This window comes from Janthinobacterium sp. GW822-FHT07H10, assembly GCF_058798675.1.
On record NZ_JBXAKS010000001.1, the window covers coordinates 781,134 to 893,782 of the forward strand.

Sequence of the window (112,649 nt, forward strand, 5' to 3'; positions counted from 1 at the left end):
GCGCAATTCGTTGAGGGCCAGTTGCACGATCTGCTCCGTCTGGCTATCGATGCGCGACGTCGCTTCGTCGAGCAGCAGGATGCGCGGCTGGCCGGCCAGCGCGCGGGCGATGGCGATCAGCTGCTTCTGTCCCGACGACAGGCGCGAGCCGCCTTCGCCCAGCGGCGTGTCGTAGCCGTGCTCCAGCGCCGCGATGAAGTCGTGTGCATGCGCGGCGCGCGCGGCCGTCTCGATCTGCGCCTGCGTGTAGCCGCGGCCCATGTCGATGTTTTCGCGCGCCGAGGCGGCCAGCAGGAACGGGTCTTGCGGCACCAGGCCCACGTCGGCGCGGAAGTGCTCGTTGTCGATGCTGTCGAGGGCGGCGCCGTTGATGGCGATGCTGCCCTGCGTGACGGGATAAAAGCGCAGCAGCAGGGACAGCAGGGTCGACTTGCCGCTGCCCGTGTGGCCGACGATGCCGAAGAAGGCGCCGTGCGGAATCTGCAGCGACAGGTCGTGCAGCACGGGCTGGTTTTCCACGTAGGCGAACGTCAGGTGCGCGATGTCGACGGCGGGCGTGTCGATGCCGGCCGCCGCATGCCGCAGGGCCGGTGTTGCCTGCTTCGGCGCGTGTTCGAGCGCCTGCGTTTCGTCGAGCAGGGCCGAGACGCGCGCCGTCGCCACCACCGACTGCTGCAGCTGGCTGAACTGCATGGTGATCTGGATCAGCGGCTCGATCACGCGCGCGATGTAGCTGATGAACGCATACAGCACGCCTACTTCCACGGCGCCCATTTCGCGGCGGCCGAAGCTGAAGATGACGACGGCCAGCAGCACGATATTGAGCATGTCGAGCGCGGGGCGCAGCAGCCAGGCGTTGGCGCGCAATTCCTGCATGCGCGCCGTGTAGTGGTCCTGGTTGATGCCCGTGAAGCGCGCGCCGAAGCGCTTTTCCGCGTTATTCGCCTGCAGCACGCTCATGCCGCCGATCGATTCGGCGATCTGCCCGTTGATTTCGCTGCGCAGGGCGCGCGCGCGCGTGACGGCCGGCGCGCTCCAGCGCTGGTACAGGAAGACGATGACCAGCACGGCCGGCAGCAGGGCCAGCACGATCAGCATCAAGCGCCAGTCGAGGAAGGCCATGGCGGCCATGGTGCCGACGAGGACGATGGTGCTGTCGAGGATGACGAACAGCACCTGCACGTACAGCGATTTCACCGCTTCCGTGTCGTTGGTGACGCGGCTCACCAGCTGGCCCGTGATGGCGCGGTCGAAGAAGGCCATGGGCAGGCGCAGCACGTGCTGGTAGACGGTTTCGCGCAGGCGCTGCACGGAACGCATGGCCAGGCCGGACAGGCGCACCAGCTGCAGATAGCGCAGGCCGGAAGCGACCCAGCCCGTCAGCAGGCAGCCGCCCAGCAGCAATGCCATGCGCGTCCAGTCCAGGTGGCGCGGCAGCAGGTGCTGGTCGATCAGGGCCTTGCCCAAAATGGGGCCCGTCACTTCGAGGGCGGCGGCGATGATCAGCCAGAACGTGGCCCAGTTCAAGTGGCCGATGTCGGGTGCGGCGGCGCGGCGCAGCAGGCCGATCGCCTGCATGGCCTGGCGGCGCACGGATTGCGTGGCGGTGCTGGCTTGGTCGGTCTTAGATGGCATCGAGGCTGGCCTCCAGTTGTTGATAGCGCCACTGGCTGGCATACCAGCCATCGCGCTGCATCAGCGCGTCGTGGTTGCCCGTTTCCGTGACGTGGCCATCGCGCAGGACGAGGATCAGGTCCGCGTTGACGACGGCGCTCAGGCGGTGGCTGGCGATGATGGCGCTGCGCTCGGGGCGCTTGCGGCGCAGTTCTTCCAGGTGCTGCAGGATGCGCGTTTCCGTGCCCGTGTCGACGGCGGAGAGGGCATCGTCGAGCAGCAGCAGGCCATTGTCGGCCAGCAGGGCGCGGGAAATCGCCACGCGCTGGCGCTGGCCGCCGGACAGGGTGATGCCCTTTTCGCCCACGTGGGTGGCATAGCCATCGGGGAATTGCAAAATATCGGCATGGATGTCGGCCAGCTGCGCCGCCCGCTCCACTTCCTCGCGCGTGGCGCCGGGGCGGGCCAGCGCGATGTTGTCGGCGATGGTGGCGGAGAACAGGAACGATTCCTGCGGCACCCAGCTGATGGCCGCGCGCAGCGCATGCAGGGTGTAGGCGTCGAGCGCCTGGCCGTTCCATGTGGCCGTGCCCGATTGCGGCGTGACCTGGCGCAGCAGCACGCGCAGCAGCGTCGACTTGCCGCTGCCCGTCGGACCGACCAAACCCAGGGTCTGGCCCGGCAGCAGGCGCAGCGAGATGCCGGACAGCGCCGGCGCCGTCTGGCCCGCATACGCAAAGCCGATGTCCTGCAATTGCAGGGGACCGGGCGTCAGCGTATCAATCGTGCCATGGTCGTCGATGGCCAGCGGCGCGTCCAGCATCGGCTGCAGCCGCTGCCAGGCGGCACGGCCCCGTTCGATCAGGGAGAGCACCCAGCCGGCGGCGAACATGGGCCAGATCAGCTGTCCCAGGTACATGGAAAAGCTCGTCAGCGCGCCGATGGTCAGCTGGTCTTGCCATACCAGATAGCCGCCCAGGCCCAGGGTCAGCGCCGTGGCGGCCGTCAGGGTCAGGCCGACGGCCGGTTCATATGCCGCTTCCCAGCGCTGCGCCGTCAGGCTGGCGTTCGCCGCGTGGCCGGCCAGGGTGGAGAACTGCTTGCTGCTGCGCTCTTCCAGGCCCAGCGCACGCAGGGTGCGCACGCCCGACAGCGATTCCTGCACGTGGTCGTTCAGCGCGGAAAAGCGTTTCAGCGAATCCGTCGACGCCGTGTGGATATGGCTGGAGATGCGCCAGAAGGCCAGTCCCATCAGCGGGAAGGGCAAGAGGGCGATGCAGGCCAGGCGCCAGTCCACGCCCAGCAGCATGATGCCGAGCACCATCAGCAGGGTCAGGGTGCCGTCGAAGCCGGCCAGCATGGCTTCGCCGGCGGCCATTTCGATGGCGTCGATATCGTTGGTCGCCAGCGCCATCAGGTCGCCCGTGCGCTGGTTCTGGTAAAACGACGCGCCCTGCTGCGACATGCGCGTGTAGAAGCGCGTGCGCAGCATCACGCCCAGCTGGTAGGCGGCCTTGAACAGGGTGATGCGCCAGCCCACGCGCAGGAAGTAGATGACGACGCCGACAGCGAGCAGGGTCAGCAGCTCCAGCCACAGTTCGGCAGCCGTCATGCGGTGCGCGGCCAGCGCGTCGATGATGGCGCCCACGCGGCGCGGTATCCAGACAGTTAGTGTTGCCACGCCCGTCAGCATGACGGCGGCGGCGGCATACGCCGGCCAATGCTGACGCACGAAGCCGGCGATGAGCCTCGATAAACTCATGGTTACCTTTTGTTTTGCAGTAATGGGGTGTCGCGGGGCGGAAGGACGGGCACGCGGACGGAAAGTACGCGTAGGATACAACACGGCGGAAAAATGCGCTGCGGACGGGCACGCAAAAAACGGGCCGTAGCCCGTTGTGGTGTTGCCTGCCGTCCTGCGCGATGCTTACTTGCGGCCGCTGCCTTTGCCGCCGCCGAGCATGTCGAGCTGTTTCGACGGCGTGCCCTTGGCGGCAGGCTTGGCTGCCGGCGCGTGGGCGGGCTTCACGGCCGCCTTGGTCACGGTCTTGCTGGCGGCGCTGGCCGGCTTGGCGGCCGGTTTGCTGGGTGGAAGCGGCTTGGCTGCCGGCTTGGCCACTGCGGGCGCAGCGGCGGCTTTTGCGGGCGTAGCTGCTGGGGCCGGGGCTGGCTTGACGGCTTCAGGCTTGGCGACCGGTTGCGCTTCCACGGCTTTCGCGGCAGGCTTGTCGGCGGCCTTGGCTGCCGGTGCCGGTGCCGGTGCTGCAGCGGGGGCGGCCTTGGCGACCGGCTTGGTCACTTCGACGGGCTGGGCCGGTGCAGGCTGGGCGACGACGGGCGCCGCGGCCGCTGCTGGCGCTGGCACAGGTGCAGGCACGGCAGCCGGCTTGGACGCGGGCGCGACGACGGCCAGCGTTGGCTTGGCCGCCACGGGAGCAGGGGCGGCTTCATCGAGGCGGGCCTTGGCCGAAGCCAGCAATTCCGCCTGCGTGCTCGAGGCGATGCCGAACAGCTGGCGGCTGTAGGCCAGCACGCTTTCGATATTCGGCTGCGCCTGGCTGCTGCTGTAGCTGAAGAAATCGCGCGGATCCTGCGTTTCCAGCAGGTGCTGCGCCGTTTCGGCCGTGTGCGACAGGGCGGCCTTGCCCGCGTTCAGGTTCAGCGCGATGATTTTCTCGGCGCTTTCAAAGACTTTGCTGGTGATGGTGCTAAAAATCTGCAACTGGCTTTCCAGTTGCGATTTGGCGGCACTGGAAAATTGTTCAGGAATTGGAAACATATTTACTCCTTTATACGGATTAAAATGCTGGCAAAACGCTCTGCAAAATCCCGAAAACCAGAGTTGGCCGCGTTTTGTAAAGTATGTAGCGTGCTGAATAGCTGATCATAGGCTGATTTTGATGCAACGCAATATGAATATTCTAGCGGTGATTCGAGTTGGTTGAAAGTTATTTTTATCTTACCGGTTGCCATGGGCGTGCAGGATTCATCAGCCTGTCACTGTATGCTGCACATTTGCGCCTGCGCAAGGTGCCCACCGCGATTCTATGGCTATGTTTTTGCCAGTCGCTATATTTTTGCACTGCAGCATCCGCGCGAAAGTAGATGCAATGGCAATGATGCCCTTGTTCCAAGTCGCCTACCAAAGGAGTGTCCGCATGGACCTAGTCATCCGCAATGCCAGCCTGCCCGACGGGCGCCGCGCCATCGATATCGCCATCGAGGACGGGCGCATCGCCGCCGTCGGCCCCGCCTTGCCCGTGCAAGGGGCGCAGGAAATCGACGCCGAAGGCGACCTGGTCACGCCGCCATTCGTCGACGCCCACTTTCACATGGACGCCACGCTCAGCTACGGCTTGCCGCGCGTCAACGCGTCCGGCACCCTGCTCGAAGGCATCGCCGTCTGGGGCGAGCTGAAACCGCAGCTGACGCAGGACGCACTGGTCGAACGCGCCCTCCAGTATTGCGACTGGGCCGTGGCGCGCGGCTTGCTGGCCATCCGCTCGCACGTGGATATCTGCGACCCGCGCCTGCTGGCCGTGGAAGCGCTGCTCGACGTCAGGCGCCAGGTGGCGCCCTACCTGGACTTGCAGCTGGTGGCCTTCCCGCAGGACGGCATCCTGCGCAGCGCGGGCGCCTTCGACAACCTGAAGCGCGCGATCGCCATGGGCGTCGACGTGGTGGGCGGCATCCCGCATTTCGAGCGCACGATGGCCGATGGCGCGGAATCCGTGCGGTTGCTGTGCGAATTTGCCTGCGAACGGGGGCTGATGGTGGACATGCATTGCGACGAGTCGGACGACCCGCTGTCGCGGCATATCGAGACCCTGGCCTTCCACAGCCAGCGCCTCGGCATGCAGGGCAGGGTGACGGGCTCGCACCTGACATCCATGCACTCGATGGACAATTATTATGTGAGCAAACTCCTGCCGCTGATCCGCGAGGCGGGCGTGGCGGCCATTGCCAATCCCCTCATCAACATCACCCTGCAGGCGCGCCACGACACCTATCCGAAGCGGCGCGGCATGACGCGCGTGCCCGAGATGCTGGCCGCCGGCATCCCCGTCGCCTTTGGCCACGACTGCGTGATGGACCCGTGGTACAGCCTCGGTTCGGGCGACATGCTGGAAGTGGCGCACATGGGGCTGCACGTGGCGCAGATGACGGGCCAGCAAGCCATGCACGACTGCTTCCTGGCCGTCACCGAGACGCCGGCCGCCATCCTCGGCCTGGACGGCTACGGCATCGCGCCCGGCTGCCATGCGGACCTGGTGATCCTCGACTGCGGCTCCACGGTGGAAGCGTTGCGCCTGCGCGCGGCGCGGCGCCTGGTGCTACGCCGCGGCAAGGTGCTCAGCGAAGCGCCGCGCGCGGCGTCGCGCCTGCACCTGCCGGGCCGCCCGGACAGCGTGAACTTCCGCCTGGGGCGCTGACCCATGGATGCGCGTGCCACTGGACGGCCCAGCGCAAATCCCCGACAATCGTTGCACACTTTTGCTGCTGGAGCCGCACCTTGAAAGAAATTGACATCCGTCCCGCCCGGGAATCCGACTTCGACGCCATGTGGCCGATCTTCCAGACGCTGGTGGCCGGCGGCGACACTTATTCCTTCCCCGCCGACACCTCGCGCGAAGAGTGCCACGCCTACTGGTTCGGCCCCGGCGTGCAAAGCTTCGTCGCCGTGATGGGCAGCGAGCGCCTGCTGGGCATGTACAAGCTGGTGGCGAACCAGCCGGGCCATGGCGCGCACGTGGCCAATGCCTCGTTCATGGTCGATCCGGCCGCGCAGGGCGTGGGCGTGGGCCGCATGCTGGGCGTGCACTGCATGGAGGAAGCGCGCCGCGCCGGCTACCTGGCGATGCAGTTCAACTTCGTCGTCAGCACCAACCTGGCCGCCGTCACCCTGTGGAAAAAGCTGGGCTTTACCGTGGTCGCCACCCTGCCGCTGGCCTACCGCCACGCGCAGCTCGGCTATGTCGACGCCTACGTGATGTACCAGCTGCTGACCGACCCGATGCAGTGGCCGGCATGAGCGGCGCCATGACAGAGTCGATGACGGTCATCGAGACGCCGCGTCTGCGCCTGCGCACCGCCACCCTGGACGATGCGGCCTTTTACATGGAGCTGGTCAACGACCCGTCGTGGATCGCCAATATCGGCCAGCGTAACATCCACACGCTGGAGGCGGCCCGCGCGGCGCTGAAAACGGGCCCGATGGCGCAACAGCGTGAACTGGGCTATTCCTTTTACATCATTGAACTGCGCAGCGAGGGCTTGGCCATCGGCATGTGCGGATTGATCAAGCGCGCCACCATGCCCGGGCCTGACATCGGCTACGCGCTGCTGCCGGCGCATTGCGGCCAGGGCCTGGCCTGGGAGGCGTCCGCCGGCGTGCTGCGCCACACCCGCGACGTGCTGCGCGTGCCCACCCTGTATGGCCTGACTTCGCCCAGCAACCAGCCCTCGATCAATCTGCTCAACAAGCTTGGTTTGCGCTTCGAGCGCTTTTCGCGCCAGCCGCTGGGCGGCAAGGATTCGAATATTTACCGTCGCGATTTTTTGCGTACAGATGCGTGAAAAATAGTATTTGAAAACTGGCCGCTTTTGCAGTGGTGGCAGGCCGTCTTTGTTTTTATAGTGGACTCACCGGTGGAAGACCGCCGGACTATAAAAATGGAGACTCGTGATGAAAATCGTTACTGCTATTGCATGGGGCGGCGTCATGTCCGCCGCCTGCGTGTCGATGTCGGCGGCATCGGCGCAAAGCTGCTCGGTGCCGGTGCTCAAGGTGCTGGCGCAAAAAAGCCTGGGCCTGACCGTGATGGAAAAGACCCTCGCCGAGTATGAAAAGAAAAACGGCACCAAGGTGCAGATCAGCTATTTCGGCGAAAACGACCGCCGCTCCAAGGCCCGCCTCGACGCCTCCACCAAGGCCGGCTCCTACCAGATCTACTACATCGATGAAGCCAACGTGGCCGAATTCGCCACGGCCGGCTGGGTCGTGCCCCTGCTCAAATACCTGCCGAAGGATGCCGATTACGACGACTTCCTGCCTGGCCGCCGCGCCGTCGCCTCGTACAAGGGCGTGGCGTATTTCGCCCCCCTGATCGGCGGCAGCGACTTCCTGTTCTACCGCCGCGACCTGCTGGAAAAGGCCGGCATCGCCGTGCCGAAGACGCTCGACGAGCTGGTGGCCGCCGTGAAAAAACTGAATAGCCCGCCGAATGTCTACGGCTGGGCGGCGCGGGGCCAGCGCGGCTCGGGCATGAATGTCTGGCGCTGGGCGCCGTTCATGCTGGCCGCCGGCGGCAAGTGGGAAAGCAATGGCGTGCCGACCTTCAATTCGCCGCAGGCCGTGAAGGCCACCACCCTGTACCGCGACCTGTTCAAGTATTCGCCGCCGGGCGGCGCCACCTACGACTGGAGCAATGCGCTCGAAGCGTTCAGGTCGGGCAAGGTGGCCTTCATGATCGAGTCGACGCCGTTCGCCGACTGGATGGAAGACCCGAAAAAATCCTCGGTGGTCGACAAGGTCGGCTATGTGCGCCCGCCCGCGCCGCTGGCGTCGGCCGCCTACGGCCACGGCCTGGCCATTTCCGCCACGGGCGCGAAGGATGAATGCACGCGCCAGGCGGCCGGCAAGTTCATCGCCTGGGCCACGGGCAAGGAACAGGAGCAGGCGCGCCTGAAGGACAACGTCTTCAGCGATTACAACCGCAGCAGCACCATCGCCAGCGACTACTTCCGCAAGCACGTCAAGCCGCAGATCCAGGCCGGCCTGACGGACACCACGCCCGTCTCGCGCGTCACCATCTGGCCCAGCCCCGAGTGGCCGGACATCGGCGACAACCTCGGCGTCGTGCTGGAGGAGGTGTTTACGGGCACGCGCGGCGACGTGCAGAGCGCGCTCGACGAAGCCAACGAGTACGCCACGGACGTGATGCAGCGGGCGCAAAAAAGAAAGTAATCCCCATGCCGTGTAGCCGCCGCCCGCCAAGGTGGCGGCACAGTTTTCTGTGCCTGACAGTCCGTTGCGAGAGTCTCTCCTATGCCGCACTCCATCCGTAAACAACGCCATACCTGGCTGCCGGCCGTGTTCCTCACGCTGCCGCTGCTGGTCCTGCTGGTACTGGGCCTGGTGCCCAGCATCGCCGCCATCAACCTGGCCCTGCAAAACCGCGTGCTGCGCTACAGCGACAGCGACTACGTGGGCTTTGCCAATTTTCTCCGCCTGTTCGGCGACCGCCGCTTCGTCAATGCCGTGCAGGTGTCGGCCATCTGGGAAGTGGTCACCGTGGCCGGCTCGCTGATCGTCGGCGTGCTGCTGGCTGTGTTCCTGTTCGAGAGAATCAAGGGGCGTACCCGCGACGTCATCGCGCTGCTCCTGATCGTGCCGGTGCTGCTGCCGCGCGTGTCGGCTGCCTTCATCTGGAAGTTCATGTATTCGCCGCTGATGGGCATCCTCAACTGGCTGCTCGAATGCGTGGGACTGGGCGGCAGCGCCTTGCTGTCCGACCCCGCCACGGCCCTGTATGCGGTGGCGCTGGTCGACATCTGGCAGTGGGGCCTGTTCTTCGGTGCCGTCATCCTGAAACTGCTGGAAACCCTGCCGGCCGAACCGCTGGAAGCGGCACGCCTCGACTACGCCAGCACCGTGCAGGTGTATGCGTACATCGCGCTGCCGATGCTGAAGGTGCCCATCATGAGCCTCGTCTTCATCAAGATGGTCGAGTCGCTGCGCTCGTTCGACCTGATCTACGTGATGACCAAGGGCGGCCCCGGCATCTCCACCGAAACCCTGGACATGTACGCCTATGCGCAAGGCATCGGCCTGATGGGCAAGGTGTCGTACGCGTCCAGCATGGCCGTGCTGATGATGCTGGCCACGACTGTCATCTTCACCTTACTCTGGAAGCGGGTCGCCAAATGGGAAAACTGACCAGGAACACCCTAAGCAAACCTACCGCGCAGCGCGATTTGCGGCCTTCGATGCTCACTGTGCCTGCGCACAGCTCCGCTTCTCGGCCACAACTCACACCTGCTCGCAACGGTTTTGTCAGGTGTCTTAGGGGGCTGCGCACCCTGGGCGGCGTTGGCGCCGTCACCACCACCGCCATCACCACGGTGATCGTGCTGGTGGCGCTGTTCCCCATCCTGTGGGCCGTGCTCAATTCCTTCAAGGAGCTGATGGACATCGTCACGCCCGTGCCGCGCTTTTTCTTCAGCCCGACCCTGGCCAACTACAAACAGGTGCTGGCCAGCCCGGAAGTGCTGACGGGACTGGGCAACAGCGTGGCCATCGTCGGCGTGGCCGTGCTGCTGGGCGCCGTGCTGGGCGTGCCGGCCGCGTATGCGATCGCCCGCTATCCGATCCCGGCCAAGAAGGATATCCAGTTCTTCCTGCTGTCCCTGCGCTTCCTGCCGCCGGTGGCCGTCGCCATTCCGCTGATCTCGATCTGGATCGACCTGGGCCTGTACGACTCGCGCCTGTCGATGGTGGTGACGTATCTGCTGGTGACCCTGTCGACCATCATCTGGCTGTCGATTCCCGCGTTTGCCCGCATCCCGAAGGAGATCGAGGAAGCGGCCGCGCTCGACGGCTACGGTCCCTACCAGGTGTTCTGGCACGTGGCCCTGCCGGTGGCGTCGAAGACCCTGATGGGCGGCATCGTCTTCAGCTTCGTGCTGGTCTGGAATGAACTGATGATCGCGCTGGCGCTCACCTCGTCGAAGAGCATGACCCTGCCCGTGGTGGCGTCGGCGTTTACCTCGATGGGCCAGGAAGTGCCGTGGGGCGTGGTGAACGCCTCCACCGTGCTGCTGGCGCTGCCGCCGCTGCTGTTCGTCGGCATCCTGGGACGGCTGCTCAACTCCATGCTCAAACATAAATAAGGAAGGCTATCATGCAAGCACTCGTACTGGAACAGGCGGAAAAAATCACCTTGCGTGACATCGACGTGCCGCTCCTCGTCGGCCCGCGCGACGTGAAGATCAAGGTGCACACGGTGGGCATCTGCGGCAGCGACGTCCACTATTTCAAGCATGGCAGGATCGGCCCCTTCGCGGTCGAGGCACCCATGGTGCTCGGCCACGAAGCTTCCGGCGTGGTGGCCGAGGTGGGCGAGGAAGTGACGCACCTGAAAGTGGGCGACCGCGTCTGCATGGAGCCGGGCGTGCCGCAGTTCGACTCGCCCGCCACCATGCGCGGCCTGTACAACCTCGACCCCGCCGTGCGCTTCTGGGCCACGCCGCCCATCCACGGCTGCCTCACGCCGTATGTCGTGCATCCTGCCGCGTTCACCTTCAAGCTGCCCGATAGCGTCAGCTTCGGCGAAGGCGCCATCGTCGAGCCGCTGGCCATCGGCCTGCAGGCGGCGAAAAAGGCGGCCATCAAGCCGGGCGACGTGGCCGTGGTGATCGGCGCCGGCACCATCGGCGCCATGAACGCGCTGGCCGCGCTGGCGGGCGGCTGCTCGCGCGTGATCCTGGCCGACCTGGTGCCGGAAAAGCTGGCCCTGTTTGCCGGCAATCCCGCCGTGACCACGGTCGACGTGCGCCACGCCAGCCTGGCGGACACCGTGCGCGAGGCCACCGATGGCTGGGGCGCCGACATCGTCTTCGAAGCCAGCGGCAGCATGCGCGCCTATGACAACATCATCGACCTGCTGTGCCCGAACGGCTGCCTGGTGCTGGTCGGCATGCCGCCGGATACGGTGCCCTTCGATATCGTCGCCATCCAGGCCAAGGAAGTGCGCATCGAATCCGTGTTCCGCTACGCGAACATCTTCCCCCGCGCCATCGCGCTGCTGGCCTCGGGCAAGATCGACGTGAAGCCCTTCATTTCGCGCACCTTCGGCTTTGCCGATGGCGTGCAGGCGTTCGAGGAGGCGGCCCAGGGCCACCCGCGCGACGTCAAGATCCAGATCGAGCTGGCCTGAACCAGCCCCCAAGAAAGCGGAGACAAGACCATGGCAAATATCGCCTGCAGGCAGCTGCACAAGACTTATGACGAGAAGACGGCCGTGCTGCAGCCGTTCGACCTGGAGATAGACGACGGCGAATTCATCGTCCTGCTGGGGCCATCGGGCTGCGGCAAGTCGACCCTGCTGCGCATGATCGCGGGGCTGGAGGACATCAGCGGCGGCGAGCTGCTGATCGGCGGCGCCGTCGTCAACGACTTGCCGCCGCGCGCGCGCAACGTGGCGATGGTGTTCCAGAACTATGCGCTGTACCCGCACATGACGGTGTACGACAATATCGCCTTCGGCCTGCGCCGCCTGAAGGTGCCGAACGACGAAATCGAGCGCCGCGTGCGCGAAGTGGCGGCCATCCTCAGCCTGGACAGCCTGCTTGACCGCAAGCCGCGCGCCATGTCGGGCGGCCAGCAGCAGCGCACGGCCATCGCGCGCGCCATGATCAAGACGCCGCAGGTATTCCTGTTCGACGAACCGCTGTCGAACCTCGACGCCAAGCTGCGCGCGCAGCTGCGCGCCGACATCAAGCGCCTGCACCGCCGCCTGCGCACCACCACCCTGTACGTCACGCACGACCAGCTCGAGGCGATGACCCTGGCCGACAGGGTGGTGCTGATGAAGGGCGGGCATATCGAGCAGATCGGCACGCCGGCCGAGCTGTACAACCACCCGCGCACGCTGTTTGCGGCCGGCTTCATCGGCACGCCGGCGATGAATTTCATCGATGGCGTCATCGAAAAAGAGAACGGGCAAACGGTGCTCGTGTGCGCCGGCTACCGCTGGCCCTTGATTTCGCCCCGCTTTGCCGCGCTGCCAGCGGGGGGACGCGTGGTTTTCGGCCTGCGCCCGAACCATTTGCGCGCGGCCACGCAGCTGGAGCAGCGGCAGCCGCAGGCGGGCAGCCATGGCCTGGCGTGCGCGGTCGACCTGGTCGAGCTGCTGGGGGCGGAGGCGCTGATCAGCTTTCAGTGCGGCGCCCTGACCCTGTCGGCCCTGCTGCCGGCGAATGCGGCCAACAGCGCGGCGCAGGTGGGGCAGAGCCTGGCGCTGGCCTTCGACGAGGAGCACATGCACCTGTTCGACGCCGACAGCGGGCTGGCAGTGGCCGCCGGCTGACGTCGCGAGGACGTTAGAATAGGGTGACCGAGACCGTGCAAGGGAACTGCCGTGACGCCTGACCTGGAACTGATCCACAAACCGATCCACGAATCGTTTCGCGCGTGGGCGCACGGCTATCCGCACGCGGTGGCGAAATGGCATTTCCATCCCGAGTACGAGCTGCACATCATCACCACGTCGACGGGGAAATTCTTTGTCGGCGACCATATCGGCAGTTACGCGCCGGGCAACCTGGTGCTGACGGGGCCGAATTTGCCGCACAACTGGGTCAGCGAGCTGGCCGAAGGCGTGACCTTGCCCGCGCGCGACCTGGTGCTGCAGTTTTCCAGCGATTTCATCGAGCGCTGCGCGCTGCTGTTTCCGGAAATGGCGCCGCTGAAAACCCTGCTGGGCGAGGCGGGCAGGGGCTTGCAGTTTCCCGATGCGCTTGGCCTGCGCCTGGCGCCGCTGATGGCGGAACTGACGACGGCGCAGGGCCCGCGCCGGGTGGAACTGTTCGCGCGCCTGTTCGGCGACCTGTGCGACTGCCGCGAACGCAGGCCCCTGGCCAGCGTCACCTACCTGGCGCAGGCGGGGCGCTACATGTCCTCCACCATCAACCTGGTGCTGGCCTATATCAAGCAAAACATCACGCTCGATTTCTGCGAACAGGACGTGGCCGACGTGGCGGAGATGAATACGCTGAAATTCACGCGCTTCTTCCGCAAGCACACGGGCACCTCGTTCATCCATTACGTCAACCAGGAGCGCATCGCGCTGGCCTGCGAGCTGCTGATGAACACGGACATGAAGGTCACCGATATCTGCTACCGCACGGGCTTCAACAACCTGTCCAATTTCAACCGCCAGTTCCTCGCCCACAAGCAGATGTCGCCGTCGAAATTCCGCTCCTGCCTGCACATGAACATGCCCGAGTCGTTTTCCTGACGGCCGGCTTTTTACTTTTTTTATGGAACCATCGTGACTTATCTCGGTATCGATATCGGCACTTCCGAAGTCAAGGCCATCCTCACCGATGACGCGCAAACCATCCTCGCCAGCAGCGGCGTGACCCTGCGCGTGTCCAGCCCCCATCCGGGCTGGTCGGAGCAGAATCCCGAGGACTGGTGGCACGCCACGCTGGACGTGATCGCGGCCATCCGCAGCGCCCAGCCGGTGGCGTTTTCCGGCTTGCGCGGCATCGCGCTGTCGGGCCAGATGCATGGCGCCACCCTGCTCGACAAGCAGCAGCACGTGCTGCGCGCGGCCATCCTGTGGAACGACACGCGCGCCTTTGCCGAGTGCGTGGAACTCGAGGCGCTGGTGCCCGAGTCGCGCGCCATCACGGGCAACCAGGCCATGCCCGGCTTCACGGCGCCCAAGCTGCTGTGGCTGCAAAAGTACGAGCCGTCGCTGTTCCGCGCCATCAGCAAAGTACTGCTGCCGAAGGATTACGTGGCCCTGCGCCTGACGGGCGAGTGCGTCTCCGACATGTCCGATGCGTCCGGCACCTTGTGGCTGGACGTGGCTAGGCGCGACTGGTCCGAACGCATGCTGGCGGCGACAGGACTGACGCGCGAGCACATGCCGCGCCTGGTCGAAGGCAGCGCCGCCGCCGCGCAGGTACGCCCGGCCCTGTGCCAGGAATGGGGCATCGCGCACGCGGTCGTGCTGGCCGGCGGCGCGGGCGACAACGCGGCCGCCGCCGTCGGCCTGGGCGTGGTGGAGCCGGGCGCCGGCCTGCTGTCGCTGGGCACGTCCGGCGTGCTGTTCGCGGGCAGCGATGGCTTTGCGCCGAATCCGGGCCAGGGCGTGCATGCGTTCTGCCACTGCCTGCCCGGGCGCTGGCACCAGATGAGCGTGATCCTCAGCGCCGCATCGAGCCTGGCCTGGGTGGCGCAGCTGACGCAGTCGCACGACATCGGCGCCCTGGTGGCGCTGGCCGAGGGCGTCGAGGCGGGCAAGGCGCCGCTGTTCCTGCCCTACCTGAGCGGCGAGCGCACGCCGCACAATGACGCCACGGCGCGCGGCGTGTTCTTCGGCCTGGCCACGGAGCACGGCCGCGCGGAACTGGCCTACAGCGTGATGGAAGGCGTGGCCTTTGCCATGGCCGACGGCAATGCGGCCCTGCGCAGCGCCGGCACGCAGCTGAGCGAGGCTTCGTTCGTCGGCGGCGGCTCGCGCAGCCGCTTCTGGGCCCAGCTGTGCGCAAATGCGTCCGGCCTGAACGTGCTGCGCCACGACCATGGCGCGGCGGGCGGCACCATGGGCGCGGCGCGCCTGGCGCAGATGGCCGTGACGGGCTTGCCGCCCGCGCAGGTGTGCACGCGCCCGCCCGTGCAGGAGACGGTCGCGCCGCAGGCGTCCGGCGTGCTCGATGAGCGCCTGGCCCGCTACCGGCGCCTGTACCCGCTGCTGCGCGAGGAGTTCGCGGCGGCGGCCGCGGCGGCGCGCTAGGCGCAACGGTGATCCATGGAGTGGTCATCCAGTTAACATTGACTTGTAATTTGTTGTTTCTATGTTGAAAGTGTTTCGCTAGCGCAAGCGCCGCTTGGTTTTTCACGGGGGGCGCGGCATGATTTGCGCATGCGGTGAGAATTGGATAGTTTTGGCGACTATTTTTGTTGCCATCCTGTTCTAGCCGCCGGGAGAAATACATGCAACTCGCGAATCTGAAAATCTCCGTCCGCCTGGGTCTGTTAGGCGCCTTTTTCTTTCTTGCCCTGGTCTTCGTCGGCGTGCGCGGCTGGAGTGCCCTCGACGCTGCCAGCGCACGCGGCAGCGAGGCCATGCAGCGTTCCGTCGCCCTGACGGAAGCGGTCGACGCGGCGCGCAGCGCCCAGGTCGAATTCAAGATCCAGGTGCAGGAGTGGAAGAACATCCTGCTGCGCGGCGGCGATGCGGCCGCCTTCCAGCGCTACCGCGAAGCATTCGTCGCCAGCGGTGCGCAGACGCGCAAGGAGCTGGCCAGCCTGCAAGCCATGATGGCGGCACTCAAGCTCGATACGGCGCCCGTGGCGAAAGCCATGCAGGCGCACGATGCGCTGGGCGTGAGCTACCTGGCGGCCCTGCAAAAGTATGACGGCGCGCGCGCCGACAGCGCGCAGGCCGTCGATGCGCTGGTGAAGGGCATGGACCGCGAACCGACGCGCCAGATCGACGCCATCGTCGCCACTATCGGCAAGCAGTCGCACAGCCTGATGGCGCAGATGAAGGAAGCGGATGCGGCCGCGCACCGCAGCGCCAGCATCGCCATGCTGGCCACCGTGCTGGTGACCCTGATCATCGGCAGCATCACCGTCTGGTGGCTGATCCGCAGCATCACGCGTCCCCTGAGCGCGGCCGTCGGCATCGCCCAGCAAGTGGCGGCCGGCGACTTGCGCGCCGTGGTGGCGGACGGCAGCCGCGATGAAATCGGCGACCTGCTGCGGGCTTTGAAGGCGATGAGCGGCAACCTGGCCGCCATCGTCGGGCGCGTGCGCACCGGCACGGACGCCATCGCCACGGCCTCGGCCGAAATCGCCAGCGGCAATATGGACTTGTCCTCGCGCACGGAGGAGCAAGCCAGTTCGCTGGAAGAGACGGCCGCCTCGATGATCGAGCTGACCTCCACCGTGCGGCAGAATAACGACAATGCGGACCAGGCGCGCCAGCTGGCCGGCGGCGCATCCGACGTGGCGCAGCGCGGCGGCGAGGCCGTGGCGCAGGTGGTGCGCACCATGAGCGATATCAATGCCTCGTCGAAGCGCATCGTCGACATCATCGGCGTCATCGACGGCATCGCCTTCCAGACGAATATCCTGGCGCTGAACGCGGCCGTGGAAGCGGCGCGCGCGGGCGAGCAGGGGCGCGGCTTCGCCGTCGTGGCCAGCGAGGTGCGCAACCTGGCGCAGCGCTCAAGCGATGCGGCGCGCGAGATCAAGGCCCTGATCGGCGAATCCGTGCGCACGGTGGAAGAAGGCAGCGTGCTGGCCGGCCAGGCGGGGCGCACGATGGAGGAGGTGGTGGGCAGCGTGCAGCGCGTCAACGCCATCATCGGCGAGATCGCCGTGGCCAGCGTCGAGCAGCGCGATGGCATCGAACAGATCAGCATCGCCATCAGCCAGATGGATGGCGTGACGCAGCAGAACGCGGCCCTGGTGGAACAGGCCGCGGCCGCGGCGGACGCCTTGCAGCAGCAGGCGGCCAGCCTGGCCGACGCCGTCAGCATCTTCAAGCTGCAGCCGTCATCGGGCATGCACGCGCCCGTGGCCGGCCCCCGCGTGGCGCAGTCCCGGGTCCTGTCGCTGAGCTGAGGCGCGCTGCCGCCGCGCCGCTTGACGCCAGTCAAGCGGCGTCCGATCAGGCAAATATTGCGCCGGATTTCTTATACTATTTCCTTTCCGCATGTATCTGCGCCCGGCCAGACGGCGCGCGTTGCAAAGGAAAGCCATGTCTTCCATCTCCTGCCTGCCGGGTGACGCATGACGACGCTGCTGCTGGCGCTGTGCCTGTGCCTGGCCGTGGTGCTCAGCGTGCTGCTCGCTTGCCAGTGGCATGCGGCGCGCGCCTGGCGCATGCGCCAGGCCACGGGCGTCGTGCTGCAGGCGGCGCAGGCACGCACGCTGGCGCTGCTGCATGCGCTGCCGGCGGCCGTCGTCGGCACCGACCACGAGGGCATCGTGGAATACCTGAATCCGCGCGCCAGCGCCATGGGTGGCACGCTGCCCGACGATGGCCTGGGAATGCCGGTGACGCAGCTGCTGCCGCTGTTCCATGACGGCACCCCCATCGATGCGGCGCGTCAGGTGCGCGATTGCGTGGCGCGGCAGGAAGTGCTGGAAGTGGCGCGCGGCGCGGTACTGCTGCGCCATCTGGACGGCAAGCGCATCGACGTGCAATACAGCTGCGCGCCGCTGGCGAAGGGCGGGGCCGTGCTGCTGCTGCACGATGTGTCGGCGCGCCGACGCGCCGAGCAGCAGCTGGAATTCATCGCCCACCACGACGGCTTGACGGGGCTGCCGAACCGCCTGCATTTCCAGATCCGCTTCGAGCACGGCATCGCCTATGCGCGCCGCCACCAGGGCTTGCTGGCCGTGCTGTTCGTCGACATCGACCGCTTCAAATCCATCAATGACAGCCTGGGACACGACGTGGGCGACCAGGTGCTGACGGAATTCGCGCGCCGCGTGCAGCAGTGCGTGCGCAAGGTCGATACGGTGGCGCGCCAGGGCGGCGATGAATTCATCATCCTGCTGACGGAGCTGCGCACGGCGCAGGATGCCGAGCGGGTGGCCGAGAAAATCGTCGGCGCCATTGCCGCCCCCTTCGTCATCGGCGAATACAGCCTGGCGGTGGCGGCCAGCGTGGGCGTGGCTCTGTATCCGGACGACGACGACGACGTCAATGCGCTGATCGAAAAGGCCGACCTGGCCATGTACGCGGCCAAGCGCCACGCGCCCGGCACCTGCCTGCGCTATGCGGCGCGCATGCAGACGCAGTCGTATTCGCGCACCATCCTCGAGACGGCGCTGCGCCATGCGCTCGAGCGCGACGAATTCGTGCTGTATTACCAGCCCAGGATGAACCTGCGCACGCGCAGCATCACGGGCGTGAAGGCGCTGCTGCGCTGGAAGCATCCGGAGCTGGGCCTGATGATGCCGCTCGATTTCCTGCACGTGCTCGAGGAAAGCGCGCTGATCCTGCCGGTGGGCGCCTGGGTGCTGGCCACGGCCGTCGGGCAGGCGCGCAGCTGGATCGCGCAGGGGCAGCCGCTGACGGTGTCAGTGAGCCTGTCGGCGCGGCAGTTCTACCAGCGCGACATCGCGCGCAATTTCGCCGCCGCGCTGGAGGCGGCCGGCGTGCCCGGTCACTGCATCGAACTGGAAATCGCGGCCGCCATCCTGATCGACCGCAGCCAGAACTGCGAACTGATACTGCGCCAGTTCCGCCAGCTGGGCATGGCGATTGCCATCAGCGATTTCGGCACGGGCGACGCTTCGCTGAACTACCTGAAGCGCTTCCCCACGGACGCCGTGAAGATCGAAAAGTGCTTCATCGACGACCTGGGCAAGCCGGGCGGCGACGGCGCCATGGTGCGCGCCATCGTGGCGATGGCGCGCACGCTGGAATTGCGCACCATCGCCGGCGGCGTGGAGAACGGCGAGCAGCTCGAGCTGCTCGCCGAGATGGGCTGCGACGAGGCGTTCGGCTATTTCCTGGGCCGCGCCATGGCGCCCGAAGGCATCGAGGCGCTGCTCAAAAGTGGCGAAGCCATTCAGAACTTGTAGCGCAGCGACAGCATGGCGTTGCGCGGATCGCCGTAGTAGCCGCCCAGGCCCGTCGAGTAGTATTTCTTGTCGAAGACGTTGTTGACGTTCAGGGTCGCCAGCAGCTGCGGCGTGACCTGGTATTGCGCCATCAGTCCCGCCACCGCATACGCTTTCTGCGTGAAACGTTCGCCATGCGGCCCGCGGTCATCCATGTAGATATCGCTTTGCCAGTTCACGCCGCCGCCCAGCACCAGGCCAGGCAGGCCCTGCGCCAGGCGCCAGGTGGTCCACAGCTTGGCCATGTTCTGCGGCTGGTTGGTCTGGATGCGCTCGCCGGCGGCGTTGCGGATGCGGCTATAGGCATAGCTGGCCGTCAGCTGCCAGTCGGGGCGCAGCTGGCCCGATACTTCCGCCTCGAAGCCGCGCGTGGTGGCGCCTTTCACCGTGTGATAGGCGTAGGAGCCGCCGCCCGTGCCGATGATCCAGACATTGCCCGGATCGGCTTCGGCCAGGTTTTCCTGGCGCAGCTGGAACAGGGCCGCGCTGGTGGTGAGTTTGCCGCCGAAGAATTCGCCCTTGGCACCCACTTCGTAGTTCTTGCCCTCGAGCGGCGCCAGGAAGCGGCTGTTGACGTCGCGCTGGCTTTGCGGCGTGAAGATGCTGGTGTAGCTGGCGTAGGCCGACCAGTGCTGGCCCAGGTCGTAGACGAGGCCCGCATACGGCGTGATCTTGCCGTTTTCGCGCATGGCGTCGTACAGGTCCGTGTCGTTGAAATAATCGCTGCGGATGTCGCGCTTCCAGTATGACAGGCGCGCGCCGAGGATCACCGACAGCGCATCCGTCGGGCGCAGGCGCAGGGTCGAATACACGCCGCTTTCCCGTTCCTTGTCGTACGAGCTGCCCAGGCGCGTGCCGCTGTAGTCGGGCACCGGCATGGCGCCATTCCAGTGATGGATATCCGGCACCGTGTAGGTGTAGCCGTCCAGACGCCAGCCCGGATAGATGGGGCCATTCGTCTTGAGTTCAGAGGCGCTCACGCCCAGCACCAGTTCATGCTGGCGGCCGAAAGCCTGGAACGGGCCGCTGACATAGGCGTCGAGCGAGGTTTGCTGCGGCTTGCTGTGCCAGTTGGCCAGCCACAATCCCATGCCGCCGCCCGTCACGCGGTCCGGGTAGCCATTGCCGGAAAAGCCCTGCAGGGCGTCGTACCGGTTGCTGCTGCGGCTGACGGCCATCTTGGCGATCCAGTCGTTGTCGAAATAATGCTCGAGCGTGGCGAACAGCATGCTCTGCTCGCGGTCATACGTGCTCCAGGCGGCCGTGCCGTTCATCGCGCGGGGAAAATGGGTCTGCGTGCCGTCGCTGTAGAAGATGGGGAAGTCGCGTCCCGCGCCTTTCAGCTTTTCCTTCTGGTAGTTGATGCCGGCGCTGAGCACCGTCGATGGCGTCAGGTCCGCTTCGACGATGGCGTACAGCACGTCCTTTTTCTGCCGGTAGCGGTCGATGAACGAGCGCTGCTCTTCGTGCGCGGCGACGATGCGCGCGCGCACCTTGCCGTCGGCCGTCAATGGCGTCGAGACATCGCCCTCGATGCGGTAGCGGTCCCACGAGCCCAGCTGCGCGCCGGCCGTGGCGGCAAAGCTGCGGCCCGGGCGCTTGCGCACCAGGTTGACGGCCGCCGACGGGCTGCCCGTGCCGCTGATCAGGCCCGTGGCGCCGCGGATGATCTCGACGCGGTCGTAGATGGCCATGTCGTAGGTGCGCGCTTCCAGGTTCTTGCTGGTCGGGATGCCGTCGAACATGTACGAGGTCACTTCGAAGCCGCGTGAAAACACCTGGTCGTATTCGCGCGTGCTCGAGGAATGGTCGACCGTGATGCCGGGCGCCTGCACCAGTACGTCCTGCAGGGTATGCAGGCCCTGGTCTTCGATCTGCTGGCGCGTGATGACGCTGACGGCTTGCGGCGTTTCGCGCAGCGACAGGTTCAGGCGCGTGGCGCTGGTCAGGCCCGCGTAGCCGCGCTTGCCTTCCGTGGTGCCGTCGCGCAGGGCGCTGGAACTGACGGCCACTTCATCCAAGGTGGCGGCGATCGGCGCGCCGGTGGACGCGCTGCCCGCCTTGCGCAGCACGTAGCTGCGTTCGCCGCTGGGCAGCGCTTCCAGGCCCGTGCCGGCCAGCAGGCGGGCCAGCGCCTGCGGCACCGTGTAGCTGCCGCTCAGGCCCGGCGTGCGCAAGCCTTGCAGCAGTTCGGCCGCCGCGCCCACGCTCACTTTCGCCTCGATGGCAAAGCTGGCGATGGCGGCCGACAGCGCGCCGGGCGGCACGCTGAAACTGACCTGGGTGGCCGCTGGCGCGGCGGCATCGGCCGCCATGGCCGGCGCCTGGGCCAGCGACAGCAGGAACAGGGCGCCGCCGACGGCGCGCGCGAGGGGAGTCAAACGAGCTTGGTGCATGGTATTGCCTTTCCGGTGGAATGTCGTTGCAAGATGTCGTTGCAATACCCACAGGACAGGCCGGGGCGAAAAAAGGGGCCAGCTTTTCGCGATTATTTTTTGCGGGCCGCGATGGTGACCCAGTACGGCGTGCGGTACAGCACGTCGACGGGCAGGATGCGCGTGAGGCTCTCCAGCACGGCGTCGGTGTCGTCGAGCTGGAAGGCGCCCGACAGGCGCAGGCCCGCCGCCTGCGGCTCCACGCGCAGCAGGCCGGGACGGTAGCGTGATAATTCGGCAGCGAAGGCATCGAGGCGCATGTCCTGTGCCGCCAGCATGCCGCGCGCCCACGCGTCGGCCTGCAGCGGCGCGGGCGCAGGCAGGCTGGCGTGGCCGGCGTCGAAACGGCTTTGCTGGCCCGCCATGACCGTGCGCACGGTGGCCGAGGGCGCGCGCGGGGTGATTTCCACCGCATGTTCGAGCACCGTCACGCGGCTGCCGTCGTCATCGACGCGCACGGTGAAACGCGTGCCCAGCGCGCGGATGCGGCCATGGCGGGTGGCAACGATGAAAGGGCGGCTGCCCGCGTGGTCGGGGCGCGTCTGCACCAGCAGTTCGCCGCGGCGCAGGGTCAGCAGGCGTTCGTCGGCGCCATACGCCACATCGACGGCGCTGTCCGTATTGAGCGCCAGCGTGCCGCCATCGGGCAAGGACAGCTCGCGCCGTTCGCCCACGCCGCTGCGGTAATCGGCCAGCAGTTCGTGGCGCACCAGCAGCCAGGCGGCCGGCGCCGCCATCAGCGCCAGCAGCACCTGCATGGCGACGCGGCGCCGCGGCCGGCGCAGCAGGGGCGCGGCCAGGTCCGGCGGCAGCAGGCCGGCCGTCTGGCTCACCTGCTGTACCCTGTTCCAGGCGCGCGCATGTTCCGGGTCGCGCGCGCGCCATTGGGCTGACGCCGCCAGGTCGTCCGATGTGGCCTGGCCCGACTGCTCGAGCAAATACCATTCGACGGCCTGGCGCGCCACCTTGCGCGACAGCGGGGGACATGGTGGAGCGACGCTGCTCATGCCAGCAAGTCCGGCGCCAGCAGCACGCATTCGGTCAGCGCCTCGGCCATGTAGCGCTTCACGGAGCGCTCGCCGATGCCCAGTTGCGTGGCGATTTCCGCATACGCATGGCCTTCGATCTGCGCCATGATGAAGACGGCGCGCACCTTCGGTTTCAGGCCGTCGAGCATGGCGTCGACCGCTTGCAGCGCCTGCAGGATTGCCGCGCGCTGTTCGGTCGATGGCACATGGTGTTCGGGCAGGGCCGCGAGCGCGTCCAGCCACGCGCGTTCCAGCGACTGGCGGCGCAAGTGGTTGATCAGCAGGTGTTTGGCGACAGTGGCCAGGTAAGCCTTCGGCGCGCGCAGGGCCGGCGTTTGCGGCTGCGATGGCGCGCCGGCCAGCAGGCGCGCAAAGGTATCGTGCATCAGGTCGGCGGCTTCGGCAGCATTGCCCAGGCGCCGCTGCAGCCAGTGCGCCAGCCAGCCGTGGTGCGCGCGGTAGTGGCTTTCCAGCTGCGTCGGCAGCAGGGGAGTGGGCGCGAACGGACTGCCTGGCATGGTGGAGAGAACCTTAATGCAAATAAGAATTATTCTCATTTTAGCGCGGTGGGCGTGCCGGCGCAATGCGCTGTTGCTGTGCCGCCACGCGGGCGGCACAGCAACAGCGTTACAACAAGGCCAGCGCGATGGCGGCCAGCACGGCCGCGCCGCCGATGAGGCGCGCCAGGCGCATGGCCTGGTGCGGGGCGTAGGGCAGCAGCCAGATCAGCAGCAAGCCGCAGCCCGTCAGGCTGCCGACCCAGTAGACGAAGCCATAGCCGCCGCCGGCGATATGCATGGCCCAGGCCAGGCCGGCCGCCAGCGCCAGCGACCCCGTCCACTGCAGGCGACGGCACAGCGGCGCGGGCGGTTCGGCGCCGCGGCCGTGCAGGTCCGCATAATGGCGGTCCATGGCCAGGCATAGCGAGGACAGGCCCGCATAGCACAGGGCGAAGACGAGGAAATTGGCCAGCAGTTCCATCATGCGGCCTCCATCGTCGTTGCCGGCTTGGCCGCATCCGCTGCTTTTTGCGCCTTGGCCGCCTTCGCGGGCAGGGGCTTGAGCTTGTATGCCGCATACGCGAGGCCGAGGCCCAGCACCAGCACCACCAGGTCGAAGGCGGCCACCGCCACGGGGCCGCGCCCCAGGAACAGGCTCGCGCCCAGGTGCGAGCCGCTGGTGAAGACGTTCAGCACGGGCAGGGCGCAGAACAGGAAGGCGCCCACGGCCAGCTGCATGCGCCACATGGCGCGCGAAGGCCGCAGCTGGGCGACGATGGCGGCCAGGGCCCAGGCGCCGAAGAAGCAGGCGATTTCCTCCTTCGGCCGGTCTTCCATCGTCACCGACAGCAGGCGGTTGGCCCAGAAGTAGGCGCCGAAGGCGATCGGGATGCCGGCGATGGCGCCGATATTGAGCGCTTCCACCAGGCGCAGGCCGAAACTGGGGCGCTTGCCGGCGGCCAGCGCCTTGGCCTGCTTCTGGCGCGTCTTGACGGCCCACAGCAGCGCGCCCGTGGCCACCATGGCGCAACCGGCCAGGCCGGACAGGAAGAACAGCGCGCGCAGCAGCGGTCCGCCGAAGCGGGCGATGTGCAGGCCGTACATCACGCCATGCGTGGCGGCCGCGCCGGGCAGGGCGTCGCCGTCGGACGACAGCAGCTTGCCCGTGACGCCATCGAATTCCATCGACGGCTGCTTCGACGAGATGTCGCGTCCGGCCGCGCGCGACAGCGAAATGGTGGCGTTGGCGTCGCCCGGGTTGTTCACGGAGATGCGCTCGACCTTGCCGCCCCATTGCTGCTCGGCCTGGCGCACGAGCGGCGCCAGCGGCGTCAGGGGTGCGGCCACGCCGGCCGCCTTGCGCTCGTCCGAGCGGCCCGGGAACGCTTCGGCGAAGAAGGCGTCCTGGTCGCCCTTGTAGGCGGCCGTGGCGCCGGACGGCATGTACAGGAACATCAGGGTCACCAGGCCCGTGTAGGTGATCATCAGGTGGTAGGGCAGGGCCAGCACGGCCGTCACGTTGTGCGCATCGAGCCACGAACGCTGGCCCTTCTTCGGCCGGAAGGTAAACAGGTCCTTGAAGATGCGCTTGTGCGTGACGATGCCGCTGATGATGGAAACCAGCATGAACATGGCGCAGAAGCCGACGATCCAGCGGCCCCAGATGGCCGACATGTAGTGCAGGTCGAAATGCAGGCGGTAGAGGAATTCGCCGCCGCGCGTCTCGCGCGGCTTGGACAGCACTTCGCCCGTGGCCGGGTCGGCCATTTCGCTATGGAAGTTGCCGCGCCGTCCGCGCTTCTTTTCGCCCGGTTGCGACGGCTTGCTCCAGCCCAGCTGCGTGGCGGGGTTGCGTTCGCCGGGCAGGCTGATGAACCAGCGCGTGGCGCCCGTGGCGCGCTCCTGCATGGCCTGTTGCGCGACGCTGGCCGCTTCCTCCGTCGTCACCTTGCTGGCGGCGGCGCCGTGCAGCTCGGGCTGCATCCACAGCGTGATTTCATTGCGGTAGTAGCTGGCCGTGCCGGCGCAAAACACCAGCAGCAAAATCCAGCAGACGAGCAGGCCGGACCAGGTGTGCAGCCATGCCATCGACTGGCGGAAACCTTCTTTCATGCGAGACTCCAGGATAGTGCGTCCATCCAGTGCAGGATGGCGGCGATGACGGCGGCGGGGATCGCCAGGCCCAGCCAGGCGCGCACGGCGCTGGCCGTGGCGAAGACCCACATCACGGCGCAGGTGTAGATGGCAAACGACAGCAGCGTGGCCGTCATGACGGCTTCCGAGCGGGCCATGGGCAGGCTCACCGACAGCAGCATGGTGACCAGCGCCGCCAGCAGGTAGCCGCCGGCGATGGCGGCCACGCTGCGCGAGGCCACGCCGAGGCGGTACAGCGCCGCGGCGGACAGGCGCAGGCGCGCAGCTTTTTCAGTCGTTTCAGTTTCGATAATGGCAGGCGCTTGCATGGTCAGCCGTGATCCTTGCTAGGGGGCAAGGCTGCAGGGGCCGGCAGCGGCGCCGCGCCTTGCGGCTGCACCAGGCTCAGGGTGGTGACGTACATGGCCTTGTCATAGTGCTCGTCGCCACGCTGGCCGGCCGTCTTGTCCGTGTGCTGCACTTCCAGCACATACGTGCCTTTCCAGGGCAGCGGGAAGCTGACCAGGCCCTGCGCATCGCTGTACGCTTCCTTCGCCCAGCCCGACTGCACCACGGCGTTGACCTTGGCTTCTGCCAGCGGCTTGCCTTTGTAGCTGACCTGGAACTGGCCAGCTTTGCCGGTCGGCACCAGGTCCAGCGTCAGCGCGGCTGCCTGGGCTTTGCTGTCGGCGACGAGGCGCGCGGCGGGAATCCACACGGTGCGCGTGGCCTTGCCATCCTTTTTCTCTTCCCACGACGGGTAGTTGCGTTCCTCGACGATGATGCTTTCGCCGGGCGCCACCTTGCCGTTCAGCGCGAAGGCGCCCGCCTGCCTGCTCGCCTGCAGCGGCTTGCTGCCCCTGGCCGAGATCCACGTGACCTGGCCGATGCTGAACTTGTCCAGCTGGCCGGGCGACGCCTCGCGCAGGTTGTCGCCGAATTCGCCGAAGTACACGTGGGCCGCCTGGCCGTTCTGTTCCAGCCAGATCTGGTGGGCGCTGGCGCTGCCGGAAACGATGGCGGTGCCCAGCAGGGCGGCGGCAAGGGCGCCGCGGCGCGCGATGGAAGTGATGTGCATGGTGTATCCCTTATCTTGTTATATGAAACGGAAAATCGGCCGCGCTCCTGTGGGAAGGCGGCCGGCTGGGTGCATCAGTACTGGTAACGCAGGTTCAGCGCCACGCTGCGCGGTTCGCCGTAATAGCCGCCGTTATAGAAGCCCACGCGGCGGAAATAGGTCTTGTCGAACAGGTTGTTGACGTTCAGGGTGGCCGCCAGCTTGGGACTGATCTGGTAGCGCGCCATCAGGTTGGCCAGCACGTAGCTGCCCTGGCTGACCCGCGTCTTCGTCCTGTTCGGCAGGGTGGCCGTCGTGTAGATCTCGTTCTGCCAGTTCAAGCCGCCGCCGATGGTCAGATTCTGCAGCTGGCCCGGCAGGCGGTAGGTGGTCGAGACGCGCAGCATGTTGGTCGGCTGGATGGTATTGGTCAGCACGCCCTTGCCCGTCTTCGACTTGCTGTGCGTGTAGCCGGCGAACAGCTGCCAGCCCGCCAGCGGACTGCCCGACACTTCCGCCTCGTAGCCCTTGCTCTTCGTGCCCTTGCCCGTCGAGACATACGGCCGGCTGCCGTCCGGCAGCACGAAGCTCAGCGGCACGGACGCATCCTCTTCGCCCAGGTTGTCCTGCTTGGCCTGGTACACGGCGAACGAGCCATTCAGGGCGCCGTCGAAGAATTCGCTCTTCACGCCCGCTTCCACGTTGCTGCCCGTGATCGGGTCGAGGAAGGCGTTGTTCTTGTCCTTCAGGTTCTGCGGCTTGAACAGGTCCGTGTAGCTGGCGTACAGCGAGGTGCTCTTGCTGACGTCGAGCACCACGCCCGCGTACGGCGTGACGACATCGTCCGTCTTGTAGGCGGAGCTGCGCTTCACGAAGGCGCCTTTAGTGTCGTAGCGGTCGTTATACGTTTCCCACTTCGAGATGCGCGCGCCGGCCAGCACCTTCAGATTGTCCATGATGTTGATGCGCGTGGCGATGAAGGCACCCGACTGCTTGGTGGTGGCGACGTCGCGCGCGCCCGTGCGCAGCATGGCTGGTTCCGGCACGTCGCCCGTCCAGTGGCGGAAGTCGGGGATGGTGGTGGCGAAGGGCAGCGGGTCCTCGAACTGCGTCTCGTTCGTCGTGCCGACGCGCTTCCAGCCGTTCACGCCCAGTACCAGGTCGTGTTGGCGGCCGAACAGGGGGAAGGTGCCGTTGGCCGACAGGTCGAAATTGTCCTGTTTTTCATCGTAGGGGAAGGCGCTGCTCCACACGGCCAGGCCCGAGCCGTCGCGGTTCGGATAGCCGCTGCCGCCGTAGAACAGCTTGCCGTTCGAGGAGCTGTCCAGGCGGCCATAGGCGGCCTTGACTTTCCAGTCGTTGGCGAAGCGGTGCTCGAGGTAGACGTATTTGTTTTCGAATGCGCGTTCCCAGCTGCTCCACTTGGCCGCCATGTTGAACGAGCGCGGCATGTTGGCCGGCGTGCCGTCCGAGAAGAACAGGGGCGTGGTGCCCCAGCTCGTGCCTTTCGGCGTGTTCTTTTGATAGTCGATGCCAGCCGTCAGCAGGGTGTCCGGCGTCAGGTCCGCTTCGACGATGACGGCGCCCACCAGCTTGCGTTCCTTGTACAGGTCGAGGTGGGAATGGCGGTTCTGGCCAGCCACGACGACGCGCCCGCGGATGCTGCCGTCCGCATTCAGTGGCGCGCTGACGTCGCCTTCGAGCCGGACCTTGCTCCAGGAGCCGACGGTCAGGCCGGCCGAGGCGGCGAACTCCTTGCCCGGGCGCTTGTGCAGCATGTTGATGGTGGCCGACGGGTCGCCATTGCCGCTGACCAGGCCCGTGGCGCCGCGCACGATTTCGATGCGGTCATAGATGGCCGTGTCGAACAGCGCATTGGCGCCCGAATTGACGGCCACGCCGTCGATCTGGTAGTTGCCGATGGAAAAACCGCGCGCCGAGAAATTGGTGCGTTCGCTATCGTTTTCCTGCACCGTCACGCCCGTCGACTGCACCAGCACCTCGGCCAGGCTGTTCAAGCCCATGTCGTCCATGCGCTGGCGCGTCACCACCGAGATCGATTGCGGCGTTTCGCGGATGGACAGGCCCATGCGCGTGGCCGTGGCCATCTGTTTGGTGGTGTAGGAACCCGTGTTCTCGGTCGACGCCTTGTCCTGCTGGCCCAGCACCTTGATTTCGCTCAAGGTGGCTTCATCGGGCCTGGCTGGGGCTTCCGCAGCCAGCGCCGTGCCGGCGCCCAGCGCCGCCGCCAGCAGGGCCGAATGCACGGCGGCGGCCAGCGGGCGGAGGTGCAATGCCGGGATTGCGGGAGTCATCGTGGCGGCAACGGTGCCGGCCAGCGAACGTGTTCGTGCCATGAAGCATCCTTCTTTTCGTGCGCCCGCCGTCGTGCGGCAAGGCGTGTAGTGGTATGGGGGGAGCTTGCTTGGCGGTGATGCCTGGCTGGCGCAGCGTGTCATTCAGCCGCGCACCAGCCAGGCGACCGGGTGCGGACTCTCGCGAGAGTCCAAATGTGAATGAGAACTATTCTTATTATAGTGCGGGGTTGCGAGACATGCAAGAGTGCGATGTTGTAAACGAGAACGGCCACCGCATTGTTGCGGTGGCCGTGCGTCGGCCCGGCTGGCGGGAGCTTACAGCTGGCCGCGCAGGGTCAGCATGGCGTTGCGCGGTTCGCCATAGAAGTTGGAGCCATAGGCGGCCCACACGCGCGTGTAGTATTTCTTGTCGAACAGGTTGTTCACCGTCAGCGACAGCTCCAGTTTGGGACTGAGGCGGTAGCCGGCCTGCAAGCCCACCGTCGTGACGGGACCCTGCTCGAATTTCACGGGGCCGTTCAGGCGGTACATGCTGCTGACGCTGCGCAGGCCGCCGCCCACGCTGATCTTGTCCAGCGCGCCGGCCAGCCGGTAGGTGGTCCACACATTGAAATTGTGGCGCGGCGCGATGAAGGTGTACAGCTGCGCCTTCTGGTCGTCGCTGCCTTCGAGGGTGCGCGTGCTGGTGTAGGAATAGCCGCTCGAGATGTTCCAGCCCGGCAGGGGACTGCCGCTCAGCTCGGCTTCCATGCCCTGGCTGCGCATCTTGCCGGCGCCGATGGAAAACAGCGGGTTGGCCGGGTCGGGCATGACGCGGTTTTCATCTTCCATGCGGAACAGGGCCGCATGCGCGTTGACGTTCTTGTCGAACAGCTCGGCCTTCAGCCCCAGCTCGAACTGCTGGCCCGTGCGCGGCTTCAGGGTTTGGCCGGCCGCGTCCGTGGTGCTCTGGGGCGAGAAGATGCGCGTGTAGCTGCCGTAGGCCGACAGCTGCCTGTCGAGCTCGTAGACGAGGCCCGCGTACGGCGTGAATTTCGCCTTGATGGTGTTGCTGACGTCGGTGAACTGGTTGAAATACGCGTTGCGGTTGACGGTATGGTTGTCCCAATGCGTCAGGCGCCCGCCCAGGTTGACGGCCAGCCGGTCCGTCGCCTGCAGGCGGGTGCGCGCGTACAGGCCGAACTGCTTGGTGCGGTTGTCATTGCCGTTGGAGAAAGTATAGCTGGGCTGCGGCACATTGTTATCCGGGTGGAAGACGTTGATCGGCGCATTGTTTCCGCCGCCATACCGGAAATTCTTGTGCACCTGGCGGTAGTCGGCGCCCACGATCAGGTCGTGGCTGCGGCCGAAGGCCTGGAACGGCGTGGCCAGGTAAGCGTCGAGTCCCTGCGTCTTCCAGTGGCTGCGGTAGTTCCAGCTGATCAGGCAGCTGTCGCCCGTGACGGGATCGGCCGAGCAGTCGGACCAGCCGAAGTTGCGCGACGGTTCATCCTGTTCGCGGTACAGGGCGGTGACCTTGAACTGGCCGCCGTTGTCGAGCTTGTGATCGAGTTCGGCAAAGTATTCGGTGACCTTTTCCGTGATGTGGTTCCAGGCCGGGTCCAGGTAGGTCGAGCGCGGCACGTCGAGCAGGCGCCCGTCTTCATGGGCGGGCAGGCCGAAGGCGGGGCGGCCCCTGTACTGCTGGTGGGTGATGCCGCCCGTCAGCACGGTGCCCGGTGCCACGTCGACGGCGACGGTGCCGTACAGCAGCGGTTTTTCCGCATACACATGGTCGACGAAGGAGCGCCGGTGTTCATAGGCGGCCACCAGGCGGCCGCGCACCCTGCCATCCGCGCTCAGGGGGCCTGTCACGTCCGCTTCCGCGTAGTAGCGGTCCCAGGAGCCCGCGCTGAGCACGCCGCTGGCGGCAAAGGTGTCGCGCGCGCGCTTGCGCACCAGGTTGATGGTGCCGCCCGGGTCGCCCGCGCCCTGGAACAGGCCGGCGGGGCCGCGCAGCACTTCCACCCTGTCATAGATGGCCAGGCCGAAGCCGGCCGACAGGTCGTTGCCCGTGCTGGCCGGCGTCATCACGCCATCGACCTGTACCGAGTCGAGCGCATAGCCGCGCGAATAAAAGTTGCCATGGTTGCCGCCCGTGCTGCTCGCTTCGACGGTGATGCCTGTCACGCCGCGCATGGCGTCGTCCAGGCTCAGCAGGTTCTGGTCGTTCAGCTGCTGGCGCGTCAGCACGGAGACGGACTGGGGAATCTCGCGCAGGCTTTGCTGGCCCTTGCCGATGCTTACCGCCTGCGCCGCATACGATTTCGTCAGTTCAGTCTCCGCATTGGCGTCCTGGCGGGCGCTGACGGTGATTTCCGCCAGGGTCGCCACCTTGCCCGTGGCGGCGGGCGCCGGGCGGATGATGACGCTGTTGCCGTCGATGCTGGCGGCCAGGCCGCTGCCGGCCAGCAGGCGCTCGAGGCTGTCGGCCACGCTCAGGGTGCCGCTGACGGCGGGCGCCGTCTTGCCGGCCACGAGTTCGGGGGCGAACAGCAGTTGCAGATTGGCTTGCCGCGCCAGTTCATTCAGGGCCTGGCCCAGCGGCTGGGCGGCGATGGTCAGTTTAACGGTGGGCCAGGTTTGCGCCTGCGCCAGGGGAAGAGTGCCCAGGGCCAGCATGGCGGCCAGGGCGAGGGGGGCGGGTGTCAGATTGCAGCGGTGGGACCACATGTTGCATTTCTCCAGGTTAATTTGTTGTCGATTAACGAGGTAGACGCAGCAGCGGCGGAAATCCTCACCTGCGAATGCGAATTATTTGTATTTATTTTGCGGCAGTTGCATCGATGGCGCTTGCGCGGACGCTTTCGGCGCCATGCCGATCGTGCTGGTGGTGCCGCTGCGCACGATCTGCACGGGCAGCAGTTGCGGCAGGGCGGCGGCGAAGCGGTCGAGCTGGGTCAGGCTGAAGCTGCCGCCGATGCGCAGGCGCGCCACGGCCGGATCGCGCACGACGAAGCCCGTGTCGCCATAGCGCTCGAATTCGGCCAGCGCCACGCTCAGCGGCACGTTCTCGAAAGTGACGCGGCCTTCGCGCCACGGCGCCACGCTGCCGGGCGCCAGGCTGGCGATGGCCGACAGGCGGCCGGCCGCATCGGCCGTCACGCCCTGGCCCGCCAGCAGGTCGATGGCGTCCGGCTGCGCGCCCGCCACGCGCACATGGCCGTGCTGCACGGCCACGCGCAGGCTGCCGTCGTGATCGAGGGTATTCCGCACGGAAAATTGCGTACCCACCACCGTCACGCGCAGCGGGCCGGCCGCGACCTCGAATGGCTGGCCCTGCCTGGATTGCACCTGGAACAGCGCTTCGCCCTGCGCCAGGCGCACTGCGCGCCGCTGGCGGTACAGGGTGACGTGCAGCCGCGTGGCCGTGTCGAGCTGCACCGTGCTGCCATCGGGCAGGGCAACGGTCAGGCGCTGGCCGCGCGCGGTGGCATAGGACTGGCTGAACGTGGGTTGTTGCCACCACTGGTAGCCGCCCGCGCCCACGCCGAGCAGCAGCATGGCGGCCGCCGCATACGGCAATGCGCGCAGCCAGTGGCGGCGGGGCGCGGAGGCTGGGGCGGGGGCAGCCGGGGGCACCGTCCAGCGCGCGGCGACCTGTGCGGGAATCCGGCGCACCGCCCGCTGCGTGTGCTGCAGCTGCGCATACGCGTGGGCGTGCCGCGCATCGGCCGCCAGCCAGGCGGCAAACGCGGCCTGGCCCGGGGCATCAAGATTGCCGCGCCGGCTGAACCAGGTGGCCGCCGCCAGCGCCACGGGATCTTGCGTTGCCGCAAAGCGCGCATGCGCGCGCGCGTCCGCCTCGTCCTGGGCGGAAGGGCCGAAATCGTGGCGGGGTGGAAGTGCGGTCATGGGCGCCATTATGTGGCTTCCCGCAAAGAATGCAACTGTGCCTGGCAACTGAGCATGCCGCGCGCGATATGTTTTTCCACCATGCTCACGGAAATGCCCATGCGCGCGGCAATTTGCGCGTGCGGCAATTCCTCGAAGATGTGCAGCACGAAGGCGTCGCGGCAGCGGGGCGGCAGGGCGTCGATGGCGGCCACGCATGCTTGCCAGTCCTGGCTGCCCTGCAGCGCCTGTTCCGGCTGCAGGTGCGATGGCGCGGCCGGATGCGCCGCTTCCGGCATGGCGTCGAGCGCATCGTACTGGCGCAGCGCGGCGCGGCGGTGATTGTCGATCAGCAGGTTGCGCGCCGTGTGGTACAGCAGCGCGCGCGGTTCGCGGATGGCGTGCTCTTCCCGGCTGGCGCCGTCCGGCACGCTTTGCGCGCCCAGCACGCGCACATAGCTTTCCTGTACCAGGTCGGCAGCGGCTTCGCGGTTGCGCAGGCTGCGCCAGCAGAAATTGAGCAGTTCTTGATAGTAGCGTGCAACCACGGCGTCCGATGTCTTGTTGAAAGTGCAGCCTGGCATGCCACATATGAGAATGATTCTCATTATATTGCATGGCGGGCCGCCGTGGGCCGCCGTGCTAAGCGGTTTACCGCACCGTGGCAGGTGTACAACGCTTTGCGGCGCATCCCACATGCATTACCATCCATAGTTGATATGGAGATAACATGGCTATTCAAATCATCAACACGGCGCCGATTGCCGGCCAACAGCCGGGTACCTCGGGGTTGCGCAAGAAGGTGGGGCAGTTCAGCCAGCCGCAGTACCTGGAAAACTTCGTGCAAAGCGTGTTCGACACGCTCGGCGACTGCCGCGGCCAGACCCTGGTGCTGGGCGGCGATGGCCGCTATTACAACCGCACGGCGATCCAGACGGTGCTGCGCATGGCGGCGGCGCATGGTTACGCGCGCGTGCTGCTGGGCCAGGGCGGCATTCTGTCGACGCCGGCCGTCAGCTGCGTGATCCGCAAGCATGGCGCCAGCGGCGGCATCATCCTGTCGGCCAGCCATAATCCGGGAGGTCCCGACGGCGATTTCGGCATCAAGTACAACATCGGCAACGGCGGCCCGGCGCCTGAAAAGCTTACCGAAGCCATGTTTGCGCGCACGCAAGCCATCACCGAATACCGCATCAGCGACGCCGCCGACATCGACCTCGATGCGCCGGGACTGGCGCGCATCGAGCAGATGAGCGTCGAGGTGATCGACCCCGTCGCCGATTACGCGGAGCTGATGCAGCGGCTGTTCGATTTCGACGCCATCCGCGCCCTGTTCGCGGGCGGCCTGCGCATCTGCTTTGACGGCATGCACGCCGTTTCCGGCCCGTACGCGAGCGCCATCCTGGAAGGCATGCTGGGCGCTCCCAAGGGCAGCGTCATCAACGGCGTGCCCTTGGAAGACTTCGGCGGCGGCCATCCGGACCCGAATCCCGTCAACGCGCAGGAATTGATCGCGCGCATGGCCAGCGACGATGCGCCGGACTTCGGCGCGGCGTCGGACGGCGACGGCGACCGCAACATGATCGTCGGGCGCCGCTTCGACGTGACGCCGTCGGACAGCCTGGCCATCCTGGCCGCGCATGCCACGCTGGCGCCCGGCTACCGCGCCGGCTTGAAGGGCATCGCGCGCTCGATGCCCACTTCCGGCGCGGCCGACCGCGTCGCCGCCGCGCTGGGCATACCGTGCTTCGAGACGCCGACGGGCTGGAAGTTCTTCGGCAACCTGCTCGACGCGGACATGGCGACCCTGTGCGGCGAGGAAAGCTACGGCACGGGTTCGAACCACGTGCGCGAGAAAGATGGCGTGTGGGCCGTCCTGTTCTGGCTCAACCTGCTGGCGGCGAAACGGCAGTCGGTGGAAGAGATCGTGCGCGCCCACTGGGCCACGCATGGCCGCAACTATTATTCGCGCCACGACTACGAGGATATCGACAGCGCCGGCGCGGCGCAGCTGATGGAGGCCGTGCGCGCGCAGCTGGCCACGCTGCCGGGGCAGGTGGTCGATGGCTACACGGTGGCGCTGGCCGACGATTTCAGCTACACGGATCCCGTCGACGGCGCGGTGGCCGGCAAGCAGGGCATCCGCATCATCATGACGGACGGCGCGCGCATCGTGCTGCGCCTGTCGGGCACGGGCACGCAGGGCGCCACCTTGCGTTTGTACCTGGAGCGTTACGAAGCCGACGTGGCCCGGCACGACCTGCCGACCCAGGAAGCGCTGGCCGGCCTGATCGGCGTGGCGGAGCGGCTGGCGCAGATCCGCCAGCGCACGGGGCGTGATGCGCCGACGGTGACGACATAAAAAAAGGGCGCACATGGTGCGCCCTTCTTCATTGCGGCAGATCAAACCAGCATCACGCCTTGGCTGGCACGACCGCCTGGCGGTAGTTGTCGACCATCTTGTAGCGCTTCGCGTACAGGCCGAAGGCCATCATGGCAACGGCGGCAAAGGCGGCGAAGAAGAACATCTGGAAGGCCGTCACGCTGATGCCGCTCTCGGCAATCTTGCCGATCACGCCTTCGTTCATGACGCTCTTGTTGACGATCAGCACCCACAGGTTGCCGACGGTGGTCGACAGGTTCCAGAAGCTCATGATGGCGCCCTTCATCGAGACGGGCGCCTGGCTGTAGGCAAACTCCAGGCCCGTGGCCGAGACCAGCACCTCGCCGAAGGTCAGCAGGGCATACGGCAGGATCTGCCACATGATGGAGACGGCGTTGCCGCTGTCGAGGGCCAGCTGCAAGAGACCGATGACGATCCAGGCCAGCGAGGAAAAGCCGATGCCGGCCGTCATGCGGCGCAGCGCCGTCGCTTCCATGCCGAAGCGGTTCAGCATCGGGTACAGCACCAGGTTGTTGAACGGTATCAGCAGCATCACCAGCATCGGGTTCAGCGCCTGCATCTGCGCCGGCAGGAACCAGCTTGGTTTTTCCATGGTGTTGGCCTGCACGATCCAGGTCGACGCCTTCTGGTCGAACAGCGAGAAGAACGGCGTCACGAGGGCGAAGATGACGAGGATGCGCAGCACGGCGCGCACGCCTTCGACGGCTTCGTCCGGGTGGATGCCGCGCGCGCGTTCCAGTTGCATGGCCGTGCCGATGCTGCCGAAGGCCAGCAGCAGGACCAGCGCGGAGCAGGCCGAGATGACGAAGCCCCAGTCCGGGATCATGTAGAACGAGAACAGGGCGCCGGCCACGCCGACGTAGGCCACGTACAGGCCCGGGCGCGAGCCGTTGTCCACTTGCGCCAGCAGGGCGGTGCGTGCCACGCGGGTAAACGAATCGGGATTCGGCGGTGCCGGCGGCACGTGCACGTATTTCTTGGCGCCCATCCAGAAGACGATGGTGGCGGCCAGCATCATGACGCCGGGGATGCCGAAGGCGATCGACGGACCGTAGTCGCGCAGGAACATCGGCATCAGCAGCGAGGCGAAGAAGGAGCCGAAGTTGATGATCCAGTAGAACAGGTCGAACACCAGCTTGGCCTTGTGCTTGTTGGTCTGGTCGAACTGGTCGCCGACGAACGAGGCCACGAGCGGCTTGATGCCGCCGGAGCCGAAGGCGATCAGGAACAGGCCGAAATAGAAGCCGTTGACATTGTTTTCAAAGACGGCCAGGCAGGCATGGCCGGCGCAATACACGAGGCTGAGCCAGAAGATGGTGTTGTACTTGCCAAAGAAGCGGTCGGCCAGCCAGCCGCCCAGCAGCGGGAAGAAATACACGCCGATGACGAAGGTATGGAAGACGTGCTTGGCTTCCCCCGTGCGCTGGTCGATCGGGATCATCAGCAGCAAGGTGCTGATGAGGAATGGCGTCAGGATGTTGCGCATGCCGTAAAAGCTGAAGCGTTCGCAGCCTTCGTTGGCGATGATGTACGGTATTTGCCGCGGCATTTTTCCCGTGGCGGTTTGTGTCTCGGCCGATGACATTGGCTCTCCCCAAGTATTTTTTGTAAGCCGCGATGCTAAGGCCTGCCGCGTTTGCTTGCAACAGAAAAAACGGCCCCTTGGCTATTTCGCAAGGAATTGTAAGGTATTGATTTTCATAAAGACATTACTTTGCGTCGTTGCGATGGCAGGACGCGGCAGTACTAATTGCATTTGCAACATGCCATGCGATGCCGCTTCGTCCGCCAGCACGAAACCGCATGCCAGGTACAGGGTCAGCGCCGCATGGTTGTCCTGCGCCACGGCCAGGCGCAGCCGGGCCAGATCGGGGATGCTGCTGGCATGGGCGATGGCGGCGCGCAGCAACTGCCGCCCGACGCCCTGGCCGCGCGCCTGCGGCGCCACGTAGACGCCCCACAGGCTGGCTTTGTCGTGTACGACGGCAATCGGCTCGCGGCGCAGGCCAGCCATGGCGATCAACTGTTCTCCTTTGAAAGTGCCAAATATTATTTGGTATGGCGTCGTCTGCAGGCGCTGGGCGATCTGTGCCAGCGGCAAGCCGCTTTCCGCCGCATGCGTGGTGCAGAAGGCGGCGGGCAGTTCGGCGATGCCGGCCAGGCGCAGCGCGCGGTAGGCGGCAGCGTCGTCGGGCGCGAGGGGACGGACAGTGTGGGCAGGCATGTCGGCGAGTATCGGGCTTCGATGCCAGAAAGTAAACCTTGCGCTGCGCCATATTCGAACATAAGATATATCTTATTGAGATATATCTTAAGGAGCCACCATGCTGCACTTCCATCGCGGCGACCAGCTGTTGCGCGCCGCCCCGCACAGCCAGGGCGATGCGCCGGGCGCCGTTGCCAGCGTTGTTCCCGCCGCGCGCGGCCCGAAGATGTTTGACGCGGGCACCCTGCGCTACCTCGTACTGCAATTGATCGCCGACAAGCCGCGCCATGGCTACGACATCATCAAGGCCATCGAACAGCGTGCCGGCGGCGCGTATGCGCCGAGTCCCGGCGCCATCTATCCGCTCATGCATGGCCTCGTGGGCCACGGTTACGTGGCCGTCAGCCTCGACGGTAACAAGAAACTGCACAGCATCACGCCCGAGGGGTTGGCCTTCCTGGCCGCCAACCGCGCCTATGTGGACGCCATCGCCGCCAGGGTGGATGCGCCGGCTGGCGCGGACGACGACTTGCGCCACCTGATGCACGAGCTGAAGGCGGCGGTGCTGGCGCGCGGGCGCGCGGGCGAGTCCGATGCCAGCCGGCTGGACGCCATGCGCGCCATCCTGCGCCGGGCGCGTGCCGACATCGAGGCGCTGGCATGACGCCCGCGCCGCTGTCCATGCCGGTGCCCATGCTGACGCCGGCGCGCGAGCGCGCGATGCTGTGGTTGCTTGCGCTGACGCAATTTACCGTCATCATGGATTTCATGGTGATGATGCCGCTGGCGCCCCAGCTGATGCAGGCATTCCATATCGGCCCGGCCGCCGTCTCCGGCGCCGTCTCGGCCTATGCCTGGTGCGCCGGCTTGTCCGGCTTGCTGGCGGCCACGTATATCGACCGCTTCGACCGCAAGAAGCTGCTGCTGACCATGTTTTGCCTGTTTACCGTGTCGAACCTGGCCTGCGCGCTGGCGCCGAACTTCCACGTGCTGCTGTGGTCGCGCGCGTTTGCGGGGCTGACGGGCGGCGTGCTCGGTGCCATCGTCATGGCCATCATCGGCGACGTGATTCCCGCCGAGCGGCGCGGCGCGGCCACCGGCATCGTCATGACCTCGTTTGCCATGGCGGCCGTGGGCGGCGTGCCGATCGGCGTGGTGCTGGCCGCGCACTTCGGCTGGCCTTCGCCCTTTTTCCTGCTGGTCGTGCTGTCGCTGCTGATCTGGCTGGGCGCGGCGCGCGTGCTGCCGTCGCTGACGGCGCACATGGGCGCGGCCCCGACGCCGTTGCGCCAGGTGCTGCCGAACCTGCTGGCGCTGCTGCGCGAACGGCGCCACCTCGAGGCGTTTGCCTTGTCCATTGTCAACATGACGGCGGGCATGCTGGTAATTCCCTTCATTTCGCCCGTGCTGGTGGGGAATATGGGCCTGGCGCCGGCCGACGTCACCTGGGTCTACCTGGCGGGCGGCTGCGCCACGATCTTCACGGCGCGCCTGATCGGCCGCTGGGCGGACCGGGCCGGCAAGCAGCAGGTCTATCGCTGGGTCTCGTTGCTGTCGATCGCACCGCTGCTGTTCATGACGCATCTGCCCCAGTTGCCGCTGCTGGCGCTGATGCTGGTGTTTCCATTCTTTATGGCCCTCGTGTCGGGGCGCACGATACCGCTGCAGGCACTGCTGACGACCATCCCGGAGCCGCGCAAGCGCGGCGCCTTCCTCAGCGCCAATTCGGCCCTGCAAAGCCTGGGTAGCGGACTCGGCGCCTGGCTGGGCGGCCTGACCCTGCAGACGGATGCGGCCGGCCACATCGGCGGCTATGGCTGGAATGGCTGGCTGGCGGCGGCCTTGTCGCTGTGGACGGTGTGGTGGGTGGCGCGCGTGCGCGGCGCGGCGCCGCAGGGCGCGCCGGCGTAGGCGGGCTTACTGCGTGGCGATGCGCTGCATGGGCGCGCTGTCCTTGCGCCATTGTTCCAGGCTCAGCAGGTCACCGCTGACGATGTCGTCGATAAGGATGCGCTTGCCGTCCGGCGAGACGACGAAGCTTTCCCAACGGTGAGCCGCGTCCGGCGTGCTTTCGAAAAAGCTCAGCTGATAGTAGGGCTGGCCATCGACGAGGCGCGTCTCGGGTGACGTTTCCATCACGGCGCCATGCGCGCGGCCGGCCGAGGCTTTTTCGATATGCGCCGACCATGCCTTGATCTCGGGCAAGGCCATCAGCGCATCGACGGCGCGCGCATTCTGCTCTTGCGCCGCCGTCTGGCTGCTCGCGGCCGGGGCATTGCTGCCGTGCTGCGCGGGCTGCTGGTAGACGTAAAAGGCGGCCAGGGCGGCGGCCAGCAAGCCGGCCAGGGTGCCGGCGATGATGGCGGTTTTGGAAGAGGAGGCGCGTGGCGGCATGGTGGTGTGGGCGTGAGAAAGAAGGTCGATGGCGGCCATGCTAAAGCAAAACGCACAGGCCGGCAATCGCCGGGCTTGCCAAGCGGGCTGGCCACGTCAACAGGCGAAAAAAAAGCTACCTTCCGTAGAAGATAGCTTTTCGGGGCCGCCGGGGAGGCACTGGCAGCTTTTGGTCTGCCTGTTCCTGCCCGGCGCAGGCGGCTCCGCGCGCCGTCGCCTGCGCGCGGAGCCGCAGGACATTACATCATGCCGTCCATGCCGCCCATGCCGCCCATACCACCCATGCCGCCGCCCATGCCGCCGCCTGCCTTGTCGTCAGCGATTTCGCAGACCATGCAGTCGGTCGTCAGCATCAGCGAAGCGATCGAAGCGGCGTTTTGCAGCGCCGAACGGGTCACTTTGGCTGGGTCCAGGACGCCCATTTCAACCATGTCGCCATACGTGCCGTTGGCAGCGTTGTAGCCGTAGTTGCCCGAGCCAGCCAGTACGGCTGCCACGACGACCGAAGCTTCTTCGCCAGCGTTTTGCACGATCATGCGCAGTGGCTCTTCCATTGCGCGCAGGACGATCTTGATACCGGCATCTTGATCAGGATTGTCGCCCTTGACCGTGATGTTGGCGCGTGCGCGCAGCAGGGCTACGCCGCCGCCAGGCACGATGCCTTCTTCGACGGCAGCGCGGGTTGCGTGCAGTGCATCTTCAACGCGGGCTTTTTTCTCTTTCATTTCGACTTCGGTGGCTGCGCCAACCTTGATCACGGCAACGCCGCCAGCCAGTTTGGCTACGCGCTCTTGCAGTTTTTCACGGTCGTAGTCCGAGGTCGCTTCTTCGATCTGTACGCGCACTTGTTTCACGCGTGCTTCGATCGAGGCAGCTTCGCCGGCGCCATCGATAACGATGGTGTTTTCCTTGCCCACTTCGATGCGTTTCGCCTGGCCCAGTTCGGCCAGGGTCACTTTTTCCAGGGTCAGGCCGACTTCTTCAGCGATCACCTGGCCGCCCGTCAGGACAGCGATGTCTTCCAGCATGGCTTTGCGGCGGTCGCCGAAGCCAGGTGCTTTCACTGCGCAGGTTTTCAGGATGCCGCGGATGTTGTTCACAACCAGGGTCGCCAGCGCTTCGCCTTCGATGTCTTCGGCGATGATCAGCAGTGGACGGCCAGCTTTTGCGACTTGTTCCAGTACCGGCAGCAGGTCACGGATGTTCGAGATTTTCTTGTCGCACAGCAGGACGAATGGGCTGTCCAGTACGGCAACTTGCTTCTCTGGGTTGTTGATGAAGTATGGCGACAGGTAGCCGCGGTCGAACTGCATGCCTTCAACGATGTCCAGCTCGTCGTTCAGCGACTTGCCGTCTTCAACGGTGATAACGCCTTCCTTGCCGACTTTTTCCATCGCTTCAGCGATACGCTCGCCGATCGAGTAGTCCGAGTTGGCCGAGATCGCGCCAACCTGGGCGATTTCCTTGGTCGTGGTGCAAGGACGGGCGATTTTCGCCAGTTCTTCGACGGTTGCTGCAACAGCTTTGTCGATACCGCGCTTCAGGTCCATCGGGTTCATGCCGGCGGCAACGAACTTCATGCCTTCGCGCACGATGGCTTGTGCCAGCACGGTCGCGGTGGTGGTGCCGTCGCCGGCGTTGTCGCTGGTGCGGGAAGCAACTTCCTTGACCATTTGCGCGCCCATGTTCATGAGCTTGTCTTTGAGTTCAACTTCTTTCGCTACCGACACACCATCCTTGGTGACGGTAGGGGCGCCGAACGAGCGCTCCAGGACCACGTTGCGGCCTTTCGGGCCCAGCGTTACTTTGACTGCGTTGGCGAGGATGTTGACGCCTTCGACCATCTTGGCGCGCGCTGCGTCGCCGAATACTACTTCTTTAGCTGCCATGTTCAATTCTCCTGAGTTTCGGGATGTATCTGTCTACAACGTGGAAACAATTACTTGACGACGATCGCCATGATGTCTTCTTCGCGCATGACCAGCAGCTCATCGCCGTCAACTTTGACGGTTTGGCCGGCGTACTTGCCGAACAGGACGCGGTCGCCCACTTTGACATCCAGAGGACGGACTTTGCCGTCGTCGAGAATCTTGCCATTGCCTACGGCAAGGACTTCGCCTTGATCCGGTTTTTCAGCAGCTGCATCAGGAATGATGAGGCCGGACGCAGTCTTGGTTTCCTGGTCGAGGCGTTTGACGATGACGCGATCGTTCAATGGGCGCAGATTCATACAAAACTCCTTAAAGTTCAATGGATAAGTGTTGCTAAATGAATACATGCCTGGCACAGCGCCAGGCCTGCTTTCAGTGACCGCCGTTGAAAGCAGCCCGCAACGGTCAAGCAAACCCCATGTCATCCTGTCCTTGCCCGTATCCGGCAGTGGTGCATCGCGGCGTCGCCCGCCGCGTAGCATTCCCTGCAGTGGCCTGGCAAGCACCATCATTTCCTGAGGATTGCTACGAAAGAGTTTGTTAGCACTCTCTACTAACGAGTGCTAATTATAGGGACGGTAGGGGGCTTATTCAAGGGCTTATTCTCCGGGAAGATATGCATAGACGTTCTGCGCAGCCTGCATTTACGCAGGGTTTGCGCTGGCGCAAGCCAAGTTCCCGGGCGTCAGCAACAGCAGCGACTCTAGCATGTCGTCCGGATGGGGGGCGTTCCTGTACACACAGGAAACAGATTTCACTATGAAATTTGATAAGATGATTGATATTACATATCAATATCGCCACTGCGCCAGAAAGCACACCATGCAGCACATCATGCCCTATCCTGTTTCCCGCCCCGCGCTGCGCCTGCTAGGCGCCGCCGTCATCGGCCTCGCTTGCCTGGGCCATGCCGTCGCGCAAACGGCTGCCGCGCCAGCGGCCACCATCGTCGACGAGATCACCGTGGCGACCCTGACGCCGCTGGAAAAGGAAATGCTGCTCAATGACCTGTTCAACGACTTGAACAAGGATGACGACGACCAGGAAGCGCATGTGTGGGACAACGGCGGCGACCGCGGCGTGCTGGTGAAAGCCACGTATAACTTCAGCAATTCCGGCATGACCGAGCACAGCCTGAAGGCGCACATGTGCCGCGACCTGAAGTTCGTCGTCACGGCGGGCGGCAAGACGCAGGACCTGAGCCGCCGCACCTGTTCGCAGAACAGCGGCAACTGGGATGTGCAGGGCAAGGGCCCGGCGCCCGTCGTGTATCCGCCCTTCCTGTCGGACGTGACGGTGGCCAAGCTGAATGCCAAAGAGCAGGCATCGCTGCTGAAGGCGGCCGTGCGCACCTTGAAGGATGAAGAGGATGGCAAGAGCCGCCAGTGGAGCAACAAGGGGCTGGGCAATGCCCAGGCCTTGCTGGTGACCTTGACGCCATCCGCGACCGGCACCAAGCCTGGCAGTTTTACCACGTGTCGCGACTTGACGATGGTGCTCGACGGCAAGGGCGGCAAGCAGGAATTGACGCGCCGTGCGTGCGAAAACCGCTACGGCAGCCTGGACATCGAACCGGACTTCGAAGGGCATCGCTAGGACGGCCTGCTGCAGGGCGGCAAGCGCGCCGTGGCGTTAAAAAGCATGTATTTCACGGCAACTGCGCTGCATTGATGTAAATATGTGTGACAGCGGCCTGATTCGATTGACGCCCGGGGAGCGTCCGCCCTATAGTGGCGGGATGATTTCCGAATTCAACGAATTATCCGACAAAATCGGCCTGCTGGCCGAAATGACCCACGCGCTGCGCCGTGAAAACGCGCAGTTGCGCAAGGACAATGTCGCCCTGGCCGCCGAAAACGCGCTGTATGTGCAACGCATGCGCGAGGCGCAGGAGCGCGTGGAAGCCTTGCTGGAAAAAATCCCGGAACTGGTGCAGGCCGGCCTGGAGCAAGCCGCTTCCGAAGCCGCCGCTGTCACCGGCGATCACCTTGCCGAGAACGAGAAGGAAGCGTAATGCCGCGTGTCGATGTCAATATCATGGGCCAGGCCTACAGCATGGTGTGCCGCGATGGCGAAGAGCGCGCCTTGCGCGAAGCGGCGATCTATCTCGATAGCAAGATGAAGGCCATCCGCGACGCCGGCAAGGTCAAGGGCAACGACCGCATTGCCGTGCTGGCCGCGCTGGGCGTGGCGGCAGAGTTTCTCTCCGTCAAGTCACCGCAAGGTCCGCTGTCGGAATTGACGATACTGGAAGTGAAGCAAAAGATCTCGGCCATGCATACCGTCCTGGACAGCGCACTGACGCCCCAGGAAAACCTTTTTTAAGCGCGTACGCGACGATTTGTCTTTGCGATGCGCGACCAAAGGAGTAAACTTGGGTCTACCCTGCGGTGTTCGCGATTGCCATATATTCCTTGAACCATTTATGCGCATCGGTTGCGAATTTTGTTTGATGGGAGTGAGCGTCGCTCGTTCGACGAACCCGAAATTGAACTAACGTGACCACCTTGAACCGTTTGGTTCGGGATGCCGGCATAGCGGCACAGGCGGGGCCCAATTTGTAGTACAACTGAAAACGGTTGCGGCATCACGATGCGCAACCGTTTTTTTACGTCTGTTGCCTTGATGCGGGAGATTTGATGAAACAATATTGGCTGATGAAATCGGAACCGGATGAAGTGAGCATCGACGACCTGATGGCGGCGCCGCAGCACACCATGCCGTGGTTTGGCGTGCGCAATTACCAGGCGCGCAACTTCATGCGCGATGGGATGAAAGTGGGCGATGGCGTGCTGTTCTATCACTCCAGCTGCCCGCAGCCGGGCGTGGCCGGCGTGGCCGAAGTGGCCAGCGGCGCGTATCCCGATCACAGCCAGTTTGAAGAGGGCGGCAAGTACTTCGATCCGAAAGCCACGCCAGAGCAGCCGCGCTGGATCAGCGTCGACGTGCGCGGCCTCAGGAAGACGGCGCTGCTGCCTTTGTCTGAAATGCGCCAGATGCCGGAACTGGAAGACATGCTGCTGTTGAAGAAGGGCAGCCGCTTGTCCATCACGCCCGTGACGCCGGCGCAATGGAAGGTCATTACAGGCAAGTTGACAGCCTAGGCGCCGGCGTGGCATCGACCTCGATGCGGTTACGGCCATGTTGCTTGGCCCGGTACAGGGCCCGGTCGGCGGCGGCGAGCAATTGTTCCGGCGCCGGGCAACCGGTATTCAGGGCCACGCCGATGCTGGCCGTCACCTGGCCGCCGCGCGACGGGGCCTGGGCGATGGCGGCCGCGGCGATCGCTTCCTGCATCTTTTGCGCCACCGCCTGCGCGCCGGCCAGTCCGGTGGCTGGCAGGATGGCGGCAAATTCCTCGCCGCCAAAGCGCGCCACCAGGTCGCTGGCGCGCGGTAGCGCCGAGCGCAGGGCCGCGGCAATCTGCACCAGGCAGGCGTCGCCATACGGATGGCCAAAAGTGTCGTTCAGGCTCTTGAAGAAATCGATATCGATGATCAGCAGCGCTAGCGGCTTGCCGTCGCGCGCTGCGCGCTGCCATTCGCCCTGCAGGGTCTGGTCGAAGCAGCGCCGGTTGGCGACGCCCGTCAAGCCATCCGTCAGCGACAGTTTTTCCAGCAGCTCGTGCGCGGTGCGCAAGGCCAGCTCGCTTTGCATGTAGCGGCTTTGCAGGGTGGCCGAGCGCAGCGCGTGGACGGTCAGCGCGACAAACAGCGAGGTGGCCGCCAGGTAGAAATGGTCGCGCAGCACGACGAAACCCAATCCCAGCAAGGCCGCCGTGAAGAAGATGGGACTGAAGTTGTCGATCAGCAATGTCAGCGGCGGCGGGGCATGCCGTGGCCGGGTCGCTTCCTCCTGCGGCCCGGTTTGCGCAGCCAGCACGGCCAGCAGCAGGAATGGCACGCTTGGCAGCAACTCGGTCAGGATCGGCCCGGCGAGCGCATGCAGGGTCAGGTAATTGTAGGCGCCGGCGCAGCCGGCGTAGCACCACAGGAAAACGCTGAGCAGCAGGTAAAAGCGGCCCTGCTCGCCATCCCGGCGGTGCGCCAGCAGGCGCAGCGAGGCGCAGCAGGCCAGGACCAGGTTTTCCACGTTGTACGTCACCACCAGCAGGCTGGCGGGAATCGGCGCGATCGAGCGCTGGGCAAATGGCGAGACGGAAAAGATGGCCGTATAGGCCAGATAGGCTGCCAGCAAGACTTGCACGGCGTCCAGCCATTGCAGGCTGCGCGAGGGATGCTGGTCGCTGACCGAGGAAATGGCCAGCAGCAGGGGCGCGCCATACATGAAATAGGCAAAATCGGAGAAATACGTGGCGTCGGACGCCACCTGTCCGCTCAGGTCCTGCCAGGCGGACAGCGCCATGCCCACGCTCCAGAACAGCATGGCCGCCGCGAACAGGCCCCATCCCGTGCGCACGATGCCGGGCGCGCTCAGGCGGGCGCAGCGGCAGCAGGCGGCCAGGGCCAGCAAGGGCGCCAGCAGGTTGAACAGGTAGCCCACGGTCGCGGCATGCTGGCCGGCAAACGCCGTCAGGGCCAGCTGCGCCAGTAGATAGGCGGCGCCCACGGTCATCCAGAACGTCGTGGTCTTCCTGGCAAGCTGCATAGGCTGGGCTCCCTGGCTCGAATGTCCGTCAGATCATGAGCGCCTGCCTTGGTTTGGCGGCAGGGTAAAACGATCATACCCCTTATCCCAAAAGCAAGTCTATTCCATTGGGAAATTTTAATGCATAGAGGGAAAGATTGTGGCGGATCACGCCAGGCAGGGGGGCGGATGGCGCGGCGCGTGCCGCCGCCATCCGCCTGGAACGGCGTGTCAGGCCTGGGCCGCGCGCGCCTTGGTCGGCGGCGTCGCCATCACCTGGCTCTTATAGGCCCAGACGAGCAGCGCGATGGCGCCGACGATCATCGGCAGCGACAGCATCTGGCCCGAGGTGATCGGCACGCCCAGCCACACGACTTCCCAGTCCGGCGTGCGGAAGTACTCGGTGAAGAAGCGCGCGCAGCCGTACAGCAGGGTGAACATGGCGCCCACGGCCATGCGCGGATGCTGCTTGCGCGCGTACAGCCACAGGATGATGAACACCAGGATGCCGTCGACCAGCATCTGGTAGATCGGCGACGGGTGCACGGGATACGGAATGCCCGGCCATTGCATGGCCCACGGCAGGGTGTCCGGCGCGATGCGGCCCGGCAATTCGGCATTGATGAAGTTACCGAGGCGGCCGGCCGCGTAGCCGAGCGGCACCAGCGGGGCGATGAAGTCGAGCACGTCGAACAGGTTGCGGCCCGCCTTGCGGCTCCACAGGTACATGGCGACGATGACGCCGAGGAAGCCGCCATGGAAGGACATGCCGCCATGCCAGACCATGAAGATTTCGAGCGGATTGTGCATGAAGTATGCGGGGCGGTAGAACAGCACTTCGCCCAGGCGGCCGCCGATCACCACGCCCAGCATGCCGTAGAACAGCATGTCGTCGAGGTCTTCCTTCTTCCAGCCCAGCGCGGCGATATGCGGCTGCTTGATGCGCACCCGGCCCAGGATGATGAACAGGGCGAAGGCCAGCACATACATCAGGCCGTACCAGTGCACGGCCAGCGGGCCGATCTGGATGGCAATCGGATTGGGCATCGGGTGTATCAGCATGGGGTTTCTTTCTTTGTTTAAAGCGAAGGTTGCGTAGTATGGCCCTGCGGCAGCTTTTTTGCCTTAGCGGCCACTTAATTTATTGACCGCCAGCGGCAATTTGCATGCACAGCAGGGCCAGGAAGCCTTGCAGCACGGCGGACGGATTGTCGCGGCGCCAGGCCAGGCCCGTTTCCACCAGCGGCGTGGCGTCCTGCAGCGGCCTGTATTCTACGCCGGGGCGCATCAGGTTCGAGACCGATTGTGGCACAAGCGCGATGCCCATGCCAGCCGAAACGAGGCTGACGATGGTTTGCATCTGGATCGCTTCCTGGCCGATCTGCGGCGTGATGCCGGCGGCGCGGAAGACGCCCAGTATCGCGTCGTGCAGGGCCGGTGAGATCGCGCGCGGGAAGATGATCAGCGGCAGCGGCGGCACGTCCTGCAGGCGCACGGGGCCCGGCGTGGCCCATATGGCGAGGCCGGATGGCGCGGCCAGCACCAGCGGCTCGGCCAGCACGGGCAGGTAGTCGAGCGCCGCCTTCGCCTTCTCGGGCAGGGGCGGGATCAGGAGGCCGGCATCCGTGCGCCCGGCCAGCAATTCGTCGAGCTGCAGGTCGGAGGTGGCTTCCTGCAAGGCGATCTGCACTTGCGGATAGGCCGCCTGGTAGGCGCGCAGCAGGGGCGGCAGCACGCTGTAGTCGGCCGACGAGACGAAGGCCAGGCTCAGGCGGCCCGCCTCGCCCTGCGCGGCCCGCCGCACCAGCGCCGGCAAGTCCTGCGCCTGGGCCAGCAGGCGGCGCGCCTCGGGCAGCAGGGCCGTGCCGGCCGGCGTCAGCTGCACTTCGCGCCGGGTGCGCACGAACAGGGGCGCGCCCAGCAAGTCTTCCAGGGCCATGATGGTTTGCGACAGGGGCGGCTGCGTCATGTGCAGGCGCGCGGCGGCGCGGCCGAAATGCAATTCCTCGGCGACGGTGACAAAGTAGCGCAACTGGCGCAGCTCAAGATTCATATGCGTTTCCATGCGGATTGAATGTTGTGATATGTAATATGACTCACAGACACGTGCATCATATATTTGACAGTGGCGCGCGCGCAAGGCAATCTGGCGTACCCCCACTGCGCGCAGGGTCTTGGCCCTTGCCGGCCCGCCGCCGCAGTCAGGCACTCACATTTTTGGAAGGACCCCATCATGCCGCAATACCGCTCCCGCACCACCACCCACGGCCGCAACATGGCTGGCGCCCGCGCCCTGTGGCGCGCCACCGGCATGAAGGACGGCGACTTCGACAAGCCGATCATCGCCGTCGTCAACTCGTTTACCCAGTTCGTGCCCGGTCACGTGCACCTGAAGGACCTGGGACAGATGGTGGCGCGCGAGATCGAGGCGGCCGGCGGCGTGGCCAAGGAATTCAACACCATCGCCGTCGATGACGGCATCGCCATGGGCCACGGCGGCATGCTGTATTCGCTGCCTTCGCGCGACCTGATCGCCGACTCCGTCGAATACATGGTCAACGCCCACTGCGCCGACGCCATGGTGTGCATCTCGAACTGCGACAAGATCACGCCGGGCATGCTAATGGCGGCCATGCGCATCAACATCCCGGTCGTCTTCATTTCCGGCGGCCCGATGGAAGCGGGCAAGGTCGTCAAGGTGGTCAACGGCACGCAGAAGATCATCAAGCTGGACCTGGTCGACGCCATGATCAAGGCGGGCGACAGCACCGTCTCCGACGCCGACGTGGCCGAGATCGAGCGTTCGGCCTGCCCGACCTGCGGTTCGTGCTCCGGCATGTTCACGGCCAACTCGATGAACTGTCTGACCGAGGCGCTGGGCCTGGCCCTGCCCGGCAACGGCACGATCCTGGCCACGCACTCGGACCGCCAGCAGCTGTTCCTGCGCGCCGGCCGTCTGATCGTGGAACTGGCCAAGCGCCACTACGAGCAGGACGATTATTCCGTGCTGCCACGCTCGATCGCCACCAAGGCCGCTTTTGAAAACGCGATGGCGCTCGACGTCTCCATGGGCGGCTCGACCAATACCGTGCTGCACCTGCTGGCCGCCGCGCATGAGGCGGAAGTGGAGTTCACGATGGCCGACATCGACCGCATCTCGCGCAAGGTACCGTGCCTGTGCAAGGTGGCGCCGATGACGGACAAATACCATATCGAGGACGTGCACCGCGCCGGCGGCATCGTGGGGATTCTGGGCGAGCTGGCGCGCGCCGGCCTGCTCAACACCACTCTGCCGACGATCCACGCGCCGACACTGGCCGACGCCATCGCGCAAAACGACATCATGTGCACGGACAATCCGGCCGTGCATGAACTGTTCCGCGCCGCGCCGGGCGGCGTGCCGACGCAGACGGCGTTTTCGCAGTCCGAGCGCTTCGCCGCCGTCGATACGGATCGTTCCACCGGCTGCATCCGCGACAAGGCCCACGCGTATTCGCAGGATGGCGGCCTGGCCGTGTTGTACGGCAACCTGGCCGAGAAGGGCTGCATCGTCAAGACGGCCGGCGTCGATGAAAGCATCCTGAAATTCTCGGGCAAGGCGCGCGTGTTCGAAAGCCAGGATGCGGCCGTGGCAGCGATCCTGGAAGACACCGTGCATGAGGGCGACGTCGTCATCATCCGCTACGAAGGCCCGAAAGGCGGCCCCGGCATGCAGGAAATGCTGTACCCGACGTCGTACATCAAGTCCAAGGGCCTGGGCAAGGCGTGCGCGCTGTTCACGGACGGGCGCTTCTCGGGCGGTTCCTCGGGCCTGGTGATCGGCCACGCGTCGCCGGAAGCGGCCGAAGGGGGCGCCATCGGCCTGGTGGAAGAGGGCGACTTCATCGACATCGACATTCCCGAGCGCAGCATCAACCTGCGCGTCACGGATGCGCAGCTGGCCGCGCGCCGCGCCGCCATGGAAGCGAAGGGCGATGCGGCCTGGCTGCCCGTCAACCGCGACCGCTATGTCTCGCAGGCGCTGCAAGCCTATGCGGCACTGACGACATCGGCCGACCGCGGCGCCGTGCGCGATCTGTCGCAGTTGAAGAAGCGTTAATTTGTTGTGCCAGTACGACGGCCGGCCCCGATCCACCGCGCGGGGCCGGCTGCCGTTACATCGCCTTACAAACAACATGGCCATAGGCGTGCAGATGGGGCAGAATGTGAGTGCCTCCCGACTGCATTGCGTTACTACATTGAAACGCTTGATCTGGGCTCGTGGTGCATCTGCGGAAACACAGTAAAATGCCGCAGGAAGTAACTTTGGAGAAAAGACAATGAAACGTTTTATGTTGGTGAGTGTATTGGCCGTCTCGGCCCTGGCATCGCAAGCAGCGTTGGCCAATCCGGACCTGGCGAAAGCCAAGAATTGCATGGCGTGCCACGCCGTGAGCACGAAACTGGTGGGTCCCGCGTTCAAGGACGTGGCTGCCAAGTACGCCGGTCAGAAAGACGCGGAAGCCAAGCTCGTGGCGAAAGTCATGAAGGGCGGTTCCGGCACCTGGGGCGCGATCCCGATGCCAGCCAACCCGCAAGTGAGCGATGCGGAAGCCCACACCCTGATCAAATGGGTGCTGGCGCAGAAATAATCTGTGCCGCTCTACCCGATATCAGCGCGCCGGCAATCCCGGCGCGTTTTTTTTGCCTGCCGCCTTCAAGTTGCCCATGCCTTCCAGCGTCGCCCTGACCGCCTCGGCCAGAGGCGTATGCGCTTCCTGGCCCAGCACGGCCAGCAGGCGCGCATTGTCCATCTGCAGCGGCGTTTGCCATAAATAGCGCATCTCGCGCATTTCGCGCAGGGTCGCCACGAATGGCGATGCCAGGGCCACCAGCCACCAGGGAAAACGCCGGATGGCGGGCGCAGCTCCCGTCGCCTGCTCCACCACGCGGGCAATCGCCGCCGTCATTTGCCGGCCATCGTGGTCCCGGTGTCCGGCCATGTGAAAGCGCGCAAACGCGGGCAGGGTGTCGCGCATGGCCAGCAGCTGCAGCATCGTGCGCGCCACGTCGGGCAGATAGGACCACTGGTGGCCGATGCCCGGCGCGCCCGGATACAGCACCGTGCGCGCGGGCTGGCCCGGTTTCACGAGGCCTTGCGAAAACCAGTTGTTGCCGGCGCGGGGGCCGAAAAAGTCGCCCGCGCGCACGATCAGCACGCGCGCGCCCTGCGTGCTGGCTGCCTCCAGCCGCGCCTCCAGTTCCACGCGGATGGCGCCCTTGCGCGTGCGCGGGTGCTGCGGCGCGTCTTCCGCCAGTAATTCCCCCGTTGCGGGAAAGGCATCGGGGCCAAAGTTATACACGGTGCCGGGCAATACGATGGTGGCGTTTTCGGCAATCGCCGCGGCGATCGTGTTGTCGAGCATGGGCAGTACCAGCTGGCCCCAGTGCCGGTAGCCGGGCGGATTGACGGCATGCACGATGACGGCGCAGCCTTTCGCTGCCGCCAGCACGTCCGCGCGCGACAGGGCGTCGCCGCGCAGCCATTCGATGGCGTCGCCGCGTGGCGACGGTGTTTCTCTCCGCGTCAGGGCGCGCACCTGCCAGCCTGCGCCCAGCAGCTGGCGCACCATCTCGCCGCCGATGCCGCCCGTGGCGCCCAGTACCAATGCCGTCTTGTCCATGCTGTCCTCCGTGTGGTTGATGGCGTCAGTATCTGCCGCGCGGGGCTAATTGGGAATTGACGAACATCGCTGACAGGCTATACATTTATGTATGACAGAACTTCATCCATGAATCCGGCGATCGCCTGGGAATACTACCGCTCGCTACTGGCCGTGCTCAGCCATGGTTCGCTGTCGGGTGCCGCGCGGGCGCTGGCCATCACGCAGCCCACGGTCGGCCGGCATATCGGCGCGCTCGAGCAGGCGCTGGGCGTGACCCTGTTCACCCGTTCCCAGACAGGCTTGCTGCCCACGGAAGTGGCGCTGGCCCTGCGCCCGCATGCGGAAGCGATGGCGCAGACGGCCGCCCTGATGGAGCGCGCCGCCAGCAGCCAGGGGCAGGGCGTGGCCGGCGTCGTGCGCATCTCGGCCAGCGAGGTGGTGGGCGTGGAAGTCTTGCCGCCGATACTGGCCCGCTTGCGCGAGCGCCATCCAGGCCTGACCGTGGAACTGGTGGTGAGTAACAAGGTGCAGGATTTGCTGCGCCGCGAGGCCGATATCGCCGTGCGCATGGTGCGGCCGCGCCAGGAACAGCTGCTGGCGCGCAAGGTGGGCGATATCGAACTGGGCTTGCATGCGCACGCGGACTACCTGGCGCGCCGCGGCGCGCCGCTGGACCTGGCTGACCTGGCGCGCCATGCCGTCATCGGCTACGACGAGGCAAGCCCTTTCGTGCGCAATGCGGGCGCCGTGTTCAAGGATTTTTCACGCGAGCATTTTGCCTGGCGCTGCGACAGCGACCTGGCGCAACTGGCCCTGATACGCGCGGGCGCCGGCATCGGCGTGTGCCAGACGGGGCTGGCGGCGCGCGATCCCGCCTTGCGGCGCGTGTTGCCGCAGGCGTTTGCGCTGCCGATGGAGACGTGGGTGACCATGCATGAAGACTTGCGCGGCAGCCTGCGCTGCCGCGCCACCTTCGACGCGCTGGTCGAAGGCTTGCTCGCTTACGTGGTGGAACAGCCGCTTACTTGACCACTTCCATCTTGGTTTTCTTGCCATCGCGATATGTAAACAAGGTCAGCGCGCCATCCTTGATGTCACCGTTGGCGTCAAACGCAATCGGCCCCGTCACGCCCTGGTACTTGACCTTGGCCAGGAAGGGCAGATAGACGGACGGTTTCGACGACTTCGCGTCGGCCATGGCGGTCGCCATGGTCATCACGGCATCGTACACATACGGCGCGTACAGCTGCACTTCCATATTGTATTTCTGCTTGTAGCGGGCGCGGAAATCGTCCATGCCTTTTTGCTGCTCGCCCGTCACGCCGCCCGCTTCCGCGCAGGTGACCATGTTTTCGCCGACGGCGTCGCCCGCCAGTTTGCCCAGCGGCTCCGTGCACAGGCCGTCGCCGCCCATGAACTTGGCCTTGATGCCCAGCGCCTTCATCTGGCGCAGCATGGGGCCGCCCACGGAATCCATGCCGCCGAAGAAGATCAGGTCCGGGTTCTTGGATTTGATGCTGGTGAGAATGGCGTTGAAGTCGGTCGCATTGGCATTGGTAAACTCCTTGCCGACGATTTGCACGCCGGGCAAGGCTTTCTTCGCCCCTTTGACGAACTGTTCCGCCACGCCCTGGCCGTAGGCCGTGCGGTCGTCGATGACGGCGATTTTCTTTGCTTGCAGCTTGCCCACGGCATACGCGCCCAGGGTGCCGCCCAGCTTGTTGTCATTGGCGACCACGCGGAAGGCCGTATTGAACTTTTGCTGCGTGTAGGTGGGGTTGGTGGCGGCCGGCGAAATCTGCGGAATGCCGGCATTGAAGTAAATGCGCGAGGCGGGTATCGTCGTGCCGGAATTCAGGTGGCCGACCACGCCGTTGACCTTGGCGTCGACCAGCTTTTGCGCCACGGCCGTGCCCTGCTTCGGATCGGCTGCGTCATCTTCGGGAACCAACACGAACTTGACGGCTTTGCCGTCGATCTTGAAGCCTTTGGCGTTCAAGTCCTCGATGGCCATCTTGGCCGCGTTTTCATTATCCTTGCCCAGGTGGGAGCTGGCGCCAGAGACCGGGGCGACGTGGCCTATCTTGATGATTTCCTGCGCGCCCGCATGGCCGGCACAGGCAAGGGCGACGGCGAGTGGAAGGACTTTGGTCTTGAGCAGCATAAACATTCTCCAATGGATAAAGATACGGCGGCGTCTCGTGAAAACCGCTTCGATGGCGGTACGTGTGAAGAAAGGTACAACAAAAAACAGGCCGCGCAAAGCCGCTTTTCGGGCTTTTTACATTTTGTCGTAACAATCACCAAAGTGAGGCGCGATGCACCGATTTCGCTGGCGCGAGCGCACCAAAGAGTGGCGTTGGAAGGAAGATGGGTGTAGGAGAAGGCGGCCCCCAAAGGCCCGGAAACTGGCCATGCCTGACAAAAACGCCGCGAGCGGACGGAAGGGGGCAAGAAGCGCAACCGTACGCAAGGACGGGGCGCCGCGCCGGCGAGCATCGCCGGCCGGCTATGCCGGCGCGCCGCAGGTCTTGGGGGTAGTCCTAGGGCGCAGGTGGGTGCAGATGTCCCAGCTCATGGCTGACGGCATGCGCCACGATCTGTTCCAGCGATTGCTGCAAGTCTTCGCGCAGGGCGCCGCGCATGCCGATCAGGGCATTTTGCAGCGCAGTCTGCAAGACGTGGGCGATGCGCTCTTCGAGCAGATGATCGATCTTGCCCTGGACTTGATGCAAGATACGCTGCGTTAGGCGCTGTTCGATGGCGTCCCAGTCGGGCTGCGCCAGGCTGGGCGGCAACGCCGGTGGCGCTTCCGCGACGACGGCCACAGCCGGCGCCGGCGCTGCTGGCGGTGGCGGCGCCGGCACTTCCGGCCCCAGCAGCACTTCCGTCAGCAGGGGGATGCCCTGGTCGAATGGCGGCCGGTTCATGTCTTGCCCGCCACGAAGTGCGTCGGTTGCACGTCTTGCTGGCGATAGTGGAGGAAGCGCTGGCGGCCCGCCTGCGCATCCTGTTCGTCGGAAGACACGATCTCGAAGACGCGCTGGAACTGCGCATAGTTGGCGGGCGGCAGCTGCGACAGGTTGACGAGGATGTCGTGATGCGGCAGCTCGGCCGCCTCGTCATCGGTCAGGATGATGGGTGTCTGCGGCGCCAGCGGATCGCCGGCTAGCACGTGGGGCAGGAAATCCGTGGCGGAAAACGTCCACATGGCCGTGTTCAAGGCGTCGAGCTGGGCGCCATCGGCCGCCAGCACGACCACCTTGTTGCCGGCCATATAGGCCTTGCGCGCCAGGCGGCAGGCATAGGCCAGCTTGTCCGGCACGTTGCTGTGAAAATCGACGCGGCTCATGGCGTGGCTCAGGCTGCCATGCCGCTGTGGCGCAGCAGGGCGTCGATCGAAGGTTCGCGGCCGCGGAAGGCCGTGAACGATGCCAGCGCCGGGCGCGAGCCGCCGACGGCCAGGATTTCCTGCTGGAAGCGCTTGCCCGTTTCCGCAGAAACCACGCCGCCCGTCAGGGCCGCCGCCTCCTCGAAGGCCGCATAGGCGTCGGCGGACAGCACTTCCGCCCATTTGTAGCTGTAGTAGCCTGCCGCATAGCCGCCGGCGAAGATGTGGCCGAACGCGTTCTGGAAGCGGTTGTAGGCGGGCGGGATCAGCACGGCGAACTTGCGGCGCACCGTGTCGATCACGTCTTGCACGCTTTGCGTGCCGAACGGGTTGTAATCGTAGTGCAAGTGCATATCGTGCAGCGAGAATTCCACGTGGCGCAGGGTCTGCATGCCGGACTGGAAGTTTTTCGCCGCCAGCATCTTGTCGTACAGGGCGCGCGGCAACGGCGCGCCCGTCGTCACATGGGCAGTCATGTGCTGCAGCACATCCCATTCCCAGCAGAAGTTTTCCATGAATTGCGACGGCAGTTCCACGGCATCCCATTCCACCCCGGCAATGCCTGACACGCTGATCTCATCCACCTGCGTCAGCATGTGGTGCAAGCCGTGGCCGAATTCGTGGAAGAGGGTGATGACTTCATCGTGCGTAAACAGCGATGGCTGCAGTTGGCCGTCGATCAAGGCCGGTTCCGTGAAGTTGCAGGTCAGATAAGCGACGGGTGTTTGCAGCTTGCCGTTGTGCATGCGGCGTCCGCGCGCGTCGTCCATCCATGCGCCGCCGCCCTTGCCGGCGCGCGCATACAGGTCCAGGTAGAACTGGCCCACCAGTTCGCCGTCGCGTTCGATGCGGTAGAAGCGCACGGACGGGTGCCAGGTGCTGGCCGTGTCCGGCACGATATGCACGGAGAACAAGGTCTGCACGAGGCGGAACAGGCCATCGACGACCTGGTGTTCCGGGAAATACTGTTTTACTTCCTGTGCCGAGAACGCATAGCGGCGCTCCTGCAGCTTTTCCGAGGCGTAAGGTACGTCCCACGCTTCCAGGGTATCGAGGCCCAGCTCGTCTTTCGCGAACGTGCGCAGCTCGGCCAGGTCCTGTTCCGCGTAGGGACGCGCGCGGCGGGCCAGGTCTTCCAGGAAGGCAATGACCTGTTCCGGGCTCTGCGCCATCTTCGGCACCAGCGACACTTCGGCGAAGTTTTTATAGCCGAGCATCTTGGCTTCTTCGTCGCGCAACTTCAGCAAAGTGACGATATTCTGTCCATTATCCCATTCGTCTTTCCGGCTGAAGCCATCACCGAGTTCCGATGCCTTGGTGACGTTGGCGCGGTAGATCGTTTCGCGCAGGCTGCGCCGGTCGGCAAATTGCAGGATCGGGTAGAACGAGGGGAAGTGCAGGGTGAACTGGTAGCCGTCCTTGCCATCCTTCGCGGCGGCCGTGCGGGCCGCCTGCTTCACGTCGTCGGGCACACCGGCCAGTTCCAGCTCGTCGCTTACCAGCAGCTTGTAGTCATTGGTGGCGTCGAGGACGTTTTCGGAAAAGCGCGTGGAAACGGCGGCGTGCTCTTCCTGGATGGCGCCGAAGCGCTCTTTTTTCTCTTCCGGCAACTCGGCGCCGCCCAGGCGGAAGCCGCGGATCGCGTGTTCGACGATGGTCTTGCGTGCCGGCGACAGGGTCGCGAATTCGGCGCTGTCCTGCAATTGCTTGAATTTGGCGAACAGCGCCTCGTTCTGGCCCAGTTCGGTCCAGAATTCCGTCACCTTCGGCTGGCTTTCATTGAAGGCGGCGCGCAATTCGGGCGTATCTACAACATTGCTCAGGTGGCTGACGATGCCCCAGGCGCGGCCCAGGGTTTCGCTGATCTCATCTTGCGGTGCAACAAAACTATCCCAGCTGACGGCCGTCTCCGGTGCCGCCAAGTGCGCCACGGTGGCGCGCGCCTTGGCCAGCAGGGTGTCGATGGCCGGTGCAACGTGCTCGGCGGTAATCGCATCGAAGCGTGGCAGTCCGGAGAAGTCCAGCAAGGGGTTGTCGGTTGTCATCAGCTAATCCTGTATATATATCTTCAGGCGGCAACGCCGCCTGGATTCTAGAGCGCCTGAAAAATGTTCAGGCCATGCGCGGCGCCGAAAGCAGTACGAATAGTACGGCGAGGCACGGCAACACGGCCATGGACATTTTCCCGGGTGCGCCTCTTTAAATGCGTTCCGCCGCTTCGACCGTATTCATCAGCAACATCGTGATCGTCATCGGACCCACGCCACCCGGCACGGGCGTGATGTGCGAGGCGACTTCCTTGATGCCGGCAAAATCCACGTCGCCGCACAGCTTGCCGTCATCGTCGCGGTTCATGCCCACGTCGATGACGATGGCGCCCGGCTTGACCATGTCGGCCGTCAGCGTATTGCGGCGGCCGACGGCGGCCACGACGACGTCCGCCTGGCGCGTGTACAGGCCCAGGTTCGGCGTCGCACTATGGCAGATGGTGACGGTAGCGTTCGCTTGCAAGAGCAGCAGGGCCATCGGCTTGCCGACGGTGTTGCTGCGGCCGATGACGACGGCGTGCTTGCCGCGCAAGTCCACGCCCGTGCTTTCGATCAGTTTCATGCAGCCGTACGGCGTGCAGGGGCGGAAGCCGGGCAAGCCCGTCATCAGTTCGCCGGCGCTGAGGACGGAATAGCCGTCCACGTCCTTCGTGGTGGCGATCGCTTCGATGACCTTGTGCGGGTTGATGTGCTTGGGCAAGGGCATTTGCACGAGGATGCCATGGATGGCTGGGTCGGCGTTCAGGCTGGCGATGCGTGCCAGCAAGTCCGCTTCGGACAGGTCCGCTTCATATTTCTCCAGCACCGAGTGGAAACCCACGTCGCCGCATGCCTTGACCTTGTTGCGGACATACACCTGGCTGGCCGGGTCTTCGCCGACGAGGATCACGGCCAGACCGGGCTGGGTGCCCTTGGCGGTGAGGGCGGCGGCGCGCGTGGCGATCTCGCTGCGCAGTTTTTGGGAGAGGGCGATTCCGTCGATCAGTTGTGCTGGCATGGTAGGGAGGCTGAGAGCTGGTGGGAGGGAAAAGACAGATTATAAAGCCGCCGGCTGCCGGCCGGCGTTTTTGCCGTCGCTTTACTGCTTTGTTTACCGCTTTCATCACATTCATTTCTGCCCGGAATTTGCGGCAGTGCAGCATAAAATTCATAGGGTGATTTCATGATGTGGAATGCTATATCGTAATTTGAAAAATACTAAATACGCTGTTAGAATCCCCACACTAATCCAACTTAATAGTAAATAATCAGCGAAATACCGTCCGACAGCGATCCGGAAAATCGGGGTGGGGCGATCACAAAGGAGACTCAACAGATGTCAGCTCAACTGAACCAGGTAACGACACAGATCGGCACCGACCCGGATATGCAGGAAACCAAGGAGTGGCTGGACGCGCTCGAAGCAGTGCTGGAAAATGAAGGTCCGGAACGCGCGCATTACCTGATGGAACGCCTGGTCGACCTGGCCCGCCGCCGCGGCGCCCAGATCCCGTTCTCCAGCACCACCGCCTACGTCAATACCATTCCCACCAAACAAGAAGCACACTGTCCCGGCAACCTCGAATACGAAGAGCGCCTGCGCTCGTGGATGCGCTGGAACGCCATGGCCATGGTGGTCAAGGCCAACCGCGCCGACGGCGACCTCGGCGGCCACCTGTCCTCGTTCGCTTCGCTGGCGAACATGCTGGGCATCGGCTTCAACCACTTCTGGCACGCGCCAACGGCCGACCACGGCGGCGACCTGCTGTACATCCAGGGCCACTCCTCGCCCGGCGTGTATGCGCGCGCCTTCCTCGAAGGCCGCCTGACGGAAGAGCAAATGCTGAACTTCCGCAAGGAAGTCGACGGCAAGGGCCTGTCCTCGTACCCGCATCCGAAACTGATGCCTGACTTCTGGCAGTTCCCGACCGTGTCGATGGGCCTGGGCCCGCACATGGCGATCTACCAGGCACGCTTCCTGAAATACCTGCACGCACGCGGCATCGCCAAGACCGACAACCGCAAGGTCTGGGCCTTCTGCGGCGACGGCGAGATGGACGAGCCGGAATCGCTGGGGGCGATCGGCCTGGCCGCGCGCGACATGCTCGACAACCTCGTCATCGTGGTCAACTGCAACCTGCAGCGCCTGGACGGCCCTGTGCGCGGCAACACCAAGATCATCCAGGAACTGGAAGGTGAATTCCGCGGCGCCGGCTGGAACGTCGTCAAGGTCATCTGGGGTCCGGGCTGGGACGCCCTGCTGGCGCAAGACAAGGAAGGCATCCTGCAGCGCGTGATGATGGAAACCGTCGACGGCGAGTACCAGAACTACAAGGCGAAAGATGGCGCCTACGTGCGCAAGCACTTCTTCGGCAAGCATCCGAAGCTGCTGGAAATGGTTGCCAACATGACGGACGACGACATCTGGCGCCTGACCCGTGGCGGCCACGATCCGCACAAGATCTACGCGGCGTTCAAGATCGCCCAGGAACACAAGGGCCAGCCGACCGTCCTGCTGGTGAAAACCATCAAGGGCTACGGCATGGGCAAGTCCGGCGAAGCGCGCAACACGGCGCACCAGACGAAAAAACTGGACGACGAAGCCATCCGCGAAATGCGCGACCGCTTCTCGCTGCCGATCCCGGACGACAAGCTGGCCGAGATCCCGTTCTTCAAGCCGGCCGACGATGCGCCGGAAATGGTCTACCTGCACGAGCGCCGCAAGGCCCTGGGTGGCTACTTGCCGCAGCGCCGCCAGAAAGCGGAAGAAACCCTGCCGGTGCCTGGCCTGGACGCGTTCAAGAACGTGCTGGAAGCAACGCCTGAAGGCCGTGAAATCTCGACCACGCAAGCATTCGTGCGCGTCATCTCGACCCTGCTGAAAGACCCGAACCTGGGCCAGCGCGTCGTGCCTATCCTGGTCGATGAGTCGCGTACCTTCGGCATGGAAGGCCTGTTCCGCCAGATCGGCATCTACAATCCGAAAGGCCAGTTGTACGAGCCGGTCGACAAGGACCAGGTCATGTACTACCGCGAAGACAAGGCTGGCCAGATCCTGCAAGAGGGCATCAACGAAGCGGGCGGCATGAGCTCGTGGATCGCCGCGGCGACGTCGTATTCGACCAACGACCGCATCATGATCCCGTTCTACACCTTCTACTCGATGTTCGGCTTCCAGCGCATCGGCGACCAGGTGTGGGCTTCGGCCGACATGCGCGCCCGTGGCTTCCTGATGGGCGGCACGGCCGGCCGCACGACGCTGAACGGCGAAGGCTTGCAGCACGAAGATGGCCACAGCCATATCTTCGCCGCGACCATCCCGACCTGCATGCCGTACGATCCGACCTTCAGCCATGAAGTCGCCGTCATCATCCAGGACGGCCTGCGCCGCATGATCGCCAACCAGGAAGATGTGTTCTACTACATCACGATCATGAACGAGAACTACGCCCAGCCAGGCATCAAGCCAGGCCAGGAAGAAGGCATCCTGAAAGGCATGTACAAGCTGCAGGAAGGCGACAAGTCCGCCAAGCTGCGCGTACAGCTGATCGGTTGCGGCACCATCCTGCGCGAATCGATCTTCGCCGCCGAACTGCTTGCCAACGACTGGGGCGTGGCCGCGGACGTGTGGTCGGCGCCGTCGCTGACCCTGGTGGCCCGCGATGGCCAGGATGCGGAACGCTGGAACATGGTCAACCCGTCGAAAGAGCAGCGCGTGCCGTACGTGACGTCGCTGATGCAGGACACGGACGGCCCGATCGTCGCCACGACCGACTACATGCGCGCGTTTGCAGAACAGATCCGCGCCTTTATGCCGAAGGGCCGCACTTATAAAGTGTTGGGCACCGATGGCTTTGGCCGCTCGGACAGCCGCGCCAAACTGCGCGAGTTCTTCGAAGTGAACCGTTATTATGTCACCGTGGCCGCGCTCAAATCGCTGGCCGACGAAGGCAAGATCGACGTGTCGGTGGTGGAGCAGGCGATCGCCAAGTACGGCATCGACGCCAACAAACCGAATCCGGTGACCCAGTAATCGTTGTGCGGACCCGATGACGCCAGGGCGGTGCGAAAGTGCCGCCCTGGCGTGTGTGCGGGTCCATCTGACAAATAAAATAACGGAGCAAGCTATGAGCATTGTGGAAGTCAAAGTCCCGGATATCGGCGATTTCAAGGAAGTCGAGATCATTGAACTGATGGTCAAGCCAGGCGACACGGTCAAGGTCGACCAGTCCCTGATCACGGTCGAATCGGACAAGGCCAGCATGGAAATTCCATCGAGCCACGCCGGTGTCGTCAAGGAATTGAAAGTCAACGTGGGCGACAAGATCGCCGAAGGTTCGCTGGTCCTGCTGCTGGAAGTGGCGGACGACGCGTCGGCGCCAGCGCCTGCCGCCGCCGCCCCTGCACCCGCTGCCGCCGCTCCTGCGCCAGCCGCCGTCCCTGCGGCCGCGCCAGCGCCTGCCGCTTCCGGCGCGCCGGCCCTGGTGGAAGTGACCGTGCCCGATATCGGCGACTTCAAGGAAGTCGAAGTCATCGAACTGATGGTCAAGGTGGGCGACGCCATCAAGGTCGACCAGTCGCTGCTGACGGTCGAATCGGACAAGGCCAGCATGGAAATTCCATCGAGCCACGCCGGTATCGTCAAGGAATTGAAAGTCAAGGTCGGCGACAAGGTTGCCAAGGGTTCGCTGGTGCTGGTCGTTGAAACGACCGCTGGCGCCGCTCCTGCCGCCGCTGCACCAGCACCTGCCGCGCAAGCTGCCGCCGCACCGGCCGCCGCCGTCGCTTCGGCGCCTGCTCCGGCGCCTGCTGCTGCTCCAGCTGCCGCCGCCGCGCCTGCGGCCAACGGCAAGCTGGCGCACGCGTCGCCATCGATCCGCAAGTTCGCGCGCGAACTGGGCGTGGACCTGACCCGCGTGGGCGGTTCCGGTCCGAAGGGCCGCATCACCCAGGAAGACGTGCAGAACTTCGTCAAGGGCGTGATGTCTGGCGCCGTCGCCGCGCCAAATGCACCGGTTGCCAAGGCCGGTTCCGGCGTGGGCCTGGACTTGCTGCCATGGCCGTCGCTGGACTTCAGCAAGTTCGGTACGACCGAATTGCTGCCGCTGTCGCGCATCAAGAAAATCTCGGGCCCGAACCTGCACCGCAACTGGGTCATGATCCCGCACGTCACGCAGTTCGACGAAGCGGACGTGACGGACCTGGAAGCGTTCCGCGTCGACACCAACGCCGCCAATGCGAAAAACAAGGATGCGGCCAAGCTGACCATGCTGGCTTTCGTCATCAAGGCATCGGTTGCCGCGCTGAAGAAATTCCCCGCGTTTAACGCGTCCCTCGACGCCAAGGGCGAGAACCTGATCCTCAAGCAGTACTACAACATCGGCTTCGCGGCCGACACGCCGAACGGCCTGGTGGTGCCCGTGATCAAGGGCGCGGACCAGAAGTCGGTCTCGCAGATCGCCCGCGAAATGACGGAACTGTCGCTGCAGGCGCGCGAAGGCAAGCTGAAACCGGCCGACATGCAGGGCGCCAGCTTCACGATCTCGTCCCTGGGCGGCATCGGCGGCACGCACTTCACGCCTATCGTCAACGCGCCGGAAGTGGCCATCCTGGGCCTGTCGAAAGCCTCGATCAAGCCGGTATGGGATGGCAAGGCCTTCCAGCCTCGCCTGATGATGGGCACCTCGCTGTCCTACGACCACCGCGTGGTCGATGGCGCGATGGGCGCGCGATTCTCCGTGTACCTCGGCGAAGTCCTGGCCGACATGCGCAAAATTCTGCTGTAAGGAGCGATTGATGAGCACAGTAGAGGTAAAAGTACCGAATATCGGCGACTTCAAGGAAGTCGAAGTCATCGAACTGATGGTCAAGGTCGGCGACACCATCAAGGTGGACCAGTCCCTGATCACGGTCGAATCGGACAAGGCCAGCATGGAGATTCCGTCGACCCACGCAGGCGTCGTCAAGGAAGTCAAGGTCAAGGTCGGCGACAAGATCGCCGAAGGCAGCGCGCTGCTGGTGGTGGAAGCGACTGAAGGCGCGGCAGCTGCCGCGCCAGCGGCTGCACCTGCACCTGCGGCAGCTGCGGCTGCCCCGGCGGCGGCACCGGCAGCCGTTGCCGCCATCCCGGCCGGCAATTACAGCGGCCAGGTCGACATCGATGTCGACATGATGGTGCTGGGCGGCGGTCCTGGCGGCTACTCGGCAGCGTTCCGCGCGGCCGACCTGGGCATGTCGACGGTCATCGTCGAGCGCTACGCCACCCTGGGCGGCGTGTGCCTGAACGTGGGCTGCATCCCGTCGAAGGCGCTGCTGCACGTGGCGTCCGTCATCGACGAAACGGCGCACATGTCGAATACGGGCGTGACGTTCGCCAAGCCGACCATCGACATCGACCAGGTACGCAAGTACAAGGAAGGCGTGATCTCGAACATGACGGGCGGCCTGGCCGGCATGGCCAAGGCGCGCAAGACGCAAGTGGTGACGGGCGTGGGCCAGTTCCTCAGCGCCAACCACATCGAGGTGACGGCAGGCGACGGCACGAAGAAAGTCGTGCAGTTCAAGCAGGCCATCATCGCCGCCGGTTCCTCCGTGGTGAAACTGCCATTCGTGCCGGAAGACCCGCGCATCGTCGACTCGACCGGTGCGCTGGAATTGCGCCAGATCCCGAAACGCATGCTGGTCATCGGCGGCGGCATCATCGGCCTGGAAATGGCCACCGTGTATTCGACCTTCGGTGCACGCATCGACGTGGTCGAAATGATGGATGGCCTGATGCAGGGCGCCGACCGCGACGCCGTCAAGGTGTGGCAGAAGTTCAATGAAAAACGCTTCGACAACATCATGACCAAGACCAAGACAGTGGCCGTCGAGGCGCTGCCGGAAGGCATCAAGGTCACGTTCGAAGCGGCTGAAGCGGGCGCCACGGCGCCGGCGCCGCAGATCTACGACCTGGTGCTCGTCGCCGTGGGCCGCAGCCCGAACGGCAAGAAGATCGCCGCCGACAAGGCCGGCGTGACGGTTACCGAGCGTGGCTTCATCGAAGTCGACAGCCAGATGCGCACCAACGTGCCGAACATCTTCGCCATCGGCGACCTGGTGGGCCAGCCGATGCTGGCGCACAAGGCCGTGCATGAAGCCCACGTGGCCGCCGAAGCGGCTTCCGGCCAGAAGTCGCACTTCGACGTCAAGGTGATCCCGTCGGTCGCCTACACGGATCCGGAAGTGGCATGGGCCGGCATCACGGAAGACGAAGCGAAAGCCAAGGGCATCAAGGTCGAGAAGGGCCACTTCCCGTGGGCCGCATCGGGCCGCGCCGTGGCCAATGGCCGCGCCGAAGGCTTCACCAAGCTGCTGTTCGACGCCGAAACGCACCGCATCATCGGCGGCACCATCGTCGGCACGCATGCGGGCGACATGATCGGCGAAATCGCGCTGGCCATCGAAATGGGCTGCGACGGCACCGACATCGGCAAGACCATCCATCCTCACCCGACCCTGGGCGAGTCGATCGGCATGGCCGCAGAGGTGTATGAAGGCGTGTGCACGGACTTGCCGCCGCCGCGCAAGCGCTGATTGCTTGATGCTGCTATAAGCTGAAAAGCCCCGCAAGCGATTGCGGGGCTTTTTTATTGTGGTCCGCTGGCTGCCGACCCGATTCAGGGCGCGCCGACTTGCGCCATCGCGCAAGCGCTGACAGAAAATTAACTTTCAGTACTGAAAATACCGGGACATGCTTCCGGTTTTTTTATTTTCGTTGACTTCAGTCACGTAAAGCGCAGCCGATACAGGAGAGATGGGCTGCATGTGAAAATTGGTGAGTATTGCCGTATGGAAAAAGTGGCAAAATGGGGGACTGTAACCATGTTTCGCTCGCGCTTGCCCAGGGGGGTGTGATTTTTCCCTGAACGTTGCCAGTGTCCGGTCAAGTTCGGCTGTACTGAGAAAGCTTTGCAACAATGAAAAAATTTACCGCCCTGCATATTTCCGATGTCCGCTTGCGCCGGGCCGATGAGCAAGAGCAAGCCGTGATGCTGCACGCCTTGTACCAGGACGTGGCCGCCATTCTGGCGGCGGGCAAGCAGATCGACGCCATTTTCTTCACGGGCCAGCTGGTGGCGCCTGACGCCTGTGCCGGCACGACGCCCGTGTATGTCTACGAATATTTCCTGCGCCCCCTGCTGCAGGCGGCCAGCCAGCCAGGCGCGCGCTTTTACCTGGTGCCGGGCAGCCGCGTGCAGGGCGTCGCCGCGACCACGCTGGGCAACGCGGGCTTCAGCTTTTTTTCCGCCGACGAGCATGCCAGCGCGGAACAGCGCGCGCGCTACAAGAACATCCACGCCGTGTTCCACGGCCACCAGCATACGGGCGACGCCAGTTCGTTGATGCGCTCGCTTGGGATCTTGTTCAAGAGTAATCCTGGCAGTCTCTACGGTTCGCATGGCCAGATGGCGGCTTTTGCCGTGTTGGAATTCGGCAGCGATGCGGCCGATGGCGACGCGCCAGGCACGCAGTGGACGGTGGCCCTGCGCGAGTTCGATGAAGTGAGCAAGAACTTCGCCCTGTCGGTGCTGTACACGCCGAATGGCCACGAAACGGGGCAGATGGATGCCGAGTATGTGTTTGCCACGCTGCTGCCGCAACTGGCCGGCGAGCGCCTCTATCTCGACGGCTTGCTGGGCAAGGCGGGCCTGCCGCACCAGGGGCCGTCGGACGACGCGGTGGCCGCGCGCGAATTCCTGATCGAGCTGGCGTTCGTGATGTTCGAAGCCAAGACCCTGTTCCTGGGGCAGGCCGAACTGGAACGCTTCGCCAGCGATTACTGTGGCGTGAAGGGCTGGAGCATGGCGACCGGGGAGTGGCTGGCGCCCCTGTATGCGCACGGCTTGCTATTGCGCGCCGATGGCCAGGTGGCGTTCGCCTTCGATTATTTCCGCACCTATTTCCTGGCGCAGCGCTTTGAAACCTCGTTCGACCTGATGCGCTACGGCCCAGATCGCTATGATGGCAGTGAGCCCTCACTCAGCTTTGATGGCACGTCGGCAGCCCAGCCATTCCTGCGCGCGCTGGGCCTGAGCGGCGAACGCATCGAGGCTGGCCCGGTGCAGGCGAGCATGCAGGAAGACTGCAGCCGCCCTGGCTGACGCCGCCTCTGGCTGTCAGCTTCAGGCCGCCGGCTGCTTGCGCAAGGTGCCGTGCAGGAACAGGTCGAGACTGACGGCCACCTTGCTGCGCAATTGCGCCACATCCGGTTGCGCCTGCGGTGGAAACAGCAGGCGCGACATCTGGTCGCCGAGCAGGCAATTGAGCAGGTGCAAGGCCAGCATGGGGGCCGTCAATTCCTCGCGAAACAGCGGCGCAATATCGGGACGGCTGAAAAACTTGGTCAGCATCTCGCGCGTCTGTCCCGGTCCCACCTTGTAAAACGTTTCCGCCAGTTCCGGGTGCGTGGCCGCCTCGGCCACCACCATGCGATTCAGGCGGATGGCTGCCGGCATGGTGACCAGTTGCACGAACAGCAGGCCGAACTCGCCGAGGATGGTGGGCAGGGGCCGCATATCCGTTTCCAGTGCTGGCATGGTGGAGAAATAGGCGGCGCGGCGTTGTTCCACCACGGCATTGAACAATCCCGACTTGCCGCCGAACTTCACATAAATCGTGCGCACGGCCACATGGGCTTCGCGCGCGATCATTTCCAGGCTCACTTTCCCATACCCTTTTTCCAGGAACAGGCAACCGGCCGCATGCAGCAGGTTTTCCATGCGCGCCTCCATGTCGGCCGCGCGCGGGCGTCCGGCCGGCTTGCCGCAGCAGCTGAGCTCCTGGGCATTGTCGGTATTGTTGTCGGTAGGCAAGGTATCGCTGAGGCCGGGATCTGGCATGCTCGGGGTCTCTTTTATAAGGTTGGAAGGTGAGTGATGGCTCACACTGTAGTGCAAATTAAAATGAAATGCAATCGTTTCATTTCTTGACTTTGGCTTTTCTTTGTCCAATAATGAACAGATATCATTTCATTTCCGGAGCGCAGTATGTCGAATCAGCCTGGCCAAGCAGAACAAAAAGTGCTTAGCGCCGTCCCACTCGCGGCCCCGGCCGCACCGTCCGCGCCCGCCGCATCTGCCAGCTCCACCCCGCCCAACCATCGCGTGAAGATCATCGCCGGCCTGATCGTCCTGGTCGCCCTGGGCGCCGGCGCGCGCATGTGGTACCGCAGCCATTATTTCGTCGAAACGGAAAACGCCTACGTTTCCGGCCACGTGCATCCCGTCTCGGCGCGCATTTCCGGCGTCGTCAGCAAGGTCTTCATCGATGACAACCAATTGGTGAAAGAGGGCGACGTGATCGCCGAACTCGACCCGTTCGACCAGCGCGTGAAGACCGAACAGATCGCCGCGCAAATCGCCAGCGCCGAGCAGCAGGTGCTGCAAGCCGATGCGCAGATCGCGCAAGTGCAGGCGCAGGCCAGCGCCGCCCAGGCGCAGGTGGCGCAAGCCGACGCCCAGCTGCTGCGCGCCAAACAGGACGCCGAACGCTTTGGCCAGTTGTACACGAGCCAGATGAAAGCCGTCTCGAAGGCGGAACTCGACGCGGCCAACGCTGCCCGCTCGGGCGCCGTGGCCGACCTGGCCGCCCGCCGCGACAGCGCCGTGGCCGCCAAGGCGCAGATCGGCGCCGCCCAGGCCGCGCGCGACGTGGCCAAGGCCCAGGTGGCCGTGCTGCGCGTGCAGTTGAAGGATGCCGAGCAGCAGCTGCAATACAACCGCATCCTGGCGCCCGTCGCCGGCCGCATCGGCAAGCGCAATGTGGAAACGGGCATGCGCGTGCAGCCCGGCCAGCAATTGACGGCCATCGTGCAGGACAACGTCTGGGTCACGGCCAACTTCAAGGAAACGCAACTGGCCGACCTGCACCGCGGCCAGAGCGTGCACGTGACCATCGACGCCATGCCAGGCAAGAAACTGGTGGGTACGGTCGACAGCTTCGCCCCCGCGTCGGGCGCGCAATTCGCGCTGCTGCCAGCCGATAACGCGACCGGCAACTTCACCAAGATCGTCCAGCGCGTGCCGGTGAAGATCGTCTTCCAGCCGGCCGACATCAAGGCCATGAACGGCCGCCTGGTGCCGGGCATGTCGGTGATCGCCGAAGTGGAAGTGAACCAGCCCGAGTCGCCTCAAGCTCAGGACGCGGCCGCGCGCCACGCCGCCGCGCCAGCCGCCCAGACCACCGCCCGCTAAGTTGTCATGAGCAGCCCCTCCACCACGCTGGCGAAGCCGCCGGCGTTTCCCGTGATCGACGAAAAAGTCTCCGGACGCACCTGGCTGGCGGTCGCCGCCGGCATGCTGGGCGCCTTCATGGCGGTGCTCGACATCCAGATCACCAACTCCTCGCTCAAGGATATCCTTGGCTCGCTGTCGGCCACCCAGGAAGAGGGTTCGTGGATTTCCACGGCCTACCTGGTGGCGGAAATCATCGTCATTCCCCTCACCGCGCTGCTGGCGCGTGTGTTCGGCCTGCGTACCTACATGATCGGCACCACCGCTTTCTTCCTGCTGTTCTCGACCCTGTGCGGGGCGGCGTGGAATCTGGAAAGCATGATCGTCTTCCGCATGCTGCAAGGGTTTACGGGCGGCGCGCTGATTCCGATGGCGTTCACGCTGGTGATGCTCAAGCTGCCCGCCTCGAAGCGCGCCGTCGGCATGGCCATCTTCGGCCTGACGGCCACCCTGGCGCCGGCCATGGGCCCGACCCTGGGCGGCTATCTGAGCGAGCTGTATGGCTGGCCCTCGATCTTCTACATCAACTGGGTGCCGGGCGTGCTGCTGATCGTCGGCATGATCTATGGCCTGGACCGCGAGCCGACGAACCTGAAGCTGTTCTGGAAGGCCGACTGGCTCGGCATCTTCTTCATGGCCCTGGGCCTGGGCTGCCTGACGATTTTCCTCGAAGAGGGCAATTCGAAGGACTGGTTCGACTCGGGCTTCATCATCGCCTTCGCCGCGCTGGCCCTGACGGGCATCCTCGGCTGGGTCGTCACCAGCGCCACGCGCGCCGAGCCGTTCGTCAACCTGGCCCTGTACGGCCAGCGCAACTTCCTCGTCGCCACCGTGCTGTCGGCCGTGACGGGCATGGGCCTGTACGGCTCGGCCTTCCTGCTGCCGCTGTTCCTCGGCCAGATCGCCGGCTACTCGCCGATGCAGATCGGTGAAGTCATCATGTGGGTGGGCTTGCCGCAGCTGTTCATCATGCCGTTTGTCGCCAAGCTGTCGTCGAAGGTGGACAACCGCATCCTGTGCTCGTTCGGCCTGCTGCTGTTCGGCGGCTCGTGCATGATGAATGCCTACATGGACGCTTCCACCGGCTACGACCAGCTGCTGTGGTCGCAGGTGGTGCGCGCGCTGGGCCAGCCCTTCGTCATGCTGACCCTGTCGAACTTCGCCATGAAGGGCATCGCGCCGAAGGACATGGCATCCGCTTCCAGCCTGTTCAACATGACGCGCAACCTGGGCGGCTCGATCGGCATCGCCCTGCTGGCGACGGCCCTGAGCACGCGCGAACATTTCCACTCGCAGCGCCTGGGCGAAGCGATCAACGTGTTTTCCAGCGCCACGCAGCTGCGCATCGACCAGCTGACGTCGTCGTTCATGGCCAAGGGCTATGACGCCGTCACGGCCGGCAACCAGGCCTTGCAGGCGATCGACGGCATCGTGCGCCGCGAAGCGTATGTGATGGCCTACAACGATGGCTTCTTCCTCATCGGCGCCATTCTGCTGGCCTGCATCGTGCCCCTGTGGCTGGCCGACAAACTCAAAGCCCCCGGTGGCGGTGGCGGCGGTCATTGACCGCCCACTCAAGAACAAGAAGGTAATCACCATGCAAACCGCATCTATGAACATCACGAAAATCGCGCTGGCCGTCTCGCTGGCCGTGGCGCTGTCCGCCTGCGGCACCGTGGGCCAGGATTTCAAGGCCCCGGTGAATGTCGCCGGCATCGACAACGGCACCTTCCGCCATGGCGCCAGCGCGGCCGACGCCGCGCAGTTGCCCAAGGAATGGTGGAGCATCTACGGCGATGCGACCCTGAACCGTCTCGAGCAAAGCGCGCTGCAGGACAATCCCAGCGTCAAGGCGGCCGGCGAGCGCCTGCTGCAGGCACTGGCGCAAAGCGGCACGGCACGCGCCAACCAGGGCCCGAGCGTCAACCTCAGCACGGGTGTGTCGAACTCGCGCACCTCGGCCAATACCTCGCAGGGCCTGGCCCTGGGCAACCGCTCGATCAGCGGCAACAATTTTTCCGTGGGCGCTTCGCTGTCGTATGAAGTCGACCTGCTGGGCCGCGTAAAACGCATGGTCGAAGCGGCCGATTCGCAGGCGCTGGCGGCGCAGGCCGACCGCGATGGCGTGCTGCTGATGCTGTCGGCGCAAGTGGCCAGCAATTACTGGCAGCTGCGCGGGCTGGACGCGGAAATGGCGATCCTGAATGGCGCGCTCGACACGCGCCGCGAGTCGGCGCAACTGGTCGAGGCGCGCTTCAACGCGGGCTTGACGAATGAGCTGGACCTGGCGCGCGCAAAAGTCGAACTGTCGAACGCGCAGGCCGACCTGCATGAAGTCAAGCGTCAGCGCAACCAGCTGGAAAACAGCCTGGCCACGCTGACGGGCAAGCCGCCGTCGGCGCTGCAATTGCCGGTGGCCGCCGAGCCATCGGCCTTGCCGCTGCCGCCCGCCATTCCCGTCGGCCTGCCGGCCAGCCTGGTGGCGCACCGCCCGGACCTCGTTTCCAGCGTGGCGGGCTTGCGCGCGGCGAACGCGCAAGTGGGCGTGGCCGAAGGCGCGTTTTATCCGTCGCTGCAATTGACGGGCAATTTCGGCTACGCATCGGAAAAGCTGCGCGACCTGGCGCAGGGCGGTTCGCGCCAGTTCAGCTTTGGCCCGCTGGCCCTGTCCCTGCCCATCTTCGACGGCGGCCGCAACCAGGCCAACCTGGACCTGTCCAAGGCGCGCTACGCCGAGGCTGTCGCCAACCATGAAACCAAGCTGCTGACGGCCTTGCGCGAAGTGGAAGATGCGCTGTCCGACGTCGAGCAGCGCCAGTTGCAGGGCGACGCCCAGGCCCTGTCGCAGGCAGCGGCGGCGCGCGCCTACCTGGTGGCGCGCACGCGCTACGAGCGCGGCATCTCGACCTACCTCGACGTCACGGATGCCCAGCGCAGTTCGCTGGCGGCCGACCGCGCCGCCGCGCAGATCAAGACCCAGCGCCTGCTGGCGACGGTGGCCGTGGCCCGTTCCTTGGGTGCCGGCTGGCAGCATTGAAGGACACCAGAGAAAACCTGCCGCGCGTCGCGCCTGGCGGCCGGCGAGCCTCGCTGCAGCTCGCTACGGTTTTCTCCGGTGTCGCAAGCTCAACCATGAGCAACACATGGCAAGTCCATCCAACCAGTTACGTGAGCGTGGCCGGTGGCGGTGTCGCCGCCGGCCCGTAGCGTTCCAGCAGAAAATCGATGAAGGTCGTCAGCTTCGGCGTCGGCTGGCGGTCGCGCGAGTACACGAGGTGCATGGGCCGCGGCGTCGGCACGTACTCGGGCAGCAGCGGCACCAGCGTGCCGGCGGCGATATCGGCGGCCATCAGGATTTCCGCCTGCATGACGATGCCGAAGCCGTGCAGCGCCGCCACGCGCAGCGCCTGGCCATTGTTCGAGCGAAAGCGGCTGGCGCGCACGGGGCTGCCGTCGTCGTCGCCGCTCCTGGCCAGGCGCCAGCGCACATGGCGCGTCCACTGCATGAAGTCCAGGCATTCGTGCCGCGCCAGGTCCGCCGGCGTGCGCGGCGTGCCGTGTTTCGCCAGGTAGGCGGGGGCGGCGCAGATCACCATCGCATACGGCCGCAGCGCGCGCGCCACCATGCCCGAATCCTCGAGCTTGCCGATGCGGATGGCCGCATCGAATCCTTCCTCCACCAGGTCCACGGTCCTGTCGTTCAAGTTCAGTTCCAGGCTCACTTCCGGATATGCATCGAGGTAGTCGGCCATCAGCGGCGCGATGCATTCGCTGCCGAACGACACGGGTGCCGTGATCTTCAGCTTGCCGCGCGGCGCCGTGCGCATGGCTTCGGCCCCCCGTTCGGCGGCGCTGATGCTGGCCAGGATGTGCCGGCACTGTTCGCAGTACTGGGCGCCGATTTCCGTCAGCGCCTGGCGCCGCGTGGTGCGCGCCAGCAGCCGCGCGCCGAGTCGCTCTTCCAGATAGGCGATGTGCTTGCCCACCATCACTGGCGAGATCTGGAAGGCCTCGGCGGCGGACGTGAAACTGCCCGCGTCGACGACGGCGACAAAGATTTCCATGCTGCGCAATTTATCCATGGCCGCTCGATTCCAAACTATGGGTTAGTAATCTTGTAAATTCTAGCGTATTTATTGCTTTCCTGAAGCGGCGCATACTGGCTCCATCGTTCAACAGCAGACAAGGACAGCATCATGAAAATCGTCATCATCGGCGCCAGCGGCACCATCGGCAAGGCCGTCTCGGCACAACTGGCACAGCGCCATGAAATCATCGAAGTGGGCAGCCGCTCGGGCACGCACCAGGCCGACATGGGCGATATCGCGCAAGTGCGCGCCCTGTTCAAGCGCATCGGCAAGGTCGACGCCGTCGTCGTCACGGCCGGCAAGCTGCATTTCGGCCCGCTGGCCGATTTCACGCCCGAGCAATTCCAGCTGGGCCTGGAAAGCAAATTGATGGGACAAGTCAACGTGGCGCTGGTGGCGCAGGAATACCTGAACGATGGCGGTTCCATCACCTTGACCAGTGGCATCGTGGCCGACCAGCCCATCCGTTTCGGCACGGCCGCCACGATGACGAATGCGGCCGTGGAAGGCTTCGCGCGCGGCGCCGCCATCGAATTGCAGCGTGGCGTGCGCATCAACGTGGTCAGCCCGACGGTGCTGGAAGAGTCGCTGGAAGCATATGGCCCGTTCTTTTACGGTTTCGAGCCGGCCGCGGCCAGCCGCGTGGCGCTTGCCTACAGCCGCAGCGTGGAAGGCGCGCAGACGGGGCAGGTATACAAGGTCTGGTAACCCAGGTTGGCCAACCGTGCCCGGCAGGTGATGGGGCAGATCAGGGGGCAGGTGGATTACAATCGCAGGCTGAGCAAGAAAGCGGTCGCGCGCCATCCGCGCCAGCCGCTTTTTTTCCTGAGAATAATCTAACCGAGACCCCCATGAAAAATATCCTGATTCCCTTGCTGATGGCCGCCGCCGTCGGCAGCGCCTGCGCCGCGCCGCAAGCGGCCACGCCAGCAACACCGGCCACCGCCGCGCAACTGACGGCCATGAGCGCCCGCTACGCTCCCGTCGAGCTGACTGCCGATACGGCGCACCTGTCCGCCGGCGACCGCCAGGCCATCGCCAAGCTGGTCGAGGCGGCCAAGCTGGTCGACGTGCTGCAATTGCGCCAGCGCTGGTCCGGCAACGAAGCCCTGTGGGCAGCCCTGAAGAAAGACAAGTCGGCCCTGGGCCAGGCCCGTCTGAATTATTTCTGGATCAACAAGGGGCCATGGTCGGTGCTCGACGCCCACGCCTCGTTCATGCCGGCCAGCTATGCCGGCATGGCCATTCCCGCGCACAAGCCGGAAGCGGGCAATTTCTATCCGCAGGGCGCCACCAAGGCCAGCCTGGAGACGTGGATGAATGGCTTGCCGGCAGAGGACAAGCAGCAGGCGCAATGGTTCTTCACCACCATCCGCGCCGGCAAGGATGGCAAATATCAGACCGTCAAGTATTCGGACGAGTACAAGGTGGAACTCAAGCAACTGGCCAGGCTGCTCGACGAGGCGGCGGCCGCCACGGACAATGCGTCGCTGAAAAAGTTCCTCACCCTGCGCGCCAAGGCTTTCCTCGACAACGACTACCTGCCGTCCGATTTCGCCTGGATGGATCTCGATGCGCCCGTCGACATCACGATCGGCCCTTACGAGACGTATAACGACGAGCTGTTCGGCTACAAGGCCGCATTCGAGGCTTACGTGAATATCCGCGACCAGGCCGAGACGCAAAAGCTGAACTTCTTCGCCAAGCACATGCAGGAGCTGGAAGACAATCTGCCGCTCGACGCCCGGTACCGCAACCCGAAAGTGGGCGCGCTGGCGCCGATGGTGGTGGTCAACCAGGTGTATGGCGCCGGCGACGGCAACATGGCCGTGCAGACGGCCGCCTACAACCTGCCCAATGACGAGCGCATCATCAGCGCGCGCGGCTCGAAGCGCGTGATGCTGAAAAACGTGCAGGAAGCCAAGTTCAAGGCCACCCTGACACCGATCTCGAAACTGGTGCTGACGCCCGAGGCGCAGCAGGACGTGGATTTCAATTCCTTCTTCACGCACATCCTCGCGCATGAAATCATGCATGGCCTGGGCCCGCATGCGACCGTCGTCGACGGCAAGGCATCGACGCCGCGCCAGGATTTGAAGGAAGCATACTCGACCATCGAGGAAGCCAAGGCCGATATCACGGGCCTGTTCGCGCTGCGCTACATGATGGACAAGGGGCAACTCAACGATACCCTGGGCCAGGGCGAGGCGGCTGAGCGCAAGCTGTACAACACTTTCCTTGCCTCCGGTTTCCGCACCCTGCATTTCGGCCTGACGGATTCGCATGCGCGCGGCATGGCCATCCAGATGAATTACATCCTCGACAAGGGCGGCTTTGTTGCGCTGGGCGATGGCAAGTTCGGCGTCAACTTCAGCAAGATCAAGCAGGCCGTGATCGACCTGGACCGCGAATTCCTGACCATCGAGGCGACGGGCGACTATGCGCGCGCGAAAGACCTGATGAGCAAATATGTGGTGATTCGTCCTGAGGTACAGGTGGCGCTCGACAAGATGAAGGCCGTGCCCAACGATATCCGCCCGGAATTCGTCACGGCGCGCGCGCTGGACAAGGCGATGACGGCAAAGAAATAAAGCTGGCGTAGACGGCATATTGTCAGTGTGAAAACCGGTGCTCCCGCACCGGTTTTTTTTCGTCTTTTTTGTGAAAAGTTGCCAGTTTTTCCTTGTGGAAATTTTTCTGGCGCTTACTCTACAGCGGTAACTCGCCACCATGCATCGCACTCCTTCCATTGCGCGCCCATCCTGCCTGTTGACCCATGTTGAAACTGCTCTCACTAATGAGTTTGCTCATCGTTGTGCGGCCCGCCGTGGCCACCGCCAATCTCACCGCACTGGAAACGCGCTGGCTGCAGGCGGGCCAGCCCGTCATCGCGTTTGCGCGTGCACAAGGTTTGCCGCTCGATATCATCGTGCAGCCACAGGATGCGCCCGGCGCCGTGCCGCTGGCGCTGGGCTTCGAAGCAGGGCGCTGCAAGCTGGTGCTGTCGCTGCGCGGCAATGCGCAAGCCGAAGCCGTATTGCGCGGCGTGCCGCCCGCGCGCCAGGGTGCGATGGTGGAAGCGATGACGGCGCACGAGATCGGCCATTGCCGGCGCTATGCGCAGGGCGACTGGCATGCCTTGCCGCGCGGCTTTGTCGAGCCGCCCAGCATGCAGCGGGGCAAGTTGAAACGGCTGGCGCAGGAATTGCGCGACACGCGCCGCGAGGAGGGCTATGCGGACCTGGTGGCGCTGGCGTGGATGCATGGGCGCCACCCTGAGCACTACCAGGAGGTGCTGGCATGGATGCGCGGCGTGCGTGCCAGCGGCGGAGGCGTGGGCGGTTCGCACGCCACGCAGGCATGGCTGGCGCTGGCGGAAAACGGCGCTGAATTTGATGGGGCTGCTTCACCATTTGAACAGGCGCAAGTTTTGTGGCAGATGGGTTTGAGCGGCGACAAAGGACCGTGAGTTTTTCGCGTGAATGGCTTGCCAGCGTGTGCTGTCGCACGGAGCTTTGCGCACGGCAGCGGTCTAATCTGGGCATCAATTAACCCAGAGAGGAACCATCATGAACAAAATGATCGCACTCGTACTGGCCGCCAGCGCCAGCGCCCTGCTTGCCGCGGCACCCGCTTATGCGCAAGATACCTCATACAAGAGCCTGACCGACAAGGCCACAAACGACTACAAGCAAGCCAAGGTCGCCTGCGATGCGCACAGCGGCAACGCGAAAAAAGTCTGCGTGGAAGAAGCCAAGGTGGCGCGCGCCAAGGCCGATTCGGATGCCGTAGCGCAATATCGCAATACGCCGCGCGAGCTGAGCAAGGCTCGCAAGGACGTGGCCAATGCCGAGTATGACCTGGCCCGCGCCAAGTGCGGCGACCGCACGGGCGCCGATAAAACCACGTGCATGAACGATGCCAAGGCGGCGAAAACGGCGGCCCTGGCCGACGCGAACACGGGCGCCAAGGCAGGCACCAACGTGGCGCAGAATCCGCCCGCCGTGGCGAAGGAAAACTGCGACGCCATGGATGCGACAGCCAAGGCCGCCTGCATGACGCGCAATGCGGCTGGCAGTACCAAGACGGCCATGTCCGACTCCGTCATCACCACCAAGATCAAGGCGGACCTGGTCAAGGACTCCACCTTGAAAGCGCTGGATGTGCATGTGGAAACGGTCAACGGCGTCGTCATGCTCAGCGGCTTCGTGCCGTCGAAAACTGAAGTGAAGAAAGCGGGCGACCTGGCCCGCGGCGTGGAAGGCGTGACGGACGTGAAGAATGGCTTGAAGGTGAAATAAGGCAGGGCAATGTCTGTCCGGCAAGCGCCGGGCAGGCCGTAGCGCCAGCCCGGGTTGGCAGGGATGTGCCGCAATCGGGCGCTTCCTTGCCCCTGCGCGGGCCGACGTGTCGCACTGCCTAGCTGTTGCGGCTTGTTGCGCGCAGGCGACTGCTTTGAGGTCTGTCTTTAACAACAGCAGAGTTGAACTCGCTTGTATAAATTACGATCATAATATAACATGAGGAAAATCCCGCCGGGAGGTGGGTGATATCCATTCTTTTCTCATGAGGACAGCATGCTTTCCTATCCTGTTTCGCAATGGCTGGCGCGGCGCGGCATCCACTTCGCCTGGGTCATCGTCGCCATTACTTTCCTCACGGCTTTGACCTCGTCGGCCGCGCTGGGCTTGCCGGGCGCGCTGATGCAGCCGCTGAGCCGCGAATTTGGTTGGGATGCCGAGCAGATTTCCTCGGCCTTGGCCGTGCGTTTCGTGCTGTTTGGCTTGATGGGGCCGTTTGCCGCCATCCTGATGGAACGCTTCGGCTTGCGCAACGTCATCTGCGTCGCGCTGGGCCTGATCGCGGCCGGCATGCTGCTGGCCACGCGCATGACGCAGTTCTGGCACCTCGTCGCCCTGTGGGGCATCCTGCTGGGGTTGGGCTCGGGCATGACGGCGCTGGTCTTGAGCGCCGTCGTGGCGAACCGCTGGTTCGACACGCACCGGGGCCTGGTGGTGGGCGTGCTGACGGCCAGTTCGGCCACGGGCCAGCTGCTGTTCCTGCCCGTGGGCGCCTGGCTGATCGAACACTTCGGCTGGCGCACGGCCGTCATGCCCGTCTTTGCCAGCTGCGCCATCGTCGCCGTACTGGCTTTTTTCTGCATGCGCAACCGCCCGCAGGATGTGGCCTTGCGGCCTTACGGCGCCGATCCGGCCACGCCCCTGGCGCCGGTGCCGGCGGCGAAAATGACGTTTGCCACGCCGTTTGTGATCTTGCGCAGCGTGGCAGCGCACCGCACCTTCTGGATACTCTTTGGCACGTTTTTCATCTGCGGCCTCAGCACCAATGGCTTGATACAGACGCACTTCATTTCCCTGTGCGGCGATTCCGGCCTGTCGGCCGTGCCGGCTGCCTCCGTGCTGGCCATGATGGGCGCCTTCGACCTGTTCGGCACGATCCTGTCGGGCTGGCTGTCGGACCGCTATGACAATCGCAAATTGCTGTTCTGGTACTACGGCTTGCGGGGGCTGTCCCTGTTCTGGCTGCCGTATTCGGAATTCACCTTGTACGGCCTGTCCCTGTTCGCCATGTTCTACGGCCTGGACTGGATAGCCACCGTGCCGCCGACGGTAAAACTGGTGGGCGCCACGTTCGGCAAGGAGCGGGCAGGCATGGTGTTTGGCTGGATCTTCGCCGGCCACCAGCTGGGCGCCGCCGTGGCCGCATATGGCGCGGGCCGCATCCGCACTTTGATGCTGACCTACAATCCGGCCCTGTTCGCGGCCGGCGCCGCCTGCCTCGTGGCCGCGCTGCTGGTGCTGGCGATCCAGCGCCAGAAGGCTGCCGTGGCCGTAGCCCAGGCGGCATGAAAAAAGCCAGGCCCGCGTGAGCGGAGCCTGGCTTTTCAAGAAGTACGCGGCAGGATTATTTCAGGTATTTCGCCAGCCAGCCCTCGACTTCGCTGTAGAAGAAGCGGCTGTTCTCGCCCTTCAGTATCCAGTGGTTTTCGTCCGGGAAGACGAGCAACTTGGCCGGCACGTTCAGGCGTTGTTGAACGGCAAAGTTCATCAAGGCATTGTTAGCGGGCACGCGGTAGTCGAGTTCGCCCACGGTGATCAGGATAGGCGTCGTGAAACCCGTGCCTTTTTCGTGATTGCCCGCTTGCATGACCGGGCTTTGATCGCGCCACACGGGCAGGTTCGACCAGACGGGGCCGCCCGCATTCGTTTCACGGCCGAAACCGCCATCGCTGGTGCCCCATTGCATGATGAGATCCATTTCGCCCGCGTGCGAGACGATGGCCTTGTAGCGCGTGGTGGTCGCCTGCAGCCAGTTGGCCAGGTGGCCGCCATAGCTGGCGCCGCCAGCGGCCAGTTTCGTGCCGTCGATGAAGGGGTATTTCTTGATGGCTTCATCGACGCCCTGGTTGACTTCGTCGCCCGGGCCCTTCAATGGGTCGAACTGGATCGAGCGCGAGAATTCCTCGCCGTAGCCGGTGGAGCCCTTGTAGTCGGTCAGCAGCACGACATAACCGGGCTTGGCCAGCAAGTGGTAGTTCCAGCGCAGCACGAACTGGTCGCGCCACATGCTGGCCGCGCCGCCGTGGATGACGGTAAACAGCGGGTATTTCTTGTTCGGGTCGAAATTGGCCGGCTTGACGAGCATGTTGTGGATCTGGCGGCCGTCGGCCGTCGTGAACCAGAAATGCTCGGGCGCCCGCCAGTCGATCTTGTCCGCCTTGTCCGTGTTGAAGGCCGTCAGGCGCTTCGGCTGCCGGCCGTTGAACGCATAGATTTCCGGCGGGTTGATGGCCGATTCCCACACGCCGACCAAAGCCTTGCCGCCGCTGCTCAGCGAGTTGATGGTACCCGTTGGCAGGGAAGCCTCGTCGCGCACGTCGCCGCCCCTGGCGTCGATCGAGTACAGCTTTTCCAGGCCCGCATGTTCATAGCTGAAGATGATCCGCTTGCCGCCTTCCGGCAGCACGTAGCGGGAAATCGAACGGTCCAGCTTGGCCGTCAGTATCGTCGGCGCCGGGCTGCTCATGGGCCAGGCGAAGCTGGCCAGGCGTTTCACGTCATACACCTTGCCCGGCGTTTGCGCATCGCTCAAGGCAAACAGGGTCTTGCCGTCGGCCGCGAACTTCAGGGAACCGTAGCTATGCTTGTCCTGCGTCAAACGCTGCGCCTCGCCGCCCGCCACGGGCAGCAAATACAATTGCGAATACACGGCTTCGCGCTGGGCCGCATCGCGGTTGGTGGCCGCGTTGAAGACGACAGCCTTGCCGTCCGGTGTCCAGACGGCGTCCAGCGATTGTCCTTCATCGCCCTGGCCGCCGCCAAAGCCCGGCAGGGTGACCAGTTGCGTGCCCGACAGGATGTCGCGCGGCGCGGCCTCAGGCTGCGCGTCGACGATGAACAGGCGCACCTGCTTGTCGGTCAGCCATTTGTCGAAATAGCGTGGCGCCGTCGTTTCATACGAGCGGGCACTGTATTTGCGGTCCTTGCGCTCTTTCGCGCTTTGCTTGACGTCGCTTTCCGTCTTGTTGCCAGGGTAGATATCGCTGATGAACAGCAATTGCTTGCCATCGGGGCTCCATTTCGGCATGCGGGCGCCCAGGGTCAGCGAGGTCAGGCGTTGCGCTTCGCCGCCGTTGGCCACGTCGAGGCGGTAGATCTGGCCCGCTTCATCGCCGTCGCGCTTGGCGACAAACACCAGCTGGCGGCTGTCCGGCGACCAGGCGACGGCGCCTTCGCCGCCCTTGGAGTAGGTCAGGCGGCGCGCCGGGCTGTCGTCAAGCAGCGACTTGATCCACAGGTCCGACCATTGATCCTTGCTGTCGTAGGCGCTGTCGACGACGGAAAACACGGCCCAGCGTCCGTCCGGGCTGGCGACGGGTGCGCCGACCCGTTTCATCAGCCATACGTCTTCATGCGTGATGGCGTGTTTGGCATTCGTTTGCGTGGCGGCAACTGGCGACGCAGGCGTGGTATCGGCGGCGTGGGCGAGCGAGGCGCAGGCCGCTGCGATCAGCAGGGAGCCGATGGAACGGCGAAGACGGGGTAAGGTCATGGGCGTGGTCCGGGAAGTGAAAAAAGTACAGCGGGCAACATTATTGCCCATCGTTTCCTGCACTGCCAAGGCCATGAACCGTTACTTACCAGGCTGCCGCGCGCGTGGCGGACGGGCCACGCGTATCCGATCAGTTAAACTTGCCGCTTTACTCACGCTGGCGCTGCCTGAACATGAAAATTTGTCTACCTTTATTGAAAACGGTATTGCTGGGTGCGGGCGCGCTGCTGGCAACCCAGGCGCTTGCCGCCGCTGCCGCGCCATACCCGAATACCAGCGCCATGGGCGTGGGCCACGCGGAAAGCACGGCCTGGTATGCCGCTTGCCTGAAGGTCAAGGATAGTGCGCCGCCGCCGGCCGACTTGCCGGCGCCGTCCGCCGTGACCGCCTTGCAGCAGTGCCAGGCGACGGACCTGTATTACGATACCAAGAGTATGTCCTCGCCCAAGCCCGCCGACTGGCGTCCCGTGCGCCATTGCGCCCTGGCCACACAGAACAGCGCCGTGCTGATGATGCTGTACCAGAACGGCCAGGGCGTGCAGAAGGATACGCTGCTGTCGCTCAAGTATGCGTGCAGCATCGATTCGGCGCCGGCCGAGATGCAGGGCCGCATCGAACACTTGCAACAGATTAACGCCAGCGGGCGCGGCATGATCGACCTGTGCGACGACATCACCAGCGGCTACATGATGGGCGTGTGCAGCGCCATCGATGCGCGCCAGAAGCAGCGCGTGCGCGCGCAGGCAACGGGCAAGGCGAGCGAAGCGATGCCTGCCGTGGCGCAGGCGTCGCTGCAAAAACTGCAGGCGGCGGCGGGCAAGTTTGCCGACGCGCGCGCGGCCCATGAAACGGACTTGAGCGGCACGGCGCGCGCCGCCCTGAGCATCGCAGCCCGCACGGCCGAGCTCGATTTGCTGGCACACGATCTGCGCGACTACGAGGCGGGCAAGCTGCCGGCAAGCATGTCCAAGGAGCAGGCGGCCGCGCTCGACAAGGAGCTCAACGCCATCTACGGCAAGCTGATGAAAAAGCCGGCGGCGACCTATGCGGGCGCTGTCGGCAAGGATGGCATCCGCGCCACGCAACGCCTGTGGCTGGCGTATCGCGATGCCTGGATGAATTTCGGCGCCGTGCGCTATCCGTCCGTCACCAGCGAGACGTGGGCTGGCCGCCTGATGTCGCGGCGTAATGTGCAACTGCAAGACTTGCTGGAGAATTAAAAAATGCGGGAAGCGTATTACCACGAAGATGATTTTTGCATGATCGAACTGCTGCCGCTGGATAACCTGCAGCACTGTTTGACGCAGATGGGCGAGCAGCAGGCGTTTGCCGATGCGCACCGCAGCGGCGCCGGCTGGACGGAGATGTATGTGCCCGAGGCGCCGCCGTCGCCGCTGTCCGCGCTGGGCCTCACGGCCGATCAGCTGCGGCTGGCGCTGGCCGATGCCTTGCCACCCTACGACGCCGTCTACACGGGCTACAGCAGTTACCGCGTGGAATGCAAGAATGTGCTGGCCTTTGGCGGCGAGCAGACGGAAACCCTGTTTGCCGGCCTGGACGACAAGGGCATCGTGTGCGACCTGTGGTGCAGCGATGGCATGCCGCAACTGTTGCTGCTGCCCTTGAAGGAGCGCTTGCTGCTGGCCGACTGGGGCGCGGGGTTTGCGTGTCCGCTGGCCGATGGCGACCTGTTCGCCCGCTATCTGCAGGAATACGAACTGGGCTGATTACTCGCAGGCGATGGCGTTCGGCTGGGCCACCTTGACCACCGATGCCAGATGCGCCATGTCGTTGCCGTCGCCCTGTTCCACATAGGGCTGATAGGTGTCGATGACGATGCGGGCGCGCGCTTGCCAGCCGCAATTGTCGGCCTGGCGCGCGGGCACGCGCAGCAGGCGGCGCGCCTCGGCGTCGTTACTGAAACAGAACCACGCATCGTGCGCGGCCGCGGGGCGGGGCAGGCGTCCCCACTGCGCCTTGTCGGGCGCGAAGCAGACGCGTTTGCCGATGATCTCCAGGCTCATTTCATCCGTGCGCGCGCTGTACTGGCCATCGAGCACGATCGGCGTTTGCGCTTGCGCGGACAGGCACGCGGTGGCCAGGAGGAGGAAGGCGGCAGGTTTCATGCGTTTCTTTCGGACTGGCGGGACGAGACGCCAGTATAACCCTGGGGCTGGAAATGCAAAAAGCCCATCCGTGAGGATGGGCTTTTTGGTACTGCGCATTCGTGGTAGGCCGTGCGGGATTCGAACCTGCGACCAACGGATTAAAAGTCCGCTGCTCTACCAGCTGAGCTAACGACCCGAAAGAGGCCGCATTATATATCAGTTGAAAAAGAATGCAAAGCATTCCTGCACGAAAATGTAGATGGCTCAATGCAGGGCCGCCGTGAGCTTCAGCACTTCCTCGATGCTGGTGCTGCCGTCGCGTATCCTGTGCGCGCCGGCGATGCGCAGTGGCGTCATGCCGTCGAGGATGCTCTGGCGGCGCAGCGCGTGCAGGTCGGCGCCGGACTTGATCAGCTGGCCGAACGCTTCCGTCACGCCGAGCAGCTCGTAGATGCCGGCGCGGCCACGGTAGCCGCTGTGCCGGCACGCGGCGCAGCCGATGGGACGATATACGCTTGCCGGGAGCGCCAGCTGGCCATTGGCCAGGCTGTGCCATTGCGCCGCGCCCGGCGCCGCATCCGGTTGCTTGCAGTCGGCGCACAGGCAGCGCAGCAGGCGCTGCGCCAGCACGCCGATCAGGCTGGCTTCCAGCAAGTAGGCGGGCAAGCCCAGCTCCAGCAGGCGCATGACGGCCGAGGGCGCATCGTTGGTGTGCAGGGTCGACAGCACCAAATGGCCCGTCAAGGCCGCCTGGATGGCCATCTCGGCCGTGGCCAGGTCGCGGATTTCGCCCACCATGATGATGTCGGGGTCTTGCCGCATCAGCGCCCGCACGCCATCGGCAAACGACAGCTCGGCCTGCACCTGCATCTGGTTGAAGGCCGGCTCGACCATTTCGATGGGGTCTTCCACCGTGCACACATTGACGGCGCTGCTGGCCAGCGCCTTCAGCGTACTGTACAGGGTAGTGGTCTTGCCCGAGCCCGTGGGCCCCGTCACCAGCACGATGCCATGCGTGCGCGCCGTCAACTGTTGCCAGCGTTGCGCATCGGCAGGCGGGAAGCCCAGGTCGGCCAGGCTCTTGATGGCGATCTCGGGATCGAAGATGCGCATGACGAGCTTTTCACCGAAGGCCGTGGGCAGGGTCGACAGGCGCAGCTCGATTTCCTGTCCCTGCGCATTGCGCGTCTTGATGCGGCCATCCTGCGGGCGGCGCTTTTCCACCACGTCCATGCGTCCGAGCAGCTTGATGCGCGCCGTCATGGCCAGCAGCACCACGGGCGGCACCTGGTAAGCCTGGTGCAGCATGCCGTCGATGCGCAGGCGCACGAGGCCCGCGTCGCGCTTCGGCTCCAGGTGGATGTCGGAGGCGCGCTGCTCAAACGCGTATTGCCACAGCCAGTCGACGATGCGCACCACGTGCTGGTCGTTGGCGTCGAGGCTGGCCTTGTTGCGCCCCAGCTCCACCAGCTGTTCCATATTGTGGCGCAGCGCCAGGTCTTGCGTGGACGCTTGCCGCGCCACCTTGACTGCGCTGGCCAGGCTGAAAAATTGCGCGATGGCATCGGCGATGTGCAGCGGGTTGGCGATGACGAGGCTCAGCTTGCGTGGCGCCACAGTCCCCAGTTCCGCCTGCCAGGCAAGCGCATACGGCTGGGCGGTGGCGATGACGATGCGTTCCGGCGTGCTGTCCACGGGCAGGATGTTGAAGCGGGCCGCATAGCCGGCCGTCATGACGTCGGCCACCTGGCTGAAATCGATGTGCAGGGGATCGATGCGCAGATAGGGCAGGGCCACGCGCTGCGCCAGCCAGGCACACAGGGCATCGAGCGTGAGCAGGGCATGCGGCGCCAGGGCCGAGCACAGCCGGCAATCGGCCACATGGCACAGTGGATGGATGGGGGGCGCGGAGAGCAAGCCGGCGTGGGTGCGGATGGTGGCCGCCTGCGCCGCATCGAGCACGCCATCGTCCTGCAGCCAGCGCAGCAGGTGCGGCAAGTCCAGCGTGGCGCTCGCGGTGGCTGTGGCAGGGAGGGAGGAGGGCATGGCCGGCGCCTTTCAAGGCTGCCGGCCTCGCGTGGACATGCCGGCGCTTACAGCGTGCTGACAATGCCCTTGACCCAGCTCTTGGCGGGCAGCTTGGTGTCGGCGACGATCTGCTTGGCGCGCTCGAGCAAGGCGGCTTGCGCCTCGGCATCGAGTGCCACTTTCGTCTTGAACGCGATCGCCACCACGTTCCCATCATGGACTTCCGGCAGGCAGACCACCTGTGCAAACGCAAACTTCATCGCCTTGATGTTCTTGGCGTAGCTGGGGTGGTCGCCAAACAGGTTCACCGTCATGATGCCGTGCGGCGCCAGGCAGGCGCAGCAGGCGGCATAGAAATCGGCGCTGTCGAGCACGGGGCCGCGCGCCGTGGCGTCATACAGGTCCACCTGCAGGGCGTCCAGCGTGCCATGGTTGGCTGCATCGTTGACATAGTTGAGCGCATCCATTTCGCGCACGTGCAGGCGCTCGTCGTTGGGCGGCAGCTTGAACATCGAGGCGCAGATCGTGATGACGGACGGGTTCAGCTCGATGGCCTCGACTTGCGCCTGCGGGAACTGGCGGTAGCAGAATTTGGTCAGCGCGGCCGTGCCCAGGCCCAGCTGGGCGAGGCGCTGCGGTTCCTTGATCCACAGCATCCAGGCCATCATCTGCTGCGCATATTCGAGTTCCGGCCAGTCCGGCTTGCGGATGCGCATGGCGCCCTGCACCCATTCCGTGCCGAAATGCAGATAGCGCACGCCATCCATTTCCGACAGGGTGACAGGGGCGTAGCGGGGCTTGCGCGCAGGGCGCGAGGATTCGACTTGTTCGATGGATTTTCGTTTGATAAGCATAAGGCGGCCTGAAAGTGTGCCGCATTATAGCCCGTGCCGGGGCGGCATAAAAAATGCCGGACCCATGAGAAGCACATGGGGCCGGCATTTTTAAACTGCTGAGTAACGACGCCAGGCAGAAGCGGAGCGAGCGGATGGCGGAGGTGGCCGAGAAGCGCCCCCGTACTCAGTACGGGGGCGCCAAGCCGGTGAGCATCACAGGCCGCCTATGCCGACGCGCAGCAGCTTGGGTCAGGCGTTACTGCTGAGCGGGTTCGATGGAGACACGCAGACGGATGCGCTCGCCCGGATCGTAGGACATGATGCTCGTGTAGTTGCGGCCGCGATAGTCGTACGTGACCTGGTAGCCATTGTTGCGGCTTTCCCAGTGGTCGACCTGACGGCATTGCTTGACGGCTTGTTCCTGCACGCCGCCCTGGTAGTTGTTCTGGTTGTCGACGCGGTCGCCGACGACGGCACCGGCAATCGCGCCCGCTGCCGCGGCGGCCGTGCGGCCATTGCCGCCGCCGACCTGGCTGCCGAGCAGGGCGCCGGCGATACCGCCGACGATGGAGCCGCCAGCGCTGCGCTGTTGCGGCGGCGCCTGTACCTGCACGTATTCCGTACGGCATTCCTGGCGTGGACGATTGATCTGTTCGACTTGCGGCACGACGCGCACGACCTTGCCGAAATCTTCAAAGTCGGCGGCCTGGGCGAGTGGCAATGCACCGATACAAAGGGCTGACATCATCAATTTGGCTTGCAAGTTCATTTGTAACCTCGTTATGTAGAGAATCTTTCAGGGTATTTTTTACAACTTGGGACTATAGTAATCCCGCCGGACCGATACTTGTGTTTCGCCTGGCAACAAAATGTAACAGCCCAAGCCCCTCGCCCCACAGTCTGTAACATGCACTTTCAATCGATACAAGATGTTGAAATGACTTGAAACCGGCGGTTTGTAACAAATCTTGCGTTTGACATCATATTCGGGTTGATTCATGCAGGACAACACGTTACCCTAATACGCGTATGGCTTATATAAAATCGCACTGAATCGCATAAAAGTTGATACAGATCGAATCACCGCGTGCGCATTGACCCGCGTGCGGGGATGCAATAAGACGAGCAACTAGAAGAGATCCATACATAACAGGTCGATTTGAGGGAAAAATGAGTTTGTTACTAACCGTGCCGCCCAACCTTGTCCAGTCCATCCGTGCCTTTCGCGTGACCGAATTACAAGACGAGGCGATTCGTCTCGGGCAGCACTTTTTATATGCGCATTGCCACGCTGGGCAGACCAAACAACAAGTCATCGGCATTATTGCAGAAGCATTCCTGTTTCCGAAAAATCTGGCGAAGAATTTCGACGCGCTGCGTCTGTGTCTGACGGACACCATGTACAAGGCCGGTCCGCAGACGGGTTTCCTGGTGGTGCTCGAGCAATTGCCAAATACGCAAAAATTCGACAAGGAAGCGCGCGAGATCCTGCTCGACGTGTTCCGCGACGCGGCCGACTACTGGGCCGAAAAGAAAGTCCCGTTCCGCGTCTTCTATTCGTTTGAGTAAAGACTTACTCGCGCTGTAGTGCAGAAAAATCGGCCTGGCGCGAGCGCGGCAGGCACGCCGTGCGGGCAATGGCAGCGCTCCTGCGCTTATGTTGCGCCGCAACAATAATGCCGGCCTTTCTAGATTCGCATCGCCATAGCGGGTACAATGCGCGCTATGAAAAATATCGTTATCCTCATTTCCGGACGCGGCAGCAACATGGAAGCGGTCGTGCGCGCGGCGCAAGCCGAGCAATGGCCAGCCCGTATTGCCGCCGTCATCAGTAACCGGGCCGATGCCCAGGGACTGGTTTTTGCCGCGGAACATGGGATAGCGACCGCTGTCGTTGCCAACAAGGATTATGCCAGCCGCGAGCAGTTCGATGCGGCGCTGCAAGCCGCTGTCGACGGCTTTGCCCCCGACCTGGTCGTGCTGGCCGGTTTCATGCGCATCCTGACTGCGCCATTCGTCGAGCATTATGCGGGGCGCATGCTGAATATCCACCCGTCGCTGCTGCCGCTGTTCCCGGGCATGGCGACGCATCGCCAGGCGCTCGAGGCGGGCGTGACGGAACACGGCGCGACCGTGCATTTCGTAACTGCCGAGCTCGACCATGGCCCTGCCGTGGCGAGCGCGGTGGTGCCCGTCTTGCCAGGCGACACAGAAGAAAGCTTATCGGCGCGCGTGCTGGTACAGGAACATCTGCTTTACCCGCGCGCCATCCGCCTGTTCATTGACGATAAACTGTCAGTCGAGCATGGCCAGGTCCGCGTGGACCCTCAATAAAATATTACAGGAAAAATAACAATGAGATTGCCACCAGCGATACTTGCCAATGCTGAAGAAGTATTGCGCGAAATTTTACGTTTCACGGCCCCGGCCGACACCACCCTGTCGCGCTATTTCCGCGACCATCCGCGCCTCGGTTCGCGCGAGCGGGGCGCCATCGCCGAAGGCATTTATGCCGTGCTGCGCAACAAATCGTTCTTCACCGACTTCGCCGAAGCGGGCAACGGCCCCACCATGCGCCGCCTGACCATCCTCGGCCTGGCCGAAGCCGTCGGCGCCGATTCGCTGGGCGGCCTGACGGAAGAGGAAGTGGAATGGCTGGAACGCATCACGCAGATCGACCGCAACCTGATGCCGCCGAACATGCGCGCCAACATGCCGACCTGGCTGTTCGACAAGCTGATCGCCCAGTTCGGCGAAGCTGAAACCATGCTGCTGGCCGATGCGCTGAACGCGCCGGCGCCGCTGGACCTGCGCGTCAACTCGCTCAAGGCCACGCGTGAAGACGTGATGCTGGCCCTGGCCGAAGCGCCGATCCTCAGCACGCCGACGCCGTTTGCCCCGCTGGGCTTGCGCGTGATCAAGAAGCCATCGCTGCAAAACCTGCCCCTGTTCCAGAGCGGCGCCATCGAAGTGCAAGATGAAGGCAGCCAGATCCTGTCGCAGATCGTCGGCGCCAAGCGCGGCGAGATGGTGGTCGACTTCTGCGCCGGCGCGGGCGGCAAGACCCTGGCGCTGGGCGCGCTGATGCGCAACACGGGCCGTCTGTACGCATTCGACGTATCCGAAAAACGCCTGGCCAAGCTGAAGCCGCGCATGGCCCGCAGCGGCCTGTCGAACGTGCATCCGGTGCAGATCGCGCATGAGCGCGATGCCAAGATCAAGCGCCTGGCCGGCAAGATCGACCGCGTGCTGGTCGACGCGCCATGCAGCGGCCTGGGCACCCTGCGCCGCAATCCGGACGTGAAATGGCGCCAGCAGCCGAATTCCATCGTTGAACTGCAAGCCAAGCAGGCGGCGATCCTGGCCGGCGCGGCGCGCCTGGTCAAGGGCGGCGGCCGCCTGGTGTACGCCACCTGCAGCTTCCTCAACGAAGAAAACGATTTTATCGCCGAGCAATTCCTGGCCGCCCATCCCGACTTCACCCTGGTGCCGATGAGCAAGGTGCTGGCGGAACAGAAGATCGAGCTGGAAATGGGCGATTACCTGAAATTGCTGCCGCACCTGCACCAGACCGACGGCTTCTTTGCCGCTGTGTTCGAACGCAAGGTCATGCCGAAAAAAGTCTACGCCGATGAAAAACCGGCCGACGACGTTGACGCTGAACCTGCCGAGTAAGCCTGTCACGGGCCGCCGCCGCTCCCGCAGCGGCGGCCACGCAATGCCGCCAGCCGGCCTGGCGGCATGGGCTAGATGCCCATCCGTATCACTTCTGTCCCACCTTCCGGACCGCCTGCGCCATGAATGAAACCCCACTGCTGAACCTGATCACCGACTTTGTCGACGATTTCCGCCAACCGGCCATCCTGTGGCAGGCGCTGGCGATCGTCGCCTGCCTGGCCTTGAGCTGGCTGCTGGTGCGGCAGTTGCGTGAATTCCTGCACAAGCGGGCGGAAGCGGCGACGACGCCGGCCACGCCGGAAACGCTGCAGCGCACGGACAGTTTCATCCGCATCCTCACGCCCGTGCTGGCGGCCATGCTGCTGGGCATTGCGCAACACTTCCTGGCCAAATTCCAGTCGGTGAATTTGCTCAATATCGCCATTCCCCTGTGCACCTCGATGGCGCTGGTGCGCTTCGGTTTTTACGTGCTGCGCCGTATCTTTGCCCGCCACGGCGAGATCAGCCCGACCATGCTGTTGCTGGAAAAGGTATTTACCGTCGTCGTGTGGGCCGGCATGGCCCTGTATATCACGGGCTTGTGGCCAGAGTTGCATGCTTTCCTGGAGAGTATCGTCGTGCCGCTGGGCCGCAACAAGGTTTCCGTGGCTGCCATCTTGCAAGCCGCTATTTCCGTGGCCGTGCTGCTGGTGCTGGCCATGTGGGCCGGCACCTCGCTCGACGAGCGCCTGATGAAAATGCAGGGCCTGCATACCTCCTTGCGCGTGGTCATGTCGCGCATGGGCCGCGCCGTGCTGATCCTCGTTTCCGTCCTGATCAGCCTGTCGCTGGTGGGCATCGACCTGACGGTGTTGTCCGTATTCGGCGGCGCCTTCGGCGTGGCGCTCGGTTTCGGCTTGCAAAAGATCGCCGCCAACTTCGTTTCCGGCTTCATCATCCTGCTCGACCGCAGCCTGACCATCGGCGACATGATTACCGTCGGCCAATTCACGGGCAAAGTCACGCAGATCAATACGCGCTATACTGTGTTATTGGGTGGCGATGGCGTGGAATCCATCGTGCCGAATGAAATGCTGATTTCCGGCGGCGTGCAGAACATGTCGCTGAGTAACCGCATGGTGTGGCTGTCGACCGCCGTGTCGGTGGGCTATGAAACGGACCTCGACGCCATCTTCCCCTTGCTGGAAGCGGCTGCGGCCAGCGTGCCGCGCGTGTCGCAAAGTAATCCGCCATCCGTTACCCTCGTGCGTTTCGGCGCCGACGGCCTGGATCTGCAGATCGGTTTCTGGATCGCGGACCCGGAAAACGGCACCGGCGGCGTGAAGTCGAATGTGAACCGCGCCATCTGGCGCACCTTGCAGGAACAGAAGGTCTCTGTACCTTTCCCGCAACGCGAATTGCGTATTGTGGGTACGCCTCCTGCCCCGCTCGTCGGCGCGGCAGAGGGTGAGTCCGCGCCATCCGGCACCCAGCCTTAACCTCGCTGCCTGCCTCCGTTTTTGCCTGATCGCACCCATTAGGGCGTACAATCACGCCTAAAATTAACTCTGCCGGACCTCCAGAGCAACTGGAGCGACCGTGCGCACGCCCTGTCCACTTGGAGTAGTAGTAATGACATTGAGTTCCGTTTTACACGACGTTTTGCAGTTCATGGCAACTGGCATTACCGATCTGTCCGCATGGCAAGTTTTCCTGTACACCATGGTGGTCACGCATATCACGATCGCCAGCGTCACGATTTATTTGCACCGCCACCAGGCTCACCGCGCGCTGGAATTGCATGCGATCCCCAGCCATTTCTTCCGTTTCTGGCTGTGGCTGACGACGGGCCAGGTCACCAAGGAATGGGCGGCCATCCACCGCAAGCACCACGCCAAGTGCGATACGGAAGAAGATCCGCACAGCCCGGTAACGCGCGGTATCAAGAAAGTCTTCTGGGAAGGCGCCGAGCTGTACCGCGCTGAATCGAAGAACATGGAAACCATGGCCAAGTACGGCCACGGCACGCCGACGGACTGGATCGAGCGCAACCTGTACACGAAATACAGCTGGCTGGGCGTCGTCTCGCTGTTCGTCATCAATTTCATCCTGTTCGGCGTGATCGGCATCTCCGTATGGGCCGTGCAAATGATGTGGATCCCCATCACGGCGGCCGGCATCATCAACGGCATCGGCCATTACTGGGGCTACCGCAACTACGACTGCGCGGACGCGGCCACCAACATCATTCCCTTCGGTATCCTGATCGGTGGCGAAGAGTTGCATAACAATCACCATACGTATGCGACGTCGGCCAAGCTGTCGTCGAAGTGGTATGAAATCGATATCGGCTGGGCTTATATCCGCGCGCTGGAAATGCTGGGCCTGGCCAAGGTGAAGAAACTGGCGCCGGAGCCGAAGTTTTCCCACGGCAAGCTGGAAGCGGACTTCGAGACCTTGCAGTCCGTCATCGCCAACCGCTACGACGTGATGGCCAAGTATGCGAAATCGATCAAGCATGCGTGGAAGGAAGAACTGGAACACTTGAAGCACAAGGCCGAACTGGAAAAGCGCTTCCTGAAGTCGTCGCGCAAGCTGATGCAGCGCGAACCGGGCAAGCTGGCCGACGCGCACCATGAACAGCTGTCGGAATTGTTCCAGCACAGCAAGGCACTGGAAACCATGCACCATATGCGCGTGGAACTGGGCGCCATCTGGGAGCGTTCGCACTTTACGCGCGAGCAATTGCTGCACAAGCTGCAAGACTGGTGCGCGCGCGCCGAAGCGTCGGGCATCAAGTCGCTGCAAGACTTTTCCTTGCGCCTGCGCAGTTATGCCTGATTGAGCTGCCGCAGCCTATCGAGGCCCTGGATTCCAGGGCCTTTTTTTCGTCCCGGGAAAGCGGGTGAGGGGATGGCCTAAAATCAGGACGAAAAAAAACCGCTCATCGGAGCGGCTCTTTTTACAGAACACAGTATCAATTACTTGATCTTGGTTTCTTTGTACGTTACGTGCTTGCGTGCTTTAGGATCGAATTTCATGATCTCCATTTTCGCAGGCGTCGTACGCTTGTTTTTGGTAGTCGTGTAGAAGTGACCCGTACCGGCGGTCGATTCTAACTTGATTTTGTCGCGGCCTGATTTTGCCATGATAGCTCCCTTATTCTGCTAATTAGACTTTTTCGCCACGAGCGCGCATATCGACCAATACGGCGTCGATGCCGACTTTATCGATGACGCGCAGACCGGCGTTGGACAAACGCAGGGAGACCCAGCGGTTTTCAGATTCAACAAAAATACGACGATTCTGCAAGTTAGGCAAAAAACGACGTTTGGTTTTGTTGTTTGCATGGGAAACATTGTTGCCGACCATCGGCTTCTTCCCAGTGACTTGGCAAACACGTGCCATGGCGCACTCCTTAAAGATATTCCAAATTGGAAAAACGAGAGTATATCCAAAATAAGCCGATTTATCAATGACTTGCGAAAAACAATTGTGTCTTGTTGTTGTGAATTTATTTAACAATTTGACTTTTGCGATTTCTCATAGGGAAAACGCTGGTAAACACCGTTGTTTACTGTTAGATAAGCATGCTGTTGTTTTTACGTATGTCCTTGTTTACACATGGTTAACTGCGTCGGGACCGCGCGCGGCCTAGAGTTGGCCATGCTCGGCAAACGAATGCACTTGCCGCCCAGCAACGACGAAATGGTCGAGGATGCGCACGTCGACCAGCGACAGGGCCTGCACCAGCGCGCACGTCAGCAGCAAGTCCGATTCGCTCGGTTCCGGCGTGCCGGAAGGGTGATTGTGGGCCAGCATGACGCTGGCCGCATTGTGCAGCAGCGCCTGCTTGACCACTTCGCGCGGATACACGCTGGTGTGGGTGAGGGTGCCGCGAAACATTTCCTGGGTGGCGATCAAACGGTTCTTGACGTCCAAAAACAACACATGGAACGCTTCATGCGCCAGGTGGCCCAGGGTCAGGCGCAGATAGTCCTTCACGGCGTGCGGCGAATTGAGGGCTTGCCCCGCCTGCAAATCCTCGATGATGGCGCGCCGCGCCAGTTCCAGCACGGCTTGCAGTTGGGCAAACTTGGCGCTGCCCATGCCGTGCACGGCGGAAAAATTCACGAGACTGGCGCCAAACAGCCCACGCAAGGAACCGAAGTGCTCGACCGTGTCGCGCGCCAATTCCACGGCGCTCTTGCCGCGCACGCCCGTGCGCAGGAACACGGCCAGCAATTCCGCGTCCGACAGCGAGTGCGCGCCATCCTCGATCAGGCGTTCGCGCGGCCGTTCTCCGGCAGGCCAATCCTTGATGCCCATCATGCCTCCCATGCCGCATTCAGGTAGTGGCGGCGCCTGCCGACGATTGTCGCGTGGTTCTGCTGCGGCCATGCTGCGCTAGCTCGTCTTCCTGTCAGATCATGGCAAAAAAACAAAAACCAAGATGCCCGGAATGGCCATTTTCAGGCGCTATCATTTGCCTGTCGTTGCACTCTATGCAAGTTGCAGCGGCGGGGAGTCAGGGCCCTGAACTCAATGTCTTCCACTTAGTTTCGCAGGAACAGTCATGCCATATATCAAAGTTATCAACGGAGTCATGCAAGAGTTCAACGCCGCCGGCGTCAACACGGGCAAGGTCAGCGGCATCGGCCTCAATTCGCATGCCTACCTGGAGCGTCGCGCCTGGAGTCCCGCCGCGACGGCCGCCACGAATGACGGCAATCCCGACTACCCGGCCGATTTGCCCTACCTCGCGGCCAACGGTGTCAAGTACATCCAGGTGATGGTGGCGCCATTTAACGGCAGAGTGGCAAACGGCACGGGCCACCAGGTGTGGGACTACGTTGTCGGCATGCCGGAATTTGCTTCCGACAACACGGTCGTGACGCTGAATATCAACAAGACATACTTGGCCGCGGTGCAGGCGCTGCTCGACTGCGCGCTGGCCCATGGCATCGGCATCATCGCCTGTCCATTCTGGAATCCGGCGGCCGTGCCGGAACTGGTGGGCGAGGGGAGCAACGTTGTCGCGGAACTGAGCAATGCGCAATCGAAGACGCGCAACTACATGCGTGCCTTTGCCAGGGCATTCGCCTTGCGCTACGCCAGCCATGCAGGCATCGCCGGCTGGATGGCGGCGCAGGAATTGCAGATCATCAAGAACCTGGGAGTCCATACCGTCAATGCCGTGATTCAGGAAACGGCGCAGATACTGCGCGACAACGATGCGCTGGGCCGTATGATTTCCTCCGGCAATGTCGGCATTGCCCATACCTCGCCCCGCCAAGGCTCTTTACAGCAATACATCACGGAAACCCTGCCCTTGATGAATCCAGATCCGGTCGATTGCATTTGCGAAAATCTGTTCCTGGGCAATGAATATGTGAGCAGCGCCCTCGATGACAATACGGAGTTGCCCGCTGATTTTGTTTCCTCCTCGCTCGCCTATCTGCAAGTGATGCAGCGTGCGGCCAAGGCCTTGGGCAAGCCGTATTACATCGGCAGTTTCGGCCTGTCGAAAAAGCAAGAGCTGGCCTTGCAGGATACCGAGCGGCAAGACAACCTGCATGCCCTGTTGAGCGCCATACGCCGTACGGGCGTGCAGCTGGCGTGCTACTGGGCCTGGAATGCGGGGACCACCATGGAAAAGGAAGGCTTGAACCTGGTCGAGGCTGAAACGCCATTGAAGACGAATTACCGTACGCCCGTCTGGAACGCCTTGCGCGGCGAGGACGCCATCCGCCCCGCGCCGCCCATGCCCTGTTTCGGCGTGACGAAGACCTTGCAATTCCAGCCTGGCCTCATGCTCACCGTGCCGTCGTCCGCGCGCTACGAGAGTGCGGATTTTTCCCTGTCGTATGGCATCCGGCAGCAGGCTTTTTCCTCGATCAAGGACATTGAACTGGCTTTCATCAAGCGTCAGTCGGATAAAAAAGGCTGGGCGCTCCTGCAAAAGTTTATTACCACGCAGAACGACATCACTACTTTCCTGCATCTATGGAATAACCAGGGAGAGCATGGCCTGGGCGCCAACAGCAATGGTCACGGCGTGAAGGTGGATATTGCCAACCGCTGGCTGCGCTGTACCTACACCGTCAAGCATGATGGTTCCATCAGCCTGTATGTCGACGATTTTCTCATGTACCAGGGCAGCAAGATGGCGAAGCCATTTGTGAATGCCGCCGCCACGCCCCTGGTGATCGGCCGCCCCGTGCATGCGCTGGAGCAGGGCGCACCCGCCTGGCAGTTGTCCGATGTCATCCTGTACGACCGCGTGTTGACGCCGAAGGAAGTGTATGACTATGGCCAGTACGGCATCGTGCACAGGCCCGTGGGGCGCTGGAAGCTCGACGGCAACCTGGAAGACAGTTCGGGCTTCGGGAATCACGCCAGCACGCCTGGCGGGTTGACGTACGTCAACGTCTGACAGGTGGCAGGGGGCGCGGCCATGTTTTTTGACAAAAGCATGGCCGCGCTGAGATGGCATGGGGCAGGCGCGGCCAGTGTGGCTTACAATATCGTTTTGCACCAGCTACCTGAAACCTATTATGTCCAACGAGCAACCAGCAGTCGTCACCGAAGCGGCTTACCTCACTCTGCATTATCGTCTTGCCACTGTTGACGGTACTGACATTGTCACGACCTTCAGCGGGAATCCCGCCACGTTGATGCTGGGACAGGGCCAGCTGGCGCCGTTCCTCGAGCAGCGTTTGCTGGGTTTGCCTGAAGGCACGCACCAGACTTTCGAGCTGGCGGCCGGCGAAGGCTTTGGCGAGCGCAATCCCGAGCTGGTGCAGTCGGTTTCGCGCGCCACGCTCGATGAAAACTCGGTGCCGGGCGCCGACTACAAGATCGGCGACCTGGTGGACTTCGCCGCCCCGGGCGGCGGCCGCTTTGCCGGCGTGCTGCGCGAACTGCGCGACGATTCGGCCCTGTTCGACTTCAACCATCCGCTGGCTGGCCAGCCGCTGCGTTTTGAAGTCAAGCTCATCTCGGTGCTGTAAACAAGGAATAGCGATGGATAAAGAACTGTTACTGGCCCAGCCCCGGGGTTTCTGCGCTGGCGTCGACCGGGCGATCGAAATCGTCGAGCGTGCCTTGCAGCAATTTGGCGCACCGATCTACGTGCGCCATGAAATCGTCCACAACGCCTATGTGGTGGCCGATTTGCGCAACAAGGGCGCCATCTTCATCGACGACCTCGATGACGTACCGGCTGGCAATACCCTCGTGTTTTCCGCGCATGGCGTGTCGAAAGCCGTGCGCGCCGAGGCGGAATCGCGCGGCCTGAGCATTTTTGACGCCACCTGCCCGCTGGTGACCAAGGTGCACATGGAAGTGGGCAAGATGCGCCGCGAAGGCCGCGAAATCATCATGATCGGCCACGATGGCCATCCCGAGGTGGAAGGCACGATGGGCCAGGCTGAAAAGGGCATGCACCTGGTGGAAACGCTGGAAGATGTGGCGACCTTGCAGGTCGCCAATCCGGACAGCGTGGCCTATGTGTCGCAGACAACGTTGTCAGTTGACGACACTCGCGACATTATCGAGGCGTTGAAGCAGAAATATCCGAATATTGCCGAGCCGAAAAAAGGCGACATTTGCTACGCCACCACCAACCGCCAGGAAGCCGTGAAATTCATGGCGCCGCTGGTGGAAGTGGTGATCGTCGTGGGCAGCCCGAACAGCTCGAATTCGAACCGCCTGCGCGAAGTGGCAGACAAGATGGGCACGCCGGCCTACATGGTCGACAATGCCTCGCAAATCGACCCCGCCTGGCTGGAAGGCAAGCTGCGCGTGGGCGTCACGGCCGGCGCCTCGGCGCCCGAAGTGCTGGTGCAAGCCGTGATCGACCGCTTGAAAGAGTGTGGCGTGAAGAGCGTGCGTCCGCTTGACGGCGTGCAGGAAGCCGTCACGTTCCCGATGCCGAAAGGCCTCGACGGCATCAAGCGCGACGTCGCCTGAGTTGGCTTGGCAGCCGAGTATCGATGAAATAGTCACCTCAAAACCGAATTTAATTCGGAAATGATTGAATTATTCCAAGCTTAGTTTTTGCAAAAGATCGTTATGATTGCCTCAAGCTTGAATATGTTGTCGTTATGACTAAGCGCGGTCACGCCCATTTTCAGTGCGTGCACCATGCTGGTGAGAACGGTCCAGGGATGGCACTGCAGGAATTTTTCCTCCGGTGCCGTTTTTGTATCAGCGATACATGTTCTGGCGGAAGTTGTTCCCGAAAAATGCATATTTGGATAGGGCAATCATGGATACATTCATCCAGCAGATCATTAACGGCTTGGTGCTGGGCAGCATGTATGCCTTAGTCGCCCTCGGTTACACGATGGTGTATGGCGTCTTGAACCTGATTAACTTCGCCCACGGCGACGTGCTCATGATCGGCGCCATGGTGGGCTTGAGCATCCTCAAGCTGCTGGGCATTTATGTACCGGACTGGCCCGGCTACCTGAAACTGGCCACCGCCATCCTCGGCGCCATTCCCATCTGTATTCTGGTCAACATCATCATCGAGCGGGTCGCCTACCGCCGCCTGCGCAACGCCCCCCGCCTCGCCCCCCTGATTACCGCCATCGGCGTCTCCATCCTGCTGCAAACCTTTGCCATGATGATCTGGACGCGCAATCCCTTGCCCTTCCCGCAATTGCTGTCGACCGACCCCATCAATGTGGGCGGCGCCGTCATTTCACAAACGCAAGTATTGCTGCTGGCCCTGGCCGCCATCTCGATGGGCGGACTGGTGTTACTGGTGGAAAAGACGAAAATGGGCCGCGCCATGCGGGCCACGGCGGAAAACCCCCGCGTGGCCGGCCTCATGGGCGTCGATTCCGACAAGGTCATCGTCGCCACGTTTGCCATCGGCGCCGCGCTGGCGGCCGTGGCGGGCGTGATGTGGGGCGCCAACTATGCCTCGATTCAATTTTCCATGGGCGCCATCCCCGGCTTGAAGGCGTTCTGCGCGGCCGTGCTGGGCGGCATCGGCAATATCTATGGCGCCATGATAGGCGGCGTCCTGCTGGGCATTATCGAGAGTCTGGGCGCCGGCTATATCGGCGACATCACGGGTGGCTTCCTGGGCAGCCACTACCAGGATATCTTTGCCTTCGTCGTGCTGATCATCGTGCTGACCCTGCGCCCGTCCGGCATCATGGGCGAACGCGTGGCCGACCGCGCCTGACGTGAAACTGGGAGATTAAATCATGGCACTACTCGATTTCGACGTCAAAAAGCACCCGGCCAAGGCGTATGCCGGCATGCTGGGCCTGGCCGCGCTGCTGATGGTGTTCCCGTTTTTTGCCGCCCAGTTCGGCAACTCGTGGGTGCGCATCATCGACATGGCCTTGCTGTACATCATGCTGGCCCTGGGCCTGAACATCGTCGTCGGCTTCGCCGGCCTGCTCGACCTCGGCTACATCGCCTTCTACGCCGTGGGCGCCTACCTGACGGCCCTGCTGGCTTCGCCCCAGTTCGCCATCCTGCTCGAATCCGTGGTGAACCAGTATCCGGTGCTGGGCGAGACCCTGGTACAGCTGATGGGCCCGGAGATCCGCGAAAACGGCATCCACCTGTCGATCTGGATCATCGTGCCGCTGGCGGCCTTTGTTGCCGGCCTGTTCGGGGCACTGCTGGGCGCGCCCACCTTGAAACTGCGCGGCGATTACCTGGCCATCGTGACCCTGGGTTTTGGCGAGATCATCCGCATCTTCATGAACAATTTGAACGACCCGATCAATTTCACGAATGGTCCGCAAGGCATCAATTTGATCGACCCCATCCGCATCTTCGGCGTCAACCTGGCGGGCGAGGCTGGCACCAACAGCACCGTCACGGTGGCCGGTTTTTCCATGCCGTCCGTGAACGCCTATTACTTCCTGTTCCTGTTCCTGTGCATCGCCGTTGTCTTTGTCACCAAGCGCCTCCAGCATTCGCGCCTGGGCCGCGCCTGGGTGGCCATCCGCGAAGACGAGATCGCCGCGAAAGCGATGGGCATCAACACGCGCAACGTGAAACTGCTGGCCTTTTCCATGGGCGCCTCGTTCGGCGGCGTGGCTGGCGCCATGTTCGCGTCGTTCCAGGGCTTCGTCTCGCCGGAATCGTTCTCGCTGACGGAATCGATCGCCGTGCTGGCGATGGTGGTGCTGGGCGGCATCGGGCATATTCCCGGCGTGATCCTCGGCGGCGTGATTCTCGCCTCCATCCCCGAAGTGCTGCGCCACGTGGTGGAGCCGGCCCAGCAGGCGCTGTTCGGTCACGTGGTGATCGAGGCGGAAGTGCTGCGCCAGCTGCTGTACGGCCTGGCCATGGTCTTGATCATGCTCAACCGTCCCGCCGGCCTGTGGCCGGCGCCGAAGCACGAGGACCGGCCCGACCATGATGTGGATCAACCGAACAAATCAACCGGCGTCGTGTCGGCTTAAGGAAGGAAAGCACCATGAGCGAACAGATCATTCTCAATATCGCCGGCGTGAATAAACGTTTCGGCGGCCTGCAGGCGTTGACGGACGTGGGCATCACCATCCGCCAGGGGCAGATCTATGGCTTGATCGGCCCGAACGGCGCCGGCAAGACCACCTTCTTCAATGTCATCACGGGCCTGTACCAGCCGGACACGGGCAGGTTCGAGCTGGCCGGCAAGCCGTATTCGCCGTCGGCGCCGCACAAGGTGGCCAAGGCGGGCATCGCGCGCACCTTCCAGAATATCCGCCTGTTCGGCGACATGACGGCGCTGGAAAACGTCATGGTGGGGCGCCACGTGCGCTCGCACCAGGGTGTGTTCGGCGCCATCTTCCGCCACAAGGCGGCGCGCGAGGAAGAGGCGGCTATCCGCCAGCGGGCCATGGAGCTGCTCGATTTCGTCGGCATCGCCCAGTTCGCCAACCGCACCTCGCGCTTCCTGTCGTATGGCGACCAGCGGCGCCTGGAAATCGCGCGCGCGCTGGCTACCGACCCGACCCTGCTGGCCCTCGACGAGCCGGCGGCCGGCATGAACGCGACGGAAAAGCTGGCCCTGCGCGAGTTGCTGGTGAAAATCAAGGCGGAAGGCAAGACCGTGCTGCTGATCGAGCACGACGTAAAACTGATGATGGGGCTGTGCGACCGCATCACGGTGCTCGAGTATGGCAAGCGCATCGCCGAAGGCTTGCCGGCCGAAATACAGCAAAACCCGGCCGTGATCGAGGCTTACCTGGGGGGATCGCACGCATGAGCAGCAATGGATGGAACAAGAACGTATTGAAAGTGGCGGGCCTGCATGTGGCCTATGGCGGCATCAAGGCGGTCAAGGGCATCGACCTGGAAGTCAACGAAGGCGAGCTGATCGCCCTGATCGGCGCGAACGGCGCAGGCAAGACGACGACACTGAAAGCCATCACGGGAACTTTGCCTGCATGCAAGGTCGATGGCACCATCACTTACATGGGCGAGTCGCTCAAGGGCAGCAAGTCGTTTCACCTGGTGGAAAAGAAGCTGGCCATGGTGCCGGAAGGGCGGGGCGTGTTTACGCGCATGTCGATCCGGGAAAACCTCATGATGGGCGCCTACACGCGCACGGACAAGGTGGGGATCGAGACCGACATCGGCCGCTGGTTCGACGTCTTTCCGCGCCTGAAGGAGCGGGCGGCACAGATGGCCGGCACCTTGTCGGGCGGCGAGCAGCAGATGCTGGCCATGGCGCGCGCCCTGATGAGTCATCCGAAGCTGCTGCTGCTCGACGAGCCGTCGATGGGCCTGTCGCCCATCATGGTCGAGAAAATCTTCGAGGTGATCCGCAAGGTGTCGTCGGAAGGCATCACGATCTTGCTGGTCGAACAGAATGCCCGTTTGGCCCTGCAGGCGGCGCACCGCGGCTATGTGATGGATTCCGGCCTGGTGACCATGGGCGGCAACGCGGCCGACATGCTCGACGATCCGCGCGTGAAGGCGGCGTACCTGGGCGAGTAGGAAGCGCCAGGCAAAAAAATACCCCGGCAGTGGTGCCGGGGCAAGAGACATCCGTGGAGGAGTACAAGACGGATGCCGGAGGAGCGGGTAGTGCGGGGGCCGCCATGGCGGCCCGTGCCTCAAAAATTACTTGGCGGCAGCGCGCGGCACGACTTTTTCAGCCGCTTGCGTGAACTGGTTCACGGCCGAGGTCAGGTTCGCTTCGATGGCTTCGACGGCTTGCTTGCTGGTTTTCGAGAATTGCTCGTAGCCTGCATTGGCGTTGCCGATGGCGCTTTTCAGGATGGCGACGGCGTTTTCCGAACCGGCTGGTGCATTCTTGGTCACTTCATCGACCAGCGAAATGACTTTACGGTTCGTTTCGGCGATTTGCGATTCAGCCGCTTTGCTGAATTCAGCTTGCGTGCTGGACGTGATGGCAGCCAGGTGACGGCCGTAAGCGATGGCTTTTTCGGCGCTAGGCTGGGCTTGGGCTGCGGTCAGCGAGAAGAATTCTTGTGGATCTTTTGCCGACAGCAATTGCTTGGCGGCGGCCGTCGATTCTTCCAGCGTTGCCTTGGCGGCGGTCAGGTTCAGTTCGACGATCTTTTCGATGCCTTCGAAGGCCTTGCCCGTCAGCGACGAGAACAGGGCGAATTGGGCTTCCAGGTTGGCTTTGGTGGCGGACGAGAACTGCTCAGGAATTGAAAACATATAAATCTCCAAAAAATCGAAATCTGGTTAATTTGATGCTGCGTGTACCGTTTGGGAAGCAGGTGTATCTAAATTTTCAAGCTGAACAAGTAATTGTGCAACGCAACAAACCCTATTCTACGGTTAAAAAAAACGAAGTCAAGCGATTCTTGTGCGATGCAACAATTGAATAGATTTGCATCAAAAGCCATTGTTTCTAAAGAGAAATATTTGATTTCTGAGTGTCAATGGTTTAGCCCTAAACCATTATTTCCCCGCCTTTCAGGACGGGTGCGGCGCAGCATGCTAGACTTTGCCTCCCGCACCGGCGCACCGCCCCGGTGAGTATCCCGTTTCCCGAGTCGATACCATGTCCAATCTTCCCGCCGCGGCTGGCGCCAGCGGCAAAGCCCCCAAAGCCGCTCTCTTGACCACCGTGGCGCCGATGGCCTTGCCCGCTTTCTTCGTGTTGTTATGGAGCACAGGTTTTATCGTGGCCAAGTTCGGCCTGCCGTATGCGCCGCCGCTGACCTTTTTGCTGCTGCGCTTCCTGGGCGTGCTGGTCATTTTGCTGCCGCTGGTGCTGATCTTGCGCGCGCCGTGGCCCGTGGGGCAATTCCGCCAGATCGCCGTGGCCGGCATCCTGATGCAGGCCGGCTACCTGGCCGGCGTCTGGTGCGCCATCAAGCTGGGCATGCCGGCCGGCCTGTCCGCCCTGATCGTGGGCATGCAGCCCGTGCTGACGGCCTGCGCCGCGCCGCTGATCGGCGAATCCGTGCGCCCGCGCCAGTGGCTGGGCCTGTTCTTTGGCTTGCTGGGCGTGGCTTTGGTCGTGTACGCGAAGATCAACCTCGTGGGCCTGACCGTGGAAAGCGTGCTGCTGTGCGTGTTCGCGCTGCTGTCGATGACGGCCGGCACCATGTACCAAAAACGCCACTGTCCGCAGTTCGACTTGCGCACCGGCACGGTGGTGCAGTTTGCCGCCTCCATCGTCGTCGTGTTGCCATTCGCCCTGTATTACGAGGGACTGGACTTGCATTTCAGCAATGTGCAATGGACAGCGAACTTCATCGGCGCCCTGCTGTGGTCGGTACTCGTGCTGTCCATCGGCGCCATCTTCCTGCTGTTTGCCCTGATCCGCCGCAGCGACGCCACGAAAGTGACGGGCTTGCTGTACCTGACGCCGCCGACGACGGCCGTCATGGCCTGGCTGATGTTTGGCGAAGCCTTTAATATGCTGGGCATCGCCGGCATGCTGGTGGCCGTCGTCGGCGTGGTTTTTGTTGTCAAGAAATAGCAGGAGAGCAGGACAGTGAGCAAGCAAGCATCCGGTTTACCCATGGAAATGTCACAGCAGCAAGCCGTCGACGCGGCGATTCAGTCGCGCCGCTCGATCCGCGCCTTCCTGCCCACGCCGGTGGCGCAGGACGACATCGCGCGCATCCTGGAAGTGGCGGCGCGCGCGCCCTCGGGCGCCAACATGCAGCCGTGGAAAGTGTATGTGCTGTCGGGCGAGGCGCGCCAGCGCCTGTCGCGCCGCATCCTCGACGCCTATGCGGCGCCGAAAGCGCCCGATGCGCCCGCCCGCACGGCCTCGTATACATATTACCCGCGCCAGTGGACGGCGCCGTTCATCGAGCGCCGCCGCAAGATCGGCCTGGACCTGTATCAGCTGCTGGGCCTGGAGCGGGGCGACACGGCCGGCATGGCCGCCCAGCATGGCCGCAATTTCCAGTTTTTCGACGCGCCCGTCGGCCTGATCTTCACCATCGAACGCGTGCTGGAGCAGGGCTCCTGGCTCGATTACGGCATGTTCCTGCAAAACATCATGCTGGCCGCGCGTGCGCGCGGACTCGATACCTGCCCGCAAGCCGCTTTCATCCATTACCATGACATCATCCGCGACGAACTGGGCGTGCCCGCCAGTGAAATGGTGGTGTGCGGCATGGCGCTTGGCTATGCCGACCCCGACAAGGTCGAGAACCGCCTGAGCACGGAGCGCGAGCCCCTGTCCGGTTTTGTTAAATTCATTGTCACTTAGTAATCTATAGTTATTTAAATAAGTAAACAGATCATCAAGGATGAGCTTGTTTGCTGATCGCTAACGATTTGTATTTCATTGCTGCAATAAATACTGTCTTAACTGTTAAATAGGCTTGCGATTACTCTGCATTTCGCTACACTGCAATAAGGCAACAGCTTCACGGGGAATTATCGAATGGCTAAGTTTAAACTTGCGCTGGGTATCCTGGCTTCCCTGCTGTTTGCGCTGGCGCCGGCCGCGGCCGTGCAAGCCAGGGAAGCGCACGGCAAATCCTCGGCATCCAAGAAACAAAATACCAAGAAAGTCAAAGTCGTGCTGCGCAAAGGCGCGACGGCCGCGCCGCGCGAAAAGACCGTGCGCCGGGTCGTCATGGTGCGCGGCAAGCGCAAGGTCGTGTATCAGAAAGTCAGCAGCGTGGCCGTGCCGATGGCCGCGCCGATGCCCACCATGGGCGATCTGGCCGGCCTGAACCTGACGCGCGATCCGCTCGACCTCAAATCGAGCGTGGCGCTGGTGCTGGACCAGGCCAATGCGGAAGTGCTGTTTGAAAAGAATTCCAACGTGGCCCTGCCCATCGCCTCCATTACCAAGATGATGACGGGCCTGGTCGTGGTCGAAGCGCGCCAGGACATGGATGAGCTGCTGACGATCACGGACGAGGATGTCGACCGTGCCAAGTTCAGCAGTTCTCGCCTGAAAGTGGGCTCGCAATTAACACGTGGCAATATGCTGCACATCGCCCTGATGAGTTCGGAAAACCGCGCCGCTTCTGCGCTGGGCCGCAATTATCCGGGCGGCTTGCCATCGTTTGTCGACGCCATGAACAGCAAGGCGCGCCAGCTGGGCATGATGGATACGCATTATGTCGATTCCAGCGGCTTGTCGAAAATGAACGTGGCCAGCGCGCGCGACCTGGGCAAGCTGGCCATGGCCGCCTTCCAGCATCCGCTGCTGCGCCAGTACTCGACGGACCCGAAAGCCATCGTCGAAGCCAGCGGTCAACCCATGCAATTTGGCAATACGAATCACCTGGTGGCCAATCCGGGCTGGGAAATCGGCTTGCAAAAGACGGGCTTCATCAATGAGGCGGGACGTTGCCTGATGATGCAGGCCGTCATCGAAGGACGGGCCGTGATCATGGTGTTCCTCGATTCCAAAGGGAAACAGTCACGTACGGCCGATGCGGGACGCATGCGCAAGTGGCTGGAGGCACTGAAACCCGCCAATATGAGCCTGCCTGGCGGCTAAAGTGTCCAGGGCGGCGTTGCCTTGCCCTGAACATTTTTATGCGGCAGCGGTCTAGTCTTGCGGGATAAAACCCAAGGTGACGGAAATCTGGTTCGCCGTCTCGACCAGGTCGACCAGCCACTCATCCTGCAGGCGGTCGGCCGGGGCGGAGATCGACAGGCCGGCGATCAGCTTGCCAGAGTCGTCGCGGATGCCGGCCGCCATGCAGCGCACGCCCAGTTCCAGCTCCTCATTGTCGCGCGCATAGCCGCGCTCGCGCACCAGGCTCAGTTCGCGCTCGAGCTTTTGCAGATCCGTGATGGAATTCTTGTTGTGCCCGGCCAGGCCCGTGCGCGTGGCGTAGGCGCGGATGGCTTTCGGTTCGTCCACGGAGAGGAACAGCTTGCCCGTCGACGTCAGGTGCAGCGGGCCGCGCCCGCCGATGGCGCGCACCACCTGCATGCCCGAGCGCTCGGAAAACGCGCGGTCAATGTAGACGATTTCATCGCCCTGGCGCACGGACAGGTTGATCGTCTGCTGGGTTTTCTTGTGCAGCTGGCGCATGAAGTCCAGCGCCGCTTCGCGCACGCTGAGACGGCTTTTCACCACATTGCCCAGTTCCAGCAGGCGCATGCCGAGACGGTAGGTGCCCGGTTCGATGCGGTCGACAAAACGCGTCAGCACCATGTCGTTGAGGATGCGGTGCGCCGTCGACGGGTGCAGGCCCGATACCTTGGACAATTCCTTCAGGCTGACCGGGTCGGAATATTTGGCCAGGGCATCGAGCAGGGCGACCATGCGTTCGATCACCTGGATCGTCGTCTTCGGGGCTGCGACCGGTTCAATTTTCATGATGGATTTGGTGCAATGCAGTATTCATGCTTCTTTATACCATGATGTGAAAAAATAGTGAAATGTTCTGAGATATTCAGCGAAAAAATTGTCACAATTCCTATGCCGGCCGTCATAATGCGTGGACGGCACGTGCTTTGAACCCTGGAAAACTATGCAACCTGTAAATGAATTCAAGAGTAAAAGTGGCTTGAAACGGATCTTTTCCGCCTTTTTCTATTCGCTCGACGGCTTGAAGTCGGCGTGGCGCCATGAACATGCGTTCCGCCAGGAACTGGGCCTGTTTGTCGTCGGCACGGTGATCGCCTTGCTGCTGCGCATCTCCGCGTTTGAAAAGCTGGTGCTGATCGGCGTGCTGTTGCTGGTACTGATCGTCGAATTGATCAATTCGGCGCTGGAAGCCGTGGTCGACCGCATCTCGCTCGAACGCCATCCGCTGTCGAAAAATGCCAAGGACTTCGGCAGCGCGGCCGTGCTGCTGACCTGCCTGCTGGCCTTTGCCACGTGGGCCGTGGTCCTGTTCAACCGTTTCTATTGAGCACCTGTCAAACCCTGCTGCGCGTCGGTATGGGCAGCCTGCGATGCTCATTGCCTCGGCGGCCCCGTGCTCAGCACAGTCGCGCTTCTCGACCGCCGCTCCCTTCCGCTCGCTACAGTTTTTTTTAGGTGTCCTTGGTCTTAACTGCTTTATCCCCGGTGCACGCCGTCCATATGCGAAAAACGCATATCAAACGGCGAAACGCTTCGTTCTCTTTGCGGCCGATGCGCCGTAATCTGGTGGCTCTGAAAGTTCAACCACCGGGGATCTTAGATGCTGTCGAAAAAAATCATCATTGCCGCCGCCATCAGTGCGTTTGCCGTTTTGCAAACCGCGCAAGCTGCCGATATCACCCTGCTCAATGTGTCGTATGACCCGACGCGCGAGCTGTACCAGGATGTGAATACGGCGTTTGCCAAGGAATGGAAGGGCAAGACGGGCGACAACGTCAAGATCAAGCAATCGCATGGTGGTTCCGGCAAGCAGGCGCGCGCCGTCATCGACGGCCTGGAGGCGGACGTGGTGACCCTGGCCCTGGCCTACGACATCGACGCGCTGGCCGAGCACAAGCTGCTGGCCGCCGACTGGCAAAAGCGCTTGACGCACAACAGCTCGCCTTACACCTCGACCATCGTGTTCCTGGTGCGCAAGGGCAACCCGAAAGGCATCAAGGATTGGAACGACCTGATCAAGCCGGGCGTGTCCGTCATCACGCCGAACCCGAAGACCTCGGGCGGCGCCCGCTGGAACCACCTGGCCGCGTGGGGCTATGCGCTGCGCCAGCCGGGCGGCAATGAAGCCAAGGCCAAGGATTTCCTCGGCAAACTGTATAAAAACGTGCCCGTGCTCGACTCCGGCGCGCGCGGCGCCACCACCACCTTCGTCGAACGCGGCATCGGCGACGTGCTGATCGCCTGGGAAAACGAGGCCTATCTTGCCGTCAAGGAACTGGGTCCGACCAAGTTCGACATCATCACGCCGTCCGTCAGCATCCTGGCCGAGCCGCCGGTCGCCGTCGTCGACAAGTTTGCCGACAAGCACGGCACGCGCAAGGTGGCCGAGGCTTACCTGAACTACCTGTACACGGACGAGGCGCAAGATATCATCGCCAAGAACTACTACCGTCCGGCAACGGACAAGGCGGCCAAGAAATACGCGTCGCAGTTCGCCAAGGTCAACCTGTTCACCATCGAGCAAGTGGCGGGGGGCTGGACGGCAGCACAGAAGGCGCACTTCGCCGACGGCGGCATCTTCGACCAGATTTATCAACCGAAATAATCGTCCATGGCAGGCGCAAGCCTGCCCGTCCTGGACTGTTAAGGATCCATCATGGCGCTGCGCAGCTTTTCCGATTACCGGGTATTGATCGTGCCGGGCCTGCATAACAGCGGGCCCGAGCACTGGCAGAGCCGCTGGCAGCGCCTGTATCCGCAATTCGAGCGGGTCGAGCAGGATGACTGGGAGCGGCCCGACCTGGCCACCTGGTCGGCGCGCCTGGACCAGGTGCGGCGCCAGGATACGCGTCCGACCCTGATCGTCGCCCACAGCTTCGGCTGCCTGACGACGGCGCACAGCCTGGCCCGCGATGCGCAAGGCGTGGCTGGCGTGTTGCTGGTGGGGCCGGCCGACCCCGACAAGTTTGGCGTGGCGAAAGCCTTGCCGCAGAAACGCTTGCCATGTCCCGGCATCCTCATCGCCAGCCAGACGGATCCGTGGATGACGGCCGAGCACGCCACGCAATGGGCGCGGCGCTGGAATTGCAAGTATATTGATGGCGGTGCCTTGGGCCATATCAACGCGGAATCGGGTCTGGGCGACTGGATCTATGGCCAGGCGCAATTGCAGACACTGTTTGATCTGGCGCAAAACGACAAGCGCCACCGTCAGGCAGCCTGATTCGACGACCATCCCGCCACACAACCTCACAAGGAGATTACGATGACTTTACGCCTGGGCGATGTCGCCCCTGATTTTGAACAAGACAGCTCCATCGGCACGCTGAAGTTCCATGAGTGGGCCGGCAATTCCTGGGTGGTGCTGTTTTCCCACCCGGCCGACTTCACGCCCGTGTGCACGACGGAACTGGGGCTGACGGCCAAGCTGAAGCCGGAATTCGACAAGCGCAACGTGAAGGCCATCGCCCTGTCCGTGGACGCGGCCGAGTCGCACAAGAGCTGGATCAAGGATATCGAGGAGACGCAAAACACGGTGGTGGGCTTCCCCATCATCGCCGACGTCGACAAGAAGGTGTCCGTGCTGTACGACATGATCCACCCGGAGCAATCCGTCACGGCCACCGTGCGTTCCGTGTTCATCATCGACCCGAACAAGAAAGTACGGCTGATCCTCACGTATCCGCTGAGCACGGGCCGCAACTTCAATGAAATCCTGCGCGTCATCGACGCCCTGCAATTGACGGACGGCTATACGGTGGCCACGCCCGGCAACTGGAAGGATGGCGACGACGTCATCATTCCCTTGACCGTGCAAGACCCGGACGTGATCAAGCAGAAATATCCGAAGGGCTTTACGGCGGCCAAGCCCTACCTGCGTCTCACGCCGCAACCGAACAAGTAAGGGCAGCGGAAAAAACGTCCATGGCGTTGTTGCATTGCCTCGCCGTACCCTCGTACTGTCTTCGGCAACGCGCCTGGCCCTGAACGTTTTATTCGGCACTCCATAAAAACGCACCTCGCCGGTGCGTTTTTTTTCGCCCAACGATTCGCTGGGCAAGTATGCAAAATCCATCTAAGCAAATGAGAAATGGTTAGTTCTTTTTATAACGATTGCATGTGAATATTGCACCCTGTTACTCGAAAATGTAATAAGAAGGAGTCTTTATGTCTGCAGCATCAGCATCGCCCGCGCCGGTCAAGGCGCGCGGCGCGCCGTTTCGAGTCATGCCGGGGTTTAAGCTGTCACTGGGCTTCACGCTCTTTTACCTGGCCTTGATCGTCCTCATTCCGCTGTCGTCGGTGTTCCTGAAAACCTTCACCATGACATGGGACGCCTTCTTCAGCGCCGTCACGTCCGAGCGCGTGATGGCGTCGTACCGGCTGACGTTCGGCGCTTCGCTGATCGCCGCCTTCCTGAACGTGGTGTTTGGCGGCATCCTGGCCTGGGTGCTGGTGCGCTACAAATTTCCCGGCAAGCGCATCATCGACGCGCTGGTCGACTTGCCGTTCGCCCTGCCGACGGCCGTGGCCGGCATCACGCTGACGGCCCTGTACTCGTCGAACGGCTGGTTCGGCCAGTTCATCGAAGGCGTGCTGGGCATCAAGGTGGCGTTCACGCCGCTGGGCGTGGTGGTGGCGCTGACCTTCATCGGCTTGCCGTTTGTCGTGCGCACCGTGCAACCGGTGCTGGAAGACGCAGAAAAGGAACTGGAAGAGGCGGCCGCCAGCCTGGGTGCCAATTCGCTGCAAACCTTTATCCGCGTCATCTTCCCCACCATCCTGCCCTCGCTGCTGACGGGCTTTGCGCTGGCCTTTGCCCGCGCCACGGGCGAGTACGGTTCCGTGATCTTTATCGCCGGCAACATGCCGATGGTGTCGGAAATCACGCCGCTGTTCATTATTACCAAGCTGGAGCAATACGATTATGCGGGCGCCACGGCCATCGCCGTGGTGATGCTGGTGGTGTCCTTCCTGCTGTTGTTGACGATTAACCTGCTGCAAGCATGGACGCGCGGAAAGGCGAAGAAAACATGAGTACGAATATTACTGCCGTCGCCGGCGCGGAAGATGTGTTGCCGAAAACGCGACGCATCGAACCGAACATCGGCCCCGTCGTGCTCGAACCGCTGTGGGTGCGCACGGTACTGATCACCATTGCCCTGCTGTTCCTGACGGCCTTCCTGATCGTGCCCCTGGTGGCCGTGTTTGCGGAAGCGTTCAAGAAGGGCTGGGAAGCGTATGTCGCGGCCATCATCGATCCGGACGCGATTTCCGCCATTAAATTGACCCTGATCACGGCCGCCATCGCCGTACCACTGAACCTGGTCTTCGGCGTGGCCGCTTCCTGGTGCATCGCCAAGTTCGAGTTCCGCGGCAAGAGCATCCTGCTGACCCTGATCGACTTGCCATTTTCCGTCTCGCCCGTGATTTCCGGCCTGATCTATGTGCTGATGTTTGGCGCCCAGGGCTGGTTCGGTCCGTGGCTGCAGGCGCACGACATCAAGATTCTGTTCGCCGTGCCCGGCATCGTGCTGGCCACCATCTTTATTACCTTCCCGTTCGTCGCGCGCGAACTGATCCCGCTGATGCAGTCGCAGGGCAGCGAAGAGGAAGAAGCGGCCATCGTGCTGGGTGCCTCGGGCTGGAATACTTTCCGCCGCGTGACTTTGCCGAATATCAAGTGGGGCTTGCTGTACGGCGTGATCCTGTGTAACGCCCGCGCCATGGGCGAGTTCGGCGCCGTATCGGTCGTGTCCGGCCATATCCGCGGCGAAACCAACACCATGCCCCTGCAGGTGGAGATTCTGTACAACGAGTACAACTTCGCCGCCGCGTTTGCCGTCGCCTCGCTGCTGGCCTTGCTGGCCCTGGTGACCCTGGCCCTGAAAGCCTTCATTGAGTGGCGTTTGAACGAGAGCGACGCCGACGATTCCGCCTTACGTTCCACGGAGCACTGATATGACCATCGCAGTTAAAAACATCAACAAGCGTTTCGGCGATTTCGTCGCCCTCGACAATATCTCGCTGGACTTTCCCGCCGGCGAATTGACGGCCCTGCTGGGCCCGTCGGGTTGCGGTAAAACAACCTTGCTGCGCATTATTGCTGGCCTGGAACATCCGGACAGCGGCCAGGTGCTGCTGGACGCGGAAGATGCATCGAACCGCCACGTGCGCGAGCGCCAGGTCGGTTTCGTGTTCCAGCATTACGCGCTGTTCAAGCACATGACCGTCTTTGAAAACGTGGCCTTCGGCTTGCGCGTGAAGTCGCGCAGCGAGCGCCCGTCGGAAGACCAGATCCGCCGCAAGGTCAAGGATTTGCTGGAGCTGGTGCAGCTGGACTGGCTGGCCGACCGCTATCCGCCGCAGCTGTCGGGCGGGCAACGCCAGCGCATCGCCCTGGCGCGCGCGCTGGCCGTCGAACCGCGCGTGCTGCTGCTCGACGAGCCGTTCGGCGCATTGGATGCCAAGGTGCGCAAGGAATTGCGCCGCTGGCTGCGCCGCCTGCACGACGACTTGCACGTCACCAGCATTTTCGTCACGCATGACCAGGAAGAAGCGCTGGAAGTGGCCGACCAGGTGGTGCTGATGAACAAGGGCACGGTCGAGCAACTGGGTTCCCCCGAGCAAGTCTACAACCACCCGGCTTCGCCGTTTGTCTACGGTTTCCTCGGCAACGTCAACCTGTTCCATGGCCGCGTGCATGACGGCGTGATGGCCACGGGCGACGCCAGCTTCGAAGTGCCCGACTATGCGGGCGTGAGCGACAGCAAGGGCACGGCCTATGTGCGGCCGCACGACCTGGAGATCGACCGCTACACGCAAGGCGCGGAAGGCATCGTGGTCAAGCTGAGCCGCGCGCATGCGATCGGCCCGCTGGCCCAGCTGGACTTGCAGCGCGTCGATAACAGCGAGCTGATCGAGGCGGTGATGTCGAACGAGCGCTTCACCCATCTGCAGCTGAAGGAAGGCGAGACCCTGGTCGTGCGCCCGAAACGATTGCACGTGTTCGTTGAACCGACAAGAACCTAAAGGCTGGAACACCATGAATTTTCAACAATTGCGCTCGATCCGCGAAGCGGCCCGCCGCGGCTATAACCTGACGGAAGTGGCCAACGCCCTGTTCACGTCGCAGCCGGGCGTGAGCCGGCAAATCCGCGAACTCGAGGACGAGCTGGGCGTGGTCATTTTCGAACGCAACGGCAAGCGCTTGACGGGCTTGACGGAACCGGGCAAGGGCATCCTCAAAATCGTCGACCGCCTCTTGATCGAGGCGGAAAACCTGCAGCAGGCCAGCCTCGAGTACAGCGGCCAGACCAGCGGCACCCTGTCCGTGGCGGCCACGCACACGCAAGCCCGCTATGCGCTGCCGAAGGTGGTGCAAAGTTTCCGCGCCGCCTATCCCGAGGTGCGTATTGCGCTACAACAAAGTGCGCCTGAACATATCGCGGAATGGGTGTTGTCGGGCAAGACCGATATCGGCATCGCCACGGAAGGCCTGAGCCAGTTTCCTGACCTCGTGTCGTTCCCATGCTACCGCTGGAGCCATCTGATCGTCGTGCCGGACGGCCACCCGCTGCTCGAACATACGCCGATCCGCCTGGAAGACCTGGCGAAATACCCGCTGATTACCTACGACAAGGGGTTCACGGGACGCGGCCATATCGACGACGCGTTCGCCAAGGCGGGCGTG

General features: G+C 63.7%; 100 protein-coding genes, 1 tRNA gene, 1 other RNA gene and 1 pseudogene (2 of these 103 cut by a window edge). 61 read left to right on the plus strand and 42 right to left on the minus strand.

What is annotated here, in order from left to right; all coding sequences use genetic code 11:
• From AC1RDJ_RS03515 to AC1RDJ_RS03525, 3 genes are all read right to left on the minus strand, one after another.
• Positions 1–1,635 carry the 5' portion of an ABC transporter ATP-binding protein gene (locus tag AC1RDJ_RS03515; protein ID WP_071322232.1) on the minus strand. The gene continues 174 nt to the left of window position 1, outside the view, so 1,635 of the gene's 1,809 nt are visible here — the first part of the coding sequence; its start codon is at positions 1,633–1,635; the stop codon falls past the left edge of the window.
• Complete coding sequence (locus tag AC1RDJ_RS03520) at positions 1,625–3,376, minus strand: ABC transporter ATP-binding protein (protein WP_493026495.1); 1,752 nt, start codon at positions 3,374–3,376, stop codon at positions 1,625–1,627. The genes AC1RDJ_RS03515 and AC1RDJ_RS03520 overlap by 11 nt, the downstream gene beginning before the upstream one ends.
• Before the next feature lie 165 nt (positions 3,377–3,541).
• The gene (locus AC1RDJ_RS03525) at positions 3,542–4,393 is read right to left on the minus strand and encodes a phasin family protein (RefSeq protein ID WP_493026496.1); all 852 of its coding nucleotides are present in this window, start codon (positions 4,391–4,393) and stop codon (positions 3,542–3,544) included.
• A gap of 379 nt (positions 4,394–4,772) precedes the next feature.
• On the opposite strand from AC1RDJ_RS03525, the gene AC1RDJ_RS03530 reads away from it, so the two are divergent.
• From AC1RDJ_RS03530 to AC1RDJ_RS03585, 12 genes and pseudogenes are all read left to right on the plus strand, one after another.
• Positions 4,773–6,047 (plus strand): amidohydrolase family protein, encoded by a 1,275-nt coding sequence (locus AC1RDJ_RS03530; RefSeq protein WP_071322235.1) that lies wholly within the window; start codon positions 4,773–4,775, stop codon positions 6,045–6,047.
• A gap of 80 nt (positions 6,048–6,127) precedes the next feature.
• On the plus strand, positions 6,128–6,646 hold the full coding sequence (locus tag AC1RDJ_RS03535; RefSeq protein ID WP_071322236.1) for a GNAT family N-acetyltransferase: 519 nt from the start codon (positions 6,128–6,130) through the stop codon (positions 6,644–6,646).
• Between the two features lie 8 nt (positions 6,647–6,654).
• Entirely contained in the window at positions 6,655–7,191 is a 537-nt protein-coding gene (locus AC1RDJ_RS03540; protein WP_493026497.1) for a GNAT family N-acetyltransferase, read from the plus strand.
• A 145-nt stretch (positions 7,192–7,336) separates the two neighbouring features.
• Positions 7,337–8,581, plus strand: a complete 1,245-nt coding sequence (locus tag AC1RDJ_RS03545; RefSeq protein WP_156895002.1) for an ABC transporter substrate-binding protein — start codon at positions 7,337–7,339, stop codon at positions 8,579–8,581.
• Between the two features lie 81 nt (positions 8,582–8,662).
• Complete coding sequence (locus AC1RDJ_RS03550) at positions 8,663–9,553, plus strand: carbohydrate ABC transporter permease (protein ID WP_071322238.1); 891 nt, start codon at positions 8,663–8,665, stop codon at positions 9,551–9,553.
• A 50-nt stretch (positions 9,554–9,603) separates the two neighbouring features.
• Positions 9,604–10,506, plus strand: coding sequence for a carbohydrate ABC transporter permease (locus AC1RDJ_RS03555; RefSeq protein ID WP_493026498.1), 903 nt, complete (start codon positions 9,604–9,606; stop codon positions 10,504–10,506).
• Positions 10,507–10,517: 11 nt separating this feature from the next.
• The gene (locus AC1RDJ_RS03560) at positions 10,518–11,552 is read left to right on the plus strand and encodes an NAD(P)-dependent alcohol dehydrogenase (protein WP_493026499.1); all 1,035 of its coding nucleotides are present in this window, start codon (positions 10,518–10,520) and stop codon (positions 11,550–11,552) included.
• 30 nt (positions 11,553–11,582) lie between these two features.
• Positions 11,583–12,683: pseudogene (locus AC1RDJ_RS03565) on the plus strand (ABC transporter ATP-binding protein); the annotation flags it as partial.
• Between the two features lie 72 nt (positions 12,684–12,755).
• Positions 12,756–13,634, plus strand: a complete 879-nt coding sequence (locus AC1RDJ_RS03570; RefSeq protein ID WP_071322240.1) for an AraC family transcriptional regulator — start codon at positions 12,756–12,758, stop codon at positions 13,632–13,634.
• Positions 13,635–13,667: 33 nt separating this feature from the next.
• Positions 13,668–15,143 (plus strand): xylulokinase, encoded by a 1,476-nt coding sequence (xylB, locus tag AC1RDJ_RS03575; protein WP_493026500.1) that lies wholly within the window; start codon positions 13,668–13,670, stop codon positions 15,141–15,143.
• A 200-nt stretch (positions 15,144–15,343) separates the two neighbouring features.
• On the plus strand, positions 15,344–16,981 hold the full coding sequence (locus AC1RDJ_RS03580; protein WP_493026501.1) for a methyl-accepting chemotaxis protein: 1,638 nt from the start codon (positions 15,344–15,346) through the stop codon (positions 16,979–16,981).
• Positions 16,982–17,149: 168 nt separating this feature from the next.
• On the plus strand, positions 17,150–18,955 hold the full coding sequence (locus AC1RDJ_RS03585; RefSeq protein ID WP_493026502.1) for a putative bifunctional diguanylate cyclase/phosphodiesterase: 1,806 nt from the start codon (positions 17,150–17,152) through the stop codon (positions 18,953–18,955).
• Here the strand turns inward: AC1RDJ_RS03585 and AC1RDJ_RS03590 are convergent.
• From AC1RDJ_RS03590 to AC1RDJ_RS03640, 11 genes are all read right to left on the minus strand, one after another.
• On the minus strand, positions 18,943–21,390 hold the full coding sequence (locus AC1RDJ_RS03590; protein ID WP_493026503.1) for a TonB-dependent siderophore receptor: 2,448 nt from the start codon (positions 21,388–21,390) through the stop codon (positions 18,943–18,945). The genes AC1RDJ_RS03585 and AC1RDJ_RS03590 overlap by 13 nt on opposite strands.
• Positions 21,391–21,482: 92 nt before the next feature.
• Positions 21,483–22,436, minus strand: a complete 954-nt coding sequence (locus tag AC1RDJ_RS03595) for a FecR domain-containing protein (RefSeq protein WP_493026504.1) — start codon at positions 22,434–22,436, stop codon at positions 21,483–21,485.
• Complete coding sequence (locus tag AC1RDJ_RS03600) at positions 22,433–22,975, minus strand: sigma-70 family RNA polymerase sigma factor (RefSeq protein WP_071322245.1); 543 nt, start codon at positions 22,973–22,975, stop codon at positions 22,433–22,435. Before AC1RDJ_RS03600 ends, AC1RDJ_RS03595 begins: the two co-directional genes overlap by 4 nt.
• Before the next feature lie 109 nt (positions 22,976–23,084).
• Entirely contained in the window at positions 23,085–23,441 is a 357-nt protein-coding gene (locus tag AC1RDJ_RS03605) for a DUF3325 domain-containing protein (protein ID WP_493026505.1), read from the minus strand.
• Positions 23,438–25,069, minus strand: coding sequence for a PepSY-associated TM helix domain-containing protein (locus AC1RDJ_RS03610; RefSeq protein WP_493026506.1), 1,632 nt, complete (start codon positions 25,067–25,069; stop codon positions 23,438–23,440). Before AC1RDJ_RS03610 ends, AC1RDJ_RS03605 begins: the two co-directional genes overlap by 4 nt.
• Positions 25,066–25,419, minus strand: coding sequence for a DUF3649 domain-containing protein (locus tag AC1RDJ_RS03615; protein WP_493026507.1), 354 nt, complete (start codon positions 25,417–25,419; stop codon positions 25,066–25,068). Before AC1RDJ_RS03615 ends, AC1RDJ_RS03610 begins: the two co-directional genes overlap by 4 nt.
• Before the next feature lie 2 nt (positions 25,420–25,421).
• Positions 25,422–26,168 carry a DUF4198 domain-containing protein gene (locus AC1RDJ_RS03620; RefSeq protein ID WP_493026508.1) on the minus strand — a complete coding sequence of 249 codons (747 nt, stop codon included), beginning with the start codon at positions 26,166–26,168 and terminating at the stop codon, positions 25,422–25,424.
• Between the two features lie 74 nt (positions 26,169–26,242).
• Positions 26,243–28,504, minus strand: a complete 2,262-nt coding sequence (locus AC1RDJ_RS03625) for a TonB-dependent siderophore receptor (protein WP_493026509.1) — start codon at positions 28,502–28,504, stop codon at positions 26,243–26,245.
• Between the two features lie 276 nt (positions 28,505–28,780).
• Complete coding sequence (locus tag AC1RDJ_RS03630; RefSeq protein WP_493026510.1) at positions 28,781–31,177, minus strand: TonB-dependent siderophore receptor; 2,397 nt, start codon at positions 31,175–31,177, stop codon at positions 28,781–28,783.
• Positions 31,178–31,258: 81 nt separating this feature from the next.
• A complete protein-coding gene (locus tag AC1RDJ_RS03635; RefSeq protein ID WP_493026511.1) occupies positions 31,259–32,359 on the minus strand; it encodes a FecR family protein in 1,101 nt (366 codons plus the stop codon).
• An 8-nt stretch (positions 32,360–32,367) separates the two neighbouring features.
• The gene (locus AC1RDJ_RS03640; protein ID WP_493026512.1) at positions 32,368–32,922 is read right to left on the minus strand and encodes a sigma-70 family RNA polymerase sigma factor; all 555 of its coding nucleotides are present in this window, start codon (positions 32,920–32,922) and stop codon (positions 32,368–32,370) included.
• A gap of 146 nt (positions 32,923–33,068) precedes the next feature.
• On the opposite strand from AC1RDJ_RS03640, the gene AC1RDJ_RS03645 reads away from it, so the two are divergent.
• The gene (locus tag AC1RDJ_RS03645; RefSeq protein ID WP_071322252.1) at positions 33,069–34,700 is read left to right on the plus strand and encodes an alpha-D-glucose phosphate-specific phosphoglucomutase; all 1,632 of its coding nucleotides are present in this window, start codon (positions 33,069–33,071) and stop codon (positions 34,698–34,700) included.
• Positions 34,701–34,752: 52 nt separating this feature from the next.
• Here the strand turns inward: AC1RDJ_RS03645 and AC1RDJ_RS03650 are convergent, their stop codons facing one another.
• Together AC1RDJ_RS03650 and AC1RDJ_RS03655 are read right to left on the minus strand one after the other, a co-directional pair.
• On the minus strand, positions 34,753–36,291 hold the full coding sequence (locus AC1RDJ_RS03650) for a POT-type proton-dependent oligopeptide transporter (protein WP_198043870.1): 1,539 nt from the start codon (positions 36,289–36,291) through the stop codon (positions 34,753–34,755).
• A gap of 117 nt (positions 36,292–36,408) precedes the next feature.
• A complete protein-coding gene (locus tag AC1RDJ_RS03655; protein ID WP_493026513.1) occupies positions 36,409–36,966 on the minus strand; it encodes a GNAT family N-acetyltransferase in 558 nt (185 codons plus the stop codon).
• A 100-nt stretch (positions 36,967–37,066) separates the two neighbouring features.
• Between AC1RDJ_RS03655 and AC1RDJ_RS03660 the strand changes: the two genes are divergently transcribed.
• Positions 37,067–37,612, plus strand: coding sequence for a PadR family transcriptional regulator (locus tag AC1RDJ_RS03660; RefSeq protein WP_071322255.1), 546 nt, complete (start codon positions 37,067–37,069; stop codon positions 37,610–37,612).
• Positions 37,609–38,859, plus strand: a complete 1,251-nt coding sequence (locus tag AC1RDJ_RS03665) for an MFS transporter (protein WP_493026514.1) — start codon at positions 37,609–37,611, stop codon at positions 38,857–38,859. The genes AC1RDJ_RS03660 and AC1RDJ_RS03665 overlap by 4 nt, the downstream gene beginning before the upstream one ends.
• Before the next feature lie 6 nt (positions 38,860–38,865).
• Here AC1RDJ_RS03665 and AC1RDJ_RS03670 read toward each other — a convergent pair whose 3' ends face one another.
• From AC1RDJ_RS03670 to groES, 3 genes are all read right to left on the minus strand, one after another.
• Positions 38,866–39,381 (minus strand): hypothetical protein, encoded by a 516-nt coding sequence (locus AC1RDJ_RS03670; RefSeq protein ID WP_493026515.1) that lies wholly within the window; start codon positions 39,379–39,381, stop codon positions 38,866–38,868.
• 200 nt (positions 39,382–39,581) lie between these two features.
• Positions 39,582–41,231, minus strand: a complete 1,650-nt coding sequence (groL, locus tag AC1RDJ_RS03675) for a chaperonin GroEL (RefSeq protein WP_034786546.1) — start codon at positions 41,229–41,231, stop codon at positions 39,582–39,584.
• A 50-nt stretch (positions 41,232–41,281) separates the two neighbouring features.
• Positions 41,282–41,572: a co-chaperone GroES gene (gene groES / locus AC1RDJ_RS03680; RefSeq protein ID WP_010400979.1), complete on the minus strand. Its 291-nt coding sequence runs from the start codon at positions 41,570–41,572 to the stop codon at positions 41,282–41,284.
• A gap of 523 nt (positions 41,573–42,095) precedes the next feature.
• Here groES and AC1RDJ_RS03685 point away from each other — a divergent pair.
• From AC1RDJ_RS03685 to AC1RDJ_RS03705, 5 genes are all read left to right on the plus strand, one after another.
• The gene (locus tag AC1RDJ_RS03685; protein ID WP_493026516.1) at positions 42,096–42,869 is read left to right on the plus strand and encodes a hypothetical protein; all 774 of its coding nucleotides are present in this window, start codon (positions 42,096–42,098) and stop codon (positions 42,867–42,869) included.
• A gap of 142 nt (positions 42,870–43,011) precedes the next feature.
• Complete coding sequence (locus tag AC1RDJ_RS03690; RefSeq protein WP_071322259.1) at positions 43,012–43,287, plus strand: DUF904 domain-containing protein; 276 nt, start codon at positions 43,012–43,014, stop codon at positions 43,285–43,287.
• Positions 43,287–43,598: a cell division protein ZapA gene (locus tag AC1RDJ_RS03695; protein ID WP_071322260.1), complete on the plus strand. Its 312-nt coding sequence runs from the start codon at positions 43,287–43,289 to the stop codon at positions 43,596–43,598. The genes AC1RDJ_RS03690 and AC1RDJ_RS03695 overlap by 1 nt, the downstream gene beginning before the upstream one ends.
• A gap of 54 nt (positions 43,599–43,652) precedes the next feature.
• A non-coding RNA gene (ssrS, locus tag AC1RDJ_RS03700) (6S RNA) lies at positions 43,653–43,830 on the plus strand.
• 82 nt (positions 43,831–43,912) lie between these two features.
• Positions 43,913–44,377, plus strand: coding sequence for an EVE domain-containing protein (locus AC1RDJ_RS03705; RefSeq protein ID WP_493026517.1), 465 nt, complete (start codon positions 43,913–43,915; stop codon positions 44,375–44,377).
• Here AC1RDJ_RS03705 and AC1RDJ_RS03710 read toward each other — a convergent pair.
• The 3 genes from AC1RDJ_RS03710 to AC1RDJ_RS03720 all read right to left on the minus strand — a co-directional run bounded on the left by AC1RDJ_RS03710 (position 44,355) and on the right by AC1RDJ_RS03720 (position 47,913).
• Entirely contained in the window at positions 44,355–45,881 is a 1,527-nt protein-coding gene (locus AC1RDJ_RS03710) for a GGDEF domain-containing protein (RefSeq protein ID WP_493026518.1), read from the minus strand. The genes AC1RDJ_RS03705 and AC1RDJ_RS03710 overlap by 23 nt on opposite strands.
• A gap of 210 nt (positions 45,882–46,091) precedes the next feature.
• Positions 46,092–46,922: a prolipoprotein diacylglyceryl transferase gene (lgt, locus tag AC1RDJ_RS03715; protein WP_493026519.1), complete on the minus strand. Its 831-nt coding sequence runs from the start codon at positions 46,920–46,922 to the stop codon at positions 46,092–46,094.
• 79 nt (positions 46,923–47,001) lie between these two features.
• Positions 47,002–47,913 carry a LysR family transcriptional regulator gene (locus AC1RDJ_RS03720; protein ID WP_493026520.1) on the minus strand — a complete coding sequence of 304 codons (912 nt, stop codon included), beginning with the start codon at positions 47,911–47,913 and terminating at the stop codon, positions 47,002–47,004.
• 180 nt (positions 47,914–48,093) lie between these two features.
• Between AC1RDJ_RS03720 and ilvD the strand changes: the two genes are divergently transcribed.
• Entirely contained in the window at positions 48,094–49,959 is a 1,866-nt protein-coding gene (ilvD, locus tag AC1RDJ_RS03725) for a dihydroxy-acid dehydratase (protein ID WP_071322264.1), read from the plus strand.
• A gap of 220 nt (positions 49,960–50,179) precedes the next feature.
• Complete coding sequence (locus tag AC1RDJ_RS03730; protein WP_071322265.1) at positions 50,180–50,491, plus strand: c-type cytochrome; 312 nt, start codon at positions 50,180–50,182, stop codon at positions 50,489–50,491.
• 21 nt (positions 50,492–50,512) lie between these two features.
• On the opposite strand, the gene AC1RDJ_RS03735 is transcribed toward AC1RDJ_RS03730, so the two are convergent.
• Positions 50,513–51,523: an NAD-dependent epimerase/dehydratase family protein gene (locus AC1RDJ_RS03735; RefSeq protein WP_493026521.1), complete on the minus strand. Its 1,011-nt coding sequence runs from the start codon at positions 51,521–51,523 to the stop codon at positions 50,513–50,515.
• 108 nt (positions 51,524–51,631) lie between these two features.
• On the opposite strand from AC1RDJ_RS03735, the gene AC1RDJ_RS03740 reads away from it, so the two are divergent.
• Complete coding sequence (locus AC1RDJ_RS03740) at positions 51,632–52,534, plus strand: LysR family transcriptional regulator (RefSeq protein WP_493026522.1); 903 nt, start codon at positions 51,632–51,634, stop codon at positions 52,532–52,534.
• Here AC1RDJ_RS03740 and AC1RDJ_RS03745 read toward each other — a convergent pair.
• Positions 52,527–53,669 (minus strand): branched-chain amino acid ABC transporter substrate-binding protein, encoded by a 1,143-nt coding sequence (locus tag AC1RDJ_RS03745; protein WP_493026523.1) that lies wholly within the window; start codon positions 53,667–53,669, stop codon positions 52,527–52,529. The genes AC1RDJ_RS03740 and AC1RDJ_RS03745 overlap by 8 nt on opposite strands.
• A gap of 12 nt (positions 53,670–53,681) precedes the next feature.
• Here AC1RDJ_RS03745 and AC1RDJ_RS03750 point away from each other — a divergent pair, with 12 nt between their 5' ends.
• Complete coding sequence (locus tag AC1RDJ_RS03750; protein WP_156894683.1) at positions 53,682–53,885, plus strand: hypothetical protein; 204 nt, start codon at positions 53,682–53,684, stop codon at positions 53,883–53,885.
• Positions 53,886–54,048: 163 nt separating this feature from the next.
• On the opposite strand, the gene AC1RDJ_RS03755 is transcribed toward AC1RDJ_RS03750, so the two are convergent.
• The 5 genes from AC1RDJ_RS03755 to AC1RDJ_RS03775 form a co-directional block, all read right to left on the minus strand.
• Positions 54,049–54,435 (minus strand): DUF2486 family protein, encoded by a 387-nt coding sequence (locus AC1RDJ_RS03755; protein WP_071322269.1) that lies wholly within the window; start codon positions 54,433–54,435, stop codon positions 54,049–54,051.
• Positions 54,432–54,857, minus strand: a complete 426-nt coding sequence (locus AC1RDJ_RS03760) for a DNA polymerase III subunit chi (protein WP_071322270.1) — start codon at positions 54,855–54,857, stop codon at positions 54,432–54,434. Before AC1RDJ_RS03760 ends, AC1RDJ_RS03755 begins: the two co-directional genes overlap by 4 nt.
• Positions 54,858–54,865: 8 nt before the next feature.
• The gene (locus AC1RDJ_RS03765) at positions 54,866–56,941 is read right to left on the minus strand and encodes a M3 family metallopeptidase (protein WP_289885175.1); all 2,076 of its coding nucleotides are present in this window, start codon (positions 56,939–56,941) and stop codon (positions 54,866–54,868) included.
• A 154-nt stretch (positions 56,942–57,095) separates the two neighbouring features.
• Complete coding sequence (gene folD / locus AC1RDJ_RS03770) at positions 57,096–57,941, minus strand: bifunctional methylenetetrahydrofolate dehydrogenase/methenyltetrahydrofolate cyclohydrolase FolD (protein WP_493026524.1); 846 nt, start codon at positions 57,939–57,941, stop codon at positions 57,096–57,098.
• Entirely contained in the window at positions 57,926–58,108 is a 183-nt protein-coding gene (locus AC1RDJ_RS03775) for a hypothetical protein (RefSeq protein ID WP_493026525.1), read from the minus strand. Before AC1RDJ_RS03775 ends, folD begins: the two co-directional genes overlap by 16 nt.
• Before the next feature lie 151 nt (positions 58,109–58,259).
• Between AC1RDJ_RS03775 and aceE the strand changes: the two genes are divergently transcribed.
• From aceE to AC1RDJ_RS03795, 4 genes are all read left to right on the plus strand, one after another.
• Complete coding sequence (aceE, locus tag AC1RDJ_RS03780; RefSeq protein WP_071322273.1) at positions 58,260–60,956, plus strand: pyruvate dehydrogenase (acetyl-transferring), homodimeric type; 2,697 nt, start codon at positions 58,260–58,262, stop codon at positions 60,954–60,956.
• Between the two features lie 94 nt (positions 60,957–61,050).
• A complete protein-coding gene (aceF, locus tag AC1RDJ_RS03785; RefSeq protein WP_493026526.1) occupies positions 61,051–62,709 on the plus strand; it encodes a dihydrolipoyllysine-residue acetyltransferase in 1,659 nt (552 codons plus the stop codon).
• A 10-nt stretch (positions 62,710–62,719) separates the two neighbouring features.
• Entirely contained in the window at positions 62,720–64,498 is a 1,779-nt protein-coding gene (lpdA, locus tag AC1RDJ_RS03790; RefSeq protein ID WP_071322275.1) for a dihydrolipoyl dehydrogenase, read from the plus strand.
• Between the two features lie 383 nt (positions 64,499–64,881).
• On the plus strand, positions 64,882–66,066 hold the full coding sequence (locus AC1RDJ_RS03795; RefSeq protein ID WP_493026527.1) for a hypothetical protein: 1,185 nt from the start codon (positions 64,882–64,884) through the stop codon (positions 66,064–66,066).
• Between the two features lie 21 nt (positions 66,067–66,087).
• On the opposite strand, the gene AC1RDJ_RS03800 is transcribed toward AC1RDJ_RS03795, so the two are convergent.
• The gene (locus AC1RDJ_RS03800; RefSeq protein WP_493026528.1) at positions 66,088–66,804 is read right to left on the minus strand and encodes a TetR/AcrR family transcriptional regulator; all 717 of its coding nucleotides are present in this window, start codon (positions 66,802–66,804) and stop codon (positions 66,088–66,090) included.
• A gap of 147 nt (positions 66,805–66,951) precedes the next feature.
• Between AC1RDJ_RS03800 and AC1RDJ_RS03805 the strand changes: the two genes are divergently transcribed.
• The 3 genes from AC1RDJ_RS03805 to AC1RDJ_RS03815 are packed head-to-tail and all read left to right on the plus strand — an operon-like array spanning position 66,952 to position 71,233.
• Positions 66,952–68,157 carry an HlyD family secretion protein gene (locus AC1RDJ_RS03805; protein WP_071322278.1) on the plus strand — a complete coding sequence of 402 codons (1,206 nt, stop codon included), beginning with the start codon at positions 66,952–66,954 and terminating at the stop codon, positions 68,155–68,157.
• Positions 68,158–68,163: 6 nt separating this feature from the next.
• The gene (locus AC1RDJ_RS03810) at positions 68,164–69,762 is read left to right on the plus strand and encodes a DHA2 family efflux MFS transporter permease subunit (RefSeq protein ID WP_071322279.1); all 1,599 of its coding nucleotides are present in this window, start codon (positions 68,164–68,166) and stop codon (positions 69,760–69,762) included.
• 31 nt (positions 69,763–69,793) lie between these two features.
• The gene (locus AC1RDJ_RS03815) at positions 69,794–71,233 is read left to right on the plus strand and encodes an efflux transporter outer membrane subunit (protein ID WP_493026529.1); all 1,440 of its coding nucleotides are present in this window, start codon (positions 69,794–69,796) and stop codon (positions 71,231–71,233) included.
• A gap of 127 nt (positions 71,234–71,360) precedes the next feature.
• Here AC1RDJ_RS03815 and AC1RDJ_RS03820 read toward each other — a convergent pair whose 3' ends face one another.
• Positions 71,361–72,278: a LysR family transcriptional regulator gene (locus AC1RDJ_RS03820; protein WP_493026530.1), complete on the minus strand. Its 918-nt coding sequence runs from the start codon at positions 72,276–72,278 to the stop codon at positions 71,361–71,363.
• Positions 72,279–72,392: 114 nt separating this feature from the next.
• Here AC1RDJ_RS03820 and AC1RDJ_RS03825 point away from each other — a divergent pair, with 114 nt between their 5' ends.
• The 5 genes from AC1RDJ_RS03825 to AC1RDJ_RS03845 all read left to right on the plus strand — a co-directional run bounded on the left by AC1RDJ_RS03825 (position 72,393) and on the right by AC1RDJ_RS03845 (position 78,154).
• A complete protein-coding gene (locus tag AC1RDJ_RS03825; protein WP_071322281.1) occupies positions 72,393–72,992 on the plus strand; it encodes a short chain dehydrogenase in 600 nt (199 codons plus the stop codon).
• 143 nt (positions 72,993–73,135) lie between these two features.
• On the plus strand, positions 73,136–74,875 hold the full coding sequence (locus tag AC1RDJ_RS03830; RefSeq protein WP_493026531.1) for a dipeptidyl-peptidase 3 family protein: 1,740 nt from the start codon (positions 73,136–73,138) through the stop codon (positions 74,873–74,875).
• Between the two features lie 206 nt (positions 74,876–75,081).
• On the plus strand, positions 75,082–75,753 hold the full coding sequence (locus AC1RDJ_RS03835; RefSeq protein ID WP_493026532.1) for a hypothetical protein: 672 nt from the start codon (positions 75,082–75,084) through the stop codon (positions 75,751–75,753).
• Positions 75,754–75,853: 100 nt separating this feature from the next.
• Positions 75,854–76,585: a BON domain-containing protein gene (locus tag AC1RDJ_RS03840; protein ID WP_493026533.1), complete on the plus strand. Its 732-nt coding sequence runs from the start codon at positions 75,854–75,856 to the stop codon at positions 76,583–76,585.
• Positions 76,586–76,861: 276 nt separating this feature from the next.
• Positions 76,862–78,154, plus strand: coding sequence for an MFS transporter (locus AC1RDJ_RS03845; RefSeq protein WP_493026534.1), 1,293 nt, complete (start codon positions 76,862–76,864; stop codon positions 78,152–78,154).
• 55 nt (positions 78,155–78,209) lie between these two features.
• Here the strand turns inward: AC1RDJ_RS03845 and AC1RDJ_RS03850 are convergent, their stop codons facing one another.
• Positions 78,210–80,357: a prolyl oligopeptidase family serine peptidase gene (locus tag AC1RDJ_RS03850; RefSeq protein ID WP_493026535.1), complete on the minus strand. Its 2,148-nt coding sequence runs from the start codon at positions 80,355–80,357 to the stop codon at positions 78,210–78,212.
• A gap of 173 nt (positions 80,358–80,530) precedes the next feature.
• Here AC1RDJ_RS03850 and AC1RDJ_RS03855 point away from each other — a divergent pair, with 173 nt between their 5' ends.
• Together AC1RDJ_RS03855 and AC1RDJ_RS03860 are read left to right on the plus strand one after the other, a co-directional pair.
• Positions 80,531–81,577: a lysozyme inhibitor LprI family protein gene (locus tag AC1RDJ_RS03855; RefSeq protein WP_493026536.1), complete on the plus strand. Its 1,047-nt coding sequence runs from the start codon at positions 80,531–80,533 to the stop codon at positions 81,575–81,577.
• A gap of 39 nt (positions 81,578–81,616) precedes the next feature.
• Positions 81,617–82,084 carry a hypothetical protein gene (locus AC1RDJ_RS03860; RefSeq protein WP_493026537.1) on the plus strand — a complete coding sequence of 156 codons (468 nt, stop codon included), beginning with the start codon at positions 81,617–81,619 and terminating at the stop codon, positions 82,082–82,084.
• Here AC1RDJ_RS03860 and AC1RDJ_RS03865 read toward each other — a convergent pair whose 3' ends face one another.
• The 5 genes from AC1RDJ_RS03865 to AC1RDJ_RS03885 form a co-directional block, all read right to left on the minus strand.
• A complete protein-coding gene (locus tag AC1RDJ_RS03865; RefSeq protein ID WP_493026538.1) occupies positions 82,085–82,483 on the minus strand; it encodes a hypothetical protein in 399 nt (132 codons plus the stop codon).
• 102 nt (positions 82,484–82,585) lie between these two features.
• A tRNA-Lys gene (locus AC1RDJ_RS03870) sits at positions 82,586–82,661 on the minus strand.
• Between the two features lie 68 nt (positions 82,662–82,729).
• A complete protein-coding gene (locus AC1RDJ_RS03875; protein WP_493026539.1) occupies positions 82,730–84,511 on the minus strand; it encodes a GspE/PulE family protein in 1,782 nt (593 codons plus the stop codon).
• Between the two features lie 47 nt (positions 84,512–84,558).
• Entirely contained in the window at positions 84,559–85,347 is a 789-nt protein-coding gene (locus AC1RDJ_RS03880; RefSeq protein ID WP_071322291.1) for a spermine/spermidine synthase domain-containing protein, read from the minus strand.
• 238 nt (positions 85,348–85,585) lie between these two features.
• Complete coding sequence (locus AC1RDJ_RS03885; protein ID WP_034747447.1) at positions 85,586–86,098, minus strand: glycine zipper 2TM domain-containing protein; 513 nt, start codon at positions 86,096–86,098, stop codon at positions 85,586–85,588.
• 401 nt (positions 86,099–86,499) lie between these two features.
• Between AC1RDJ_RS03885 and AC1RDJ_RS03890 the strand changes: the two genes are divergently transcribed.
• From AC1RDJ_RS03890 to AC1RDJ_RS03910, 5 genes are all read left to right on the plus strand, one after another.
• Positions 86,500–86,898 carry a barstar family protein gene (locus AC1RDJ_RS03890; RefSeq protein WP_289885196.1) on the plus strand — a complete coding sequence of 133 codons (399 nt, stop codon included), beginning with the start codon at positions 86,500–86,502 and terminating at the stop codon, positions 86,896–86,898.
• Between the two features lie 156 nt (positions 86,899–87,054).
• A complete protein-coding gene (purN, locus tag AC1RDJ_RS03895) occupies positions 87,055–87,663 on the plus strand; it encodes a phosphoribosylglycinamide formyltransferase (protein WP_071322293.1) in 609 nt (202 codons plus the stop codon).
• A gap of 21 nt (positions 87,664–87,684) precedes the next feature.
• On the plus strand, positions 87,685–89,004 hold the full coding sequence (locus AC1RDJ_RS03900) for an RsmB/NOP family class I SAM-dependent RNA methyltransferase (RefSeq protein ID WP_493026540.1): 1,320 nt from the start codon (positions 87,685–87,687) through the stop codon (positions 89,002–89,004).
• Between the two features lie 122 nt (positions 89,005–89,126).
• Entirely contained in the window at positions 89,127–90,485 is a 1,359-nt protein-coding gene (locus AC1RDJ_RS03905; protein WP_071322295.1) for a mechanosensitive ion channel family protein, read from the plus strand.
• Between the two features lie 172 nt (positions 90,486–90,657).
• A complete protein-coding gene (locus AC1RDJ_RS03910; protein WP_442905893.1) occupies positions 90,658–91,827 on the plus strand; it encodes a DesA family fatty acid desaturase in 1,170 nt (389 codons plus the stop codon).
• Between the two features lie 140 nt (positions 91,828–91,967).
• On the opposite strand, the gene rpmG is transcribed toward AC1RDJ_RS03910, so the two are convergent.
• The 3 genes from rpmG to radC all read right to left on the minus strand — a co-directional run bounded on the left by rpmG (position 91,968) and on the right by radC (position 93,315).
• A complete protein-coding gene (gene rpmG / locus AC1RDJ_RS03915) occupies positions 91,968–92,135 on the minus strand; it encodes a 50S ribosomal protein L33 (RefSeq protein ID WP_010400929.1) in 168 nt (55 codons plus the stop codon).
• Between the two features lie 22 nt (positions 92,136–92,157).
• Positions 92,158–92,394: a 50S ribosomal protein L28 gene (gene rpmB, locus AC1RDJ_RS03920; protein WP_010400928.1), complete on the minus strand. Its 237-nt coding sequence runs from the start codon at positions 92,392–92,394 to the stop codon at positions 92,158–92,160.
• Positions 92,395–92,640: 246 nt separating this feature from the next.
• Entirely contained in the window at positions 92,641–93,315 is a 675-nt protein-coding gene (radC, locus tag AC1RDJ_RS03925) for a RadC family protein (RefSeq protein ID WP_493026564.1), read from the minus strand.
• Between the two features lie 277 nt (positions 93,316–93,592).
• On the opposite strand from radC, the gene AC1RDJ_RS03930 reads away from it, so the two are divergent.
• From AC1RDJ_RS03930 to AC1RDJ_RS03960, 7 genes are all read left to right on the plus strand, one after another.
• Positions 93,593–95,422: a hypothetical protein gene (locus AC1RDJ_RS03930; protein ID WP_493026541.1), complete on the plus strand. Its 1,830-nt coding sequence runs from the start codon at positions 93,593–93,595 to the stop codon at positions 95,420–95,422.
• 121 nt (positions 95,423–95,543) lie between these two features.
• Positions 95,544–95,999, plus strand: coding sequence for an FKBP-type peptidyl-prolyl cis-trans isomerase (locus tag AC1RDJ_RS03935; RefSeq protein WP_034747468.1), 456 nt, complete (start codon positions 95,544–95,546; stop codon positions 95,997–95,999).
• Between the two features lie 13 nt (positions 96,000–96,012).
• A complete protein-coding gene (gene ispH / locus AC1RDJ_RS03940) occupies positions 96,013–96,960 on the plus strand; it encodes a 4-hydroxy-3-methylbut-2-enyl diphosphate reductase (protein ID WP_071322298.1) in 948 nt (315 codons plus the stop codon).
• A 298-nt stretch (positions 96,961–97,258) separates the two neighbouring features.
• Entirely contained in the window at positions 97,259–98,188 is a 930-nt protein-coding gene (locus tag AC1RDJ_RS03945; protein ID WP_071322300.1) for a branched-chain amino acid ABC transporter permease, read from the plus strand.
• A 22-nt stretch (positions 98,189–98,210) separates the two neighbouring features.
• Positions 98,211–99,428, plus strand: a complete 1,218-nt coding sequence (locus tag AC1RDJ_RS03950) for an ABC transporter permease subunit (protein ID WP_071322301.1) — start codon at positions 98,211–98,213, stop codon at positions 99,426–99,428.
• 14 nt (positions 99,429–99,442) lie between these two features.
• Positions 99,443–100,216 carry an ABC transporter ATP-binding protein gene (locus tag AC1RDJ_RS03955; RefSeq protein WP_493026542.1) on the plus strand — a complete coding sequence of 258 codons (774 nt, stop codon included), beginning with the start codon at positions 99,443–99,445 and terminating at the stop codon, positions 100,214–100,216.
• On the plus strand, positions 100,213–100,950 hold the full coding sequence (locus AC1RDJ_RS03960; RefSeq protein ID WP_289885203.1) for an ABC transporter ATP-binding protein: 738 nt from the start codon (positions 100,213–100,215) through the stop codon (positions 100,948–100,950). The genes AC1RDJ_RS03955 and AC1RDJ_RS03960 overlap by 4 nt, the downstream gene beginning before the upstream one ends.
• Positions 100,951–101,076: 126 nt before the next feature.
• Here the strand turns inward: AC1RDJ_RS03960 and AC1RDJ_RS03965 are convergent, their stop codons facing one another.
• A complete protein-coding gene (locus tag AC1RDJ_RS03965; protein WP_071322304.1) occupies positions 101,077–101,643 on the minus strand; it encodes a phasin family protein in 567 nt (188 codons plus the stop codon).
• Between the two features lie 349 nt (positions 101,644–101,992).
• Here AC1RDJ_RS03965 and AC1RDJ_RS03970 point away from each other — a divergent pair, with 349 nt between their 5' ends.
• The 3 genes from AC1RDJ_RS03970 (at position 101,993) to pbpG (ending at position 104,914) form a co-directional block, all read left to right on the plus strand.
• Positions 101,993–102,919 carry a DMT family transporter gene (locus tag AC1RDJ_RS03970; protein WP_493026543.1) on the plus strand — a complete coding sequence of 309 codons (927 nt, stop codon included), beginning with the start codon at positions 101,993–101,995 and terminating at the stop codon, positions 102,917–102,919.
• 42 nt (positions 102,920–102,961) lie between these two features.
• Positions 102,962–103,663: a nitroreductase gene (locus tag AC1RDJ_RS03975; RefSeq protein WP_071322306.1), complete on the plus strand. Its 702-nt coding sequence runs from the start codon at positions 102,962–102,964 to the stop codon at positions 103,661–103,663.
• A gap of 177 nt (positions 103,664–103,840) precedes the next feature.
• Complete coding sequence (pbpG, locus tag AC1RDJ_RS03980; RefSeq protein WP_071322307.1) at positions 103,841–104,914, plus strand: D-alanyl-D-alanine endopeptidase; 1,074 nt, start codon at positions 103,841–103,843, stop codon at positions 104,912–104,914.
• 51 nt (positions 104,915–104,965) lie between these two features.
• Here the strand turns inward: pbpG and AC1RDJ_RS03985 are convergent, their stop codons facing one another.
• Positions 104,966–105,745 carry an IclR family transcriptional regulator gene (locus AC1RDJ_RS03985; RefSeq protein ID WP_046685991.1) on the minus strand — a complete coding sequence of 260 codons (780 nt, stop codon included), beginning with the start codon at positions 105,743–105,745 and terminating at the stop codon, positions 104,966–104,968.
• Between the two features lie 154 nt (positions 105,746–105,899).
• On the opposite strand from AC1RDJ_RS03985, the gene AC1RDJ_RS03990 reads away from it, so the two are divergent.
• The 8 genes from AC1RDJ_RS03990 to AC1RDJ_RS04025 all read left to right on the plus strand — a co-directional run.
• Positions 105,900–106,283, plus strand: coding sequence for a diacylglycerol kinase (locus AC1RDJ_RS03990; RefSeq protein WP_071322308.1), 384 nt, complete (start codon positions 105,900–105,902; stop codon positions 106,281–106,283).
• Positions 106,284–106,556: 273 nt separating this feature from the next.
• A complete protein-coding gene (locus AC1RDJ_RS03995) occupies positions 106,557–107,561 on the plus strand; it encodes a sulfate ABC transporter substrate-binding protein (protein ID WP_071322309.1) in 1,005 nt (334 codons plus the stop codon).
• 51 nt (positions 107,562–107,612) lie between these two features.
• Positions 107,613–108,179, plus strand: coding sequence for an RBBP9/YdeN family alpha/beta hydrolase (locus tag AC1RDJ_RS04000; protein WP_289885207.1), 567 nt, complete (start codon positions 107,613–107,615; stop codon positions 108,177–108,179).
• Between the two features lie 42 nt (positions 108,180–108,221).
• Entirely contained in the window at positions 108,222–108,860 is a 639-nt protein-coding gene (locus AC1RDJ_RS04005) for a peroxiredoxin (protein ID WP_071322311.1), read from the plus strand.
• Positions 108,861–109,183: 323 nt separating this feature from the next.
• Positions 109,184–109,993 (plus strand): sulfate ABC transporter permease subunit CysT, encoded by an 810-nt coding sequence (gene cysT / locus AC1RDJ_RS04010; protein WP_156895004.1) that lies wholly within the window; start codon positions 109,184–109,186, stop codon positions 109,991–109,993.
• Positions 109,990–110,916, plus strand: a complete 927-nt coding sequence (cysW, locus tag AC1RDJ_RS04015) for a sulfate ABC transporter permease subunit CysW (RefSeq protein WP_156894686.1) — start codon at positions 109,990–109,992, stop codon at positions 110,914–110,916. The genes cysT and cysW overlap by 4 nt, the downstream gene beginning before the upstream one ends.
• A gap of 1 nt (position 110,917) precedes the next feature.
• Entirely contained in the window at positions 110,918–111,988 is a 1,071-nt protein-coding gene (locus AC1RDJ_RS04020; protein ID WP_035821525.1) for a sulfate/molybdate ABC transporter ATP-binding protein, read from the plus strand.
• 13 nt (positions 111,989–112,001) lie between these two features.
• Positions 112,002–112,649, plus strand: partial view of a CysB family HTH-type transcriptional regulator gene (locus tag AC1RDJ_RS04025; protein ID WP_071322313.1) — the 5' portion only. Its footprint extends 285 nt past the window's final position; the window shows 648 of its 933 coding nt (coding positions 1–648); it begins with the start codon at positions 112,002–112,004; the stop codon falls past the right edge of the window.

Excerpts from the sequence above, each read along its gene's own strand:
- AC1RDJ_RS03885 (WP_034747447.1), bottom strand. The coding sequence starts at position 86,098 with ATGAACTTGCAAGCCAAATTGATGATGTCAGCCCTTTGTATCGGTGCA.
- AC1RDJ_RS03635 (WP_493026511.1), bottom strand. The coding sequence starts at position 32,359 with ATGACCGCACTTCCACCCCGCCACGATTTCGGCCCTTCCGCCCAGGAC.
- AC1RDJ_RS03660 (WP_071322255.1), top strand. The coding sequence starts at position 37,067 with ATGCTGCACTTCCATCGCGGCGACCAGCTGTTGCGCGCCGCCCCGCAC.
- groL (WP_034786546.1), bottom strand. The coding sequence starts at position 41,231 with ATGGCAGCTAAAGAAGTAGTATTCGGCGACGCAGCGCGCGCCAAGATG.
- AC1RDJ_RS03935 (WP_034747468.1), top strand. The coding sequence starts at position 95,544 with ATGTCCAACGAGCAACCAGCAGTCGTCACCGAAGCGGCTTACCTCACT.
- AC1RDJ_RS03640 (WP_493026512.1), bottom strand. The coding sequence starts at position 32,922 with ATGCCAGGCTGCACTTTCAACAAGACATCGGACGCCGTGGTTGCACGC.
- AC1RDJ_RS03820 (WP_493026530.1), bottom strand. The coding sequence starts at position 72,278 with ATGGATAAATTGCGCAGCATGGAAATCTTTGTCGCCGTCGTCGACGCG.
- AC1RDJ_RS03655 (WP_493026513.1), bottom strand. The coding sequence starts at position 36,966 with ATGCCTGCCCACACTGTCCGTCCCCTCGCGCCCGACGACGCTGCCGCC.
- AC1RDJ_RS03735 (WP_493026521.1), bottom strand. The coding sequence starts at position 51,523 with ATGGACAAGACGGCATTGGTACTGGGCGCCACGGGCGGCATCGGCGGC.
- AC1RDJ_RS03740 (WP_493026522.1), top strand. The coding sequence starts at position 51,632 with ATGAATCCGGCGATCGCCTGGGAATACTACCGCTCGCTACTGGCCGTG.
- AC1RDJ_RS03630 (WP_493026510.1), bottom strand. The coding sequence starts at position 31,177 with ATGTGGTCCCACCGCTGCAATCTGACACCCGCCCCCCTCGCCCTGGCC.
- cysW (WP_156894686.1), top strand. The coding sequence starts at position 109,990 with ATGAGTACGAATATTACTGCCGTCGCCGGCGCGGAAGATGTGTTGCCG.
- folD (WP_493026524.1), bottom strand. The coding sequence starts at position 57,941 with ATGCCAGCACAACTGATCGACGGAATCGCCCTCTCCCAAAAACTGCGC.
- AC1RDJ_RS03990 (WP_071322308.1), top strand. The coding sequence starts at position 105,900 with ATGCAACCTGTAAATGAATTCAAGAGTAAAAGTGGCTTGAAACGGATC.
- AC1RDJ_RS03670 (WP_493026515.1), bottom strand. The coding sequence starts at position 39,381 with ATGGCCGCCATCGACCTTCTTTCTCACGCCCACACCACCATGCCGCCA.
- AC1RDJ_RS04020 (WP_035821525.1), top strand. The coding sequence starts at position 110,918 with ATGACCATCGCAGTTAAAAACATCAACAAGCGTTTCGGCGATTTCGTC.
- AC1RDJ_RS03865 (WP_493026538.1), bottom strand. The coding sequence starts at position 82,483 with ATGAAACCTGCCGCCTTCCTCCTCCTGGCCACCGCGTGCCTGTCCGCG.
- AC1RDJ_RS03540 (WP_493026497.1), top strand. The coding sequence starts at position 6,655 with ATGACAGAGTCGATGACGGTCATCGAGACGCCGCGTCTGCGCCTGCGC.
- aceF (WP_493026526.1), top strand. The coding sequence starts at position 61,051 with ATGAGCATTGTGGAAGTCAAAGTCCCGGATATCGGCGATTTCAAGGAA.
- AC1RDJ_RS03830 (WP_493026531.1), top strand. The coding sequence starts at position 73,136 with ATGAAAAATATCCTGATTCCCTTGCTGATGGCCGCCGCCGTCGGCAGC.
- AC1RDJ_RS03845 (WP_493026534.1), top strand. The coding sequence starts at position 76,862 with ATGCTTTCCTATCCTGTTTCGCAATGGCTGGCGCGGCGCGGCATCCAC.
- AC1RDJ_RS03975 (WP_071322306.1), top strand. The coding sequence starts at position 102,962 with ATGGAAATGTCACAGCAGCAAGCCGTCGACGCGGCGATTCAGTCGCGC.
- AC1RDJ_RS03890 (WP_289885196.1), top strand. The coding sequence starts at position 86,500 with ATGAGTTTGTTACTAACCGTGCCGCCCAACCTTGTCCAGTCCATCCGT.
- AC1RDJ_RS03625 (WP_493026509.1), bottom strand. The coding sequence starts at position 28,504 with ATGGCACGAACACGTTCGCTGGCCGGCACCGTTGCCGCCACGATGACT.
- AC1RDJ_RS03650 (WP_198043870.1), bottom strand. The coding sequence starts at position 36,291 with ATGCCGCGGCAAATACCGTACATCATCGCCAACGAAGGCTGCGAACGC.
- AC1RDJ_RS03995 (WP_071322309.1), top strand. The coding sequence starts at position 106,557 with ATGCTGTCGAAAAAAATCATCATTGCCGCCGCCATCAGTGCGTTTGCC.
- aceE (WP_071322273.1), top strand. The coding sequence starts at position 58,260 with ATGTCAGCTCAACTGAACCAGGTAACGACACAGATCGGCACCGACCCG.
- AC1RDJ_RS03985 (WP_046685991.1), bottom strand. The coding sequence starts at position 105,745 with ATGAAAATTGAACCGGTCGCAGCCCCGAAGACGACGATCCAGGTGATC.
- AC1RDJ_RS03795 (WP_493026527.1), top strand. The coding sequence starts at position 64,882 with ATGAAAAAATTTACCGCCCTGCATATTTCCGATGTCCGCTTGCGCCGG.
- lpdA (WP_071322275.1), top strand. The coding sequence starts at position 62,720 with ATGAGCACAGTAGAGGTAAAAGTACCGAATATCGGCGACTTCAAGGAA.
- AC1RDJ_RS03520 (WP_493026495.1), bottom strand. The coding sequence starts at position 3,376 with ATGAGTTTATCGAGGCTCATCGCCGGCTTCGTGCGTCAGCATTGGCCG.
- AC1RDJ_RS03855 (WP_493026536.1), top strand. The coding sequence starts at position 80,531 with ATGAAAATTTGTCTACCTTTATTGAAAACGGTATTGCTGGGTGCGGGC.
- AC1RDJ_RS03545 (WP_156895002.1), top strand. The coding sequence starts at position 7,337 with ATGTCCGCCGCCTGCGTGTCGATGTCGGCGGCATCGGCGCAAAGCTGC.
- AC1RDJ_RS04005 (WP_071322311.1), top strand. The coding sequence starts at position 108,222 with ATGACTTTACGCCTGGGCGATGTCGCCCCTGATTTTGAACAAGACAGC.
- AC1RDJ_RS03620 (WP_493026508.1), bottom strand. The coding sequence starts at position 26,168 with ATGCACATCACTTCCATCGCGCGCCGCGGCGCCCTTGCCGCCGCCCTG.
- AC1RDJ_RS03815 (WP_493026529.1), top strand. The coding sequence starts at position 69,794 with ATGCAAACCGCATCTATGAACATCACGAAAATCGCGCTGGCCGTCTCG.
- AC1RDJ_RS03945 (WP_071322300.1), top strand. The coding sequence starts at position 97,259 with ATGGATACATTCATCCAGCAGATCATTAACGGCTTGGTGCTGGGCAGC.
- AC1RDJ_RS03840 (WP_493026533.1), top strand. The coding sequence starts at position 75,854 with ATGAACAAAATGATCGCACTCGTACTGGCCGCCAGCGCCAGCGCCCTG.
- AC1RDJ_RS03595 (WP_493026504.1), bottom strand. The coding sequence starts at position 22,436 with ATGAGCAGCGTCGCTCCACCATGTCCCCCGCTGTCGCGCAAGGTGGCG.
- AC1RDJ_RS03950 (WP_071322301.1), top strand. The coding sequence starts at position 98,211 with ATGGCACTACTCGATTTCGACGTCAAAAAGCACCCGGCCAAGGCGTAT.
- AC1RDJ_RS03835 (WP_493026532.1), top strand. The coding sequence starts at position 75,082 with ATGAGTTTGCTCATCGTTGTGCGGCCCGCCGTGGCCACCGCCAATCTC.
- AC1RDJ_RS03825 (WP_071322281.1), top strand. The coding sequence starts at position 72,393 with ATGAAAATCGTCATCATCGGCGCCAGCGGCACCATCGGCAAGGCCGTC.
- AC1RDJ_RS03805 (WP_071322278.1), top strand. The coding sequence starts at position 66,952 with ATGTCGAATCAGCCTGGCCAAGCAGAACAAAAAGTGCTTAGCGCCGTC.
- cysT (WP_156895004.1), top strand. The coding sequence starts at position 109,184 with ATGCCGGGGTTTAAGCTGTCACTGGGCTTCACGCTCTTTTACCTGGCC.
- AC1RDJ_RS04000 (WP_289885207.1), top strand. The coding sequence starts at position 107,613 with ATGGCGCTGCGCAGCTTTTCCGATTACCGGGTATTGATCGTGCCGGGC.
- AC1RDJ_RS03745 (WP_493026523.1), bottom strand. The coding sequence starts at position 53,669 with ATGCTGCTCAAGACCAAAGTCCTTCCACTCGCCGTCGCCCTTGCCTGT.
- AC1RDJ_RS03690 (WP_071322259.1), top strand. The coding sequence starts at position 43,012 with ATGATTTCCGAATTCAACGAATTATCCGACAAAATCGGCCTGCTGGCC.
- AC1RDJ_RS03860 (WP_493026537.1), top strand. The coding sequence starts at position 81,617 with ATGATCGAACTGCTGCCGCTGGATAACCTGCAGCACTGTTTGACGCAG.
- AC1RDJ_RS03590 (WP_493026503.1), bottom strand. The coding sequence starts at position 21,390 with ATGCACCAAGCTCGTTTGACTCCCCTCGCGCGCGCCGTCGGCGGCGCC.
- AC1RDJ_RS03800 (WP_493026528.1), bottom strand. The coding sequence starts at position 66,804 with ATGCCAGATCCCGGCCTCAGCGATACCTTGCCTACCGACAACAATACC.
- rpmB (WP_010400928.1), bottom strand. The coding sequence starts at position 92,394 with ATGGCACGTGTTTGCCAAGTCACTGGGAAGAAGCCGATGGTCGGCAAC.
- AC1RDJ_RS03910 (WP_442905893.1), top strand. The coding sequence starts at position 90,658 with ATGGCAACTGGCATTACCGATCTGTCCGCATGGCAAGTTTTCCTGTAC.
- AC1RDJ_RS03930 (WP_493026541.1), top strand. The coding sequence starts at position 93,593 with ATGCAAGAGTTCAACGCCGCCGGCGTCAACACGGGCAAGGTCAGCGGC.
- AC1RDJ_RS03730 (WP_071322265.1), top strand. The coding sequence starts at position 50,180 with ATGAAACGTTTTATGTTGGTGAGTGTATTGGCCGTCTCGGCCCTGGCA.
- AC1RDJ_RS03900 (WP_493026540.1), top strand. The coding sequence starts at position 87,685 with ATGAGATTGCCACCAGCGATACTTGCCAATGCTGAAGAAGTATTGCGC.
- AC1RDJ_RS03525 (WP_493026496.1), bottom strand. The coding sequence starts at position 4,393 with ATGTTTCCAATTCCTGAACAATTTTCCAGTGCCGCCAAATCGCAACTG.
- AC1RDJ_RS03810 (WP_071322279.1), top strand. The coding sequence starts at position 68,164 with ATGAGCAGCCCCTCCACCACGCTGGCGAAGCCGCCGGCGTTTCCCGTG.
- AC1RDJ_RS03880 (WP_071322291.1), bottom strand. The coding sequence starts at position 85,347 with ATGCTTATCAAACGAAAATCCATCGAACAAGTCGAATCCTCGCGCCCT.
- purN (WP_071322293.1), top strand. The coding sequence starts at position 87,055 with ATGAAAAATATCGTTATCCTCATTTCCGGACGCGGCAGCAACATGGAA.
- AC1RDJ_RS03970 (WP_493026543.1), top strand. The coding sequence starts at position 101,993 with ATGTCCAATCTTCCCGCCGCGGCTGGCGCCAGCGGCAAAGCCCCCAAA.
- AC1RDJ_RS03760 (WP_071322270.1), bottom strand. The coding sequence starts at position 54,857 with ATGAGCCGCGTCGATTTTCACAGCAACGTGCCGGACAAGCTGGCCTAT.
- ilvD (WP_071322264.1), top strand. The coding sequence starts at position 48,094 with ATGCCGCAATACCGCTCCCGCACCACCACCCACGGCCGCAACATGGCT.
- AC1RDJ_RS03605 (WP_493026505.1), bottom strand. The coding sequence starts at position 23,441 with ATGATGGAACTGCTGGCCAATTTCCTCGTCTTCGCCCTGTGCTATGCG.
- pbpG (WP_071322307.1), top strand. The coding sequence starts at position 103,841 with ATGGCTAAGTTTAAACTTGCGCTGGGTATCCTGGCTTCCCTGCTGTTT.
- groES (WP_010400979.1), bottom strand. The coding sequence starts at position 41,572 with ATGAATCTGCGCCCATTGAACGATCGCGTCATCGTCAAACGCCTCGAC.
- AC1RDJ_RS03905 (WP_071322295.1), top strand. The coding sequence starts at position 89,127 with ATGAATGAAACCCCACTGCTGAACCTGATCACCGACTTTGTCGACGAT.
- AC1RDJ_RS03665 (WP_493026514.1), top strand. The coding sequence starts at position 37,609 with ATGACGCCCGCGCCGCTGTCCATGCCGGTGCCCATGCTGACGCCGGCG.
- radC (WP_493026564.1), bottom strand. The coding sequence starts at position 93,315 with ATGGGCATCAAGGATTGGCCTGCCGGAGAACGGCCGCGCGAACGCCTG.
- AC1RDJ_RS03755 (WP_071322269.1), bottom strand. The coding sequence starts at position 54,435 with ATGAACCGGCCGCCATTCGACCAGGGCATCCCCCTGCTGACGGAAGTG.
- AC1RDJ_RS03965 (WP_071322304.1), bottom strand. The coding sequence starts at position 101,643 with ATGTTTTCAATTCCTGAGCAGTTCTCGTCCGCCACCAAAGCCAACCTG.
- AC1RDJ_RS03955 (WP_493026542.1), top strand. The coding sequence starts at position 99,443 with ATGAGCGAACAGATCATTCTCAATATCGCCGGCGTGAATAAACGTTTC.
- AC1RDJ_RS03705 (WP_493026517.1), top strand. The coding sequence starts at position 43,913 with ATGAAACAATATTGGCTGATGAAATCGGAACCGGATGAAGTGAGCATC.
- AC1RDJ_RS03610 (WP_493026506.1), bottom strand. The coding sequence starts at position 25,069 with ATGAAAGAAGGTTTCCGCCAGTCGATGGCATGGCTGCACACCTGGTCC.
- AC1RDJ_RS03560 (WP_493026499.1), top strand. The coding sequence starts at position 10,518 with ATGCAAGCACTCGTACTGGAACAGGCGGAAAAAATCACCTTGCGTGAC.
- AC1RDJ_RS03580 (WP_493026501.1), top strand. The coding sequence starts at position 15,344 with ATGCAACTCGCGAATCTGAAAATCTCCGTCCGCCTGGGTCTGTTAGGC.
- AC1RDJ_RS03775 (WP_493026525.1), bottom strand. The coding sequence starts at position 58,108 with ATGAAATCACCCTATGAATTTTATGCTGCACTGCCGCAAATTCCGGGC.
- ispH (WP_071322298.1), top strand. The coding sequence starts at position 96,013 with ATGGATAAAGAACTGTTACTGGCCCAGCCCCGGGGTTTCTGCGCTGGC.
- AC1RDJ_RS03550 (WP_071322238.1), top strand. The coding sequence starts at position 8,663 with ATGCCGCACTCCATCCGTAAACAACGCCATACCTGGCTGCCGGCCGTG.
- AC1RDJ_RS03585 (WP_493026502.1), top strand. The coding sequence starts at position 17,150 with ATGACGACGCTGCTGCTGGCGCTGTGCCTGTGCCTGGCCGTGGTGCTC.
- AC1RDJ_RS03960 (WP_289885203.1), top strand. The coding sequence starts at position 100,213 with ATGAGCAGCAATGGATGGAACAAGAACGTATTGAAAGTGGCGGGCCTG.
- AC1RDJ_RS03555 (WP_493026498.1), top strand. The coding sequence starts at position 9,604 with ATGCTCACTGTGCCTGCGCACAGCTCCGCTTCTCGGCCACAACTCACA.
- AC1RDJ_RS03645 (WP_071322252.1), top strand. The coding sequence starts at position 33,069 with ATGGCTATTCAAATCATCAACACGGCGCCGATTGCCGGCCAACAGCCG.
- AC1RDJ_RS03750 (WP_156894683.1), top strand. The coding sequence starts at position 53,682 with ATGGATAAAGATACGGCGGCGTCTCGTGAAAACCGCTTCGATGGCGGT.
- AC1RDJ_RS03695 (WP_071322260.1), top strand. The coding sequence starts at position 43,287 with ATGCCGCGTGTCGATGTCAATATCATGGGCCAGGCCTACAGCATGGTG.
- AC1RDJ_RS03530 (WP_071322235.1), top strand. The coding sequence starts at position 4,773 with ATGGACCTAGTCATCCGCAATGCCAGCCTGCCCGACGGGCGCCGCGCC.
- AC1RDJ_RS03710 (WP_493026518.1), bottom strand. The coding sequence starts at position 45,881 with ATGCAGCTTGCCAGGAAGACCACGACGTTCTGGATGACCGTGGGCGCC.
- AC1RDJ_RS03765 (WP_289885175.1), bottom strand. The coding sequence starts at position 56,941 with ATGACAACCGACAACCCCTTGCTGGACTTCTCCGGACTGCCACGCTTC.
- lgt (WP_493026519.1), bottom strand. The coding sequence starts at position 46,922 with ATGCTGATACACCCGATGCCCAATCCGATTGCCATCCAGATCGGCCCG.
- AC1RDJ_RS03685 (WP_493026516.1), top strand. The coding sequence starts at position 42,096 with ATGCAGCACATCATGCCCTATCCTGTTTCCCGCCCCGCGCTGCGCCTG.
- rpmG (WP_010400929.1), bottom strand. The coding sequence starts at position 92,135 with ATGGCAAAATCAGGCCGCGACAAAATCAAGTTAGAATCGACCGCCGGT.
- AC1RDJ_RS03875 (WP_493026539.1), bottom strand. The coding sequence starts at position 84,511 with ATGCCCTCCTCCCTCCCTGCCACAGCCACCGCGAGCGCCACGCTGGAC.
- AC1RDJ_RS03600 (WP_071322245.1), bottom strand. The coding sequence starts at position 22,975 with ATGCCAGGCAGTCCGTTCGCGCCCACTCCCCTGCTGCCGACGCAGCTG.
- AC1RDJ_RS03850 (WP_493026535.1), bottom strand. The coding sequence starts at position 80,357 with ATGACCTTACCCCGTCTTCGCCGTTCCATCGGCTCCCTGCTGATCGCA.
- AC1RDJ_RS03720 (WP_493026520.1), bottom strand. The coding sequence starts at position 47,913 with ATGAATCTTGAGCTGCGCCAGTTGCGCTACTTTGTCACCGTCGCCGAG.
- AC1RDJ_RS03615 (WP_493026507.1), bottom strand. The coding sequence starts at position 25,419 with ATGCAAGCGCCTGCCATTATCGAAACTGAAACGACTGAAAAAGCTGCG.